The organism is Leisingera sp. CC-HEC093 (assembly GCF_059429195.1).
This window is the reverse complement of record NZ_JCAIJR010000001.1, coordinates 1,576,694-1,691,064: the sequence shown is the minus strand read 5'-3', so window position 1 is coordinate 1,691,064 and position 114,371 is coordinate 1,576,694. Positions and strand designations below refer to the sequence as shown.

Sequence of the window (114,371 nt, the reverse complement as noted above, 5' to 3'; positions counted from 1 at the left end):
TGGTCAGGATGTTGGCCGCTGCCTCCACATAGGCGAAAGGCACAAACACCATGTCCTCGGCAATCGCCCGGTCGGCACGCGCCATGATCTCGATCGAACCGCGGCGGGTCGACAGGCGGATCATCTCACCCGGCTCGATACCCATCAGCTTGAGCGTGCGCGGGTTGAGCGAGCAGTTCGCTTCCGGCTCAACCGCATCCAGAACCAGCGACCGGCGGGTCATTGACCCGGTGTGCCAATGCTCCAGCTGACGGCCGGTGGTCATGATCATCGGATAGTCCGCATCCGGAGCCTCATCCGGCGGGATCACCGAGGCCGGAGTAAAGCGGGCACGGCCCTCGGGGCGCGGGAAGCCGTCACCGAACACAATCGCCTGACCGGGGTCGGTCTCATGCAGCGACGGGTAGGTGATGGTCTCGGTTTCCAGACGCTCCCAGGTGATGTTGTTCAGCGACTTCATGTTCAGCTTCATCTCTGAAAAGACTTCGCTGACATCCTTATAGTCCCACGGCAGGCCGATGCGCTGCGCCAGCTCGACAGTCACCTGCCAGTCCTCGCGCGCGTCACCCGGAGGCGCCACGGCGGGGCGCACACGCTGCACCTGGCGGTTGGTATTCGATACGGTGCCATTCTTCTCATAGAGCGCTGAGGCCGGCAGGATAATGTCGGCATAGTTTGCCGTCTCAGTCAGGAAGATATCCTGAACGATCATCAGCTCCAGCTTGGCAAAGGCGTCACGCGCGTGATCGGCATCCGGGTCGGACATCGCCGGGTTTTCCCCCTGGATGTACATCCCCTTGATGTTGCCGGCATAGGCCTGGTCAACGATCTCGGTCACGGTGAGGCCCTTCTCATTCGAGAAGTCGCCGCCGCCCCAAACATCGGTGAAGCTTTTGCGCACATCATCCGAGGTCACGGTCTGATAATCCGGCAGGAACATCGGGATGAGGCCCGCGTCTGACGCGCCCTGCACATTGTTCTGACCGCGCAGCGGGTGCAGGCCGGCGCCCGGCTTGCCCACGTTGCCGGTCATCAGCGCCAGCGAGATCAGGCAACGCGAGTTGTCGGTGCCGTGGATGTGCTGGGACACACCCATACCCCAAAAGATCAGGCCCGCCTTGCCGCCCGCAAAGATGCGTGCAACGCTGCGCAGCTGCTCAGGGCTGACACCGCAGATTTCCGACATCTTTTCAGGCGTGAACTGCGCCAGATGCTGTTTTTCCGCTTCCCAGTTTTCGGTGTATTTATCGATGTATTCCTGGTCGTACAGGCCCTCCTCAACGATCACGCTCATGATCGCGTTCAGCATCGACACGTCCGCACCGGGGCGGAACTGCACCATTTCGGTGGCAAACCGGCGCAGGCCGACGCCGCGCGGATCCATCACGATCAGCTTTCCGCCGCGCTTGGTGAACTGCTTGAAGTAGGTCGCCGCCACCGGGTGGTTCTCGATCGGGTTGGAGCCGATCACGATCGCCACATCCGCGTTTTCGATCTCGTTGAAGGTCGCGGTCACCGCGCCGGAGCCAACGTTTTCGATCAGCGCTGCAACAGACGACGCATGGCACAGGCGGGTGCAGTGGTCGACGTTGTTGTGCTTGAAGCCCTGGCGGATGAACTTCTGGAAGAGATAGGCCTCTTCATTGGTGCATTTCGCCGAGCCGAAGCCCGCAACCGATTTCGGGTTTTCATCGCGCAAGCGCATCAAGCCCTTGGCGGCCAAATCCATAGCCTCTTCCCAGGTCGCTTCGCGGAAGTGGGTGGAGAGGTTGCCCGGATCGACGTTCAAGCCCTTGGCCGGCGCGTCGTCTCGGCGGATCAGCGGCTTGGTCAGGCGGTGCGGGTGGTGGATGTAGTCAAAGCCGAAGCGGCCTTTGACGCACAGGCGGCCTTCGTTGGCCGGGCCGTTGATGCCATCGACATATTTGACCTTACCGTCCTTGACCTTGAGGCTGACCTTGCAGCCGACGCCGCAGAACGGGCAGACGCTTTCGGTCTCGGAATCGTAGTCCTTGCTGTCGCCAACCTGTTTGTCGTCCATCACGGTGGCGGGCATCAGCGCGCCGGTCGGGCAGGCCTGGACGCACTCGCCGCAGGCCACACAGGTGGACTGGCCCATCGGGTCGGCGATGTCGAAGGTCGGATAGGCATCGTGGCCGCGGCCAGCCATGCCGATCACGTCATTGACCTGCACTTCGCGGCAGGCGCGCACGCACAGGCCGCAGGAGATACAGGCGTCCAGGTTCACCTTCATGGCGACGTGGCTGTCGTCCAGCAGCGGGATACGGCCCTCTTCCAGCTTCGGGAAACGACTCTCAGTGACGCCGCTCAGTTCTGCCATGTCCCACATGTGTGAAGACTTGTCGTGCGCCTCTTCTTTCTTGGGCTGGTCTGCGACCAGCAGTTCCATCACCATCTTGCGAGCGTTTTCGGCGCGCACGTTGTTGGTGGTGACGACCATGCCCTCGGCGGGTTCACGGATGCAGGAGGCCGCCAGCGTGCGCTCGCCTTCGATCTCGACCATGCAGGCCCGGCAGTTGCCGTCCGGGCGGTAGCCGGGTGCCGGCTTGTGGCACAGATGCGGAATTTTCAGCCCGCGGCCGTTGGCGACTTCCCAGATGGTCAGGCCCTTTTCTGCCGAGACCTGTTCGCCATCGAGTGTGAATGTGACTTTATCGCTCATGGCTTAAACCTCCTCGGGGAAGTGTTTCATGGTCAGGCGGATCGGGTTCGGAGCGGCCTGGCCCAAGCCGCAGATCGAGGTATCGACCATCGCAGCGCTCAGCTCTTCCAGCAGGCCCTGATCCCACTTCTTCTCGCTCATCAGCTTGACGGCTTTTTCACAGCCCACCCGGCAGGGTGTGCACTGGCCGCAGCTTTCGTCTTCGAAGAAGCGCAGCATGTTCAGCGCCGCGTCGCGGGCGGAGTCCTGATCGGACAGCACCACCACCGCAGCGGAACCGATAAAGGTGCCATGCGGCTGCAGCGTGTCGAAGTCGAGCGGAACGTCATTCATCGACGCAGGCAGCAGGCCAGAGGACGGGCCGCCCGGCTGATACGCCTTGAACGCGTGCCCGTCCAACATACCGCCGCAGGCTTCGATAATGTCGGTGATGGTGGACCCGGCAGGCAGCAGATGCACGCCCGGGTTCTTCACGCGGCCCGAGACCGAGTAGCTGCGCAGGCCCTTGCGGCCGTTCTTTTCAACCGAATTCAGGCATTCCGGGCCTTCGCGGTTGATCTTGCAGACCCAATACAGGGTCTCGACGTTGTGGACGAGGGTCGGGCGGCCGAAGACACCCACCTGCGCCACGAACGGCGGACGGTGGCGCGGCTCGCCGCGCTTGCCTTCGATGGACTCGATCATCGCGGATTCTTCACCGCAGATATAGGCCCCTGCCCCGCGGCGCAGATCAATATAGCCTTCCTCGACAATGCCGGCCGTTTCCAGTGCCCTGATCTCGGTTGCGAGGATTTCCAGCACTGCCGGGTATTCGTCGCGCATGTAGACAAAGGCTTTTTCGGCTTCGACCGCCCAGGCCGCGATCAGCATGCCCTCAAGGAAGACGTGCGGGGTGCGCTCCAGATAGTAGCGGTCCTTGAAGGTCCCGGGCTCGCCTTCGTCGCCGTTCACGGCCAGGTAGCGCGGGCCTTCGTTGGCGCGCACAAAGCCCCATTTGGTGCCGGACGGGAAGCCAGCGCCGCCAAGGCCACGCAGGCCGGCTTCTTTGACTTTCGCCTGAACCGCTTCCCAGTCGCCATTCGCGCGCAGGTCCTTCAGCGTGGCATAGCCGCCGTCCGCTTCATACGCAGCGAAGGTCTCATACTCGGGGATGCGCGCGTGGGTGTCGTCCGCCGCAATCGCCGCTTCCACCTTTTCGACGGTGGCGTGGTCAATGTGGTTGTGGCCGATTTCCAGTACCGGCGCGGTGTCGCAGCGGCCCATGCAGGGTGCGCGCAGCACGCGAACCTGGGAGGCGTCCAGACCCTCTTCCAGCGCCTTTTGCAGCTGCTGGGCACCCGCCAGTTCGCAGGACAGCGAATCGCAAACCCGGATGGTCAGCGCCGGCGGCGGGGTTTCCCCTTCCTTCACCACATCGAAATGGGCGTAGAAGGTGGCAACTTCGTAGATCTCGGCCTGACCGGTCCGCATCTCCTCGGCCAGTGCGCGGATATGCGCGGCGCTGAGGCAGCCGTATTTGTCCTGAATCAGGTGCAGGAACTCAATCACGAGGTCACGGTTGCGCGGGCGGTCCCCCAGCAGTTCCTGAACCTCGCTCAGCGCGATGTCGTCGACCTGGCGGCCTTTGGGCGTCTTGCGCCCTTTGCCTTTGCCGGACTTCCATACGCCCTTGCTATCATCCAATGGTGCCATGGGATCCTCCAGTCAGCACGTCTTTCATTCTGCCAATGCCATCAAGAATGAATATCGTCAAATCTGGAAATTGGATTGCATGATAAGGAATTCTTATGACGCCATTTGCGGCATCCTATCGTCTACAAACGTCGCAACTACCTCTTTCAAAGCGCGTACAGTTGTGAGTTCCGGTGTCCGGTCCAGAGTCGCAATGCAGATCGGGCGCGCCTGCTCCGGCTCCACCAGCGCCAGAACCCGGGTGCCGCCCAGATCGCCCAGCGCCTGCATCAGCGCCCGCGGCAGGATGGTCGCCGCCGAGCCTTCCCGCGCCAGCACCATCGACGCCATGAATCCGTTGGATTCGGATACGATCTCCGGCTTCAACCCCAGTTCGGCAAAAATCCGGTCCAGAATCCGGCGGTTCTGCATCTGTTCATCCAGCAGGCTCAGCGGCAGCTCCGCCGCTTCCGCCCAGCTGATCGTGTCGCCCCGGCCTTCAACCCAATCTTCCGGTGCCAGCAGCACATAGCGTTCCTCATACAGCTGCTGCACCGTCACCAGCTCCCGGCCCATACTGTCCGCGTAGGTGATGCCGGCATCAATCGTACCATCATAAAGCCGTTGCTGAATGGCCAGGGAAGACGTCACCTCCACCTGCGCCAGGATCCGCGGATAGGCCTGATGCACCTGGTCCACCAGCTGCGCGGCCCAGGCGGTGGCTGTCGGCACAACGCCCAGAATCAGCGTGCCCGTTACTTCCCCCCGGGCTGCGGCGATTTCCTGTTCCAGCGCCCTGGCATCGTCGAGGATGGACCGTGCGCGCCGCACGATCATCATGCCTTCTTCGGTCAGCCCCTGAAAGCGGTTGGCCCTGCGTACGATTGACAGTCCTAACCGCTCTTCCAGATTCCGGATCCGCATGGAGAACGCGGGCTGCGACATCCCGCAATCAGCAGCAGCCTTGGCAAAGTGCTGATGCCGCGCCAGCGCTGTCAGCAGCAGTAGGTCCTTGAGTTCGATCATAGCGGAACTTTAGGCTGCCGGCGCGGCCCATTACAATGAAACAGTTGCCGGATCAGGGTTTCCTGTCCGCGCCGGCCGTATGTCCCGCAGCTTCATAGAGTTCGGTCAGGTCTTCCAATGCCGCTAGCGCATTCTCTAGCTGGCTGGCCAATCCGGGCCGGCCTGCAAGCGGCTGAAGCAGCCGCTGCTCCCTGACAGACTGCATTTTTGCGGCCACTCGCGCCCCCTCCTCCGTCAGGCTGTAGGTTACACCAGAGCGGCCGGCGCCCTTCTTGCAGGTTAGCCCGGCAGAGGCCAGTTTACGCAAGGAATACTGGATATTCGGGATGTCGACGCGGTTGGTAATACGGGCCAGTTCTTTGATTGATTTGGACCGGCCATCGCTTCCGATCAGCAGAAGCAGAGTGATTTCAGCGCCCGACAGGGAAACGCCGCTGACCTGTTCAAAGCAGTATGCCTGCCACCGGATGAACCCTTCCTGGGCCCGCTGCACCGCCATTTCCAGCTGCTGCAGCCTCTCGCCGGACGCATCAGCTGCCGGGTCTGAATGCGCAGAAGTGCCAACTGTTTTTTCCAAGAAACGTCTCCAAATACCCTTGCCCTTGTCAGGCACAAATACGCCGGTCTGGAACAGGCGCCCCTAGCCGAGCTAGCTGAAACAAGCACAAACACTCCCGGTCAAAGAGGCGTCGGCTCCAATCTCTAAAATCCAATTCAAATACACCCGATATATCCAACCAATTCTGACAAGTTTCAATAGCCACCCGGGCAATCAGGCAAAACCAGAGCAGCCAGGAAACCTGCCTTGGAACAGGCACTGCAGCTTACTAAGCTGCGGCCAGGGATGACTGCAGAGCACAGGCATGCTCTGCGGGTCGTCCGCGGTCTTGCCTTTAACGCCTCACCTGCTGGTAACTCAGACAGCGGTAACCGACTGAAGATCGCGGCGTCTCAGGGACTGGCGCGCGAGGCCACCATAGGCCTTGCGCACTTGTGCCCGCCCGGTTTCGCCAGAAAAGCCCATAACAGCGGCAAGATCCGGAAACAATTCAAACAGCTCCTGCCTCCCCGCACAGCCCAAACCGCGGACTGCTTCTGGACCTGGCCAAAAGGTCTCTGTCGCGATGCCTTCAGCAAAAATCACTTCGTGCCTCTCAGTCATCAGGTGCACGTAGGTCACTGGCCCGGTTGCGGCCTGCACCTGGCGGCAGGCCGCGTCGGCCTCTGCCAGCAGCTTGGCCGGCAGGAAGCTCTCCCCCAGCCCGCTGCGGCCCCCGAAAGCCTTGCGCCCGATTAGCAGACGGTGCTGCGGCGACAGCAGCATAGGCCGCTCCGGCATCAGTAAGCCGCCTGGCTGAACGCAGTAAGGCCTAAGGTGAGGACTCAGGGCCAATTCCGCCGCGCTCAGCGTCCGCTTCCCGACCCAGATCACCGGCTGATAACCGTTGTCGGCAGTTTGCAAGAAGTCGCCAACCTGGATCTGACCAGCGGGTACGGCACCGCGGCGCGTGGCAAGTAAAACATTGGGCGTAAAGCAAGGAATACCCGCGGAATGCATTTGCTGCACGGTAGTGATCTGGCTCGGATCAACGCCCTCAAGCACCAGCTTCTCCCCCCCCGGGAAGGTCAGCAGAGCATTGCCAGCCCCATCATTACTGACGGAGACATCCCAGGCGCGAACGGCACCGTCCGGTCCGGTGCCCCCGGTTAGGTCTGAAACATCCAGCTGATCGTTAAAAGATCCGTCACTGTCGTCATCCAGAAGACTGAAATCGCTAACGGTGTCTATGCCGCCCCCGCCGGTCAGGACAAGCTCATCGTAGCCTGAACCGCTCGTGATGGAATCGTCCCCAGCACCAAAAGTGACGATGTCGTCGCCCGCGCCTGCGTCAATTGAGGTGCCGGCGCCATCGGCCGAAGCATCCACCACGTCAGCCTGATCCGTGAGTGTCAGCGCCTCGATCTCAGAGAAGGTGATCGTGTCCGTGCCGTCGGTAATGGTGCCCGCTTCGTCACCGGTAAAGGTGACGGCGACACCCGTGGTAACGCTGGAGACATCGACCGTATCGTAGTCATTACCTGCTTCGCCGCCGGTCAGGGTGTCATTTCCATAACCATCGGACATCCGGAATGTATCCGCGCCGGACTCGCCATGCATCTGGTCGTCGCCGCTGCCGCCAATCAGCAGGTCGTCGTCATTGCCGCCGTACATGGTGTCGGCACCGTCGCCGCCTTCCAGCGTGTCGTTGCCGTCAGTCGCGACAATACTGTCATCACCGGTCCCGCCGACGAGACTGTCGTCCCCGGCCGAGTTTCTGAGAGTGTCGTTGCCGGCACCGCCGATCAGGGTGTCGTTGCCCAGGCCAGTGGTCAGGCTGTCGTCACCGTCGCCGCCATCAATATAGTCGTCACCGTCGCCGCCCGAGATCGTGTCCGCGCCAAGGCCGCCGATCAGGGTATCCGCGCCTGCGCCCCCATCCATCACATCGCTGCCGTCGCCGCCGTCCAAACTGTCGTTGCCGGCCTCGCCGTACATCAGGTCCGCATCTGCGCCGCCCGCCAGCACGTCATTGTCATTGCCGCCATACAGGGTGTCGTTGCCGTCACCGCCTTCCAGCGTGTCGTTGCCGTCGGTCGCGACGATACTGTCGTTGCCGGTGCCGCCGACCAGACTGTCATCGCCCGCAGAGTTCTGCAGGGTATCATCGCCTTCACCGCCGATCAGGGTGTCATTGCCCAGACCGGTGGTCAGGAAGTCGTCGCCTTCGCCACCGTCGATGTAATCGTCTCCATCGCCGCCGGCCAAGGTGTCTCCGCCGGTGCCACCGATCAGGGTGTCCGCGCCGGCGCCCCCTTCCAGAACATCGTCGCCGGCACCGCCGTCCAGGCTGTCGTCGCCCTCTTCACCAAGCAGAGAGTCGTTGCCACCCTGGCCATAGACCACATCATCTCCGTCGCCAGCCAACACTGTGTCGGCCCCCTGTTCAATCGGAGTTGTGACAACATCATCGATGACGTCGCCGGACAGAGTGAATCCTGCCAGGCCATCCCGCGTCTGCAGTGTGAACTCAATCGACGACTGATCCTCGAACGCAGCTGAGAACCAGGCATCCTGGTCAGTGTAACTGTTCCGCTCTGTGCCGGTCGCCGTCACCATACTGCCGTCAATCGCGGTGCTGAGCGAGGATTCCTGCGAGACACCAAATGAGGTGAAGCTGTTGCCGTCAATGATGACCGCCTCGGCATCGCCAAAGCCGCTGTTGTCATCAACGTCATTAAAGGTAGCTGTAGAATTCAGATAGAGCGGCTCGCCAGTTGCCGGATCGAAGAACTCCAGACGGAAGGTTGCCTGATCTCCTGCCTGATCCCCCCGCAGCAGGATTTCCGCACCCTCGGTGTATCCGAACCGAACCAGCATGTCCGGGTTCGATTTCTCAACGAGCACCAGCCTGCCCCAGACACTGGTACCATCCGCCAAGGCCGCGATGTCGCTGAAGATGGCGTGGTTGCCTGCCGACCCTGTCCCGCCGTCATGCGAGATGCTTTGAATATTGCCGATTTTCAGCTGCAGCGGGCTGGCGTCCGCACCTTGGTCGAAACCGTCGCCCATATCGCCGTAAATGACATCATTGCCTTGGCCAGCGTTGATGAAGTCGCTGCCTTCTTCGCCTGCTACCGTGTCAGCACCAGCCCCTGCGTCAATGGTGTCGTCGCCAGTGGTCCCCGCAAGTTTGTCCTTGCCCCTGGTGCCGGTGAGGGATGCAATAAGGCTGGCGAGCCAATCAGGTTTGGCCATCGTATACTCTCTTTTTCTCCGCTCTGCCGGGTATTGAGTGCGCCCCCAACAGCAGACCTTGTCCGGCCGCACTGCAAACGGCAGCCGCCTCTTGAGCCAAGTTCAATACACCCCCGGCAGTAACGAAGGGTAAACCCGCTTATAATCCAGCACGTTATTTTCAAACATTTATTGGGATGAGGCTCACCTGCGGCCTGCTCTTCCAGAGCCTTGTCAGCCGGCCAGCCAGCAGAAAGTGCTGACTGCAGACGCCGGCGGATGTTCGCTGCGCTTCGTTTCTAACCGGGTGGGCAACTGCACTGCGAGAGCAGTTCACGGCCCTTTGTAAATTTCCGTTCAGAATGAAACGTTTTTGCGGTGCCATCACACCTGTCATGCCACTTTTCTTAAAGATCAGGGTTTTCTGGATGCCTGCCATCCGAAAGTGCAGAGTATTATGGTTTACTCGATTAACGAGATTGAAGACTTTGCATTGAATTACCTGGACGGCCCATACAAAGACAGCGGGCCGGGCCAAGCTTTCCACGCCGCCCTGGCACTGGAGCCGACTGAGAAAAGATGAGGAAAACCCAAAAAGCGCTGCCTGTTTCCGACGGCCTGGCCGCTCTGATGAAAAGACTGGATTGGTGATCCAGCCATCCGCCTGCCGCCCTTTGAAGCCCGCAGCCGCCGCCTGAGCCACACCGGACGGCGGCCGATTGCAAGTATGTTGTGAAAACCAGATTTTCAGACTTTAAGGGGATAATAGGACCGAACCGTATAGCTGGCACAATTCAAGGCCTCAGTTGCCAGTAGTGTTTTTTGAACTACCAAGGATGGCTGAATGGCCGTGGTTAGACTTCCCGCTCGCTGGATGCGCGCGCTCAGCAACAGGACGTACCTGCCTGCCCTGCTCGCCTTGGCAGTGGTCTGCGCTGCGGGACTGTATGCCGAAAGGCAGAACACCACGATTCACTACCAGTCTCAACGCGCCGAGACACAACAAGCAGCAGGAATGGTAAAATCCCGGCTCGAAGGGCAGCTGAACGGCGACTACCAGCGGCTGCGCGGCCTGGCAGCAATGCTGGCGACCGAACCGGACATGGGGCAGCAGCGGTTTGGCCGGATTGCCGCCCAGGTGCTGGAGGGTAAAACCGCCATCCGGCATATCGCCGCGGCTCCCGGGCTGGTCGTCTCTTTGGTTTACCCGGTTGCAGGCAATGAACCTGTCATCGGGCTGGACTACAATAAGAACGCGGCACAGCGAGAGGCCGCCAGCCGGGTGCGGGACAGCGGCGAAATGGTTCTGGCAGGCCCCGTCAGCCTTGTGCAGGGCGGAACCGGCTTTATTTACCGGCTGCCGATTTTCACCGCTACCGGCGGAGAACGCCGCTTTTGGGGCATTCTTTCAGCCGTTGTCGAGACAGACACCCTGTACACTGCCACACGCGTTGAAAGCAGCAACGGCCTGGACATTGCACTGACCGGCCAGGACGGAACCGGCGCGGCAGGCAGCCGGTTCTTTGGCACCCCGGACATCGTCACAGATGACCCCGTCCTGCTGAACATAAATCTGCCCGTCGGCTCCTGGCAGCTGGCGGCCCGCCCGAACGGCGGCTGGCAGCGCGACCCAGGCAATTTGTGGCAATTGCGGCTTGCCCTGGTGGCAGCCGGCGCGCTCATCATTTTCCCGACTTTTCTGGCAGGCAGGCTGTCTAACGCGCGCCAAAGCGTGATTCGCAAGCTGCGGCACCGCGAGGCGGAGCTGGAAGCGGTTTCACGGCGGTTGGAGATTGCCGTGAAGACCTCACGTGTCGGCATCTGGGAATGCGACGCCAAGAACCAGAGGGTGAGCTGGGACAGCCGCATGCACGAATTGTACGGCGTTCCCGCTGCAAACGGCCCGCTGACAGGCCCAGCCTGGATGAGCAAACTGCACCCGGACGACCGCAGCAGGGTCGCCAAGGCGTTGCAGGCAGCCGAAGACGGCAACACGCATTTCGCCTCGGATTTTCGGATCGTGCAGGAAGATGGAACGGTGAAACATATTCGTGCGTTGGCCAGCCCGTTCACAGACGCGCAGGGCCGCGAATGGATGATCGGTGTCAATTGGAACGTTTCCGAAGATGTACGCCTGCGCGAGGAGCTGATCCGCGCCAACCAGACCCTGTCGGAACGTAATAGCGAGCTTAAGCAGGGTAAGCAGGCACTCGAACAGGCGCACGCCGCACTGCAAAAGCAGCAAGCGGAACTGCACCGGCTTTCGCTGGTCGCCAAACACGCCTCTGACAGCATCATCCTGACAGATGCCAAGCGGCAGATTCTCTGGGTCAACGACGCCTTCACACGCGCCACCGGATACCCAGCCGAAGACGCCATAGGCCGCACCCCGTCTGAGTTGCTGGATGGGCCGCAAACAGACACCGGGGTCATCCGCGAGATGAACCGGCACAAAGACCTCGGCATCCGCTACCACAACGAGGTATTGAATTACACGAAATCAGGCAGCGAAGTCTGGTTCGACACCAACATTGTTCCGGTAACCGGTGCCGATGGCACGGTCGACCTGATCATCGGCATCGAGCGCGATATTACCCATAGCAAACAGCGCGAACGCGAGCTCGCCGAAGCCAAGATAGCAGCGGAACAAGCAGACCGGGCCAAGTCTGAGTTCCTGGCAAACATGAGCCATGAAATCCGCACGCCGATGAACGGGATTATCGGCATGGCAGACCTTCTTGCTGAAGCTGAGCTGCCGCCTGACGAACAGCAGAATGTCGAAACCATCCGCAGCTCAGCCCAGGCCCTGTTGAAAATCATCAATGACATTCTCGACGTATCGCGCCTGGAGGCAGGCAAATTCTCCATCGCAGAAGAGGACTTCAACCTTCGCGACTGCGTAAACAGCGCGGCCAACCTGTTCCGGCAAAAAGCCTTGGAAAAAGATATCATGCTCGAGATCAGCTATGCTGATCAGATGCCTGAGCAGTTCCACGGTGATGACGGGCGCCTGCGCCAAATCCTGGTCAACCTGATCGGCAATGCGGTGAAGTTCACACCCGAAGGCAGGATCGCCGTCCGCGTCTCTCATGCGCCTGGCGACCTGTACCGCCTGATCGTGGAGGTCGAAGACAGCGGCATCGGACTATCCGAGCAACAGGCCCTTCATATTTTTGACCGCTTTACCCAGGCAGATGCTGCCACGACCAAGGCCTTCGGCGGCACCGGTCTTGGCCTTACCATTTCCAGCATGCTGGCAAAACGGATGGGCGGTGGTATCTCTGTCCTGTCTGAGCCAGGCCAGGGATCCTGTTTCCGGTTAGAGCTGCAATTGGCGCCCGCCCGGCTGGCACCGCAAGGGACCGATAGCTTCTTGCAGGACAACGCGCCGCAGCTTTGCCCTTGCAAGGTGCTGCTGGCTGAGGACAACCAGACCAACAGGCTGCTGATCCGCAAGTTCTTGCGCGGCCAGCCCGTCGACCTGGTGGAGGCTGCGAACGGCCGTGCCGCGGTGGAAATGTGTGAGGAGCTGCAACCGGATGTCATCCTGATGGACATGTCTATGCCGGTTCTGGACGGGATAGGCGCCACACGGGAAATCCGCAGTCTTCCGATTTCGCAACCGATCATAGTTGCCTTGACAGCTAATGCCTTTGCCAGCGACCAGCAAGCCTGCCTGGAGGCCGGGATGGATCATTTCCTCGCCAAGCCGATTAAGAAAGCACTGCTTCTGAATACTCTGGCGGCGCTTCTGGCAGAGACGCCCGCACGGCAGGAGCCCCGTGCCAGCGCATAACCGCGGCCGCGGATTTACACAGCGGCCCCAATGAGCGCCACGCCGGCTGCCATTAGCACAGCTGAACCCAGCCGCCGCATCCAATAGCCTTCTTTGAGGAATACAAACCCGATCAGAGCCGCAAAGATCACGGAAGTCTCCCGCAGCGCAGAGACGGCCCCCAGCGGAGCAAAATTCTTGGCATAAAGCACCAGCCCGTAGGCCGTCATCGACACCAGGCCACCGGCAATACCCAAGGCCCAGACTCTTGCCGGCATGGCCGCCAAGGCCCGGCGCCTGCGCAGAGCAACAAACCCGGCGATAAATATATGCAGGAAGGCGCCCCAGGCCCAGTAGCTGAGCGTATTGCCGGACAAACGCACCCCCAGGCCGTCGACCACGGAATAGATCGAAATGCAAAATCCCGTTCCCACCGCATATCCCAAGGCCGCCCGCCCCACACCCGAGCGCAACGCCTTCCAGCTGCTGAGCTGGATACCTAAGGCAATTACCGCTATTCCTGCCCAGGCCTGCAGCGGCAGCACTTCGCCGGCCAGGACCATCGCCCAGATGCCAACCAGCGCCGGCACGATACCGCGGGCGATCGGGTAGACCACACTAAGATCACCATGCTGATAGGCACGGCCCAGCATGTAGTAGTAACCGAAATGCACGACAGTCGAGATCAGGATGTAAGGAGTGCTTTCCGCCGATGGCAGTGGCAGGACGGCTATCATCACAGCACTGGGGATGACCTGGCCAAAGGCGACCAAACCAAGCGTCGTAGTCCGGTCGGCAGCTGTTTTGACGATAGCGTTCCACACCGCATGCAGCAGGGCTGCTGACAGAATGATGGCAATTACAGTGGGTGTCATATCAGGATCGGTCTGCTGGCGAGTGACTGGCCGCGAGGGGAATTTCAGCGTTTTGCTGCGGCGGCAACTGAAATTCCTGGCCTGCCGCTATCGCGGAATACGGACCCGCCGCACTGAAATTACGGCGTAGCATTTGCTACTTCAGACATCTTCCGCCACCCGGGCAACCACCGTCTTGACCCCCCAGCCAGTCAAAGCGGCAGACAGCTTTTTGCCTGGATTCTGGTCTGTGAACAAAAGGCCGATCCTGCGCGGCTCCGGCCCGCAGTGCGGAGCGGTTTCTGCGAACTTGGGATGGGCCATGGCGATGGCAACCTGTTGTACGCATTCAGCGGCCACGCTCGCCAGCTGGGCTTCCTCTGCACTGTGGTAAAGCACCCCATGTTTGGCGGACAGCGCATCGGCGGAAAGGATTGCCAGATCCAGCGAGAACCGGCGCAGCTGCCGTTCGGCAACAAACCCGAATGTTCCACGCTCATTGCTCTGCATTTCACCGCCCAGAAAATGCACACGGTTCCCGTTGTGGTTCGCCAAAGTTTGCGCAGCCCCGATGGAGTTGGTCACCACTATCAGCCCCGATTTCTGGCGCAATTCTTCTGCAACGAACGCGGTGGTGGAACCGACATCCAAAAAAAGCGCCATACCATCGCGCACATGACCAGACGCCAGCGCCGCAATCTTTGCCTTTTCCTTCTGGTTCTCAGAAATGCGCCGGGCAAAACTGGTTGCACTTTGCGGGCCGGCCAGAAAGGCGCCCCCGTGCACACGCTGTACAGCACCGGCCTTGTTCAGCGCTTTGATAGTGCGGCGCACGGTTTCTTCGGAGACATCCAGCATCTTGGCCAGCTCCGCGCTGCGGGCAGAACCGCCCAGGCGGCGTAAGGCGTCCACCAGCTCCATTTCACGATGCGAAAGGGATAAAGAGTCTGACAAAAGAATAGTCCGTTTGTTTCTGCCGGTTCCGCACGATTAGGCACAGCCCGGCTGTGCAATTCAAGAGTTTACCGCGGCACCCAGTGTATTCCCGCTTTGCCCTGCAAAAGCGCGGTGCCGCATAGCGCAGATCCTCTTCGCCGCAAAACAAAACCGCCGCAACCATTCAAGCTGCGGCGGTTGGATTTCTTCAATTCGTCGGGCTCTTACAGGTTCGGATAGAGCGGGAACCTGGCGCAGAGATCCGCGACCTTGGCGCGGACGGAGGCTTCCACATCCGCGTTGCCCTCTTCACCGTTGGCGGCCAGCCCGTCGATCACCTCGATGATCAGGTCGGCGATCTGGCGGAACTCACCTTCGCCGAAGCCGCGGGTGGTGCCGGCGGGCGTGCCCAGGCGCAGGCCGGAGGTCACGGTGGGCTTTTCCGGGTCGAACGGGATGCCGTTCTTGTTGGTGGTGATATGGGCCCGGCCCAGTGCCTTGTCGGCGATGTTGCCGGTGACGCCCTTGGGGCGCAGGTCGACCAGCATGACATGGGTGTCGGTGCCGCCGGTGACGATGTCCAGGCCGCCCTGGATCAGCTGGTCCGCCAGCGCCGCTGCGTTGGCCTTGACCTGCTTCTGGTAGGCCTTGAACTCCGGCTTCAGCGCCTCGCCGAAGGCCGCGGCCTTGCCCGCGATCACATGCATCAGCGGGCCGCCCTGGATGCCCGGGAAGATCGCCGAGTTCACCTTCTTGGCGATGGCTTCGTCGTTGGTCACGATCATGCCGCCGCGGGGCCCGCGCAGGGTCTTGTGGGTGGTGGTGGTGGCCACATGCGCATGCGGGAACGGCGAGGGATGCTCGCCCGCGGCGATCAGGCCTGCGATATGGGCCATGTCGACCATGAAATAGGCGCCGACGCTGTCCGCGATTTCACGGAATTTGGCAAAGTCGATCTGGCGCGGGATGGCGGAGCCGCCGGCGATGATCAGCTTCGGCTGGTGCTCGTTTGCCAGCGCCTGGATCTGGTCGTAATCGATCAGGTTGTCGCTTTCGCGCACACCGTAATGCACCGCGTTGAACCATTTGCCGGACTGGTTGGGGCGCGCACCATGGGTCAGGTGGCCGCCGGAGGCCAGATCCATGCCGAGGATGGTGTCGCCGGGCTGGATCAGCGCCTGGAACACGCCCTGGTTGGCCTGGCTGCCGGAGTTCGGCTGCACGTTGGCGAACTCACAGCCGAACAGCGCCTTGGCGCGGTCGATGGCCAGGTTTTCGGCCACGTCGACATACTGGCAGCCGCCATAGTAGCGCCGTCCCGGGTAGCCTTCGGCATACTTGTTGGTCAGCACGGATCCTTGCGCTTCCATCACTGCGGCAGAGACGATGTTCTCAGACGCAATCAGCTCGATCTCGTCGCGCTGGCGGCCCAGCTCCGCCGTGATCGAGGCATAAAGTTCAGGATCGCGCTCAGAGAGGGATTGGGTGAAAAAGAGATCTTTGGACATTCGGGGCTCCTGTCTATCCTGTCCAGCCAAGCCCCGCAGCCACGCAGTTCATTGACTGCATCAGCGGGACTGGCACTGTTGAAGGCTTCTCGGCGCGATTTTCCCGCAAGAGACGCACCTGGGTCTTGTGAATTTCGCGCAGCATGTTTTCGACGCGGCCCAAGCGGGCACGCAGGCGCGGAAAGCGCTGCGCCAGGCCGCTGTCTCGGGTCAGAAACAGAATTGCCTCACAGGCAAGCTGATACTCCTTGCGGATGGAGCCAAAAATGCGCTCGCGGATTTCAACGTCCTGCACTAGCGTTGCGTAATCGGAAGCGATCTCCATATCGCTTTGCAGCAGGGTCTTTTCGACCTCGTCCACCACCAGGCGGAACAGCGGCGAACCCGTGAACATGTCCTGCAGCACCACGTCTCCGCGCGCGCCGCGGAACTTGCGGAAGCTGGCAACCGCCGCGCCGAAGCCGTACCAGCCGGTGATCATATGGCGGTTCTGCGACCAGGCAAAGACCCAAGGGATCGCCCGCAGATCATCCAGCGAGCCTGCCCCGAAACGGCGGGCGGGACGCGAGCCGATCTTGAGCATCGCCAGTTCTTCCACCGGGCTGGCTTGCTGGAAATAATCCAGGAAACCCTGCGCGTTCAGCAGGTTGGAATAGGCAGCCTGGGACATTCCTGCGAGGGCCTCAAAGGCATCATCGAACTCCGGGTTCACCGGCGGCGTGCCTTCCTGCAGCGAATGGCGCAAAACCGAAGATGCCATCAGTTCCAGTTGATGCAGCGCGGTGCCGCGGTTTGCGTATTTTGAGCTGACAACTTCGCCCTGCTCGGTGATCCGCATCTGCCCCGCGATGGTGCCTGCAGGCTGTGCTGCAATGGCGCGCTCCGCAGGTGCCCCGCCGCGGGAGACAGAGCCGCCGCGGCCGTGGAAGAACACCGGTTTCATCCGGTGCGCCGCCAGGGTGCGGGTGATCAGGCGCTGCGCCTTTTCCAGCTCCCAGGTAGAGCAGAGAAAACCACCGTCCTTGTTGCTGTCGGAGTAGCCCAGCATCACCTCGATACGGTTGTCGCTGGATTTCAGCGATCGGCGGGCAAAGGGCACGTCCAGAAGCCCGTCGAGAATACCGGGTGCCGCGCGAAGGTCACCGATGGTTTCAAACAGCGGAACCACCTTGAGCGCCGCCTTTTCGGCGCCGAACCCCGCGTATCGCGCCAGCAGATAGACCCCCAGCAAGTCGTCGGTGGAGCGGGTCATCGACAGGATGAACGGCCCCATCGCCTGCGGGTCTTCCCCCGCGCCGGCATCGCGCATCAGCCGCAGCAGTTTCAGCAGTTCGCCGCTCTGCGGGCTCAGCTCATCCGGCGTCATGTAAGGAAGCGATGCGCTGCCTAATTCCTTGCGCAGGCGCGCCGACCATTCCGGGCTGCCAAACTCCGGCACCTCACCCGAACGCCCCCAGATTTCGGTCAGCGTTTCGGTAGTCATGGTCGAATTCTGGCGGATATCCAGCGTCACCGTGCGGAAGCCGAAAACATCGGCCTGCCAGCGGATCGGACGCACATAGCGGGCGGCCAAACGGTGCGCGCCGATTTCCTCAAGCGCCTCTTCGACCTCGGACAGATCGGCTACAAAGTCACCCAAGTGCTTATACGCACCTGTCTCCTCTGCCGCGGTGGCCTTGACCCGCGTCAGGACCGCAGTCAGCGCCTGGCGGAAAACTTCGCCCGGATTGCGGGCAGAGACCCCAGCGGCACCGGGGGCCGCTGCAATAACCTTTGCCAGCCGGGCAGAAGCGCTGTCCGGCAAGGCAAACACAGCTGCCGAAATCGAAATCCGCTCCGCCGCGGTGGTCAGCGCCTTCTGGTACCGCTTCAGGATCGCTGCGCGGTTCGCAGTCAACGCTGCCGCAGTCGCCTCCACGGTCACATTCGGGTTACCGTCGCGGTCGCCGCCGATCCAGGAATGGAACTTAAGACAGGGCGCATCAGCACTCTCGCCCAGCCGCGGTCCAGCTGCTGCAATGTAGCGCCCAAACAGCTGCGGCACCGCTTGATACAAGCTGTCGCGGAAGAACTGCAGACCCCATTGGATTTCATCTTGCAGGCTGGGCCGGTCGCGGCGCAGCTCACCCGTCATCCACAGGAGGTCGACTTCCGACCGCAGATCCTCCAGCAAATCGGCACGTTCGCGCGGGGTCCAGCGTTTGGCCTCCAGCGATACCAGCCCGCGGTAGATACGGCGGTGAATTTCCAGGATGGTGACCCGCTTGGCCTCGGTCGGATGCGCCGTCAGGGTCGGACCGATGGAAAACTGGCTGGCGACTTCCTTCAACCGTTCAGGCGTGGCCAGCTCCCCGGCCAGATCCAGCGCGCGGGCAAAGCTGCCCTCGACCACTTCCGGCCCGTCCTGCGTTTCTGCCATGCGGCGGTCGCGCATAGCGGCGTTTTCCTCGACGATCTTCAGCAACTGAAACCAGATGTTGAAGGCCTGCATGTAGGCGGTCGCGGGCTGTCCATCAGACAAGTCCCAGGCGGTTTCGGATATCGCCTGGGCAGCAACTTCCGGCGCCCGCTGACGCAGGACATCCAGCCACAGCGCATGCAATTCGGCGCGAAGCCCGGCAGCATATCTGGTGCCTGCAGGATCCGCAGAGGTGGTTTCGGCAGGATCACCCATCACATCACCCGGTCGCGCGGTTCACGCCCTGCAAAGAAATCGGTCAGGTTATCAAGCACACGGAAGCCCATCGCCTCACGCGCCTCGCGGGTAGCGCTGCCCAGATGCGGCAGCATTACCAGGTTGTCGCAGTCCATCAGGTCGGGGTTGATGCGCGGCTCGCCGTCGAACACATCCAGCCCAGCGCCGCCGATGGTTTCGAACCACAGGGCGCGGGACAGGGCCAATTCGTCAATTACCTCGCCGCGGGCTGTATTGATAAGGATGGCGTCCGGCTTCATCAGGTTCAGCATCCGGGTATTGATCAGGTGCCGGTTGGCGGAACCACCCGGGCAATGCAGCGAGACAAAGTCGCACTGCGGCATCAGCTCTTCCAGGTTGTCGACCTGGGTGGCGTTGTAGCGGGCCAGGATATCGGGGGACACGCAGGAGCGGTTCTGCACCACGATCTTCATGTTAAAACCATGATGGGCACGCCGCGCCATTTCCTGGCCGATGCGGCCAAAACCGACAATGCCCAGCGTCTTGCCGGAAACCTTGGTGCCGACCAAGTGGGTCGGGCGCCAGCCTGTCCATTCGCCGGCGCGCAACTCACGCTCGCCTTCGCCGGCCCGGCGAGCCACCATCAACAGCAGCGTCATGGCAATGTCAGCGGTGCATTCACTCAGCACATCCGGCGTGTTGGTCACCGTCATGCCGTGGCCTGCGGCACCTTGCATATCAATATGGGAGTAGCCGACGCCGTAGTTGGCCAGGATCCGGGCCTGTGGTTTGGCAATGTCGAACGCCTTGGCTGAGATCTTGTCGGTCACGGTCGGCAGCACCGCGTCATAGGACGTCATAGCTGCGCGCAGCTCGTCCTCGGTCAGCGGCCTGTCGCCCGTGTTCAGCACAGCATCAAACGCCTCGGACAGTTGCGCCTCAACTGCGGCGGGCCAGCGGCGGGTCACCAGAACCTTGGGCTTTGCCATGATGTCATCTCCCTGACGTGCTTGTGCTTATTAATGCGCCCCACCCCCGCCATTGCCCCAGGCCAGGGGTGGAGCGTTGCGCCTGACCCAAAGCCGGATCAGGCAGCGTTCTTTTTCATCACGCTTGCGATGGTCTCCCCGATCACAGCGGGGTTCTCGGCAACGGTCACGCCGGCCGCCGACAGGATCTCCACCTTCTCGGAAGCGGATTCACCGAAGGCCGAGATGATCGCGCCCGCATGGCCCATGGTGCGGCCCTTGGGTGCAGTCAGACCTGCGACATAGGCCACCACCGGCTTGGTCACGTGGTTCTTGATGTAATCCGCCGCTTCCGCTTCCTGCGGGCCGCCGATTTCACCGATCATAGCGATGACCTCGGTTTCCGGATCTTTCTCGAACCATTCCAGGATGTCCTTAAAGGAGGAGCCGTTGATCGGGTCGCCGCCAATGCCGACAGAGGTGGAAACCCCCAGGCCCAGCTCTTTCAACTGCGCCGCGGCTTCATAGCCCAGGGTGCCGGACCGGCCGATAATGCCCACGGTGCCCGGCAGGTAGATATGGCCCGGCATGATGCCCAAGAGCGCCTTGCCCGGCGAGATGGTGCCGGCGCAGTTGGGGCCGGTCAGGATCATCCGCTTGTCCTTGGGATAGCGGTACATGTACCGCTTCACCCGGATCATGTCCTGGGCCGGAATGCCGTCGGTGATGCAGACGCAATAGTTGATGCCAGCATCCGCCGCTTCCATGATGGAGTCGGCTGCAAACGGCGGCGGCACGAACACCAAAGAGGCATTGGCGCCGGTGGCCTCAACCGCTTCTTTCACGGTGTTGAAGACCGGCACGCCCTCGACGGTTTCGCCGCCCTTGCCCGGTACCACGCCGCCCACGACGTTGGTGCCGTATTCAATCATGTCCTTGGTGTGGAACCGGGCGATTTTGCCGGTGATGCCCTGAACGATGACTTTGCTTTCGCGATCAAGAAGGATGCTCATTTGACGGCCCTCACACGAGTGTTTTGATCAAGATCGTTTTTCCACGCGCCAACGGCCCGCTCAGCAGCTTCCATCAGCGAGGTTGCGCGGATCAACGGCAGGCCGGATTGCGCCAGAATCTTCTGGCCTTCCTCCACATTGGTGCCTGCAAGACGGACCACCACGGGCACGTCGACCTGAACCTCTTTCAGCGCCTGGCACACGCCTTCGGCAACCCAGTCGCAGCGGTTGATGCCGGCAAAGATGTTGACCAGAACCGCTTGCACATTGCTGTCGGACATCACCAAGCGGAAGGCCTTAGCGACCCGTTCGGGCGTGGCACCGCCGCCGATGTCCAGGAAGTTGGCAGGCTCGCCACCAGCCAGCTTGATAGTGTCCATGGTCGCCATCGCCAGGCCTGCGCCGTTCACGATGCAGCCAATGTTGCCTTCCAGGCCGACATAAGACAGGCCGCGGTCAGCAGCACGGCTTTCGCGCGGATCTTCCTGGGATTTGTCGCGCAGTTCCGCGATCTGCGGGTGGCGGAACAGGGCGTTGTCGTCAAAGGTCATCTTGGCGTCCAGCGCGATGACCCGGTTGTCCGAGGTAACCACCAGCGGGTTGATCTCGACCATGGTGGCGTCCAGTTCGGAGAACGCCTGGTAGCAGCCCTTGAGGGTGCGCACCATCTGCTGCGTCATCGCCGGTTCGATGCCCAGGGCAAACGCGATTTCCCGCGCCTGAAAGTCCTGCAGGCCCACGGCCGGCTCAACTGTCGAGCGCACGATGGACTCGGGCCGCTCGGCAGAGATCTCCTCAATCTCCATGCCACCTTCGGACGACGCAACAATCATCACCCGCTGGCTTGACCTGTCCAGCACAAAGCCGAGGTAGATCTCGCGGGCGATCGGCACCGCACCTTCGACATAGACACGGTAGATGCCTTTGCCCTCGGGGCCGGTCTGGTGTGTCACCAGCTTCTTGCCGAACAGGTTCTCTGTCGCCTCATAGATCTCGGCTTCCGAGTTGCACAGCTTGACACCGCCCGCCTTGCCGCGGCCGCCTGCGTGAACCTGGGCTTTGACGATCCATTTGTCGCCGCCCAGTTCCCGCGCGCGGTAGGCCGCCTGCTCGGGGCTGTAGGCCAGCGCGCCCGGCGGAACTGTCACGCCGAAGTTGCTCAGAACTTCCTTGGCCTGATACTCGTGGATATCCATGGTCCTATCCTCCTCATGGATGCGGGAATCTATTACTCAGCCGGTTCCAGTTCCGGTGCGTAATGCTTGTCGAGCAGGGTGTTGATCGCCTCCATGTCGACGGTTGCGCCCATATCGTTCATCGCCGCGCCGAAGCGGTTGACGATCTCGGTGATGGCAGCGGGGGTGATCTGGTTCAGGATGCCGATGCGGACCTGCACCGGCTCCGACAGGGTCGGCCAGATGCCAAAGCCCACGGCGCGGCAGTTGCCGACGAGTTCCTTTTCGCGGCCAGCCAGATCGCCGGGCAGGTTCAGAACCACCAGGCTGGTCATGTTGCTGGTCACATCGCAACCCATCGCGGTCACCGCATCGCGCAGCGCTTTCTCGTGGAACGCATAATCGCGGGCCTTCTGGGCGCGGCCGTGCTGCAGAGTGATGCGCAACGCCTCGTGGAAGGCGGCAACGGCATAGCCGGAATGGGTGCGGTGGTAGGTGCCGGCGGCAACGTCCTCACCATCCACGATACCCCAGTGGCGGGCTTCCAGGATCGGATTGTGGACATAAGAATGGCAGCCGTTCTCGCGCACGGTCTGGATGTACTGTTCGGTGAAGGACACCGGCGCATAGGTCAGCGGCAGGCACAGCACGCCCTTCTGCGGGCAGGACGCCCAGCCGGCAACGCCTGGGTAATCGTCGATCGAAAAATCCTCGATGCCCAGCGAGGACACCGCGTCGATCAGACCCATCACGCCGTGCTTCACACAGGCATCCGAGAAGCCCTTGAGGTCGTTGATGCGGCCCGAGCCGGTTTCCCAATGCGCCATAAAGGCCCACTTGGGTTTCTTCTCAGCCAGCACCTGCTCCACCAGTTTGCCGGAAACCGACTCGCCATGCGGCACGTCCACCACGGTGACGGAGGCCGGTTGCGGGTTCATCGCATCGGCGGCCAGCTCCTCGCGGGTGGCGGCCTTCATGCGGATGGTCATCGCGTCGATGCCCGAGAAGGTGCCATTCTGGAAGGCAACTACGGTGTCACCCGGCAGGATCGCGTTCAGCATGCAGTCCAGACCCGAGAAGCCGGTGCCGCCAACGCCGTAGGTGTAGGTGTTGGCAGTGCCCCAAAGGTCGCGCAGCATCTGCTTGCACTCGATCATGCCGCGCAGCACGTCCGCCTGCATGTGGTCGGCCAGGCCGGTGTTGGCAAAGGCCTGCAGCACACGGGGGTCGGTATTGCCCGGGCCAGGGCCAGCGGCCAAGGTTTCCGGGATTTCCAGGCTGGGAAAGATCGTGGGTTCAGTCATCAGGGTCAGGCCTCGCTGTTGTCGTGTCGGCGATGTGCCGGAGGTCCCGGGCCTTCTTCGCGGCGATCTTCGCTGCGGGAAGGTTTGTTTCCTGTAGTGCAACATCTGTTAACCCAAGGAAACCCTAGGTCGACAAAACCCGCAACATTCCTATATCCTGCTTTTGGGTATCTAAATGGGTGGGGAAAAACCTACCTAAATCGGTAAAAATACCGTTGCATACCGAAATAGGACCCACCCATTTGGGTGGTTTTTTACAAAAGGGCACCAAATGGCTCCTATAAGCGACAAAGTTTCCCCGATATCGGTCATGCTTGCTGACGCAAATCCGCTGGTGCTGTCGGCGATGTCCGAGATCTTCGAGAAGGACCCGCGATTCTCGCTGGTCGCCACCTCCGCAACCGCCGAAGGCTTCCTCGGCACCGTGATGCGGGTGCCGGTCCAGGTCGGGATCATCGACTGGAACCTGCCCGCACTTGGCGGCGCCAAGCTGATCGAGGTGCTGCGCGACCAGGCCAACGCGCCGCGGCTGGTGGTCTATGCCGACGACAGCGGCGACGTCCCGCGCAAGGCGATGAGCGCAGGCGCAGCCGGCTTCGCCCCGCGTTCCAGCGCTGTTGACGGGCTGCTGGACACCTGCCTGGCCGTGGCCGCGGGCAAGATGGTTTTCCCTTTCCTCGACGTCCGCGGGCTGCAGACCGATCCGATCGAGCAGCTGTCGCGCCGCGAGCGCACCATGCTCGAGGCGCTGTCCAAGGGGCTGACCAACAAAGAGCTCAGCAAGGAACTGGGGATTTCCACCAACACGGTGAAGTTCCACCTGTCGAATCTCTACGAAAAACTCTCGGTCAAAAACCGCGCCCAGGCGATTGCGTTCTACTACGCCAACCGTGCCGCCAAGGGCGATTTCAGTCTGGAAGAATGATCCCGTTCAGTCTGGAAGAATGATCCCGGTTTCCCGCCCCGCGCCTCGCACGCGGGCACGCGCACGCGTGCGCACACGAGGGCGCGTCGCGCGGATGCGCTCCCGCGCGAATGTATTTAAATGAAATTTTTTTTCTTGACAGGAAACCTCCTCATGGGGAATGCCTAGAGAGGAGAGGACGAAACCCCATTGCGAATGAGGAGCGCACCCATGTCGTTTCATACCATCGAACAGGCCCCTGGCCGCCTGAACCGCAGCGAGCTGGCAATCCCCGGATCCCAGCCTCAAATGTTTGAAAAAGCTGCAAAATCTGACGTCGACGTGATCTTCCTGGATCTCGAAGACGCGGTTGCACCGGACGAAAAAGACCAGGCCCGCAAGAACATCATTGAAGCCCTGAATGACATCGACTGGGGCAACAAATCCATGTCGGTGCGAATCAACGGCCTGGACACCCACTACATGTACCGCGACGTGGTCGATGTGGTTGAACAGGCAGGCGAACGCCTGGACCTGATCATGGTGCCCAAGGTGGGCACCGCAGCCGATGTTTACGCCGTCGACATGCTGGTCACCCAGATTGAAGACGCTAAGGGCCTGAAGAAGCGGATCGGCTTTGAGCACATCATCGAGACCGCGCTCGGCATGCAGAACGTGAGTGAAATTGCCGCAGCCTCCAAGCGCAATGAATCGCTGCATTTCGGCGTTGCCGACTACGCCGCATCGACCCGCGCCCGCACCACCATCATCGGCGGTGTGAACCCCGACTACTCGGTGCTGACCGACCCGGCCGCAGACGGTTCGCGCGACGTGCACTGGGGCGATATGTGGCACTACGCCCTGGCCCGCATGGTGGTGGCCGCCCGCGCCAACGGCCTGCGGCCGATCGACGGCCCGTTCGGCGATTTCCAGGACAAGGAAGGCTACAAAGCCGCCGCCAAACGCGCCGCGGTTCTGGGCTGCGAAGGCAAATGGGCCATCCACCCCAGCCAGATCGAACTGGCCAACGAGGTGATGTCGCCGTCGGATGCGGAAATCACCAAGGCGCACCGCATTCTGGAAGCGATGGCCGAAGCTGAAGCGGCCGGCAAAGGCGCGGTGTCGCTGGACGGCCGCCTGATTGACTACGCCTCAATCCGTCAGGCAGAAGTGCTGGTGGAAAAGGCCAAGCAGATCGCCGGCAACTAAGCCGCCGTTCGATTTCAAGACCTTGCGCCGTCCCGGCCTCTGCCGGGGCGGCTGTGCGCCGCTATGCCAGGGAGATGCAGATGACCGGATTGCTGACCACCGCCAAAGCCCTGTTCCAGGCCGCTGTCGACCGCGCAGACCCGGCCAAAGCCTTACGCGCCCAGCTGGCGAATTCCCCGCTCTCGCCGCTGCCCGAAGGCGGCAGAAACGTTTTGCTGGCCGTGGGCAAGGCCGCCATCCCGATGATGCGCGAAGCACTGGTTCTTATCCCGGATGCGGACCAGGCCCTGGTGATTACAAACCCAGAAAACCACACGGAAATTCCTGGCACCACCGTGCTTTGCGGCGCTCATCCGGTGCCGGATGACACCAGCGCCGCCGCAGGCCTGGCAGCCATAGAACTGGCGCGCTCGCTCGGCCCCGATGACCGGCTGATTGCACTGATTTCCGGCGGCGGCTCCGCCCTGATGGTGGCTCCTGCCCTGGGCCTGACGCTGGCGGACAAGGCCGCGGTGAACCAGCTGCTGCTCGCCTCCGGGCTCGAAATCAACGAAATGAACCTGATCCGCCAGCAGCTGTCGGACACCAAGGGCGGCGGGTTGCTGCGCCATGCAGCTCCCGCACAGGTGCAGGCCTTCATCCTGTCCGACGTAATCGGCGATGACCTGCGCGCCATTGCCTCCGGCCCCACCGTGGCACCGATCGGCACCCGCGCTCAGGCTAAGGACATCATGCAGCGCACCGGAATCTGGAACAGCGCGCCTCAGGCAGTCAGGACCCACCTCAGCGCCGCGGAGGATGCCCAGGACACCCCCCCCGCCGCCGCCAACACCCTGATCGGCTCCAACCGCCACAGCCTCAAGGCGATGATGGCCGCCGCCGCAGAGGACTGGACCCCCAAGCTGGTCTCGCACCGCCTGGTTGGCGATGTGTCGGTGGCTGCAGAAACAGTCGTAGCCGCGGCAGAGGCCGCCCCCGGGGACAAACCCGTCGCGCTGATATTCGGCGGCGAAACCACCGTCCAGCTTCGCGGCAATGGCCTTGGCGGGCGCAACCAGGAATTGGCCCTGCGCGTCGCCAAACTAGGCGCGGAACGGCTCAGCGGCGACTGGCTGTTCCTCTCAGGCGGCACTGACGGGCGCGATGGACCCACGGACGCGGCAGGCGGCATCGCCACCCCTTCCACCTGGGAGACCATCAAAGCTGCCAGTCAGGACCCGGACGCGCTGCTTGCCAACAATGACAGCTATGCCGCCCTGAAATCCGCAGATGCGCTTCTGATGACCGGCGGCACTGGCACCAACGTGGCCGATGTGCAGGTCTTCCTCAGGAGGCCCGGCTAAGCCCGGCCTCCTCCCGCTTTTCATCTTTCATCAAATACTCCCGCCGGAGGCTCCCGCAGCTGCGTTAGAAGCAGAGATTAAGCTGAAGCGCGTTTCTCGCCCCACTCGGCCAGATCATTCACCAGCATCAGCGCGACCCGCCGGAACACCTGGCGCAACCGCTCCACATGCGGCGCCTCCAGTTTGAGATCCGCCAGCGCCTGATCCATGCATTTCAGCCAGTTCTCGGCGTCTTCCCCGGTGACCGGTACATGGGCGTGCATCAGCTTCACATCCATGTGCCCGTGCTTTTCTTCGTAGTACCGCCGCCCGCCCATGAAACCGGACAGGAAGTTGAACTGCTCGATCCGGGCATGATCCATGCCATGCCCGCGCTTGTGCAGCTTGACGATCTGCGCGCCGGTCTCGGTTTCTTCGACGATATCGTAGAACCGCTCGACAAGCGCACGTACAACTTCCTCGCCGCCAATCTGCTCTATCAGCTTTTGAACCATTTAACCTCCCAGCCCTGAAACGGGCGGCCTCAGGATTGAGGCCGCGTCTTTTTGGGGTCGTAATGTGCAAAGGGTACGATCTTGGCGGGCAGCCGTTTTTGATGCCCGTCAAGTTTGCCGATTTCCACCTCTGTCCCAACCTCGGAACAGGACACATCCAACCGAGCCAGCGCGATGTTCTTGCCCAGGAGCGGCGAGCGCATCGACGAGGTCACCTCGCCGATCTGCGCCCGGCCGATGTGGACGCAATCGCCATGGCCCACGTCGATCGCCGAATCGATATCCAGCCCCACCAGCTTGCGCGCAGGCGTCGTCTTGCGCCGGATCAATGCATCGCGGCCGATGAATTCATCCTCTTTCGATTTCAGCGGCACGGTGAACCCGATACCTGCCTCAAACGGGTCGGTCTGATCGCTGAAATCATAGCCGGCAAAGATCAGCCCCGCCTCGATCCGCACCATATCCAACGCCTCCAGCCCCATCGGGCGGATGCCATGGGCCTGACCGGCCTCCCAGACGGCGTCAAAAACCTCGCTTGCATGTTTGGGGTGGCAGAAAATCTCATACCCAAGCTCGCCAGTATACCCGGTCCGCGAAACCACCACCGGCACACCGTCCTCGCCGCCGATCCGCGCGGGCGTGAAACGGAACCAGCCCAGCTCGTCCAGCGCCGGATTATGAGGCATGGTCCAGATGATCTTCTTCAGCAAATCACGGCTCTCCGGGCCTTGCACCGCGATATTGTGCTGCATGTCGGTCGAGGACCGGATCAGCACGTTCAGCCCCAGCTTCTCGGCCTGCTCGCGGATCCATTCCCCGCTGTAATCCGAGCCGCCGATCCAGCGGAAATTGTCCTTGGCCAGGCGGAACACGGTGCCGTCGTCGATCATGCCGCCATGCGGGTAGCACATCGCGGTATAGACCACCTGCCCCACCGTCAGCTTCTTGATATTGCGGGTAAAGATATACTGGCACAGCGCCTCGGCATCCGGCCCGGTGATCTCGAACTTACGCAGGGCGGACAGATCCAGCACCACACATTTTTCGCGGCAGGCCCAGTATTCCTCCAGCGGCCCGGCACTGGCATAGCAGTTGGCCAGCCAGAACCCGTTATACTCGATGAAATTGCGGGTCATCTTGCTGAGGCGGTCGTGAAAACCGGTTTCCTTGGTCATCTTGGGCTCCGATTCAGGGGTCGCGCGGAACGCAATTGCCCGCTTGAAAGTCTCTTGGCCGCTGTAGGTGCGGACGTGAATGTCGGTGGGGTTCCAGCCATTGGCGGCGCTGGTGTCATCCGGGCAGGCAGAGCTGACACAGACCAGATCGGTCAACGCCCGCAGCAGCACATAATCGCCGGGCCGGGTCCAAGGCTCATCGGCGTACATCACGCCATGATCGTCCAGCCCGGTGTTGAAGAAGAAATTGATCGCCATCCAGCCCGCGCGCGGCGTCACCCCGTGCTGGGCCAGCGTCGCGTTGAAGTTGTCCGAGCAGTTCACATGGCCAGGATAGCCGATGTCGTCGTAGTATTTCGCGGCGCAGGCCAGGGCAAAGGCATCGTGCCGCCCCACGGTGTCCTGCACCACCTCGACCAGCGGCAGCATGTCCTGATCGTAATACTTCGCATGCAGCCCCGGCATCGGATAGGCATGGCCCATCAGCGTCCTTGTGGTGGTCACGTCCAGCGCATGCTCCACGCCCTTGTCCAGTTTGCGCGCGGCAAAACACTGGAAATCCGTGCATTGGCGGCCGTCCACATCAATGATCTGGATATAGTCGCCCGCCTTCACGAAATAGCTTTCGGCGGTGGCGCTATGCACCCGAACCTCGTTTACGGGTTCTGCCAGCGGATCGGGCAATTCAAACCGCGCCACCTGCTTGATCACCGCACGCTTGACCATGACGGTCAGGGATGTAGCGGTATCCTGCTTCTCAAAGTCCATGATCCCGCCGGGCGCTGCGACAATCACTACCCCGTCGCGCTGCACGGTATGGCTTTCTTCGGTCTTGGCAGGTGTCGTGCTGTCAAAGAACCGCACAGCGCCACCTTGCGCCAGATCAATGCCCCGCGCCTCCAGCCCCATGCGCAGACCGCGCAAGGACTGATCTGAAGATGTCAGCAGCGCTTTCAGACCGCTGGCATCGCTGTTAGCTGCGGCGCCAATGATCCCAGCATCAATACGGCCCTTATCCTCTGCAGCAACAATCTCGCAGGTCTGCCCGCCCTCGTCATTGATCACCGTGACGGTATCCCCGGTTTCCACCCGGATCAGGATCGCGCCGCAGCCTTCGACCACATAACGCTCTGTCCCCTTGGGCAGCGAGAACACCGAGGGCTGATACAGTCCAGAGGGCTTCGGCGGCCCTTTGACAACCTCAGGGAAGCTCATGTCATTCATCGCGCATCTCCTGCTGGATACCGGCCAAAAATTGCACAACCGGAATATTTATTTATTGTAAAGAATATTGCTTTCCGCCACTCTAATCAACAAACATGTTGTTTTTCTGCAGAAAACCGGCAGATGCCCGGGATGCGGCATTTTCCCAGGGGTGAATGCCGCAAACAAAAGGATAACCGTGATGCACTCGCTGGTGTTGGGCCTCGTTGCAGCTCTGGCCTGGGGAATCCATGATCTCTGCGTACGGGTTGTTTCCCGGAAAACCGGAGTTCTTCCGGCCATGCTGACGGTGTTTGCGACGGGTGCGATTCCGATTGCCGCAGCAGGCCTGGCTCTGGCGGACTGGCCGGCAATGACTCTTGCCGCAGCCAAACTCGCCGGGCTCTCCGGCGCCATCTATGCCCTCGGATCCTACGCGCTCTACCGCGCCTTTGCCCTTGGACCGGTCAAGCTGGCGGCACCGCTGATCGGCGCCTATCCGGTTCTGTCGCTTGGCATGGCGATGCTGCAGGGGCAGCCAGTCGGACCGGGACATTGGCTGGCAGTTGCTGCGGTGGTCGGGGGTGTAGGCTGCATTGCAGTTTTCTCAGCAGAAGACGACAGCAACCCGCTCAATTTGCGAACTGCAGGATGGGGCCTGATTGCGGCAATCGGCTTTGCACTGACGTTCGCCACAGGCCAGGCCGCCACTCAGGCCGGGGCGGAACTGCCGGTCCTGATCGTGGCCCGTGTGGCTGCAATCCTGCTGGCAGCAGCCCTCGCAATTGTGCTGCGAGCGGTCACACTCCCCCCGCGCCAGGTCCTGCCTCTCTTGTGTGTCATGGGAGCACTGGACGCCGCCGCGCTTGGCCTGGTGATCTATGCGGGCACCCTGCCCCGCCCGGAATTCGCCGCGGTCAGCGCCTCGCTGTTCGGCCTGGTTACTGTGGTTCTGGCTTGGCTGGCGCTGAACGAGGCCATGACCCGCGTCCAATGGGTCAGCGTTGCCGTCACCTTCGGCGGCATTGCCTACCTGGGCTTCTAGCCCGCCCCCTTCATCTTCCCAAAAAATACTCCCGCCGAAGGGGTTCCGGCGGGAGCGGTTGTTTCAGCTGTTGCTGTTCTGCGGTGCAGCCTCAGGCGGTCAGGCCTTCGGGCTCGGGGAGGTTGTTGGCGCGGCAGGCGGCGGTGACGGTGTTCGCGAGCAGGCAGGCGATGGTCATCGGGCCGACGCCGCCGGGGACCGGGGTGATGGCGCCGGCGCGTTCGGCGGCAGAGGCGAAGTCGACGTCGCCCACCAGCCGGGTCTTGACGCTGCCATCTTCATTGGTGCCTTTTTCGGGCGCATCGATGCGGTTGATGCCGACGTCGATGACCGTGGCGCCGTCCTTGATCCAGTCGCCCGGCACCATTTCCGGACGGCCCACGGCCGCCACCACGATGTCGGCGCGGCGCACCACATCCGGCAGATCCTTGGTGCGCGAATGCGCGATGGTCACGGTGCAGCTGTCGCCCAAGAGGAGCTGCGCCATCGGCTTGCCGACGATGTTGGAGCGGCCGATCACCACCGCGTCCATGCCCGAGAGCGACCCGTGGTGGTCGCGCAGCATCATCAGGCAGCCCAGCGGCGTGCAGGGCACCATCGATTTCTGGCCGGTGCCCAGAAGGCCGACGTTGGAGATGTGGAAGCCGTCCACGTCCTTCTCCGGCGCGATCGAGTTGATCACCAGCTCCTCGTTCATGTGCTTGGGCAGCGGCAGCTGCACCAGGATGCCATGCACCGCAGGATCGTTGTTCAGCTGCTCAACCACGGCCAGCAGGTCAGCTTCCGAGGTGTCCGCGTCCAGCTTGTGCTCATAGGAGTTCATGCCGGCCTCGACGGTGCTCTTGCCCTTGGAGCGCACATAGACCTGGGAGGCCGGGTCCTCGCCCACCAGAACCACCGCCAGGCCGGGGGTGATGTCGTGCTCTTCCTTCAGCCGCGCCACATGTTCGGCCACCTGGCCGCGCACCTTGGCCGCAAAGGCCTTGCCGTCAATCAGAGTTGCTGCCATTGCTCTCTTCCTTTTCTGCGCAGGCCAGCCGCCTGCCCTATTCCTCACGAATGACCCGCGCCTCGCGGGCAATCGACCAGTCCACCAGCTGCCGCCACAGGTGCTCGATCAGATCGGGGTCCAGCCCCTGAGCGTCCGCAGCGGCGCGGGCGTTCATGACCACTTCCTCAACCCGTTCCGGGATCCGCGCCGGCCAGCCGTTTGCCTGCTTCAGCGCAACCGCCCGGTCGATATAGCCCGCCCGGACGGCCAGAAGTTGCACCAGATCAATGTCCAGGTGGTCAATCTGGGCCCGCACCTCTGCCATCGACTGGCAGTCCTGCGGCGGTGTCAGCTTGGTCATGTCTTAAAACTCTTGCGGCCCGGGGATGCCCCCGGGCCGCAAAAAGCGCATTTTGCGTCTTAGAACAAGCCTTCGATCTGGCCGTCGTCATTCAGGCAGATGGTTTCCGCCGCCGGTTTGCGCGGCAGGCCCGGCATGGTCATGATCTCGCCGCAGACCGCAACGATGAAGCCCGCACCCGCAGACAGGCGCACTTCGCGCACCGGCACCGAGTGGCCCACCGGCGCACCGCGCAAGCTCGGATCGGTCGAGAAGGAGTACTGGGTCTTGGCCATGCAGACCGGCAGGTTGCCGTAGCCCGCGTCTTCCCATTCCTTCAGCTGATTGCGGATCTTGTTGTCCGCCAGCACCTCGTCAGCGCGGTAGATGCGCTTGGCGATGGTCTCGATCTTCTCGAACAGCGGCATCTCGTCCGGGTAGATCGGCGAGAAGTTGGCGGACCCGGCGTCGACGATCTCGACAACCTTCTCGGCCAGCGGCGCGGAGCCTTCGGAGCCCAGCTCCCAGTGGCGCGACAGCACCGCCTCGACGCCGTGGGTGGCGCAGTAGGCTTTGACGGCGTCCACTTCCGCATCGGTGTCGGTGACGAAGTGGTTGATCGCAACCACAACCGGCACGCCGAAGGATTTGACGTTCTCGATGTGGCGGCCGAGGTTGGCGCAGCCGGAGTTCACCGCGTCGACGTTCTCGGCACCCAGATCCGCCTTGGCAACGCCGCCGTTCATCTTCATCGCGCGCACGGTGGCGACCAGCACCACAGCCGACGGCGCGATGCCTGCCTTGCGGCACTTGATGTTCATGAACTTCTCGGCGCCCAGGTCAGCACCGAAGCCGGCCTCGGTCACCACATAGTCGGCGACTTTCAAGGCGGTCTTGGTGGCGATCACGGAGTTGCAGCCGTGCGCGATGTTGGCGAACGGGCCGCCGTGCACGAAGGCCGGGTTGTTTTCCAGGGTCTGCACCAGGTTCGGCTGCATCGCGTCTTTCAAGAGCACGGTCATCGCGCCTTCGGCCTTGATGTCGCGGCAGTAGACCGGGGTCTTGTCGCGGCGGTAGGCCACGATGATGTCGCCCAGGCGCTTTTCCAGGTCCTTGAGGTCGTTGGCGAGGCACAGGATCGCCATCACTTCGGAGGCCACGGTGATGTCAAAGCCGGCTTCGCGCGGGAAGCCGTTGGACACACCGCCCAGGGACGCGGTGATCTGGCGCAGGGCGCGGTCGTTCATGTCGACCACACGGCGCCATGCGACGCGGCGGATGTCGATGTCGCACTCGTTGCCCCAGTAGATGTGGTTGTCGATCATCGCCGACAGCAGCGAATGCGCCGAGGTGATGGCGTGGAAGTCGCCGGTGAAGTGGAGGTTCATCTCTTCCATCGGCACCACTTGCGCATAGCCGCCGCCTGCAGCGCCGCCCTTCATGCCGAAGTTCGGGCCGAGGCTCGCTTCGCGGATGCAGATCATCGCGTTTTTGCCGATCCGGTTCAGGCCGTCGCCCAGGCCCACGGTGGTGGTGGTCTTGCCTTCGCCCGCAGGCGTCGGGTTGATCGCGGTCACCAGGATCAGCTTGCCGTCTTCGCGCTCCTGCACAGAGTCGATGAACCCCTGGCTCACCTTCGCCTTGTCATGGCCGTAGGGCAGCAGGTCATCGCTGGAAATCCCGATCTTCGCGCCAATCTCCTGGATCGGCTTCTTCTGCGCCTCACGCGCAATCTCGATGTCACTCTTGTAGCTCATGGCCGTCTCCCTGCTGCCATCCGTTCCGGGTCGTGCCCCGCGGCGATGGTTCATTGCGAGGCAAAATATATTCCTATTACTCAATTAATTTTCCCAAGCGTCAACACCCTCTCGCCCAGTTTTCACAGCAAAACCGGGCATTTTCCGCATTTCCGCCGCCAATAGGAAACAGCCCGAATTTCACCCGGGGTAAAAACGGCGCATATGCGGCAAGCGTTGCCGCAAACAAAAAGGGCCCGGGCAGAACCCGGGCCGTGTGAGGTCCGGCCACAGGCCGGACAGGGGAATCAGGGACTAGATATCCAGCGTGTTGTCCTTCTCCCAGCGGGAGAAATGGTTAACGAAGGAGTTCCACTCCTGCTGCTTCATCTTCAGATAGGCGGCAGAGAACTCCTCGCCCATCATCGCCTTCAGCCCGTCGTCCTTGTCGTAGAACCGCAACGCATCCAGCATGTTGAGCGGCAGCTTCGGCGCGTCTGTGATGGTGTGGCCCTCGGCATACATATCGATGTCGTGGCGCGGGCCGGGGTCGGCCTTGGCGCGGATGCCGGAAAGACCCGCGGCGATAATCACCGCCTGCAGCAGGTAGGGGTTCACCGCCCCGTCCGGCAGACGCAGCTCGAACCGGCCGGGGCCGGGCACGCGCACCATGTGGGTGCGGTTGTTGCCGGTCCAGGTCACGGTGTTCGGTGCCCAGGTGGCGCCCGACATAGTGCGCGGCGCGTTGATCCGCTTGTAGGAGTTGACGGTCGGGTTGGTGATCGCCGCCAGGGCCGACGCATGTTTCATGATGCCGCCCAGGAACCAGCCGCCCTGCTCCGACAAACCCAGCTCTGCGATATCGCCTTCGCCTTTCTCGGCGGCAAAGACGTTGGTGCGCGAATCCGCACCCGGGGCATCCCAGACAGAAATATGCGCATGGCAGCCGTTACCGGTGAGGCCCTCAACCGGCTTCGGCATGAAGGTTGCGCGGAAGCCGTGCTTTTCAGCCACCGATTTCGCCATGAACTTGAAGAAGCTGTGTTTGTCAGCCGTCGCCAGCGCGTCGTCGAAGTCCCAGTTCATTTCCCACTGGCCGTTGGCGTCCTCGTGGTCATTCTGGTAGGCGCCCCAGCCCAATTCGAGCATGTAGTCGCAGATTTCCCGGATCACGTCATAACGGCGCATCATCGCCTGCTGATCATAGCAGGGCTTTTCCGCGGTATCGTGGGGATCCGAGATTTCCTCGCCGTTCGGGGTCAGCAGGAAAAACTCGGCCTCAATACCGGTTTTCACGTGCAAGCCTTCGTCCGCGGCCTCCTTGATCAGACGGCGCAGCACATTGCGCGGCGCCTGGGCCACGTCCTCGCCTTCCATCACGCAATCCGCCGCCACCCAGGCGACCTCCGGCTTCCAGGGCAGCTGGATCACCGAGTTGGGATCCGGCACTGCCAGCATGTCCGGGTGCGCCGGGGTGAGGTCAAGCCAGGTGGCAAAACCCGCAAAGCCGGCACCGTCTTCCTGCATGTCCGCGATCGCCTGCGCCGGCACAAGTTTGGCGCGCTGGCCACCGAACAAGTCGGTGAAGGAGATCATGAAGTATTTGACGCCTTTTTCTTTTGCGAAAGCAGCCAGATCTGTTGTCATGGTCCTACTTCCTTTCCCTGTTGAACGTATTTCGAAAATGGGGCGCGGACTGTTACCAGCCGCGCCCCGCCAATCATCAGAACCCGGCCTTGCCCGGGTACCAGTCGGTCCCGGCCAACGGCACCCGCGCCATGGCGGCGGCCTCCATGGTCAGGGCGCACAGATCCTCGGGTTCGAGGTTATGCAGGTGGTTGTGGCCGCAGGCGCGGGCGATGGTCTGGGCTTCCAGCGTCATCACCTTGAGGTAGTTGCGCAGGCGGCGGCCCGCATCGACCGGATCCAGCCGCTTCATCAATTCCGGATCCTGGGTGGTGATGCCAGCCGGGTCCATGCCTTCGTGCCAGTCGTCATAAGCGCCGGTGGTGGTGCCCAGCTTCTGGTACTCGCTTTCCCATTTCGGATCATTGTCGCCCAGCGCAACCAGCGCCGCGGTGCCGATGGCAACCGCGTCAGCGCCCAGCGCCATCGCCTTGGCAACATCGGCCCCGGTGCGGATGCCGCCGGAAACCACCAGCTGCACCTCACGGTGCACGCCCAGATCCTGCAGCGCCTGCACGGCCGGGCGGATGCAGGCCAGGGTCGGCAGGCCGACATGTTCGATGAACACGTCCTGGGTGGCGGCGGTGCCGCCCTGCATGCCGTCCAGCACCACAACGTCAGCGCCGGCCTTCACCGCCAGCGCGGTGTCGTAATAGGGGCGGGTGCCGCCGACCTTGATGTAAATCGGCACCTGCCAATCAGTGATCTCGCGCAGCTCCAGGATCTTGATTTCCAGGTCATCCGGGCCGGTCCAGTCCGGGTGGCGGCAGGCAGAGCGCTGATCGATGCCTTTCGGCAGGGTGCGCATTTCCGCAACCCGGTCAGAGATCTTCTGGCCCAGCAGCATACCGCCGCCGCCGGGCTTGGCACCCTGACCGACCACGACCTCAATCGCGTCCGCCTTGCGCAGGTCGTCCGGGTTCATGCCGTAACGGGACGGCAGATACTGGTAGACCAGCTTGCTGGAGTGGCCGCGCTCCTCCGGGGTCATGCCGCCGTCGCCGGTGGTGGTCGAGGTCCCCGCAGCCGATGCGCCGCGGCCCAGGGCCTCCTTGGCGGGGCCGGATAGCGCGCCAAAGCTCATGCCGGCGATGGTGACCGGGATATCCAGCTCAATCGGCTTCTTGGCAAAGCGGGTGCCCAGCGTCACCTTGGTGTCGCACTTTTCGCGGTAGCCCTCCAGCGGGTAGCGCGAGATCGAGGCACCAAGGAACAGGAGGTCATCGAAATGCGGCACCCGGCGTTTGGCGCCGCCGCCGCGGATGTCATAGATCCCGGTGGCCGCCGCGCGGCGGATTTCCGCGTTGATCGGATTGGAGAAGGTCGCCGACTGGATCGGAACCGTACGGGGGATGTTATTGCTATCCATGTCTAGGGATCCCTGTCCTTAGTACGCTTGCGCGTTGTCGACGTCGAAGTTGTAGAGCTGGCGGGCAGAACCGTAGCGCTTGAACTCCTCTGGCTTTGCATCCGCTCCGGCGCGGGCCAGCAGATCCTTGAGGATCTCGATATGCTCCGGGCGCATTTCCTTCTCGATGCAATCTGCGCCCAGGCTCTTAACCGAGCCGCGCACAAAGAACCGCGCCTCATAGCAGCTGTCGCCCAGCGCATCGCCGGCATCGCCCAGCACCACCAGATTACCCGCCTGTGCCATGAAGGCGCACATGTGCCCGATATTGCCGTGCACGACGATGTCGATGCCCTTCATCGAGATACCGCAGCGCGACGACGCATTGCCCTTGATCACCAAGAGGCCGCCATGGCCGGTGGCCCCGGCATACTGGCTGGCGTCTCCCTCGACGATCACGCTGCCGGACATCATGTTTTCCGCCACACCGGGCCCGACGGAGCCTTCGACCCGAACCGTCGCCTGCTGGTTCATGCCTGCGCAGTAATAGCCGGTGGAGCCCTTAACGGTCACCTCGACCGGCGAGTTCAAACCCACGGCAATCGCATGGCTGCCCTTGGGGTTGACGATTTCCCAGGCAGTCTTGTTGGAGCTGCCGTTCAGTTCCTGCAGGGCCGAGTTCAGACCGCGCAGGCCATTTGCTTCGAGATCATATGTCTGCATCTTAGTGGTTCCAGAAGTAAACGGTTGCGGGTTCGGGCTCCCAGACGCGGGCGTCTTCGATGCCCGGCAGGTTCACCAGCGCGCGGTATTCGGACCCGAACGCCACATACTGGTCGGTCTCTGCCATCACGGCCGGCTTGCAGGCGATCGGATCGCGGACCACGCCAAAGCCGTCCTTGGTACCGACCACAAAGGTAAAGAAACCGTCCAGGTCCTCCAGGCTGCTTTCCAGAGCTTCGCCCAGCGACGCGCCATTCTGCATCTTCCAGGTCAGATAGGCAGCACCAACTTCGGTGTCGTTCTGGCTTTCGATCCGCACGCCTTCGCGGCGCAGCTTGCGGCGCAGCGCATTGTGGTTGGACAAAGAGCCATTGTGCACCAGGCACTGGTCAGAACCGGTGGAAAACGGATGCGCACCCTCGGTGGTCACGGCGGATTCGGTGGCCATGCGGGTGTGGCCGATGCCATGGCTGCCGCCCATGCCGCGCACATTAAAGCGCTCCGCAACCTTCTCGGGCAGGCCGACTTCCTTGTAAATCTCGATGGTGTCGCCGGCGCTCATCACCCGAATCCCCGGGCGCAGCTCCGCCAGCGCGGCGCGGGCCTCCTCTTCCTTGCCCGCGGGCAGGTCGAGCACAGCATGGGTGTCGATCAGACGGATCGACACATCGCTGCTCAGCGCTTCGGCCAGCGCCCCGTCGAGCCCGTCAAACGCCTCCGGCGCATCGGACTGAACGGTGAGCTTGGCCCGCCCGCTGGTGTCCGCGCCATAGATGGCGATACCGGCGCTGTCCGGACCGCGGTCCGTCATGGTGATGAGCATATCGGTGAGCATGTCGCCCAGCTTCGGCTCTAGTGATTTGTCTTTCAGAAAAAGACCGACAATCCCGCACATGGGTGTGCCTCCTGGTTTCTATCTCGAATCAACGCTAGCAGTTTGCGCTCACCCATTCAACTCTTATGAAACTATTTTTCCCTACAGGGAAACAAAGGCGCGCCGTGATGGCGCGCCCCGTGTCCATCCAGGTCAGTACTTTTCAAGAAGTGAGCTTATTTTCTCCTTGTCACCCATTTGCTTAGCCTTATCCAAATGAGCCCCCTCCCGAACAAACTGGATTCTGTGCCAGCCAATCCAGAAGATCACGCCAAGGACCACCATCAGCCCTTCTGATCCTTGGAACGGGTAGACCGCCCCAACCTCCGCCAGGTCGACTGCCCAGCTGTCATAACCGATTGTAGACATTTCAATTCTCCTTATTCAGCTGGTACGCCGCCACCGTTCAGCGCAGCCTTGTCAGCAGCGATGATTTCGGCCTTGGCATCTTCGTAGGCATGGTGTTCGGCGTAATCGAGACCTTGCAGCTCAACCTCGACCGGGATGCGCAGCACGCCGGCTGCTGCCTGCATCTTAGCGATCACAAAGGCAGGCAAGAAGCCGAGCACAAAGAACATGATCACCGCACCGAGGGTCTGCCCGACCGGATTGACGGTGGCATAACCTTCATACGGCGAGCTTGGCGCGCCCCACAGCAGGAAGCCTGCAATGATCAGGCCAACGATGCCGGAGTAGCCATGCACGGCAACCGCACCAACCGCATCGTCGATCTTGAAGGTGCGCTCGACCCAGTAGTGCAGCTTGTAGACGATCACGACACCAACTGCGCCCACCAGCATCGCCTGGATCGGGTGGTACAGGTCGTTGCCCGCAGAGGCAGTGATGATGCCCGCCAGGCCGCCGGAGAAGGTCCAGAACGCATCGCCCTTGGACACCACATAGGCCGCCATCAGGCCGCCGGACAGCGACATCAAGAAGTTAAAGGTGATCGCGGACAGCGAGGTCGGCGCCAGATAGATGTTTGTGGCTGTCCAGGTTTCTCCGGTCAGCAAGCCGCCGATGCCCTCCGGCGAGATCGCCGGGATGTTGCAGGCCGCATAGAAGCCCCAGAAGCCGGAGTAGATCAGGAAGATCCCGATGGTCAGCATCCAGGGATTATGCGGCGGGATGTCCCGCGGGGTGCCATCGGCAGCAAACTTGCCCAGCCGCGGCCCCAGCACCATGATCACGCCCAGCGCGTAACCGCCTGCAATCGCGTGGATCACACCGGACGCATAGGCATCATGATAGCCCAGGTATTTCACCATCCAGCCCTCGGCGTGCCAGCCCCAGGCCGCATCGATGATCCAGAACACCGAACCGATCATCACCGCATGCACCCACAGAGCAGATGAACGGATCCGCTCAATGACGGCACCGGACACGATTGAGGCCGCAGTCCAGGAAAACAGCAAGAACGCCGCCCAGAACACACCGGTGATCCGGTCCGACAGGTTGGCGCCCATATTCTGCGACCATGGCAGGTTCGCAGCCCCTGCGTCGTGATTCAGCCCGCCGAAGAACGGGAAGCTGGGGAAGGCCCAGTAAATCCACCAGCCGAAAAAGAAGAAGGTCACCGTGACCAGCGGAATGATCATGATGTTCTTCATCAGTGTGTGCATGTGGTTGCGGTGGCGGCTGGCACCGACCTCATACATGCAGAACCCCACGTGAATGAGGAACATGAAGACAACGGTCACCCAGTAATAGAACTCGGTGAACACCGTTGTTAACGCGTTCAGATTTCCATCCAATGTTTTACCCTCCTGTTGGCAGTATCCCGGGCGCTTTTTGCCTCTTGGGAATATTATTTTACCGGAATACTGTGCCTCAGGGGGGCAAGCTGTCAATAATGATGTGAAAATTTGTTACCTTTGGGGAAATTTTTAGACCCCAAAAGCGGCACCTCCCCACCCGTATCCGACTCCTAAGCCATGGACTTTCAAAGGCTAAACACTTGCCCTGGCAAGACGCCTGCGGACAACCACCCGCGGAAGGAACGGCCGCCCAGCCCGGAGAAACACCGCCAGTTTGCGGCGGAATCACGCGAATCTCCGGCACGGCACCTCAGAGATTCTCCCTACGAAGGGGCCGATTTCAGCCTCTCACAACCCCAAGACGAAACCGCACGCGACCATTTCAGGTCATTTCATGCCGCAAACACGTTCAATTCCGGCCTTTTGAGCAAAATCTTTTTCCTGTTAGGAATAATCGTTGACATGAACCCCCCTCCCTTGGCTAACTGGACCGGACCAAAGGAACCAAATCAAGAGTTTTGGTCCGCACCAATAGGGAGACGCAAACAATGGCCATCATCTGGCGGACTTCAGCACTAGCCCAGCGCCACAAGGAAATCGGCGGTGAGCTGGAAGATTGGAACGGCATGGGAACTGCCTGGTTCTACGACCACAGCCCCGAACGCGCCAAGGCCGACTACGAGGCGGTCCGCACCAAGGCGGGCCTCATGGACGTGTCCGGCCTCAAAAAAGTCCACGTGGTGGGCGAGCACGCAGCCCAGGTCATCGACCGGGTCACCACCCGCAACGTCGAAAAGATCATGCCGGGCCGCTCCACCTACGCCTCAATCCTGAATGAGCAGGGCAAATTCGTGGACGACTGCATCATCTACCGCCTTTCGGTGAACAGCTGGATGGTGGTCCACGGCACCGGCACTGGCATGGAACAGCTAAGCAGCGTTGCCGCCGGCAAGAACTGCTCGGTGATCTTCGACGACAACCTGCACGACATGTCGCTGCAAGGCCCGGTGGCCGTGGACTTCCTGGCTGAATACGTACCGGGCATCCGCGATCTGGCCTATTTCGGCATCATCCAGGCCAAACTGTTCGGCTGTCCGGTGATGATCTCGCGCACCGGCTATACCGGCGAGCGCGGCTATGAGATCTTCTGCCAGGCCAAGGACGCCGTTCACCTCTGGGACAGCATCCTGGACAAGGGCGCGGGCATGGGCATCGTTCCCGTGCAGTTCTCCACCCTCGACCTCTTGCGTACCGAAAGCTACCTGCTGTTCTACCCGGGCGACAACTCCGAGACCTACCCGTTCGACAATGAGACCTGCGGCGACACGCTTTGGGAATTGGGCCTCGAATTTACCGTCTCCCCCGGCAAAACCGGCTTCATCGGCGCCGAGAACCACTACGCGGCCGAAGGCAAGGAACGCTTCAAGATCTACGGCGTCATGCTGGAAGGCAAGATCCCCGCAGACGAAGGCGCAGACCTCTTGCAGAACGGCGAAAAGGTCGGCGTGGTCACCTACGGCATGTACTCCGACGTGAACAACCACAACGTGGGCATCGCCCGGATGCCGGTCGATTGCGCCAAGCCTGGCACCAAGCTGACCGTGCGCAACAGCGACGGCAGCGAGATCGCGGCCACCGCCGAAGAGATGCCCTTCTACGACAAGGACAAATCAATCCGCACCGCAAAGGGCTGATCCGGATCCCGGGCGTTCCCGCACCGGGGGCGCCTGTTTTCGTTCACCCGGACTGCAGGAAAAGCGACCCACATGTCTAAGACCGAATTCCCCCCTTCCATCACCAGCCGCCCGGTATACGGCGAGCTTGAGGCCCGCTCCGGCAGCGGCCACCTGATGATTGCCGATGCTGAAGGCGCCGAGGCGCTCCTCGATCTGGCCAAATCCACCGACGCGGCATTTTGGGCCAAGGCCCATATCATCTTCATCCCCAAGACGACCGGCACCAAATTCAGCAGCCAGCTGGAGGAACTGGGTGCGGGCCAGTATTACGCCGGGCCGTCCTATGAAGCCGCGCAAACCCGCATCCGCCGCGCCCTGCAGGATTGCCACATGGGCACGCAGGTGTACCTCACCGGCACTGAAGGCCTGATGGGCCGGGCCATGGCCGAGGCCACCGCTGCCGGCGTCCCGCACACTGCGATCCAGACCGAGCACCGCGGCTCCACCGCGCGGCGCATGCAATGCGTGCACTGCAAGGGTATCACCGAAGATGTGACCACCGACCCCTTCGAATGCAGCCACTGCGGCCTCAGCCTGTTCGTGCGCGATCACTATTCGCGCCGCCTCGCCGCCTTCCAGGGCGTGCGGGTGGATGCCGAGGACCCGGGCAACGTCCCCGAGAAAGTGGAGCTGTTCAAATGAGTGCTGGCACCGCAAAACTGAATGTCACCGTGGCCGAGGTCAAACCGGTCAACGATCTGGTCACCCGTTTCAAATTCGTCCGCACCGGCGGCGGCGACCTGCCCACTTTCTCCGGCGGCGCGCACACGGTGGTCGAGATGCAGGACGGCGATATCACCCGGCTCAATGCATACTCTCTGATGTCCAACCCGGCCGACCGCGGCGCCTACACCATCTCGGTGCGGCGCGACGACCAAGGCCGCGGCGGATCCAAGTTCATGCACACCCAGGTGAAAGAAGGCATGGAGATGGTGATCTCCAACCCGGTGAACCTGTTCTCTCTGGACCTGCGCGCCGGCAAGCACCTGATGCTGGCAGGCGGCATCGGCATCACCCCCTTCATGGCGCAGATGCATCAGCTATCGATGATGGGCGGGAGCTTCGAGCTGCATTACGCGGTCCGCACCGCGTCGCTGGGCACTTATGCCAAAGACCTGGCTGAGCGCTATCCCGGCAAGGTGCACATCTACCATGACGACCAGAACGAGGCGATTGATCTCAGAACCCTGCTCGCCAACCAGCCGCTCGGCACCCATGTCTATGTCTGCGGCCCCAAGGGCATGATCGAATGGGTGCATGGCACCGCCGAGGACATGGGCTGGCCGCGCGAGGCGGTGCATTCCGAGGAATTCCTGGCGCCCGCCTCCGGCAAGCCTTTTGAAGTGAAATGCGCAGTTTCCAACAAGATCGTCCAGGTCGGCGAGCATCAGTCCCTGCTGGAAGCACTGGAAGCGGCCGGTATCGACGCCCCCTACCTCTGCCGCGGCGGCGCCTGCGGCCAGTGCGAGACCAGCGTCATCGGCTATGACGGCAAGTTCCTGCACCACGACCACTGGCTGACGGATGAGCAAAAGGCCGGCGGTAAGCACATCATGCCCTGCGTCTCACGCTTTGAAGGCAAGACACTGGTTCTGGACCGCTGAGGGAGAGAAAAATGACCATCCAATTCAACGACGAAACCTTCTACGGCGACTTCACCTTCAAGAACTCGGACTGGGCAATCAAACGCTTCCCCTTCCCGTTCCACGAAGACAGCTACATGTACTCAGTGAACATGGAGCCGCATAAATCCTACCGGCCCGGCTCGGTGTTTGAACGCACCTTCGACGTTGACGAGCACTATGTCTCGGAAATGAAGGACCGCGCCCGGGTGCTGGCCAATGACCCGCTGCGATGCCAGTCCCTGCCGCATATGACGCTGGCAGGCTGGGACCTGGTCGAGCTGATCATGGAGGCCAAGGCGGCCGAATACCCGGACTTGTTCGAACTGCACAAGGACGGCAACCGCTGGCGCTGGATCAACAAGCCGCTGGGCATCGACGACACTTTCACCTTCCTTGATGAAAGCACCCTGCCCTACGGGCCGATGGAATACATTACCCGCCAGACCCAGGGCGACTTCGCGGTGCTCGACCAGCGCGACGACAACCTGTGGATGGATGCCGGCATGGTCACCACCCAGGCCGACTGGTCGCTGGACTTCGACATCGGCATGAATTTCTTCGAATGGCACGCGCCGGTGCCCAAAGCACATGAGATGGGCATCTTCGTGCGCGCGCTGAAGTTTCTTCTGAACATCCAGCAGGGCCAGCCCGCCCGCCGGCTGAACTGGACAATGACGGTTAATCCGCTGCTCGACACCTCCCCTGAGAACTACCACAAATGGGGCGTGATGAAGCAGGATCTGACGATGGAGAACATCGGCGAGAAGCAGCACCTGCGGGTCGAACTGCAGACCTTCTTCCGCCTGCCCCGCTCCAACGCGCTGGTATTCCCGATCCGCTGCTACCTGATCCGGTTCGAGGATCTGGTGACGGTTCCGAAATGGGCCCGCCGCCTGCACCGGGTGATCCGCGACCTCCCGGAAGAGCTGGCGACCTACAAGGGTTTCATCGACAACCGCCCGCTGATGGTGGAATGGCTCTCGCAGTTTGACGACGGCACTCCGACCTCGGATGGCATCTGGCCTGACGACGACTGACACCCCGCGGACTTGCGGGCCGTCCCTACCCCTGTCACTTAGGCCCGCTTAACTGACTGCCGTTGCCTCTGGCTCCGGCAGTTTCTTTTTGGGCAAGAGGGCTCCCGCCCCGCATCAGGCCACAGGCTGCGCCTGCCCCCTGTGCAGCGTTGGGCAGGACAGCGCGCGGTGCGCACTGCGGGCGCTTGCCGGGCCCGCTGCCTCAGAACGCAACCGCGCCGCGCACTGCGCGGCGCCCGGCCCAACGGTGCAGGGGCATCATCAGATGCCGCGGAACTGGCGGGAGCCCCCGCAGCGTGTCAGCTGGATTGCGGATAGGAAATGATCGACAGGTAACGCGCGGGCAGCTTGACCAGCTCCTCCGGCCCATGCGGCGCATCGGCATCAAAGAACAGCGTATCCCCCGGCTTCAGCGGAAACACCTTGTCGCCATGGCGGTAGTCCACCTCGCCCTCCAGCATATAGAGCATCTCCACACCGTCATGCTGGAAGGTCGGGAACACATCCGACTCTTCGGTCAGGGTGATCATGTAAGGCTCCACCATTACACCCGAGGCATTGGCGCCAAGATGCCCCAGCAGCTGGTACTGGTGGCCCGCCCGCGTTCCAGCCCGTTCCATCTCTGCACCTTCCCCGGCCTTCGTGTGCACCGCCTCGCGGCTCTCCTCGAACCGGCGGAAGAACGACGTGATCGGCACGCTCAACGCATTGGCCAGAAGCTGCAGCGTAGTCAGCGACGGCGAGGTGTTGCCGTTCTCGATCTTCGACAGCATGCCGATCGACAGTCCGGTCAGATTGGCCAGGTCCGCCACCGTGATCCCCTGCTGCCGCCGGAACGACCGCACTTCGCGGCCAATCGCCACTTCCAGAACCTTTTCTGCGCCATCGCGAACCCGGTGCGGGTCTTGAGAGAGGTTTTGTGCCACTGCGTCACTATCATCTTTGAGTTTAGCCACTGTGTTATCTTCCTTATGGACAGCCTCTGACAAGCGCGCAGCAGCCGATATGCAAAAACTTTCCGGAACACAACAAACCACGCGAAAATTATTTTACTGAGGTTACAGGTTTTTCCCACCCCCGTACCGCCACAGGAAACAAAAAAGTTGCCGCACCGTTTGCCCCGGGCGGCCAGGCAGGGGCCGGTTGCGGCAATCCGCAGCTCTTTGCGGCACTGACGCGAACCAATTTCAGACCACGGCCGCGCACTCCGAAATGCAAGGATGCGAAAACAGCCTGATAATAACCCTTTAGGCCCTATTTCCACCCGGACGGCCACAACGCGCCATGGAACCAATTGCGTTCTGCTTCCTTGCTGCCCAGCCCGCGGCAGGTTAGGCTGATCAGCAGTTGTAACTGCGGCGAACAGTTTCCCTGCGGCCTTCACGGCGGCGGAAAATCCGCCGCAAAGAACAGGAGCAGGGGCCATCCCGCTCATCCGGCCCGCAAAGAAGGCAAACCATGAGCTCAGCAGAAGACGCCACGTCGCAAATCCTGACCACCCATTCCGTTGGCGCCACGGTGCAGGTGGTGATTGACACACTGTTTGCCCGGATCAAGTCTGGCACCTATCCGGTGGACACGCGGCTGCCTTCCGAACGCACCCTGGCCTCCGAACTGGGGGTGGCACGCAATACCGTGCGGGAAGCGCTGGATGTGCTGGCCAGCCAAAACGTGATCCACCGCAGGGCCGGTTCCGGCAGCTTTGTGAAATTCCGATCCGATCCGAAACCGGAAACGTCCTCCTACTCTGCACTGGCCAAGGAGGTGTCGCCGCTCGACCACCTGGTGGTGCGCGGCATTCTGGAGCCGGAGCTGGTGCGCTTGGCAGTGATCAACATGACCCCGCGCCAGATTGAGGAGCTGGACCAGATCCTGTCCCGGGTCGAGGCTGTGCGCACAGATCCCGGCGACTTCATCGAGGCGGAGGAGGATCTCTACCGCAAGATTGCCGAGGGCACCGGCAACCCGCTGCTGCACTCGTGTTACGAGCTGACAATCGAGGCCTGCCGCCTATCCTACCGCACCGCGCTGCGCCGCCGGCACCTGACGCCGCGGCGGATCCAGGAGTATCAAAAGCGCTACAACACGCTGTTCAACGCCATCACCTCACGCGATGTTGAATCGGCGGTCGAGTTCATCAAGCTGCACCTGATCGACGAGCAGAAGCTGTTGCTGCAGGAGGTCTGAACCCGCTCAGCCCTTCACCGCGCGCGAGCTGACTTCACTGCCCGGCGCGCCGCTTTCCAGCCGCTGGTGCCACAGCTGTCCCAGCGCCTCCATCTCCGATTTCAGCAGGCCGGAATGCTCCGCCAGCCAGGCAGGTATGGACCGAAACCCGGCAATCCGCGCCTTACCCTCCTGAATGGTCACGACCGGCCAGTCACCGACCAAGGCATTGGAAATGCCAAATATATCCTCCCCCCACCATTCCGCATGGCCGAATGCATGGGTGACATGGCCCAGCTGTTTCATCGCCGCCAGCACCGACGGCGGTTCAACCGATCCCGCCTTCTCCACCGCGCTGTGCCAGATATCCAGGATCGCCACATACTCCCAGCTCACCGCCGACCAGCTGCCCGGAAAGCGGCGGTTGTACTCCTCATAGAACTCATGCGGGCGGTTAAAGAAAAACGCCTTCTCCCGCAGCATCGGATCATCGAAATCCGGAAACTGGAACACCACCCCTTCCATGAATTCCGGCGACGTCCGCGCCACCAGCTGGCCGTAGCCATCCATGGTGCAGCTGATGATCTGCCCCTTGAACCCCTTGGCGTGGGCATATTCCGTCATCGCATGCACCATCGGCGCATAAGACGAGCACCAGCACAGGATATCGGCGCCGCTTTCCAGCATCGGGTCCACCACCGGCGCCGGGTCGCTGGCGCTGGGATCATATTGCACTTCGCGCAGGATCGCCCGGCCCGCCGCCTTGAACGCCGCCCGGTAGACCGCCTGCGCCGGCAGCCCCAAAAGATCCGACTGGCTGCACAGCGCAACCGTCTTCAGCTCCGGCCGGCTCTCAGCCAGCCAGGCGACGCCGGTCACGTTCTGGATCGGATGCGCTTCGCTCGGCGCAATCAGATAGGGCGTGTCCGGCGACAGGTCGGTCGGCAGCAGCGTCGAGGTCAGCACCTTGTTCTGCATCAGGAAGTCGCGCACCGGCGCAAAGGTATCGCCGCCCAGCATAAGCATCAGCTTGACGTTGTGTTGCTGTACCAATTGAACCGCCCCCTCCAGCGCGCGTTCGGGATCGTAGCCGCAGTCATAGAAATGGATGCGGATCGGGTAGCGGCGGCCGCCGATCAGCACCCCGCCAGCCTTGTTCAGCCCGTCCTCCCAGATCCGGCAACCGTTCAATCCTGGCAGCCCCCAGCTTTCCACCCGGCCCGAAAGCGGGGCGAGAAAGCCGATATTCACTGATTCTCTCATCCCCACGGACAACCGGGGCAGCGCCGCGCGGGCGGTGAGCTGATGTGCAAAACTGGTCGTACTCATGCTCGGAATCCTACCAAGAAAACAACGCGCTTCCAGTCCAATTGCGCACAAGATTATTCCAGATGTGAAAAAATGTTGACTTATGGGCGCAAGTTTGGACCTAATTGGATCAGACCAAATGATCCAAATTACAATATTGGTCCGAACCAATGGGAGAGCCACATGACCCGAAAACGCATTGCCATCATCGGCGCAGGTCCCTCCGGCCTGGCCCAGCTGCGCGCATTCCAATCCGCTGCCAACAAGGGCGAAGAGATCCCGGAAATCGTCTGTTTTGAAAAGCAGGACGACTGGGGCGGCCTGTGGAACTACACCTGGCGCACCGGCCTGGACGAAAACGGCGAACCGGTGCACTGCTCGATGTACCGCTACCTGTGGTCGAACGGCCCCAAGGAAGGCCTGGAGTTTGCCGACTATTCGTTCGAGGAGCATTTCGGCAAGCAGATCGCCTCCTACCCGCCGCGCGCCGTGCTGTTCGACTATATCGAGGGCCGGGTTAAAAAGGCTGACGTGCGCAAGTGGATCCGCTTCAGCTCTCCCATCCGCTGGGTCGAATACAACGAGGACACGGGCAACTTCACCGTCACTGTGCATGACCACGCCAAGGACAGCACTTACAAAGAAGACTTCGACCACGTGATCTGCGCTTCGGGCCACTTCTCGACCCCGAACGTACCCTTCTACCCCGGATTCGACACCTTCAACGGCCGCGTGCTGCACGCCCATGATTTCCGCGATGCTCGCGAATTCGCCGGCAAGGACATCCTGCTGCTTGGCTCATCCTACTCCGCCGAAGACATCGGCTCCCAGTGCTGGAAATACGGCGCCAAGTCGATCACCACCTCCTATCGCTCGGCACCGATGGGCTTCAAATGGCCGGACAACTGGGATGAGGTACCGGCACTGGAATCGGTCTCCGGCAACATTGCAACTTTTGTTGACGGTACCCAAAAGCAGGTCGATGCGATCATCCTCTGCACCGGATACAAGCATTTCTTCAACTTCCTGCCGGACGATTTGCGTCTGAAAACCGCCAACCGCCTGGCCACCGCCGACCTGTACAAGGGCGTGGTCTATGCCCATAACCCCAAGATGTTCTATCTGGGCATGCAGGACCAGTGGTTCACTTTCAACATGTTCGACGCCCAGGCCTGGTGGGTCCGCGACGCGATCATGGGCAAGATCAAGATCCCGGCGGACAAGGACACCCTGCTGGCCGACGTGAAAGAACGCGAAGACCGCGAGGACGCCTCGGACGACGTCAAATACGCGATCAAATACCAGGGCGACTACGTGCTGGAGCTGATCGAGGAAACCGATTACCCAACCTTCGACGTGGGCGGCGCCTGCCAGGCCTTCTATGAATGGAAGGGGCACAAGGCCCAGGACATCATGGCCTTCCGCAATAACTCTTACAAATCGGTCATCACCGGCACCATGGCGCCCGTGCACCACACCCCGTGGAAGGACGCCCTGGACGACTCGCTGGCAGCATATCTGCAGAACTAGGCAGATACGCCTGCGCCGTTTTCCCCTTCCTGTACGGCGCAGGCACCCTTTCGCTGCTGTGCGAATCCCTCTTCGCAAGCTAACATCCACCTCATGCAGCGCGACAAAACCATGACACTCGGCTTTTTGATTTTCCCCGGCTTTCCAATGGCCTGCCTGACCTCAGCCATTGAGCCGCTGCGCGCGGCAAACGAAATTGCCGGCACTGATACTTTCCGGTGGAAACTGATCTCTGAAACCGGCGACAGCGTGAACGCCTCCGCCAATGTGGCATTCCAGCCTGATTGCGCCCTGGACCGGGCTGAGGGCATCGACACCTTGTTCCTGCTGTCCAGCCCGCAGGGCAAATTCGAAGATCCCAAATCTTCCAACGGCAAGCTGCGCCACCTCGCCCGCCACGGCACCAGCATGGGCGCGGTTTCCGGCGGCGTGTTTCCTCTGGCCCGCTCCGGCCTGCTCGACGGGCACAGCTGCTCGGTCCACTGGTGCTACAAGGCGGCCTTCACGTCTGAATTCCCGTCGCTCGCCACCGTCGACGACGTCATTGTGCTGGACCGCCGCCGCTTTACCGCCAGCGGCGCCGCGGCGATGTTCGACCTGTCGCTCAAGCTGATCGAACAGACCCTGGGCGATGCGGTGATGACTGAGGTCGCCTGCTGGTTCCAGCACCCGATGGTCCGGGCCGAGGGCGTGCGCCAGAAGACACCGGCATTCAAGACCGACAGCACTGCCGACAGCCTGCCGCCACCGGTCGCCAAAGCGGTGGAGCTGTTTGCCGATAACCTGGAACACCCGGTGTCGATCCGGGACGCGGCCAGCGAAATCGGCGTCTCGCCGCGCCAGCTGGAGCGCAGCTTCAAGGCCGCCACCGGCCAAAGCCCGGCGATCTACTACCGCACTCTGCGGATGAACGCGGCCCGCCAGCTGGTGATGTACTCGCGCGACTCTATCACCTCGATCGCCAATGCCGTGGGCTACGCCACCTCCTCCACCCTGTCGCAGCATTACCGCGAAAGCTTCGGCGTCACCCCGCAGGAGGAACGCCGCAAGGTGAACCTGTTCCGGGTTCAGGACAACCGGCCAATCCCGTCTGCCTGACGCATTCCGGGCAATTGCGGTGCGTTTTCCCGGACCACAGCCACCGGCAGCTGCTAGTCTCTCCCTATAGATGTACACTATTTTGAGAGGACACGGCGATGCTGACCGCAGTTGCCACATATTTTATCCAACGCGCGGAAAGGCGGATTGGCGTAAGCCTGGATTACGTCCGCCACATCGCGCGGACCAATTTTTCCCTGCTGTCGCGCTACAACAGGATTTTCGGGTTTCTTGATCCCAACCGCAACGTTTCCGCGCCCGCCTACCACGCTGCCCGCCTGCGCGGCGCTTTTGCCGCGGACTGCGGCACCTGCGTTGAGGCGGAGATCAACCTGGCACGAGCCAGCGGCTTGGATGAGAAACTGATCAACGCCATTCTCCGGGCAGATTTCCAGACGCTGCCGCCGGAACTTGCCCCAGTTGTCCAACTGGCCGACGCGGTCACCGCCCGGCGCGAAGACGACCCAGAAGCCCGCAGCGCAGTGGTGGAATTCTACGGTGACGCTGGGTTGATTGAGCTGTCATTCGCCATGAACGGGGCGGCGATGCTGCCCGGCATCAAGCGCGCAATGGGCTATGCGACAGCCTGCGATCTGTCCGTGATGCAGCGCCTCGCGGCAAGCCAATAGAAAAACGCCGCGCTGAACAGGCGCGGCGTTTCCTCTTGTCCGCAATGGTCAGATAACCGACTTCGCCGCCGCAACCAGCGCGTGATGCAGTGACCCGGCAGAAGACCGCGGGCCGATGACCGAGTACCTCTGCCCCGGTTCATGGCAGAGCAGGAACACACCCAAATGCTCTATTGAGGTACGGATGGCATCGCCCGCTTTGCCCGCACGGACATTTGCATTGCACAGCCGTTCCAGCACGTCAAAACAGCGTGCGCCTTCCATGCCGAAACAGCACCAGCCATCGGTCTGCTCCACCACGGAGCCCGCCTCGCCCACCGCCTGCTTCAGCTCACCCGCCAGCAGTTCGTGGCTGTCATGCGGCGCGGAGACCATCCACAAATCCGGCCCCATCCACCAGGCGGCAAAGCCACCGTTTGCAGTCCAGCTTGCTGCCTCAGGCAACGCCCCGCCCAGATAAGACGCAGCCGCGGATTTCACTGCGTCTTCGCCGCCCCGGCGTACCGCCAGCGAGGCCAGCGCCCGGTCGGTCACTTCACGGATCTGGAGGCCCGTGAAGTCATCCGCCCGCGGCTCATGCCCGCCCAGCGGAGAGATGGCTTTCAGACCATGATTATCAAACTTACCCACGGAGACGCTCCCCTTCCGGATCCACAAAATGCGCGCTGACAACCTCGACCTGGGATTCCTTGCCCTCCAGCGGGTTGACCGCGCGGATCACCTCGCCCTTGCGATCGTCGCCGCGCTTCAGGAAGCCGATCCCGATCGAGCATCCCAGCACCGGCGAATAGGCGGCAGAAGTGATATAGCCCTGATCGGTAGCCGCGCTTACCTCGCCATCGGCGTTCATCAGATGCGCCCCGGCCTGCACCGGATCGGCGGCATTCACGGGCTTGAAACCAACCAGCTTCAGCGCATCGTCCTGGTTCATGCCCTCGCGTTCGCTCAGCACGTTGCCGATGCAGTCCTTCTTTTTGCTGACCATCCGGCCCATGCCAAGGTTCAGCGCTGAAGTCGTCCCGTTCAGCTCATTACCGGCTGCATGGCCTTTCTCGATCCGCATCACGCCCAGCGCCTCAGTGCCATAGGGAACCGCGCCGAACTCCTCACCAGCTTCCATCAGCTTGCGGATCATCGCATCGCCATAGCGGGTCGGCACCGCGATCTCATAGGCGAGCTCCCCTGAGAAGGAGATCCGGAACAGCCGCGCCCGGCAGCCGCCCGCGACGGTCACCTCACCGCACCCCATAAAGGGGAAGGCCTCGTTTGAGATGTCGAACTCAGGGTCCACAACTTTTTGCAACAGCTTGCGGGCGTTCGGACCCGCCACCGCGAACTGCGCCCAGGCCTCGGTGGTCGAGATCAGCTGCACATCCATGTCAGGAAACAGGCACTGGCGCGCAAATTCCATGTTGCGGTAGACCAGAACTGCGTTGGCGGTGGTGGTGGTCACCACGAAATGATCCTCGGCAAAGCGCGCCGCGGTGCCGTCGTCATAGGCAATGCCATCCTCGCGCAGCATCAGCCCGTATCGGACCTTACCGACCGGCAGCTTAGCAAAGGCGTTGGCGTACATCTTGTTCAGGAATTCGGCGGCATCCTTGCCCTGCACGTCGATCTTGCCCAGCGTGGTGACGTCGCAGATACCGACAGAGTTGCGGGTCTGCAGCACCTCGCGGTCCACCGACTGGCGCCAGTGGGTTTCGCCTGCCTTGGGGAACCACTGCGCGCGCAGCCACTGACCGACCTCGACAAACACCGCGCCCTGCTCCTCAGCCCATTTGTGGCTGGGGGTCTTGCGGGTGGGGCGGAATTCCTCACCCACCGAACGGCCTGCCATCACCCCGAAAGACACCGGCGTATAGGGCGGACGGAACATGGTGGTGCCGACTTCAGGGATCTGCTTGCCCGCCAGCTCGGCCATGATCGCCAGACCGCCCATGTTGGAGGTCTTGCCCTGATCGGTCGCCATGCCAAGGGTGGTGTAGCGTTTCAGATGCTCGACAGAGCGGAAGTTCTCCTGATGCGCCAGTTTCACGTCCTTGACCGTGACGTCGTTCTGCTGGTCCAGCCAGGCGCGGCCTTTGCCCTCCTTCACATACCAGAAGGGGGTCACGTTGACCGGCGCATCCTCGGCCTCGGGCAGATCTGCGGCTTTCGCCTCGATCCCCAGCTCCGACAGCGCAGCCACGGCCCCCTCGGCACCGGCCCGCAATGCGGCGGCAGTGGAGAAATCGCCATTGGCGGCACCCGCCACCGACATGTTCTGCGGCAGCTCGCCTGCCGGGACAAACGCGGCAATATCCTCGCGCCAGGCCGGGCGGCCGCGCTGGTGGCAGGTCAGGTGCACATTCGGGTTCCAGCCGCCGGAGACCGCCAGCGCGCCGCAGGGCACGTCGCGGGTGGTGCCGTCGGCTAGGCGCACCTGCGCCACTTCCAGCCCCAGCCGGCCCTTGGTGTCGATCACCTGCGCACCAGCAAACAGCTCCGCGCCTTCGACCTTGGGCGCATCGGCGCGGGTGTCGATCACCGCGGCGACCTTCACACCCTTGGCAATCAGGTCCGCCGCGGTGCGGTGGCCGTCGTCGTTGTTTGTAAAGACCGCAACGGTCTGATCCGGCGTCACCGCCCAACGGTTGGCATAGGCGCGCACCGCACCGGCCAGCATCACGCCCGGACGGTCGTTGTTTTCAAACGCGATGGGACGCTCGGTGGCGCCAGCCGCCAGCATCGCCCGCTTGGAATAGATCCGCCACAGGATCTGCCGCGGCTTACCTGCTTCGGGCGCCATCACGTGGTCGGCAGCACGCTCCACCGCACCATAGATACCGTGGTCGAAGGCCCCGATGATGGTCGTGCGCGGCATCACCCGCACGTTCGGCATCGCCGCCAGTTCAGCCTGCACCTGCTCGACCCAAGCAGACCCAGCCAAATCGCCGATACCGAATGTCTCGGAATTCAGGCGGCCGCCCAGCAAGAAGTCTTCATCGGCAATAATTACCTGCGCCCCGGCACGGCCCGCGGTCAGTGCCGCCATCAGGCCGGTGGGGCCAGCCCCGATCACCAAAAGGTCGCAATGCAGAAAGCCCTTGTCATAGGCGTCCGGGTCCGCCTCGAAACTGATGCTGCCCAGGCCCGCCGCCTTGCGGATGATCGGCTCATAAACCTTCTCCCAGAACGCCGCAGGCCACATGAAGGTCTTGTAGTAAAAACCGGCGGTCAGGAAGTTTGAGAACCGGTCGTTCACCGCCATGAAGTCATGCTTCAGCGACGGCCAGCGGTTCTGCGAGTTCGCCTCCAGCCCCTCAAACAGCTCCGCCGTGGTGGCGCGGGTGTTGGGCTCCTGCCGCCCGCCGCTGCGCAGCTCAACCAGCGCGTTCGGCTCTTCCGAGCCGGAGGTCAGCACGCCCCGCGGACGGTGGTATTTGAAAGAACGGCCCATCAGCCGCACGCCGTTCGCCAACAGGGCCGAGGCCAGCGTGTCGCCCTCAAACCCCTTGTAACGCTTGCCATCAAAGGTGAAGCTCAGCGCCTTGCTGCCTTTGATCAGCCCGCCATCCAGGCGGTTGACCTGCACACCCTTGCGGGCACCTGTACTGCCATCAGCCTGAAAGGCCACGCGGCCGGCATTCATCACTGCGTCAGTCATTTGCTGCGCCCCCTTGCCCGGGCCACATCACGGGCCAGTTCGACATTCAGGATTTCATGGGTCACGGTGTTGCGGGTCACCACCAGCCAGGACCGGTCGCCCTGCTCATGGAACCACAGCTCGCGGTGCTCGCCCGCCGGGTTGTCGCGCAGGTACAGGTAATCGTGGAACTGATCCGCCGCATCATCGGCCTGCCAGTCCGGCCGGTCGATCAGGCTGGCGTCCCCCAGATAGGTGAACTCCTGGCTGTCCCGGACCCCAAGGATCGGATGGTTGATAATCATCTGCTGTCCTTCCTCAGTGCAGGTTCGGCTGGGCGCCCTGGCCCTTTTCGTCGATCATGCAGCCGCGGCGGAACCGGTCGAGCCGGTAGGCCGTTGCCACCTTGTGCGGGGTATCAGTCGCCAGCAGATGCGCATAACACCAGCCCGACGCAGGGGTCGCCTTGAACCCGCCGTAGCACCAGCCGCCGTTGAAATAGAGGCCATCGATATGGGTCTTGTCGATGAAGGGAGAGCCGTCCATCGACATGTCCATGATGCCGCCCCAGCTGCGCAGCATCCGCACCCGGCCAAGCGCCGGGATCAGCGCCATGCCGCCTTCCATCACGTCCTCGACCACCGGCAAATTGCCGCGCTGCGCATAGGAGTTGTACATGTCCAAGTCGCCGCCAAAGACCAGCCCGCCCTTGTCCGACTGGCTGCAATAGAAGTGGCCCGCACCAAAGGTGATCACCCCGTCCAGCACCGGCTTCAGACCCTCGGACACAAAGGCCTGCAGCACATGGCTTTCGATTGGCAGGCGCATGCCTGCCTTCTCCATCACCCGGCTGGAAGAACCAGCAACGCAGCTCGCCACCTTGTTGGCGCCAATGAACCCCTTGCTGGTCTCCACACCCAGGCATTTGCCGTTCTCGATCTTGAAGCCGGTGACTTCGCAGTTCTGGATAATGTCCACCCCGCGCAGGTCTGCCCCGCGGGCATAGCCCCAGGCCACCGCGTCGTGGCGCACGGTGCCGCCGCGGCGGTGCAAGAGCCCGCCCTTGATCGGGAAGCGCGCGTTGTTAAAATTCAGGAACGGATACATCGCCCGCACACCCTCGGTGTCCAGCAGCTCCGCGTCCGACCCGTTCAGAATCATGGCATTGCCCCGCCGCCGCGCCGCGTCGCGCTGCGCATCGGTATGCACCAGGTTCAGAATGCCGCGCTGGCTGACCATGGCATTGTAGTTGAAGTCCTGCTCCAGCCCTTCCCACAGTTTCAGCGACAGCTCATAAAACGGCTCGTTGCCGTCCAGCAGATAGTTGGAGCGGATGATGGTGGTGTTGCGGCCCACATTGCCGCCGCCGATCCAGCCCTTCTCGATCACCGCGACATTGGTTAGCCCATGGTTCTTGGCCAGGTAATAGGCCGTCGCCAGCCCGTGCCCGCCGCCGCCGATGATCACCACATCGTAGCTTTTCTTGGGTTCCGGATCGCGCCAGGTGGGGCGCCATCCCTTGTGGCCCGTCAGGGCCTCCTTGATCACTTTCAGGCCGGAGTACCGCATGATGTCCTCATCAACTGTCCCCGGCAGATTGAGTGAGAAATGCGTCACATCACAGGGGGATTTCGGACATCAGCAGCGCCGTTTGCGTCACAGGCGGGAAATCACCAATGCAGGCACAGCATGGATCGATACAACTCCACGGACAAATCTTCAGTTCAAATAATTGATATCAATACGAAAGATTGAATCCACCTGAGCTTCCTGCCAAATTTCATCGTCAGTCCGGTTTGCGTCACACACCCCGCCATCCGCGCCATATGCGGCACCAGCGACTCACTCTGCAAGGTCGGTCTGATCCAGTTCGTTCAGCAGGTCCAACAGCGCCTCATAACGTCCCGCCCCCATCCTCCGGCGGGTGCGCTCCATCAGCTCAAGGCTGGCCTCCAGGTTGTCAGCGATGACCTTTTCCCCAGCCGGGGATATCCGCACCACCTGACGGCGGCGGTCTTCCTGGTCGCGCTCCCTGCTGATCAGCTGCTTCTCTTCCAGCTTCTGCAGGATGCGTGTCAGGCTGGGCAGCAGCAGGCAGGCCTTATCCGCAATCTGCGTCGGATCGATCGGCCCGCCCTCCTGCACCACCCGCAGAACGCGCCATTGCTGCTCTGTCAGCCCCGCGCCGCTCAGCAGCGCCCGGATCGGCCCCATCACGCGCTCCCGCGCCCTGAGAAGGGCAATCGGCAGCGAACGGTCGGTGGAGGGCATCATCCGGGTCATACCCGATTATCACCCCGCTTCCCGCTAAACGCAATTGCCGCTTGGGTTTCTTCTGCTTGACTCATCGCTGCATATTTTGCTACACATGTTAAGTAATTCGGGAAAGGCACCGCACATGCCGCACATCACGCTGGACTACTCGGCCAACATGGAGGCGCGCACCGATATCGCTGCCCTGTGCCGCCATCTGCGGCAGGCCGCAGCGGAGACCGGCGTGTTCCCCCTGGCAGGCATACGGGTGCGTGCCTTTGCAGCCGATCACGTCGCCATTGCCGACGGCGATCCGCAGCACGGCTATATCGACATCTCCATCCGGCTGCGGGCCGGCCGCGATCTGGACACCCGCAAACGCGCCGCCCAAACGGTGTTCGAAGCGGCAAAATCCTTCCTTGAGCCAGCCATGCAGCTGCACTCCACCGCCCTGTCGCTGGAAATGCGCGACATCGACCCGGAGCTTTCCCCGAAATGCGGCAACATCCGCGACCACATGCAAAAGGCGGACCCGTGATGAGCGACCTGACCACCAATATCGAAACGCTGAACAGCCACCTGACCCGTTTCCGCGACACCGGCATTTTGAACCTGATCGGCGGCGAAAGCCGCCCCGCCGCCTCCGGCGCCACGTTCGAAACCTCGTCGCCAGTGGATGAAAGCGTGATCTGCTCCGTCGCCAAGGGTGGTGCTGACGACATCGACGCCGCCGCCCAGGCGGCCAAGTCCGCCTTCCCCGCCTGGCGCGACATGCCGGCGCTGGAGCGCAAGAAAATCCTGCACCGCATCGCCGATTTAATTGTAGAGCGCGCCGAGGAAATTGCGCTTTGCGAATGCTGGGACACCGGCCAGGCCCTGCGTTTCATGTCCAAGGCAGCACTGCGGGGCGCCGAAAACTTCCGCTTCTTCGCGGACAAGGCCGCCGCCGCCCGCGACGGCCAGCAGCTGCAGTCGCCGACCCTGATGAACGTGACCACCCGGGTGCCGATCGGCCCGGTTGGCGTCATCACCCCGTGGAACACGCCCTTCATGCTGTCCACCTGGAAAATCGCACCTGCACTGGCGGCCGGCTGCACCGTGGTCCACAAACCCGCCGAATTCTCCCCCCTCACCGCCCGCATACTTGCCGAAATCGCACATGAGGCCGGCCTCCCGGCCGGTGTCTGGAACCTGGTCAACGGCATGGGCGAGGACGCAGGGCGCGCGCTCACTAAACATCCCGACATCAAGGCCATCGCCTTTGTCGGCGAGTCGAAGACCGGCTCGATGATCATGAAACAGGGCGCCGATACCCTGAAGCGCGTGCATTTCGAGCTGGGCGGCAAAAACCCGGTGGTGGTTTTCGACGACGCCAACCTCGACCGCGCGCTCGATGCCGCGATCTTCATGATCTATTCCCTCAATGGCGAGCGCTGCACCTCCTCCTCGCGCCTGCTGGTGCAGGAGAGCATCGCGGAGGAGTTCGAGGCCAAGCTGACCGCGCGCGTGAACAACATCCGCGTCGGCCACCCGCTGGACCTCGCCACCGAGGTCGGCCCGCTGATCCACAAGGTGCATTTCGATAAGGTGACCTCCTATTTCGAGACCGCCAGACAGGACGGCGCCACTATCGCCGCCGGCGGCACCCGCGCAGGCGACAAGGGCTGGTTTGTCCGCCCGACGCTGTTCACCAACGCGGCCAACCACATGACCATCGCGCAGGAGGAAATCTTCGGCCCGGTCCTCACCGCGATCCGTTTCAAGGACGAGGATGAGGCTCTAACATTGGCCAATGACACCCAATACGGCCTCACCGGTTATGTCTGGACCAATGACCTCACCCGCGCCCTGCGCTTCACAGACGCGCTGGAGGCCGGGATGATCTGGGTGAACTCGGAAAACGTCCGCCACCTCCCCACCCCCTTTGGCGGGGTCAAATCCAGCGGCATCGGCCGCGACGGCGGCGACTGGTCCTTCGACTTCTACATGGAACAGAAACACATCGGCTTTGCCCTGGGCCACCACAAAATCCCGCGCCTCGGCGCCTGATCCCGACCCATTCTGGAAACGCGCGCCTTTCGGAGGAATGACCATGCCCGTACCGGCTCCCAACCTGTATCCGCCCTTCAACATCGTGCGGCTCTCCCATGTGGAATACGCTGTCACAGATCTCGCCGCCTCCCGCGCCTTCTACGTGGACACGCTCGGCCTGCAGGTCACGCATGAGGACGCCGAACGCATTTACTTGCGCGCGATGGAGGAACGCGGCCATCACTGCATCGTGCTGGTTCAGGCGGATACCGCCTCCGTGGGCGTTCTGGGCTTCAAGCTTTATGACGAGCCGGATCTGGACAAGGCGGCGGAGTTTTTCGCCTCCAAGGATCTGCCGGTGGAATGGGTAGACCGTCCCCACATGGGCCGCACCTTGCGCACCCGCGACCCCTGGGGCATCCCGTTGGAGTTCTATGTCAAGATGGACCGGCTGGAGCCGATCCATCAGAAATACAGGCTCTATAACGGGGTAAAGCCGCTCCGCATCGACCATTTCAACATGTTCAGTGCGGATGTGGATGCCTCGGTCGCCTTCTACAATGAGATGGGTTTCCGCGTCACCGAATTCACCGAAGATGACGAGAGCGGCAAGGTCTGGGCCGCCTGGATGCACCGCAAGGGCGGCGTGCATGACGTGGCCTTCACCAACGGGCTTGGCCCGCGCCTGCACCACACCGCCTTCTGGGTACCGAACCCCTTGAATATCATCGACCTCTTGGACCTGATGTCGACCACCGGCTATGTCGATAACATCGAACGCGGCCCCGGCCGCCACGGCATCTCCAATGCCTTCTTTCTCTATGTGCGCGACCCCGACGGCCACCGGATCGAGATCTATTGCTCCGATTACCAGACCGTCGACCCGGATCTGGAGCCGATCAAATGGTCGCTCACCGATCCCCAGCGCCAGACCCTCTGGGGCGCCCCGGCGCCGCGCAGCTGGTTTGAGGAAGGCTCCGAGTTTGAAGGCACCACTCCGAAGCCCAGCGCCTTGAATGCCCAGCCGATTATTGCACCCTGATAAAAAGGATCGCGCCCTGCCCTTAGCCAGGCGCGATCTTAAAAGAACAAGGTAAGAAGAATGAAATGGGATGAATTCTCCGAATGGGGCCGCCGGGTCGCGGATTGGACGCAGGATTACCACCTCACTGTCGGCGACCGCCCGGTGCGGGCCCGAACCGAGCCCGGCCAAGTGCTGAACGCCCTGCCCCAAACCCCGCCTGAGGGTGGCGAGGGTATGGAGGCAATCTTCCGCGACTTCGAGGACATCGTGATGCCCGGCATCACCCATTGGCAGCACCCCCGCTTCTTTGCCTATTTCACCTCCAACGCCGCCGCGCCTTCGGTACTGGCCGAATTCCTCGCCTCCGCCATCGCGCCGCAATGCATGCTGTGGCAGACCTCTCCGGCAGCGACCGAAATGGAAACCCGGATGATGGGCTGGCTGCGCCAAGCGCTGGACCTGCCGGAACAGTTCAGGGGCGTCATTCAGGACTCCGCCTCTTCCGCCACTCTTGCCGCCGTCCTGACCATGCGGGAAAAAGCGCTGAACTGGCAGGGAAACCAGCAGGGTCTGTTCGGGCAAAAAGCGCTGCGCATCTACTGCTCGTCGGAGGTCCACACCTCCATCGACCGCGCCATCTGGGTCGCCGGCATAGGCCAGCAGAACCTGATCCGCATCCCCATCAAGGGCGGCTGGCGCGGCATGGACCCGGACGCGCTGGAGGCCGCCATCCAGGCCGACCTCGCCGCAGGGCACCAGCCCGCCGGCGTCATCCTTTGCGTCGGCGGCACCGGCGTGGGCGCCACCGACCCGGTGGATCAGGTGCTCGACGTGGCCGAGAAGTACGGCCTCTACACCCATGTCGACGCCGCCTGGGCCGGCTCCGCCATGATCTGCCCGGAATACCGCCACTATTGGCCCGGCGTCGAACGCGCCGACAGCATTGTCTTCAACCCGCATAAATGGCTGGGGGTGCAATTCGACTGCTCCGCCCATTTCCTGAAGAACCCGGATGACCTGGTGCAGACCCTCGCGATCAGCCCGGAATACCTCAAGACCCACGGCCACGACGGCATCATCAACTATTCCGAATGGTCGGTGCCGCTGGGCCGCCGCTTCCGCGCTCTCAAGATCTGGTTCCTCATCCGCACCTACGGGCTTGAGGGCCTGCGCCAGCGCCTGCGCAACCACATCAACTGGTCCAACCAGTTGCACGAAAAACTCAAGTTAGAGCCGGATTTTCAGATCACCACCCCGCCAATGTGGTCGCTCTGGTCCTTCCGCTATTCGCCTGAAGGCGCAGCAGACCTCGACGAACTGAACCTCGCATTGGTCAATGCCATCAACGACGACGGCCGCATCTACCTGACCCAGACCCGCCTCGACGGTCAGCTGGTGATCCGCTTCCAGGCGGGCCAGTTTGAGACCACCGAAGCAGACGTGATGATGGCCTTCGATGTTATCACCGAAATCGCAAGGAGCCTGCAGTGACGCGCTTTGCCACCTACTCCGCCAATGGAGAGACTTTCTATGGCGCGGTGACAGATACCGGCATGATCGCCCTGTCGCCGCAGTTCCCCGAGTGGCCCACCCTGCGTGAGGTGATCGCCGCCCAAGGCCTGCCCGAACTGGCAAAGGCCGCCGAAGGCAAACCCGCCACCCACACGGATTTCACCTATGACATCCCCATCCCCAACCCGGAAAAGATCATCTGCGTTGGCGTCAACTTCCCGGACCGCAACGCGGAATACAAGGACGGCTCATCCCAGCCCAAGCACATGTCCCTGTTCCCCCGCTTCCCGCGCTCCTTCACCGGGGCGGAACGCCCGCTAATCCGCCCGCCGGAAAACCACACCCTGGATTATGAGGGCGAGGTCGCCGTGGTGATCGGCAGACCCGGCCGCCGCATCAACCCGGAAGACGCCTATGATCACATCGCAGCGCTGACGCTGGCAAACGAGGGCACCATCCGCGACTGGGTCCGCCATGCCAAGTTCAACGTCACGCAAGGCAAAAACTGGGACAATTCCGGCGCCATCGGCCCCTGGCTGGTGCCCTTCACCGATGCCGCCCAGCTGGATGAGGCCCGCATTATCACCCGCGTGAACGGAGAGGTCCGCCAGGATGACATCCTCAGCCGGATGATGTTCCCGATCCGCGAGGAGATCGCCTATATCTCCACTTTCACCACGCTGCAGCCCGGCGACGTGATCATCACCGGCACCCCCACCGGCGCAGGCGCCCGCTTCGACCCGCCGAAATACCTAGTGCCCGGCGACGTGGTCGAGGTTGAGGTCGAGGGCATCGGAACCTTGCGCAACACTGTCGCGGATGAGTTCGGCGAGGCCGAAACATGACCCCCGAGCAGCATCAGGAAGCCGCCAAAGCCCTGCTAAAGGCCGAGCAAACCGGCCAGCAATGCGGCCTGCTTTCGCTCGCCTATCCCGGCATGACGCTGGACGATGCTTATGCTGTGCAACAGGCTCTAATACGGCAAAAACTGGCCTTCGGCCGCAAAAAAATCGGCTGGAAAATCGGCCTCACCAGCCGTGCCATGCAGCAGGCGCTGAACATCACAACGCCCGACAGCGGCGTGCTCCTGGACGATATGGCGTTCCAGAACGGCGCCACCGTCCCCGCTGGCCGCTTCATCCAGCCGCGGGTGGAGGCGGAGATCGCCTTCGTCATGAAATCCCCCCTCGCAGGCGCCAATTGCACCCGCGAAGACGTGCTGGCCGCAACAGACTATGTGGCGCCCTCGCTGGAGATCCTCGACACCCGCATCCTGCGCGCGGACCCGGCAACCGGCCAGGCCCGCATCATCACCGACACCATCAGCGACAACGCCGCCAATGCAGGCGTGGTGCTGGGGGCGGAGCGCCACGCAGTGGACGGCCACGACCTGCGCTGGGTTGGTGCCATCGCCGCCCGCAACGGCACGGTCGAGGAAACCGGCCTTGGCGCCGGCGTTCTGAATGATCCCGTCACCTCGGTCTTATGGCTGGCGCGGCGGATGGCGGAATATGGACAACAGATCGAGGCCGGGGATATCGTGCTGTCAGGCTCTTTCATCCGCCCCATAGAATGCCCGCCGGGTACGGAATTCACCGCTGATTTCGGCCCCTTCGGCTCCGTATCCATCAACTTCGCCTGACAGGAGGCCCCGCCCATGCCCGCGCCCAAGAACACCTTCAAACAGGCTCTATCACAGGGCAAACGCCAGATCGGCTGCTGGATGAGCTTTGCCGACGGCCAGATCGCCGAGATCATGGGCACCTGCGGCTTTGACTGGCTGGTGATCGACGGCGAGCATGCGCCCAACGACATCCGCTCGATACGCGACCAGCTGATGGCGCTGGCAGCCTCCCCCAGCCACCCGGTGGTGCGGGTGCCGGTGGGGGAGACCTGGATGATCAAGCAGGTTCTGGATACCGGTGCGCAGACGGTGCTGGTGCCGATTGTCGAAAGCGCCGATCAGGCCCGCGAACTGGTCCGCGCCTGCCACTACCCGCCCAAGGGCGTGCGGGGCGTCGGCGCCACGGCAGCCCGTGCCACCATGTTCGGCACTGTCAGCGAGTACATCCAGACCGCCGACCAGGAGGTCTGCCTGCTGGTCCAGGTGGAAAACCGCGCCGGGATGGAAGCGCTCGATGAGATCCTGAAGGTCGAAGGCATCGACGGCGTCTTCATCGGCCCGGCGGATCTGTCCACCGACATGGGCCACCAGGGCAACTCCGCCCATCCGGAGGTGCGCGCGGCAATTGCCGATGCCATCACCCGCATCAAGGCCGTGGGCCTCGCCCCCGGCATCCTCGGCACCACCGATGAGGCTACTCAGGCCTATGCGGACATGGGCGCGCAGTTCCTGGCGGTTGGCATCGACGTCATGGTGCTGGCCCGCAACGCCCGTGATTTAGCGGCCAAGTGGAAGGCAGACTAACCACCTGCCGTAAATCGCAAAGGAAGCTCTCCCGCGCCTGCCCGCTGCGCAGGCAAAGCCAGAGCAACGGCGGCAGCCTTGGGCGTGGCACCGCGCGATGCGCGGTGCCACGCCCAACGGGAGGAAGGTATTTTCAATGCCTGACGACGGGCGGGAGCCTCCCGCCTGCTGCCTGACACCAAGCCCGCGTCAACGCAGAACCATGCCCTCGGGCCAGCTGAGCGTTGTCTCCAGTTGAATGGTCTCGCTCTCTCCTGCCGCCAGCTCCAGATCCCAGGCCAGAATGCCGCGCTGCTTCTCCACGTTTTCCTCCGCGGGGCGCGGCTTCGCACTCCAGCTGATCTCCAGATCGTCCTGCTGCGAATAGGGCACTTGATCCAGCACCCTCACCGCCCAGTCCTGCGCTGTCAGGTTCTCCACCGTGATCTCCACCTTCTGCACCTGCGCGTTGCTGCGCGAAATCAGCCCCTGCTCGCCTTCGCTCTGCCCCAGCACATCGCGGCGCAGCTGCAGCCCTTCGATGGGGCCGAACCCGGCCTCCATCTCCGCCCCCGGCGCCAGCCCGGCGAAAGGCTCCACCGTCACCAGCTTGCCATCGACGAACCGCGGCACCTCTGCCGAGGCCAGCAGCTGTTCGCCAAAGCTGTTGGTAAAGCTGGCCACGCGAAAAGCCGTCTCGTCCCGCGACGGCACCGCCACCGCCTGCACCTTCGCATCGGCAGTCAAACTGTCCATCTCCAGCCGTAGCAGATCCGCGCCGGAGGCAATCGACACCGGCACGCCGAACCTATAGGTCGCCGCCGCGCCGCCCAGATCAGCGCCCCAGCCGCCGCGCGCCTCGTCCTCAAAAACCGGCGCTGCCGCGGGCTCTGCCATAGCGGACATCTCCGCCACTTCCAGCCCCGTGGACTTTAACGCCCTCGGCGGCTGCGGCTTCTCGATCCGGCGCAGCCAGGGGGGCAGCACCGACGGGCTGCCCTGCTCACCCGGCACCGCAGTTGACAGGGTCAGCGCGACATCCTGCCAATTCTCGCCAGTGTCCTGTGCCAGCATGACTGCGCGTTTCAGAATCACCTGTTCCTCAGTCACGGTGCTGAGGTGCATCTCATAGGACGGCTGCCAGCCGATGCTGCCCTCACCCGCAGTGTAGTAGCTCACCTTGATGGCGCCCTCGCCCGCCTGCTCCGCTTCAATATCGACCGCGATATACAGCCGGTCGTTATCTTCCAGCGTGACTGCCGCCAGCGCAGCCTGCGCCTGTGCCAGCTCTTCTTGCAGATCCTCCAGCTGCAGCTCGATCCGGCGCGCCTCAGCCTCTGCCGCTACCGCCGCCTGGCTGGCACCCGCGGCCTCTGCGGAGATCATCCGGGCAATTTCGCTCAGCGCGGCCGCATCCGCCTCTGCCAGCCCCTCGTTTGCTCCGAGCTGCTGCAGGAAACCAATCGAGGCCTCGGCCGCCCGCACCCCGGCCCGCGCGCGTGCGGCGTCGTCCCTCACCGCGGCGATCCGCGCCTCAACCTCGCGCACACGCGCCTTCGCGGCCTCCGCATCCGGGTCATCCGCATCGCGCGGCGGCACGTAATCCGCGCGCAGCAGGGTGGCAACACGGCGGGCGCCGGCAAGCTCCACCTGCAGGGTGTCCAGCAGGGCGGATTTCGGCACGTTTTGCAGGATCAGCCGGTGCCGGCCTTCCGGAAGCGGCAGCGCGGCGCTGCGGGTGACTTCCGCCAGTCCCGGATACAGCGTCACCTCCGACACCACGCTCCTGACGGGGATCGTGTCCGCCCCGGCGGCAGACACGGCAAAAGAGGATAAGGCAAAGGCCATCAAGGGAAATCGCATTGGCATCTCTCGAACAAAAATCCGCGGGGCAAAACCGCCCGCCCAGCACCAAGCCTAGCCGCCGCCCCGCCCGGAAGCCACGCAAAAGAAAAGGGCCGCCTCTTGCGAAGCGGCCCCCTGATCGGATGGACGAAAGGCTTAGCCCTTCTTCAGCACTTCACGGCCCAAAAGCTCGGCAATCTGCACCGCATTCAGCGCCGCGCCCTTGCGCAGGTTGTCGCTGACGCACCACAGGTTCAGACCGTTCTCGATGGTCGAATCCTGGCGGATACGGCTGATGAAAGTGGCGAAATCGCCAACGCATTCCACCGGGGTCACGTAGCCGCCGGCCTCGCGCTTGTCGATCACCATGATGCCGGGTGCCTCGCGCAGGATGTCGCGGGCCTCGTCCTCGTCCAGAAAGTCCTCGAATTCGATGTTGATGGATTCGGAGTGGCCGACAAACACCGGCACCCGGACGCAGGTCGCAGTGACCTTGATCGACGGATCGACGATCTTCTTGGTCTCGGCGACCATCTTCCACTCTTCCTTGGTCGAACCATCGTCCAGGAACACGTCGATGTGCGGAATAACGTTAAAGGCGATCTGCTTGGGGTAGACCTTGGGCTGCACTTCCTGACCGGGGACGTAAACGCCCTTGGTCTGGTTCCACAGCTCGTCGATCGCGTCCTTGCCGGAGCCGGACACCGACTGATAGGTCGAGACCACAACGCGCTTGATCTTGGCGCGGTCATGCAGCGGCTTCAGCGCCACAACCATCTGCGCAGTGGAGCAGTTCGGGTTGGCGATGATGTTCTTCTTGGCATAGCCGTGCACCGCCTGCGGGTTCACTTCCGGCACGATCAGCGGGATATCCGGGTCGTAACGGTAGAGCGACGAGTTGTCGATCACGGTGCAGCCCGCCGCGGCGGCCTTGGGCGCGTAATCCTTGGTCGCAGCAGACCCCACGGCAAACAGCGCCATGTCCCAGCCGGTGAAATCGAAGGTGTCCAGATCCTGGGTAGTGAGTGTCTTATCGCCAAAGCTGACTTCGGTGCCGAGAGATTTGCGGCTAGCCAGCGCAGCGATCTCATCCACAGGGAACTGGCGCTCGGCCAGGATGTTCAGCATTTCGCGGCCCACGTTGCCAGTGGCGCCAACGACGACGATGCGGTAACCCATTTATCTGTTTCTCCAGTCTTGCCCGGCCCCATGGCCGGCGCCGGTGTGATAAAGGTTCTGGGGAAAAGTTTAAAGGGGCCGATCAGTCCATGCTGTCGCGGCTGAGCAGATAAATTGCGCACCCGAGCCCAAGAAACACCAAAAAGAAGCAGAAAATGCCCGTATAGGGCAAGGATGGGTCCGTTCCGGCCAGATTTGCATGGAGGCGGCCGGTTGCGAATTGCATGATTCCCACCCCGCCGATGCCAAAGAAATTCAGCAGCGTGACCCCGCGCCCGGCCAGATGCGGCGGCACAAAGGCGCGCCCATGCGCCATGATCACCGGAAAAGACGCGCCGAAGAACCCCACTGCGGCCATCAGCGCCACCGGCACCCAGACCGGCGACCCGCCCGCCAGGATCAGCCCGCCCAGGGCGCCGCAGGCCAGCAGGTTGCCGCCCAGGATCACCCATTTGCGGGTGCCCAGCACCCGGTCCAGCGGCCCATAGGCAAAGGTCCCCGCAATCATCGCCGCGCCCATGACCAGCGTTGCCAGCCCCACAGCTTGGGTGCTGAGCCCGTAGAGGTCGCTCAGATACGGCCCGATCCACAGCCCCCTGAGCGCGCCCGACGGCGCATAGGCCACCAGCATCAGCGGAAAGATTGCCCACAGCGCCGGCATCTTCAGCAGGTCAAAGACCGATCCCTTGTGCTCGCCTGCGGGTTTGTCCGGATCCCTCACAGTCAGGAGTATTCCCGCCGCCACGATAGCCGAAACCGCCGCCAGCCCTGCCAGCGTGGCGCGCCAGCCGAACAGATCCACCGCCAGCGCGGTCGGGTAGGAGGCCACAAGATTGCCGGCTGACCCCACCCCCAGCATCAGCGCCGCCAGGGTGGCGAACCGCGCGGGCGGGTACTGGCGCGCAAAGATGTAGTATGACGCCATCAGCACCGGCGAACAGCCGATGCCGATCAGGAACATGGCGGCACCCACATGCCAGGGCACGGTGGCGGCAGCAAACACCGCCGCACCGCCGCCGCCGCCGATCAGCAGCAGAAGCGACGCGCTGCGACGCGGCCCGATGTGGTCCAGCGCCCAGCCCACCGGCAGCTGCATTGCCGCAAAGGACAGAAACCAAAGCCCGGAGGCAAAGGCCAGATCATCCGGCGCCGCGCCGATATCCTGCCCCAGCACCCCCGACAGCACCGCCAGGAAGGCGCGGAAAAACTGGCTCAGCACGTAGGCCAGACACAATAAGATCAACCCTGCCTGCATTTGCCCTCCCCCAAGGTTCCCGCGCTTTTTCGTTGCTGCCGCACAGCTTGCATGTTTGGCGCGGGCGCACAAATTGTTTAGACAGAAACGGCAGGCCGCAGGACCGTGCCAGAGGGAAGATGCATATGACGACGGATACATTCTATGCCAGCCTCCCCAAGGTCCGCGATTTCGGCGATCTCTCCGACCCGTCGGTCTTTGCGCCGCTGCCTGCGGACTGGCATCTCTGCTGCACCGATATCGTGAATTCCACCGGGCTGGTGAAGGCGGGCCGCTACAAGACCGTAAACATGGTCGGCGCCGCGGTGATCGCCGCCATGCGCAACGCGCTCGGGGGCGAGGCGTTTCCCTATATCTTCGGCGGTGACGGCGCCTCCTTTGCGGTGCCGCCCCGCCACCATGAAACTGCAAGACGGGTTCTGGGCAGCCTGCGCAGCTGGACCGAGGCCGAATACGGCATCTCCCTGCGCGCCGCAGTGCTGCCGCTCAGCCGGATCCGGGCCGAGGGGCTGGATGTGCTGGTCGCCCGCTATGCGGTGTCGGACCACGCCGATTTCGCCATGTTCAGCGGCGGCGGCCTGGCCTGGGCGGAGGCGCAGATGAAGGCCGGAACCTTCGCGGTCGCGCCCGCGCCGGGGGCGGAACCGCCCGACCTCGAAGGCCTCTCCTGCCGCTGGAGCAACACGCCCGCCCGCCACGGCATCATCCTGTCGGTGGTGGCCCTGCCCGCGCCCGGCGCCAGCCTGCAGGGATTTGCCCGGCTCGCCGCCGAGGTGCTGGAGCTCGCGGCAGAGCTGGAGGACAGCGGCCACCCTGTCCCCGAATCCGGCCCGCGGCTTCGCTTCCCGCCTGCCGGGCTGACGCTAGAGGCCAAAGCTTCCCGCGGCAGGTCGCCGCTGTTTTTGAGAAAGATTACCCTGTTCTTCCACAGCGTCCTGGCCGCCCTGCTCCTTTCCGCCCGGCGGCCAGTGGGCGGCTTCGATCCGGTGCATTACCTGTCGATGCTGCGGGCGCACTCCGATTTCCGCAAATTCGACGACGGGCTGAAGATGACGCTGGACTGCACCCCGGCCGTCCGCGACCGCATCCGCCAGCATCTGCAGCGGGCGGCTGAGGCCGGGCTGGTGCAATTCGGACTGCACGAACAGGACGCCGCGATGGTCACCTGCATCGTGCCCTCGCCGGTGGAGGACGATCACATCCACTTCGTCGACGGCGCTGCAGGGGGATATACGCAAGCAGCCGCCAATCTGGCGGCTGCGTTTGGTTCCGGCAAGGCACCGGCCTGATACCCAGGCCTTGGGTCAGACCGGGGCGAAGGTGCCCGCCTTCGGGTCATAGCATTCCAGCCCGCCCTCGCCGATATCGGTCCACAGCCCGTGCAGGCTCAGCCCGCCCGCCTTCACAGCCGATTCGATGAACGGGAATGTCATCAGGTTCTCCAGCGAGGCGACCACCGCCTGGCGCTCGAACTGGCGGGCCTGTTCGACTGGATCGTCGATATCCGAAACGCCCTCGAACTTGGGCTTCAGGATGTCCATCCAGCGGCCGACAAAGCTGGTCTTCTCCTCCAGCTGCGGCGCGTTGCCCTTGCACATATCGATGCAGCCCTGCACGCCGCCGCACTGCGAATGACCCAGCACGATCAGATGCGAGACCTTCAGCGCCGTGACCGCATATTCCACCGCCGCAGAGGTGCCGTGGTGGTCGCCATCGGGCGCAAACGGCGGCACCAGGTTGGCAATATTGCGGTGGATGAAGAACTCGCCCTGGTCGGCGCCGAAGATCGAGGTCACATGCACCCGGCTGTCACAGCAGGATATCACCATCGCCCGCGGCCGCTGGCCCTCTGTCGCCAGGCGCCGGTACCAGCCCTGGTTCTCCTCATAGGACGTTGCCTTCCAGCCGTGGTAGCGAGTCACCAGATAACTGGGGAGAGGTTTGGCAAATTCCATTGTCGTATCCTCAGATCGTTGCGCGTTGCCGGCCGTAATAGCCTGCATTGTCCCTAAATTCGAGAGATTTGATCCCTCCGCGGAAACCTTTTGAAAACTAATGGATCCCAAATTGGCAGACGTGCCGTGGGGGCATAAAGAATTGGGTGAATGTGGTGGCCAATATACTAACAGTGATGCACTCCGAGACAGTGCGCTTGGATCCTGACAAACTTTCCGCGCTGTACGACCAGCTCGGCGAAACCGGTGCCGAGGACGTCGTGTGCCGGGCGATTGAGGAAATGGCAGTCCGCCTGACGCACTGCGAGCGTCTGTGGCGGCAGAACGATATGGCGAACCTGCGCAAAAGCGCCCGCTCGCTGATCGCGATTGCCGAACAGATCGGCATGACCGCGCTGGCAGCCATTGCCAAAGATGCGACCAAGGCGATCGATGCAGACGACGCGCCGGCCGTTGCCGCCATCCTGTTCCGCCTGATGCGGGTGGGCGAACGCTCGCTGACTGCGGTGTGGGACCAGCAGGACATGACGATCTGACCTTTCCGCAGCCCGCAGGGCTTGCAGGCCGCGCTGCGGCGGCTACTCTGGCGCATCAGACCGATTGCAACCGGAGTTATTCGATGCCGCCAGTTTTTGCCGCCCCCGGCGCGGACGCCTGTCCTGTGCATGTCATCGCAAGCGATGCTTTCGACAGCTGGCTCCAGGGCCAGCCGCAGCGCGTTCAGGCCTGGACAAAGGCGCAGGGCTTCACCGGCGCCTGCGGACAGGCCCTGGCGGTGCCGGACGATGATGGCGGGATCGGGATGGCCCTGGCAGGCTACGGCAGCACCGCCCAGCGCGCGCGCCGCCGCTTTGTGCTGGCCGAAGCGGCGCAGAAACTGCCCGCAGGCACCTACCGCATCGCCTCCGGCCTGCCGGCAGAGGACGCCGCCAGCGAGTCGCTTGGCTGGCTGCTCACCGCCTACCGCTTCGACCGCTACAAGGAGGCCAAGGGCGCGGCGGCTGCGCTGCAGGCACCCGAGGGCGTGGATGCCGCCGCCGTGCAATCGCTGGCCGCCGCCGAATGCCTCACCCGCGACCTGATCAACACGCCCGCCTCTGACATGGGCCCGGCAGAACTGCAGGCCGCCGCCGAATCCCTGGCACAGGAGTTCGGCGCCGAAACCTCCGTCATTCAGGGCGAGGATCTGCTGGAGCAGAATTTCCCGCTGATCCACACCGTCGGCCGCGCCTCCGACCGCGCGCCGCGGCTGATCGATTTGCGCTGGGGCAGCGCCGGACCCAAGCTGACCCTGGTGGGCAAGGGCGTCTGTTTCGACACCGGCGGGCTGAACCTCAAGCCCGGCAACAGCATGGCGCTGATGAAAAAGGACATGGGCGGCGCGGCCAACGTGCTGGGTCTTGCCCGCATGATCATGGCTGCCGGACTGAACCTGCAGCTGCGGGTGCTGATCCCGGCAGTGGAAAATGCCGTCTCCGGCTCCGCCTTCCGCCCCGGCGATGTGCTGATGTCGCGCAAGGGCCTGACGGTGGAGAACAACAACACCGACGCAGAGGGGCGGCTGGTGCTGGCCGACGCGCTGGCGCTGGCGGCAGAGGACACGCCGGACCTGCTGGTCTCCATGGCCACTCTCACCGGCGCGGCGCGCGTCGCTGTCGGCCCGGATCTGTCCCCCTTTTATACCGGTCACGATGATGACGCCGCAGCCCTGTCCGCCAGCGCGGCCCGCACTGCCGATCCGGTCTGGCAGATGCCCTTTCACGATCCTTACGAGGCGATGATCGAACCCGGCATTGCCGATCTGGACAACGCGCCGTCCGGCGGCTTTGCCGGCTCGATCACCGCTGCCCTGTTCCTGCGCCGCTTTGCCGGCGATGCCCGCTACATGCATTTCGACATCTACGGCTGGACCCCCAGCGCAGCACCCGGCCGGCCCAAGGGCGGCGCCCTGCAGGGCGCGCGCGCGCTGTTTGCCGCCCTGCCGGACTTGCTGGAGCTCTGAGCGCCATGACCGACCGCCGCCGCACTGCAATAAATGACCGGATCGCCGCCGCGCAGCTGAAGGATGCGCCCGACGGGCTGGAACGGGCCGAAGGCACCGCCGCCCGCATCGGGGTGCCGGTTGCGGACCTGTTGCGCGCGCCGGACGGCGCCCGTGACCGCCAGCTGGTCTATGGCGAGCCGGTCACTGTTTTCGAGGACCGCAGCGGCTGGTCCTTCCTGCAAGCGGCCAAGGATTCCTACGTGGGCTATGTGCCCAGCTCCGCCCTGACGACCCCGTTTGAGGCCACCCACCGGGTCAGCGCCCCGGCCACCCACGCCTATTCGGCGGATGATTTCAAATCACCCGAGACCCATGCCCTCAGCCACGGCAGCCGGGTGCACGTCCTGGGCGGCACCGGACGTTTTCTGGAAACCTCCCTCGGCTTCATCCCCGCCCGCCACCTGTCGCCGCTGGGTGCCCATGCCGGTGACCCGGTGACGGTGGCCGAACTGTTCCTCGGCACGCCGTACTTGTGGGGCGGCAACAGCCGCTTCGGCATCGATTGCTCCGGCCTGGTGCAGGCCGCACTCCTGGCCTGCGGCACCGCCTGCCCCGGCGACAGCGATATGCAAGAAGCGGAACTGGGCGACCCTGCCCCCGCCGCAGACTACCAGCGCGGCGACCTGCTGTTCTGGAAGGGCCATGTCGCCATGGTGCGGGACGCAGAGACACTGATCCACGCCAACGCCCATGACATGGCAGTGGCCATAGAACCCATCGGCGCGGCAATCGAACGGATCGAAACCCAGGGCGACGGCCCGGTCACCGCGCACAAACGGCTGGCGTAACCCGCATCCGCCGCCACCGGCGGTAAAAATCTTACGAAGATTTTTGGCCGGAAAATTCGAATTTTCCGGTCCCCGCTCCGCCGCAACCTTGCGGTTACTCGACGGAACGGATCAGCTTGCGCTCCAGCACCCTCAGCACGGTCTTCAGATCCGCACCGCGCTTCAGGATATGCCCGTCCATGCCAACCACCGAATACTGCCCCTGCCGCTGCCGCAGCTTGGGGCGCTTTTCGATCCGGTAGAGCGGATGCTCTGCCGTGCGCCGGAAGACGGAGAAAATTGCCAGATCGCGCAAGGAAGTAATCCCGTAATCGCGCCACTCCCCCGCCGCGACCATGCGGCCGTACAGCGTCATAATGACCGACAGTTCCCGGCGGTCAAAGGCGACTTGCTGAGGTATGGGAGATCCGGGAAAAGGCTGCACCTGATCAAAGCTCATAGATTAAAGGTTGCGTCATTCCCCCGGCAAATCAAGGTTTTTAACGGTCGAATTTTCGTGTGGTGCAGGATACGCACAGATGCAAATGCCCTGTTTTGCCCGGCTTTTGCGCCGCTCAAGCCGCCGCCAGCTCGCTGCATCGCACCCCCAGAATCTGCTCCAGCGCCACCCGCCCGGGGGCCGTCAGCATCAGCCCGCGCTTGTGCCGGTGCCGCTTGACCCAGCCGCTGTCCAGCGCATGTTCCAAGATCTGCCGCCCCATAGGGCCTGCCACATGCAGCTTGCGCTCGGTCCAGTCCAGACAGGGCCGGGCAAAGGGCTGGCGGCCCGTCTTTTCCGGCAGCAGCACCCCCAGTTTCAGCCACTCCCCGGCAGGTTCCGCGCGAAAGGCGCCCTGTTCCTCCACCAGCATGCCGCGGTCCAGAAACGCGCGGGTCATCGCCACCGCCAGCGGCCCGGCCAGATGGTCGTAACAGCTGCGCAGCTGCGCCAGCCCGCCCGCCTTGCGCTGCTGGGCGCGGTGCAGGCTGTCCGCGGGCGCAATTGCCGCCAGCTGCTCCAGCGCATGGGCCACCTCTGCGCCGGCCAGCCGGTGATAGACACAGCGCCCGCGCTTTTCCGCAACCACCAGCCCGGCGTCCTGCAGCAACCGCAGATGGGCAGAGGCGGTCTGCGGCGTCACCCCCGCAGCTGCCGCCAGTTCCTTGTTGGTATAGGCACGCCCCTCCATCAGCTCGCACAGCATCTGCGTGCGGCTGGCATCGCTGATGGCTTGGCCCAGAATGTCGAAACGCGGTGTGATCATGCCCCTACCCTACGCGGTTCCTGCGGCCCGGCCCAAGCAAAACCCTTCGCCGCGCGCCGAACTGTCCTGTCAAGGCGCTCACGCAAACGACCCATGGCAGAACCAGCCGCGCGACAGCGCGCCGCCGTGGGCAAAGAACAGCCGCAGCCGCGTGCCACACTGGGTCACCACCACCCAGTAATCACGCACGCCGCTGCGCCACGCCGGGTCTTCCAGCCACCATTCCGGGGCAATCCGCTCCGGCCCCTCCGCCGCTGCCACCCAGGGACTGAACTTGCCCGCCCAGCGCCTGAGTGCGGCCAGAAACGCCGCCTCTGCAGCGCGGTTGCGCGGCCGCACCACCAGGCCTGCGCACATCGCATGGGCATCGCGCAAGGGCTGGCCCGCCTGCAGCCCTTCGGCCGAGGCCGCCATGTTTAACGCAGAAATAACCTGGGTGTTGGACACTTCCTCCACGACGGACAGCAGACGGGCAATACCGCCGCGCTTTGCCCTCAAAATGCGTTCGGCGCCAAGGCGTGGAAACCACAGCGGCAGGATGCAGCGATGGGGCATGAGCCATTCGGGCAGCAGCGGCCGGCAGACAGCAGACGGCAGGTTACAGGAGTTTCAGAGCGGATGATTTTATTTTGTTCCGACCATTCGATTCGGTCTATTCGGACCGGAGCCGCGCCATGACCCTGCGCCCGCTCAAACCCCTTTTCTGTCTCGCCCTCCTCGCCGTCATTGCCGTTCTTGCCACCGGTCCCTCTGCCCCGGTTAACGCCGATGACGGTCTCAGCAAGCACGTGACCCGCCGGATGGCCCTGATGGCCTCGCAAAAATCCGCCATGGATGTGCTGACCGCCATGATGGCCGGGCGCAGCATGTTCGACAAAGACAAGGCGCGCAGCGCCCGGCGCCAGCTGATCAAATCCACCGGCAGCATCCGCAAGCATTTCCGCAAACACAGGATGGACCCGCGCAGCCACGCCCGGCCCCAGGTCTGGACGGCGTGGAATGACTTCAAGGCCCGCGCAGACACCGCAGAGACCGCGGCCCGCAACCTCAGCACCCGCTCGCTGCCCGCCCTGCGCCGCACCCTGCCGGGGCTGATGCAAAGCTGCCTAAGTTGCCACGAGACCTACCGCGGAACTCCCAACGTCTTCATCACGCACTAACCCGGAAACTCGGGCTCAGGCGCCGAACCGCGCCATAAAGGTCTCGATGGCACCGCTGATCACGCGCTCGCGCTCAGCCTCAGAAAACTCTGCGTCTATCTTGAACAGGAACCGCAGAAAGATATCAGCCTTGCACAGCTCGATGAACTGCGCCGCAGCCAGATCGGCGTCCCCGATCTTCAGCTCACCCCGTGCCGCTGCGGCCTGCATATAATCGCGGATCCCGCTGTGCAGCACCATCGGCCCGCTCTCGTAAAACATCGGCCCCAGCTCCGGGAACCGGTCGGCCTCGGCCACGAAGATACGGAACAGCTGCAGACTGAAGCCGTTCAGCAGCACCCCGTGCACCCGTTCTGCCGCCAGCCGCAGCACGTCCCGCGGGCCATGGCAGCCTTCCGCCAGATCCAGCGACTCATCCGCCTGCTGCACACAGACCGAGCGCACCACTTCCATGAACAGCACCCGTTTGTCGGGGAAATAGCTGTACAGCGTCGCCTTGGAGACCCCCGCCGCCTTGGCGATCTTGTCGACGCTCGCGCCCTCGAACCCGTCCGCCAGGAACACCTCGCGCGCGCCCTCCAGGACCTGATCGAATTTCCGGCCGGTGCGCAGGACGCTGGCTTGCTGATTCATGCGGGCTCCGTTGGCTGCGTAAGGTTCTGGGACAAGTGTAGCCTGTGCCGCCGCTTTGCAACAGCACAAGGCGCACCGCCTTGCGCTCCCTCGCGGAACCTCTATATTTAGAATCATTCTAAGTTAAGGGGCGGCAGATGCGTTTTTTCACCCAGCGCAAACGGTTTACGGATTTGACCGGGCAGGAAATTCTCGCCCTGGCAATCGCCTCCGAGGAGGACGACGCGCGCATCTACCGCGGCTACGCCGAGCGGCTGCGCGGTGAATACCCTGCCTCTGCGGCGATGTTCGACGGCATGGCGGCGGAAGAGGACGAACACCGCACCCAGCTGATTGCCCTGCACGAGGCGCGGTTCGGCCCGGCGATCCCGCTGATCCGGCGCGAGCATGTGGCAGGCTATTACGCCCGCCGCCCGGTCTGGCTGATGGAGAATCTGAGCCTTGACCGCATCCGGGGTGAAGCCCGCGCGATGGAGCGCGAGGCCGAGCGTTTCTACACGGCCGCTGCCGCCCGCACCCAGGACGCCGCCACCCGCAAACTGCTGGGCGATCTGGCCGCCGCTGAGGCCGGGCATCAGGCCCGCGCCGGCGCGCTGCAGGAGGCGCATCTGGACGACGATACCCTTGCGGATGAGGACCGCGCCGCCCACCGCCAGTTCGTGCTGACCTGGGTGCAGCCGGGGCTGGCCGGGCTGATGGACGGCTCCGTCTCCACCCTGGCGCCGATCTTTGCCACCGCCTTTGCCACCCAGGACACCTGGACCACCTTCCTGGTCGGCATGGCGGCCTCGGTCGGCGCGGGCATCTCGATGGGCTTTACAGAAGCCGCTTCGGATGATGGCGAACTTTCAGGCCGTGGCTCCCCCGTCAAACGCGGGCTGGCCTCCGGCATCATGACCACCGTCGGCGGCCTGGGCCACGCCCTGCCCTATCTGATCCCGGAATTCTGGACTGCCACAACGCTGGCGCTGCTGATTGTGTTTGTGGAGCTTTGGGCCATCGCCTGGATCCAGAACCGCTTTATGGAAACCCCCTTCTGGCGCGCCACAATGCAGGTGGTGCTGGGCGGCGCCCTGGTGCTGGGCGCCGGCGCGCTGATCGGCAGCGGTTAGGAGCAAGGGAAGCCCTCCCGCCCGCTCCTGAGCAGCCAAAGGCTGCCCCTCCCTGGTTGGGCCCGGCAGCGCTGACGCGCTGCGATGCGTACCCGCTGCACAGGGCTTTCCTGGGTCAAGGGCGGCAGCGCCGCCGCGCCTTGGCGCGGTTCACCCTTGACCCAGGAAAGCCCGGACACACAATTTACCAGGCGCTCTCAGGGCACACCCGCCCTTAGAGCGCGTCTCAGCAAAATCCCCTGCCCCGTGCACCGCACGGGGCCACGCCCAACTGTGGAGGGCAGTCCCCAGACTGCCCATGAGCAGACGGGAGCACGCCCCTTGCCTGCCCAAAAAACAACCTTTGCCAATTGGTCAGCTCTTGTTACCAATCCACCCATGGCTGAGATCTTCTTCCGCACCCTGCCGTTCTTTGCAATTATCGGCCTTGGCTACTGGGCCGGGCGCAGCCGGTTTTTCACTGAGGAAGCCACCGCCTATCTCACCCGCTTCGTCTTCTACTTCCCGCTGTCGGCGATGATCTTCGGCTTTGCCGCCAACCTATCCTTTGCCGAGGTCTTCGACCCAACCCTGATCCTTGGCTATCTGGCAGGCACCCTGGCAGTCTACCTGCTGGTGACAGCCGTCGCCATGGCCCGCGGCCTGGACGTGCCCACCGCGGCGGTTGAGGCGCAATGCGCGGCGATTGGCAATGTGGGTTTCCTGGGCCTGCCGATGATGGCAATCCTGTTCGGGCCTGCCTCAGTGGCCCCGATGATGGTGGTGCTCAGCGTCGATCTGGTGGTGTTTTCTTCGCTGATCGTCATCCTGATCAACGCTGGCCGCGGCCGGGGCCAAGGATCAGGGCTTGGTCCCGCGACCTTCAGGCTGGTGGGGCTGGGCCTGCTGAAAAACCCGATGATCCTGTCTATTGTCGCGGGCCTTGCTTGGTCGGCCTCCGCCCTGCCGATCCCGCCCCCCGCAAACGACTTCCTCACGATCCTCGGCGGCGCCGCCACCCCCGGCGCGCTCTTTGCCATCGGCGCCTCGCTGGCCTCTAAATCCGCAGAACGGGTACATATCTCCGGCTGGCTCAGCTTTGCCAAGCTGGTGCTGCACCCGGCCTGCGTCGCCGTCGCGGTGCTGTGGCTGATCCCGGCGGCACCATTCTCCGCCGCCGTTGCCATTGCCGCCGCATCGCTGCCGGTGGCGGGCAATGTCTACATGCTGGCGCAGCATTATGGCGTGGCCCCGCACCGGGCCTCCGCCGCCATCTTCATCTCCACCGTGGTGTCAATCGTCACCGTGCCGGCGGTGATCGCCTGGGTCTCCTGATCTCCCGCGTCAGAGCCGGATCACATAGTCCTTGCGAGTGGTCTCGATCACCTCCCAGGTGCCGCTGAATCCGGGCCGCAGGATGAAGCTGTCGCCTGCCGCCAGCGGATACTCGGTGCCGTCATCGCTGGTGATCACCGACCGCCCCTCCGAAATCCGGCAGTATTCCCACTCGTCGTAAGCGATCCGCCACTTGCCCGGTGTCGACTGCCAGATGCCGCAGTACAAACCGTCAAGCTCCTCTGCGTTCCAGGTGGTAAACACCGGATCGCCCGCGATCACCTTCTCCGGCAACGGGCGTTCCACCTCCGCCTCCGCGGCCTCCGGTGTCAGTCTCAGAAAATCGCTCATGGCCCTGTGCCTCCCTCTTGCCTTGGCGGCGGACTGTCCCGGTTTTCGCCGCCGCTGTCCAGCACACTCCTGCGCAAATGCAGCATCCGCCATGCCGCCAAAGCCCCCGATGTTTGCGAATTCGCAATCCTTGTGCCGCAAAAACCGGCATTGCTGCCGCCCATCCGCTGGACCCTGAGGCCATCAGCAGGTAGCGGTAGGGCTAACAGATTTTGAGGAGCCTCACCCATGGAAACCGTTTCCGAGAACCGCGCCTTTGGCGGCACCCAGGGCGTCTACAAACACGCCAGCACCGCCACAGGCGGCGACATGACCTTTGGCCTGTTCCTGCCGGAAGAGGCCAAGGACGGCCCGGTTCCGGTTCTGTGGTACCTGTCGGGGCTGACCTGCACCCATGAAAACGCGATGACCAAGGCCGGCGCCCAGGCCTGGTGTGCCGAACAGGGCATCGCCATCGTCTTCCCTGACACCTCCCCCCGCGGCGAAGGCGTGGCGGATGACGACGCCTACGACCTTGGCCAGGGCGCGGGCTTCTACGTCAACGCCACCCAGGACCCCTGGGCACCGCATTTCCGCATGTGGGACTACGTGGCCGAGGAACTGCCCGCACTCTTGGGCGAAAACTTCGCCATCGACCTGGACCGCCAGGCGATCACCGGCCATTCGATGGGCGGTCACGGCGCGCTGACACTGGCGATGAACCTGCCGGGCCGCTACAAGTCGGTCTCAGCCTTTGCGCCGATCTCCAACCCGACCGCGTCGGACTGGGGCCGCAAACAGCTGAGCGCCTATCTGGGAGAGGACGAAGCAGCATGGGCCAAGCATGACGCCACCCTGCTGATGCGCGAGAAAGGGTTCGACGGCCCGGTCCTGATCGACACCGGCACCTCCGACCAGTTCATCGACCTCCTGAAGCCCGAGGCGCTGGCCCACGCGGTGGCCGAGCGCCGCCAGCAGGCCACCCTGCGGATGCAGCCGGGCTATGACCACAGCTATTTCTTCGTGTCGACCTTCATGGAGGAGCACGTCTCCTTCCACGCCGACGCGCTGTACCAGAACTAAGACCAACAAAGGACGCGGCCATGAGTGAAGACTTTGATTATGACCTGATCATCATCGGCTCCGGCCCCTCGGGCCGCTCCGCCGCCATCCAGGCGGGCAAGCTGCACCGCCGGGTGCTGGTGATCGACCGCAAGGACCGGCTGGGGGGCGTGTCGGTGCACACCGGCACCATCCCCTCCAAGACCCTGCGCGAAACCGTGCTGAACCTCTCCGGCTGGCGTGAACGCTCGTTCTACGGCCGCTCCTACCGGGTGAAGGATCAGATTGAGGCGAACGACCTGAAGGCGCGTCTGCACATGACCCTGGATTACGAGGTCGACGTGCTGGAGCACCAGTTCAACCGCAACCATGTGGACACCCTCTTGGGCCTGGCGAAATTCATTGGCCCGAATGAGGTCGAGGTCGCCACCGAGGCGGGTGAGACCACCCGGCTCACGGCAGAGAAGTTCCTGATCTCCACCGGCACCCGCACCTACCGCCCGGACTATGTCCCGTTCAACGGCAGGACCGTTGTTGATGGCGACGAGTTCCTGGAGATGGCCGAAATCCCGCGCTCGCTGGTGGTGATCGGCGCCGGCGTGATCGGGGTGGAATATGCCACCATGTTCTCCGCGCTGGACGTCCGCGTCACCCTGATCGAGCCGCGCGAGACCTTCCTTGATTTCATCGACAAGACCCTGATTCAGGAATTCACCCACCAGATCCGCGAAAACGGCGTTGACCTGCGGCTTGGTTCTGCTGTCGAAAGCATCGAAGACCGCGGCGAGCATGTCGAGGTGATCCTCGACAACGGCCGCCATGTGCGCGCCGAAATGCTGCTGTTCGCGGCCGGCCGCATGGGGGCCACCTCTGCCCTGAACCTTGAGGCCACCGGCCTCCAGACCGACCACCGCGGCCGCCTCAGCGTGGACCGCAAGACCTATCAGACCGCGGTGCCGCATATCTATGCCGCGGGCGATGTGATCGGCCACCCGTCGCTGGCGTCCACCTCGCTGCAGCAGGGCCGCGTCGCCGCCTGCCACGCGCTGGAAACCCCGACCCTGCCGGAAAGCCCCTGGTACCCCTATGGCATCTACTCAGTGCCGGAAATGTCCACCTGCGGCATGTCCGAGGAAGAGTTGAAAGAGCGCGGCATTCCTTATGAGGTCGGCGTTGCCCGCTTCCGCGAAACCTCCCGCGGCCACATCATGGGGCTGGAGCACGGCATGCTCAAGATGCTGTTCTCACTGAAAACCCGCCGGGTGCTGGGTGTGCAGATCGTCGGTGAAGGCGCGACTGAGCTCATTCACATCGCCCAGGCGGTTCTGAACCTCAAGGGCACGGTGGACTATTTCGTGCAGAACACCTTCAACTACCCGACCCTGGCTGAGGCCTATAAGATCGCCGGTCTCGACGCTTTCAACCGGATGCCAATCCCGGAGGAGTTCAAGGTGAAGAAACCCGCCCGCAAGGCCAAGGCCGCACCCAAACCCGAAGCCAAGCCGGAGGAAGCCGCCCCGGCAGCGGACAAGAAGGCGGCAGAGTGACCGCGCTCTACATCGACGCCGACGCCTGCCCGGTGAAGCAGGAGGCCGAGCGGGTCGCCACCCGCCATGGCCTGCGCATGTTCGTGGTCTCCAACGGCGGGCTGCGTCCCTCGCAAAACCCGCTGGTGGAGAACGTGATCGTGGCCGAAGGCGCCGATGTGGCCGACATGTGGATCGCGGACCGCTGCGGCCCCGGCGATGTGGTGGTGACGGGCGACATCCCGCTGGCCGCCAAATGCATTGAGGCCGGCGCCCGCGTCCTGCGCCACAACGGCGAGCGGTTCACTGAGGCCAACATTGGTCAGCAGCTTGCGATGCGCGACCTGATGGCCGACCTGCGCGCCGCCAACCCGCTGGGCGCAGGCGGCAGCGGCAAGGGCTTCACCAAGGCCGACCGCTCCCGCTTCCTGGACGCGCTGGAGCGCGAGCTGCGCGCCGCCAAGGCCGGCCGCTAACCCCTCGCCCCTTTCAGCGGCGCCAGATCCCCCAAAAAGCAGGGCGCCGGGTAATGCCGTTCTCCTTGGCGAACCGGACCAAACAGGCCTGCGCCCCGGTCAAGGCTCCGCGCCAGCGGACCGTGCGCAGCACGGCGTGGCCTTGACGCGGGAGCAGGCCGTCAAACACTGGGACAGGCGCGTACAGGGCAGGGCTCCGCCCGTTCGGGCCTGAAACATTCGCCCGGAGTGTTTCCTGGACGGCCCTCACCCCCTGAACCGCTTCTCAGCAAGAAATCCGCCCCTTCCCCAGCCCCGAACCCCCATGTTCTGCGACCTAAAATTCCGCCCCGGAATTTTGCCCGGAAAAATTGCATTTTTCCGCCCGGACCCATTGCCCGCTTGGCTCAGATCCGCCACTGATCAAGGGCAGGGAGCAGGAGGGCAACGGCATGACCGCAGAGGTAAAGATCAGCGTCCCCGGCCTGTTCGCAGCCGCCGGCGCCGGCATCGCCTTCTCCGTCATCGACATGATCTTCAAGTTTCTGTCGGGCGACTATCCGCTTTATGAAATGGTGCTGTTCCGTTCTGTGATCGCGGTGGCAGTGATGCTTGCGATCATCGTGCCGCTGGAGGGCGGCTACCACCTCTTGCGCACCCACCAACCGAAACTGCACCTCATGCGCTGCCTGGTGGTGTTCTTTGCCAACATCTGCTTTTTCACCGGCCTCACCCTGCTGCCGCTGGCCGAAGCGGTGGCGATTGCCTTTGCCACGCCGCTGATCGTCACCACCCTGTCGGCGCTGTTCCTGGGCGAACGCCCCGGCCCCTGGCGCTGGGGCGCGGTGGTGGCCGGGTTCCTCGGTGTGCTGATCATCATGCGCCCCGGTGCCGGCACCTTCCAGCCTGCCGCCATCCTGCCCTTTCTTGGTGCCTGCGGCTATGCCACCCTGCATGTGCTGACCCGCCGCGCAGGCGGGACAGAGGCCGGTGCCACACTCGCCTTCTACCCGATGATGGGTTTCCTGATCCTCAGCGCGCTGGCCGGGCTGATTTTCGGCGACGGGCGTTTTGCCACCGGCAACAGCCCGGCCTTCGACTTCATTCTGCGCGCCTGGATATGGCCCGCGCCAGAGGACTGGCCCTATCTGATCGGTGTCGGCATCGCAGGCTCCGCGGGCGGCTATCTGGTCAGCCAGGCCTACTGCATGAACGAGGCTGCCCTGGCAGCACCGTTCGAATACATCGCGATGCCGATGTCGGTGCTGTGGGGTGTCCTGATCTTCAACGAATGGCCCGACCTGCCGGTCTGGCTCGGAAGCGGGCTGATCATTGCCTCCGGCCTGGTCTCCGTCTGGCGCGAGACCCGCCGCAACCGCCCCGTCCCGCGGCCCCGCCCGCGCGCAGAAGGATGACAGCGATGCCCGTTGATGCCGTCGTTTTCGACATTGGCCGCGTGCTGATCGAGTGGGAGCCGGAACGCTTCTATGACAGCCGCATCGGCGCGGCCCGCCGCCGCCAGCTGTTCGAACAGGTGGCGCTGCTCGGGATGAACCTGAACGTCGACCGCGGCCACCCCTTCCGCGAGAGCGTCTATGCCCTGGCAGATCAGCATCCAGAGTGGTCTGAGGAAATCCGCTGGTGGCACGATTGCTGGCTGCAGATGGTTCCGCAGGCCATCCCCCATTCCGTCCGCCTGATGCAGGCGCTGCAGGCCAAACACATCCCGGTCTTCGCCCTCAGCAACTTCGGCGCGGAAACCTTCGGCCTGGCCTGCGGCACCTACCCGTTCCTGCGCAGCTTCGACCGCACATTTGTCTCCGCGCATCTGAAAACCATCAAGCCGGAACCGGAGATCTATGCCATTCTCGAACGCGAGACCGGGGTGGTGCCGGACCGGTTGCTGTTCACCGACGACCGCCCCGAAAACACCGAAGCCGCCGATGCGCGCGGCTGGCAGACCCACCTTTTCACCGCCCCCGCGCCCTTTGCGGCGCGGCTGGTGCAGGCCGGGCTGCTGACAGAACAAGAGGCCGCCTAAGGCAGCCCGCACGAGGAGGAAAACAAGCCATGACCATCCCGTTCATCAGTTTCGAAGAGGGCGAGGCGCTGCTTGACTGGGTCAGCTTCACGGATGCGCTGGCCGCCAGCCACGAGCTGCCCAAGGCAGAGATCGGCGACACCTTCCTCTACCGTGATCCCGATACCGTGCTCAGCCGCTCCGCCTGGATCGACGGGCTGGGCATCGCCGTCAAAACCGCCAATATCTTCCCGCGCAACCCCGGCGCGGACAAGCCGATGATCAACGGCTCCGTCTGCCTCTACGCTGACACGGACGGCACCCTCGAGGCTCTCGTGGATTTCCACCTGGTCACCAAGTGGAAGACCGCGGGCGACAGCCTGCTCGGCGCGCTGCGGCTGGCCGACCCGGATGCGCAAGAGGTGCTGATCGTCGGCGCCGGCACCGTCGGCGGCTCTTTGATTGAGGCTTTCGGCGCCGGCTTCCCGCAGGCGCAGATCCGGGTCTGGAACCGCACCACGTCCAAGGCAGAAGACCTCTGCGCCCAGTACCCCGGCACGCTGCACGCGCCGGAACTGGAACCGGCGGTGCGTGCTGCTGACATCATCGTCACCTGCACCATGTCCTCAGATCCGGTGATCAAGGGCGAATGGCTGCGCCCCGGCCAGCACCTCAACATGATCGGTGCCTACCGCCCCGACATGCGCGAGGCCGATGACGAGGCCCTGAAGAAGACGCAAATCTACTGCGACAGCTTCGACACCACCCTGGACCACATCGGCGAATTCAAGATCCCGCTCGCCGCAGGCACCATCCAGCGCAGTGATGTGCTGGCCGATTATTACAGCCTTGGTGAGTTCCCGGCCTATGACCCCGCGCAGATCACCCTGTTCAAAAACGGCGGCGGCGCCCATCTGGACCTGATGACCAGCCACCACATCCTGCAGAAGTGGAAAGCGCAAGCATGATCTGGCTGCTGGCCCTTGCTGTTCTGCTGCTCGCCGCCGCGCCTTTCCTGCGCGAGCGTCTGCGCAAGCCGATGGACACCCAGGCCCGGCAAACCGCCCCCGGCGCGCTGGCGCAGCTGCCCGGCGGCTGCACGCACTACCGCTGGTCCGGTCCCCTGCGCGGCCCCGTCGCGGTCTGCGTCCACGGCCTCACCACGCCCTCCTTCGTCTGGAACGGCATCGCCAAGGGGCTGGGTGCCATGGGCTATAGGGTGCTGACCTACGACCTCTACGGGCGCGGCTACTCGGACCGCCCCTCCGGTCCGCAGGACCGTGCCTTCTTCCTCACCCAGCTGGAGGAGCTTCTGGAGGATCAGCAGATCGGAGGTGATTTCACCCTGATCGGCTATTCCATGGGCGGCGCCATCGCCACCGCCTTTGCCGCCGCGCACCCGCAGCGCCTGCGGGAGCTGATCCTGCTGGCCCCCGCAGGTTTCGGCCGCAGCAGCGGCCGCATCACGCAGATCATCCGCCATGTACCGGTCTTCGGGGACTGGCTGATGCACGCAATCTATCCCGCCCTGCACATCCGCAGCACCGAGACTGAGCGCAATCTGCCCACCTCCGTTCCCGGCATCGTGGACCTGCAACAGCAGGAGCTTCGCTTTCAGGGCTTCATCCCCGCCGTGCTCGCCTCTCTGCGCGGCATCCTGAACGAGGATTTCACCGGGGAACTGCGCGGCCTCCACAAAAAGGGCGTGCCGGCCCTGGCCATCTGGGGCCAGGACGACGCGGTGATTCCGCCCACATCACCAGGGCGCCTGGCCGAACGCGCCCGCTCCGTCCGGCAGGAGGAGATCGCAGGCGCCGGCCACGGTCTGCCCTATACCCACACTGATGAGGTGCTGGAGATCATCGCCCAAAACCACCGCCGCGGCCTGATCTGAGTTGCGCAGCCAAGCGCCGGAATTACGCCGCCGCCGGTGCCGCCGCGGCCGGTCCCAGCGGGCGCTCCTTCACCGGCAGATGCACAATCGCGCTGAACGCCCCGACACCAACGCCGATCCACCAGACCAGGGTGTAATCGCCATAGGCGTCATACATCCGCCCGCCCAGCCACACGCCCAGGAAGCTGCCCAGCTGGTGGCTGAAGAACACGATGCCATAGAGCGTCCCCATGTAGCGCAGCCCGTAGATATGCGCGACCAGGCCAGAGGTCAGCGGCACCGTCGCCAGCCACAGGGAGCCCATGGCAACCGAAAATATGATGACGCTCAAGGGCGTGATCGGGAACAGGATAAACGCCGCCGCCGCAATCGTGCGCCCGGTATAGATCGCCGCCAGCAGGTATTTCTTGGAATAACGCTTGCCCAGGTAACCGGCCAGCAGCGTGCCGCCCACATTGGCCGCCCCGATCAATGAGATCGCCGCCGCGCCCAGCGCCGAGGTGGTGGTGATACCGATCGAATGCAGCGCCCCGCCCGGCAGGATCGGTCCGCACATCTCGGTGACAAAGGCCGGGAAATGCGCGGTGACAAAGGCCAGCTGATAACCGCAGCTGAAAAAGCCCAGGAAGATCAGCGTGTAGGACGGATCCTTGAAGGCCTTCACCAGGATCGCGCCCATGCTCTCTTCCAGCTCCATCTTGCTGGCCGCCTCCGGTGCGCGCATCAGGGGCAGCAGCGCAATCAGCGCCAGCACCACGCCCGCAAACAGCAGGAAAATCGTCTGCCAGGGCAGGAAGCCCAGCATCCACTCCGCCGTGGGCGCGCCAAAGATCTGCCCAGCGGACCCGGCAGCAGTGACAATCGCCAGCGACATTGACCGGTTCTCGTCGGAACTGGCGCGTCCAACCACGGCCAGCACCACGCCGAACCCGGTGCCCGCAATGCCAAAGCCCACCAGCCATTCATAGGACTGCATTTCAAACGGCGTCGTCGACCAGGCACTCAGCACCAGCCCGGCGGCATAGACAATCGCCCCCATGATGATCGCCTTGCGGTCGCCGATCTTCTCGGCAATGGCGCCGAAAATCGGCTGCCCGATGCCCCAGGCCAGGTTCTGGATGGCAATCGCCAGCGAGAACTCCGAGCGCAACCAGCCGAACTCCTCCGCAATCGGAATCTGAAAGACGCCAAAGGACGCGCGCACCGCAAAGCTCACCATGATGATGATGCAGCCGACGATCAGAACGGGGGTAAACAGCGGCGCGGAACGGTCCATCGGCTCTCTCCTGACAAGCTGCGGAACTGTCAGGGAAATTTGACAAGCGGTCAAATCAGGAATTTTGCGCACATCATTAAGAAATTTTGATGTGAGGAGGCGTCAGGAGTTTACGGCTCATTGTCGCAATCCGCAGCGCTGCATTCCTAATTGCCCCGCTTCCCATCCCCCGCGCCCCGCGCTATCCCTGTTCTATGACCCATTTGAGCACGCTGTACCGGCAGAAGATTGACGCAGGCGAATTGAAGCCCGATCCGGCCCAGGAGGCCGTGCTTCCCCATTTCGACCGCATCGCCCAAGGTTTGATGGCGCCGCCGGTGAAACGCGGTTTTTTCCGCAAGGCGGAATATGAACCGGTCCAGGGGCTCTACCTCTGGGGCGGGGTCGGGCGCGGCAAGTCGATGCTGATGGATCTGTTTGTCGACAGCCTCGGCGATATCCCCTCGCGGCGGGTGCATTTCCACGCCTTCATGCAGGAAATCCACGCCAAGATGCACCAGGCCCGCCAGAGCGGCATCGAGGACGCGCTGGCGCCAGTGGCGGCAGAGGTGGCGGAGTCGGTGCGGCTCTTGGCCTTTGACGAGATGCAGATCACCGATATCACCGACGCGATGATCGTCGGCCGCCTGTTCGAGGCGCTGTTTGCCGCCGGCGTCACCGTGATCACCACCTCCAACCGGGTGCCGGACGATCTGTACAAGAACGGGCTGAACCGCCAGCTGTTCCTGCCCTTCATCGATCTGATCAAGGATCATATGGCGGTGCATGAGATGGTCAGCGCCACCGATTACCGGCAGGACCGGCTGACCGGCGCGCAGGTCTATTTCGCCCCCATCGATGCCGAGGCCCGCGCGCAGATCCGGGCGATCTGGCAGGATCTCTCGGGCGGCGGCAACGCCCAGCCGCTGACGCTGGAGGTGAAGGGCCGCGAAGTTACCCTGCCCGCCTTCCGCAACGGGGTGGCGCGGGCCACTTTCTATGACCTGTGCGGCAAGATGCTGGGACCGGGCGACTACCTCGCCATCGCCGCAGAGGTGAAGGTGCTGATCCTGGAAGACATCCCGCGCCTATCGCGCAACAACTTCAACGAGGCCAAGCGGTTTGTGACCCTGATCGACGCTTTGTATGAGGCCAAGGTGCGGCTGATCTGTTCGGCGGCTGCACAGCCCGAAATGCTCTATGTCGAGGGCGAGGGGACTTTTGAATTCGAGCGCACTGCCTCCCGCCTGCGCGAGATGCAGGCCAAGGACTGGGGCACGGCGGCGCCATGATCGTCCGCGATACGCCCCGGCGGCGGGATATCTTCCTGATCCTGAGCGGATCGGTGGTGCCGCGCATCCTGCCCAACATCATCGGCGCTGCGCTCTGGGCGCTCCTGGTGCTGGTTCTGGACCGATATATCGTCGCAATGCCGCAGATTTCCATCGCCGCGATGGGGGTCTTCGGCCTGTCGCTGTCGCTGTTCCTCAGCTTCCGCAACAACGCCGCCTATGACCGCTGGTGGGAGGCGCGGCGGATCTGGGGGCGCATGGTCTCCGACGTGCGCAGCCTGGCGCAGGAACTGCGGATTTTTGCAGGCAAGGGCCCGGACGAGGAGTACATCCTGACCCGCATCCTGGCCTTCCACCACCTTCACCGCGCCCAGCTGCGCGGCGATGAGGTCGCGGAGACGGTCCGCCACTGGGTCGGGCCCGAGGCGGCAGAGCAGCTGATGCAGACGGAAAACAGCCCCAACGCCGCCCTGCGCGATATCGCCGCCCGCCTGCGCGAAATGGCAGAGGACGGCCGCATCGACGGCTTCGGCCAGCGCGCCCTGGCCGAACGTCTCGCCGCCTTCCCCGCCGCCCAGGCCGGGAACGAGCGGCTGCTGACCACGCCGCTGCCCTTCGTCTACTCACTGCTGGTCTGGCGCACCACGTATCTCTATTGCCTGCTCTTGCCCTTTGCCCTGTTGGACAGTGCGGGCTGGTTCGAACCGCTGGTGGCGGCGGTGGTGGCTTATGTGTTCTTCGGTCTGGCTGAGGTCACGCACGAGTTGGAGCACCCGTTCCGCAAGCAAGCCAATTCGGTGCCGCTCAGCGCCATGTGCCGGGTGATGGAAATCTCGGTCTGTAATGCCTTGGGCCGCGAGGTGCCGCCCAAGCTGGAGCCGGTGGATTACGTACTGGACTAGGGGCGGAGGGAAGAAGGGGGCGCTGCCCCCTCGGCCTCACGGCCTCACCCCCGGAGTACTTCCGGAAAGATGAAGAACAGCCGAGCCGCGCCAGCGGCGCCGTGCCCAACGGGATGAGACCGGCAGGTCGAAGCCGGGCGGGAGAGCCTCCCCCGCCGCAGCCGTAAGCCTCAGCCGTTTTCGCGCAGGATATGGCCCGCCAGGTAGAGCGAGCCGCAGATCAGCACCCGTGCCTGCGGATCTTTGGCGGTTATTGCCTGCAGCGCTGCCAAGGTGCTGTCTGCCGTGCCAGCCTCGATGCCCACGGACCTGGCCGCAGCCTCGGTGTCTTCCGCGCTCAGCGTGTTGATCTCATCGGGGATCGAGATGGCCGTCAGGCTCGTCACCTGCGGCGCCAGCGGGCGCATATAGCCGCTCACGTCCTTGGTGTTCAGCATGCCGCAGATCAGATGCGTCGGGCGCGCCGGAAGTTTCGCCAGCACATCCGCCAGCGCCACGCCGGCCGCAGCGTTGTGGCCGCCGTCCAGCCACAGCTCTGCCTCAGGTGCCGCCTCGGTCAGCGGGCCGGTCTTCAGTTTCTGCATCCGCGCGGGCCATTCGGCGTTCGCCATCGCGGCCTCGCAGGCGGCCTCATCAGCGCCCAGGTGGCGCAGCGCTGCCAGCGCCGCACCGGCGTTCTGGATCTGATGCGCGCCCAGCAATGCGGGCAGCGGCAGGTCCAAAAGGCCGAACTCATCCTGGAACACCAGCCGGCCGCGTTCCTCGTAGACATGCCAGTGCTGGCCATAGGCGATCAGCGGCGCGCAAAGACGGGCGGCGGTGGCCTCGATCACCTCCATCGCCTCCTCCGGCTGCGGACCAACCACAACCGGCACGCCGCGTTTGATGATACCGGCCTTCTCGGTGGCGATTTTGGTCAGCGTGTCGCCCAGGAACTGCTCATGGTCGATCGAGATCGGGGTGATCACGCTAATTGCGGGTTTATCAATCACGTTTGTGGCGTCCAGGCGTCCGCCCAAACCAACCTCCAGCAGCGTGTAATCCGCGGGCGTCCGGGAAAACGCCAAGAGGCCGGCCACCGTGGTGATCTCGAAATAGGTGATGTTCCCGCCGCCGTTCTTGGCATAGCACTCGTCCAGCACCTCACTCAGATGCGCCTCGGAGATCAGCTCACCCGCCAGCCGGATCCGCTCATGAAAGCGCGCCAGATGCGGCGAGGTGTAGGCGTGAACGCTCTTGCCCATCCCCTCAAGGCCCGCCCGGATCATCGCCTGGGTCGAGCCCTTGCCGTTGGTGCCGGCCAGGTGGATCACCGGCGGCAGCTTTTCCTGCGGATTGTCCAGCGCCGCCAGCAGCCGCCAGACCCGGTCCAGCGTCAGGTCGATGATCTTGGGGTGCAGCGCCATCATGCGGGCGAGGATCGCGTCGGAGGTCTGGGTCATCAGCCTGGTCCTGTCAGGTCGGAAAGTCGTGTGTGGCAAAGAACAGCGCCCGCCCTGGGAGGGACGGGCGCTGACCGGCCTTCTCGGCCAGGCGTATCTGTGTATACCGGTTTACTCGGCAGCTTCTTCGCTGACTGCGCCATCCGCCGGCGCGTTTGCGGCTTTGGCAACCTCTTCCTCCGCCGGCGCGGGCAGATCGCCCGCCACCTGCGGCGGCAGACCCATCAGCATGCGGATGATGGTGATCAGCTCTTCGCGCATCTCGGTGCGCGGGGTCACCCGGTCCAGCATGCCGTGGTCCAAGAGGTACTCGGCGCGCTGGAAGCCCTCGGGCAGCTTCTCGCGGATGGTCTGCTCAATTACCCGCGGGCCGGCAAAGCAAATGAGCGCGTTCGGCTCGGCGATATGCACATCGCCCAGCATCGCATATGACGCAGTCACCCCGCCGGTGGTCGGATGGGTCAGCACCACGATATAGGGCAGCCCCGCCTCTTTCAGCATCTCCACCGCAACGGTGGTGCGCGGCATTTGCATCAGCGACAGGATGCCTTCCTGCATCCGCGCGCCGCCGGCGGCAGAGAACAGCACCAGCGGGCGGCCCAGCTTCACGGCTTCCTCGGCGGCGGCAATGATGGCGTTGCCAACATACATGCCCATCGAGCCGCCCATATAGGAGAAGTCCTGCGCGGCAGCGATAATCGGGGTGCGGCCGATCTCGCCCGCGGCCACCAGCATCGCGTCTTTCTCGCCGGTCTTCTTCTGCGCTGCCTTGATCCGCTCGGGATATTTCTTCTGATCCTTGAACTTCAAGGGGTCGGTCAGCGGCTCCGGCACCGCAACCTCGGTGAAGACACCGCCGTCAAACAGCGCGGTAAACCGGTCGCGCGGGGTGATGTTCATGTGATGGCCGCAGCTGGTGCAGACGTTCTGATTGTCGCTCAGCTCGCGGTGAAACAGCATGGTGCCGCATTCATCGCATTTCTGCCAAAGGTTCTCAGGCACTTCACGGCGCGAAAAGATCGAGTTGATCTTGGGCCGGACGTAGTTGGTGATCCAGTTCATATTGCTTGCCTCTCCGGGGGCGCGGTTTGTCCCCCAGATAAGGCGCATTTGCCGCAATTGCAATCAGCGGCGTATGGCAAGCCGCGCGCAAAGCCAGCTAACCAGCATCAGGGCAAAGTCGACAGCCACCCAGGGCCGCAGCGCCTGCACGTCGGCCAGGTCAAAGGGGATCAGGTACAGCGCCAGCCCGTTCAGGCTGGTGGGAGAACCGAACAGCAGCAGCGCTGTGACATTGTTGAAGAAATGCACCGCCATCGCGGGCCCCAGCGTGCCGGCCCGCGCGGTCAGATCTGCCATCAGCACCCCGAACACCCCGGCCCAGGCAGTGATCAGCAGCGCGTTGCCGCCCGCCTCAGACGGCAGGTAGTGGCCCAGTGCAAACAGCGCCGAAGGCCCCAGCAGCCAGACCGCCGGATGCCGGAACCGCGCCGCCAGCGCCTGCTGGATGTAGCCGCGGAACAGGATTTCCTCCGATCCGGTCTGCACCAGCACCGCGGCTATCGACAGCGGCAGGATGCCCAGCCACATCCCCAGCGGCAGGTTCTGGGTCATCGGCGGCCCCATATCATAGGGCGGCAAGGCCATCAGCAGCAGGCTCAGGCCCAGCAAGAACAGGCTGACACGCCCGAACTGCCAGGCCAGCGGGCGCAGGTGCCCGGTCACGGTGGCAAAGCCGCGCTGGTGCAACAGCCGCGCCGCCATTGCCACACCCAGCGACAGAAAGGCAAAACTGCCCAGCAGCACCAGCATCGCGCCGGGGGTGCTGCCATCCGCCAGCCCCTGCAGCCAGTCGCCCGGAAACAGCCCGGCCAGCATCACCTGCAGCGCCGCGGTCAGGGCAAAGCTGACAAACGCCACCAGCACCAGCCCCAGCAGCAGCCGCCACAGCGCCGGCTGGATCCGGGCAAACCGCACCAGTGCCTCATGCGCCCTGTAGCTGTGCCTGTCGTGCATAAGTTCTCTCCGGCCCTCCGCGGGCGGCAATCCGGCCCACGTTAGGCATTGCTGCAACGCCAAGGCAAGGGATGCCCCGCAGCCGGCGGTTCAGGCTTGCCGCACCTTGGGCCTCTGCCTAATAAATTTACCAAAAAAGCAAAACCGGCAGGACCAGCAGTGATCAGAAAAACAAGCGGCAGACCCGCATCTTGCCCGCCCGCCGGCGGAAATGCGCTCAGCCGCGGCCGGGCGGCGGCGGTGGCTTTGCTGGCAGGCCTGGCGGTTGCGGGATGCAGCCCGGCTCCGCGGGAAATGGCCTTTGCCGCAGGCGGCGGCAAAACCCCGCGCTCAGGCACGCAGGTAATGTCCTTTGCCGCCGGAGATGTGCTGCTGGCGGCGCCCTCAGGGTACTGTTTCGACCGCCGCAGCAGCCAAAGGGACAAGGACGGCGGCTTTGGCCTTTTGGCCCATTGCAGCCGCATGGGCCGGCAGAACTGGTTCGGCGCTCGCAAATCGGCGGTGCTGACCGCCTCCATCGGTCCCGCCAATGAAGCTGCGGCCGCGCCGCAGGCCGGCGATATCGCCGCCATGTTCCCTGACGCCAAAGTGCTGGAAACCCGCGACGACCAGCTCTTGCCTCTGGTCAAGCTGGAGTTCCCCGGCGCCGTCGCCGAAAGCGCCAGCCCGGTGCACTGGCGCGGTGCCTTTGTGCTCGACCGCCACCTTGTGGCGCTGGCGCTTTACGCCCCTGCAGGCAGCCGCGCCCTGGACAGCCACGGCGCGGCGCTGCTGAACGAGATGACCCACCGCACGCTGGAGGCCTCCACCCTGCCGCCGCTAGAGACCGCTGTGCCTCCTCCGCGGCCCGCCCCCGCGGCGCTGACGGCAGATCTGCGCCCGCAGCCCCGACCGGTACATCTGCCGGCACAAGCAGCGGACGCGGCACCGGAACCGCGCAAAAAACGCAGGCTCCGCCAGCGGATTGCCGGTTTATTTCAATAGCCCCGCGCGGTTACACTGCCGCCAGCCCCCGAAACGGGGCAGGACGGGCAAGCAAGACCTGAAACCAGGCGAGAGAGAGCACGATGGGCAGGATCATGGACCGGTTGCTACACCTGCGCAGCCTGCGCCGCTGGCGCGCCGCGGCTGAGGAATCCTCACGCGCGCCGCTGTCCGAATTGCGCCGCCAGCGCAACCAGGCCCGCCAGCTGCGCACCCACCTGGACCGGCTGATCCACACTGCCGACGGCCGCCTGGCGCTGCCGCAGATCGGCTCCTCCTTCTTTCCGCGCCCGCACGGCACCGACTGGTCCTGGCGGCCGCAACTGTGGCGCGGCCCGCTGCCGGAACGCGGGCTGTCCTCGGTTCCCACCAAATCGCGGCTGGGCGATGAGGTGCAGCTGTTTCACGACTGTTCCTTCTCTGAGCTGACCCTGCGCCAGCTCAGAAACACGCGGGAAGAGGACCTGGCCCCCTTTGGCCTGCGCATGGACGTTTTCAGATTCGACGGCTCCTTCCTGTCGCTGGCGATCGACCTGCCGCCAGAGGCCGCCATCGGCATGAACCGCCAGCACCTGCTGCGGATCGACAGCATCATCGAATCCGAAAAGCCGATTGAGATTTTCGCCCGGCTCAACATCCAGCAAGGCCCCAACACCGAACAACTGGTGCGCGAGCTGCCGCAGGAGGACAAGAACATCGTGGTGGAATTCGACATGGCCTATTCCCGCCTCAACGAAAAGCGGATCGAAAAGATCTGGCTCGACCTGATTTTCGAGGCGCCCGATATGAACCAGGTGATCCTGCGCGACCTGACCTTCTCGCGCCACCGCCGCGCGGCGATCTGAGGAGCCAAGCCCGATGAATAACCTGACCATGAGCAACCTGACCCTGACCAAAATCCGCTTCCGCAACGGCATCTGGGAAGGCAAGATCAGCGGCGCCCCGGCCAGCGGTGCGCGGCCCGAAATCACCGTGATGTTTCAGGATCAGCCGGTCGGATCGGTGATCCTGACCGAGGGCCAGACAGAGGGCGACTGGCTGGTTGCCATCCCGGTCCCGGCAGAGGCGCTGGCCGACGGGGTGCAGACCTTCGTGATCTTCGACGCCGCCGGCAGTACCCGGCTGGGCGATTTCACCCTGATCGCCGGCGAGGCTGTGGCGGACGACCTGCGCGCCGAGGTGGAACTGCTGCGCGCCGAACTCGACATGCTGAAACGCGCCTTCCGCCGCCACTGCCTGGAAACCACCTGACACCCGCCGGACAGACCCGCCACCGGCCGGCCTGTTCCTATTGCCCCCAGACTATTCCAGCGCCTGGAAATGCTCTGCCAGCACCTGCATCAGCTTCGCATGCGGGATCGGGCCGTAACTGCAGCGCGCAACGCCCGCCTGCCGCGCGGTTTCCAGCGTGATGCCGCGCATCATCGTGTTGACCGGCAGGGAACAGCCCTCGCAGACCTGCGCGATCAGATCCGGGTCCGACAGCCCCGGCACAAAGAACCCGTTGCCGCCGGCCTCCGCGTAAGCCGCCGCGCGCTCCAGCGCCTCCGGCAGCAGGCTGCCATGTTTGGCGGCATCCTTTTCCTTCAAAAACAGATCGGTGCGCGCGTTCACGAACAGGTCCGCATGGGCCGCCCGCACCGCAGCCACCCGCCGCGTCTGCTCTTCGATGCTGTAAAAGCCGTCGCCGCCGACCACCTGATCCTCGAAATTCAGCCCCACAGCACCTGTCTCTGCCAGCCGCTGCACATTGGCCGTTAGCAGCTCCGGTGCGCGCGCATAGCCGCCCTCGAAATCAATCGTCACCGGCAGCTCTGTGGCCGCCGCGATGCGTTCGGCATTGCCCAGCACAAACTCCAGCGGCACCTGCTCGCCGTCCGGGAACCCCTGCGCCGCCGCCACCGGAAAACTGCCGGTCGCCAGGGCCTTCGCCCCAGCCCCGGCAACCGCCTTGGCGCTGCCCGCATCCCAGATGTTGTACAAAACCAACGGGTTGCCCGGCTGGTGCAGCGCCGCAAAAGCCGCTGCGCGGTCGGAATATGTCATGCTGAAATCCTCTGTCTGTAGGTTGTCTCAATCTCAATCAGCCGCTGCTTGCGCCATAAGCCCCCGCCATAGCCGGTCAGCGATCCATCCGCTGACAGCACCCGGTGGCAGGGCACCACCAAGGCCAGCTGATTGGAGCCGTTGGCGCGCGCCACCGCCCGGGTGGCAGAGGCGCGGCCCAGCTCCCGCGCGATCTGCGAATAGCTGCGCGTCTCCCCCGCCGGGATGGTCAGCAGATAGCGCCAGACCTCGCGCTCAAACGCTGTGCCGTGCAGCGCCAACGGGGTTAGAAAATGCGCGCCCTCGCCTGCAAAGAACCGGCGCAGCTCCTCTGCGATCTGCTCTGTCGGCGCCGGGCGTCCAAAACCCAAACCGCCGGGTTGCGCTTTCTGCAGCTTGGCCACCTCCCGCGGCAGCGCCTTGCGGTCGGCAAATTCCAGCAGATGCAGCTGGTGCTGGCAGCTGATTGCAATCATCGCCCCCAGCGGCGTGTCGATCCAGTCGGCCAGCAACAGCGCATCCTTGCGGAACGCCCCCGGCGCAATCCCGACCAGTTTAGCAAAGGCCGCGCGGAAGGCGCTGGCGCTTTCAAACCCAGCATCAATCTGCGCCGCAATCACCGGCTCGCCTGCTTTCAGCGCGGTGAACCCCTCGCGCAGGCGGCGCTGCCGTGCCATCTCCAGGAAGGTCATGCCGAAATGCCGCTTAAAGGCGCGCCGCACGGTGGAGGCATCCAAGCCCATCCGCACCAGATCCCCCTCGCCCCAGCGATAGGCAGGCCGGTCCTCCAGCCGCGCCAGAAGGTCCTGCACCATCGGGTCATCCCCGGCCGCCGCCGCCAAGGGCTTGCAGCGCTTGCAGGCCCGGAACCCCGCCTCGATGCAATCGCCGGGGGTGGCATGGAAGCGGCAGTTCTCATACTTGGGTTTGCGCGCCGGGCAGGTCAGCCGGCAGAAGATGCCGGTGGAAGTCACCCCGACATAGGCGCGCCCCTCATATGCGGCGTCGCGGTCTAGCAGGGCTTGGTACAGCGTGCGGGAATCAGGCAGGTCAAACATCATGGGCGAAGCATAGACCAGCCTGCCCCGCCAGTACGCCGAAGATCGGGCGTTTATTGTCACGAAGGCGCGAGAGTCCATCTCAAGTTGAATCCCTTCAGGCACTGGATTACATTTCCGCGATGAAATTTCTCGCCATTTCCGGCAGTTGCCGCGCCGGCTCAACAATACTGCCTTGCTGCATGCGGTTTCCCGGATTGCAGCACCTGCACATCAGGTTACGGTGTTTTCCGGTCTGTGCAGCCTTCCTGTTTTTTCGCCCGATTTTGACTGCGCCCCCCTTCCGGACGCAGTCAGGGATTTTGCTGCCAAGATACAGGACTGTGATGGCGTGATCATCTCAAGCCCCGAATATGTCAGATCTGTTCCTGGCGGTTTGAAAAACGCCATTGACTGGCTGGTGCCGCGCGATGAGCTTATCCAAAAGCCAATCGCGCTGCTTCACTCTTCTCACCGGGGCGACGACATGCTGGCGCAGCTCAGGCTTGTGCTTGAAACCGTCAGCGACCGGTTCACACAGGGTATCTTTGCCAGGTTTCCGCTCATGAAGCTCACTCCGGCTGAAGTGCATGACTACTTGTCTGAGGCCGGAAACACCGATGCCGTGATCGAATTCCTCCGCTTGTTCGCCCAGCATTGCGGGCGTCAGGACGCCGGCAGTCAGGATTGAGGTCCCCCGGCAATACCGGCCTTGCCCCCCCCCGTTGCGCACCCACCGTACGCCCCCTTCACGCAATTCTCACCCGGCTCTGCCATACTGCCAAGTGATCGCGATCCCCCGCCATGGCTCCGCGCATGGGCCATGATACGAGGCGCAGGCATCTATGGGCTGCCTGCGCAACACCCGGAGACCGGCCCTGATAAAAAGGGGGTCGTCCAAGCGAGCTTGTCCGAGCAGGCCCCCTGCGGGGTCTGTCCACCTCCATCCGGCGGCGCCGCCCCCTTAATTGGGCTTCAGCGCAGAACGGCACAGCACTCAAACCCCGCCAGCCCGGCGGCACCGCGAAAATGAAAAAGGCCGCCCAACCGGACGGCCCCTTTGTGCTGCGTGTCTGCTTCGGGCTTACTTCGGCCCCAGCGCCACCATCCCCTTGAGGATGTCGATGGCATAGGCCAGCTGGTAATCCTGCTCGCGCAGCTCCGCGGCTTTCTCCGCCTTTTCGCGTTCTTCCTCGATCTGGCGGATTTCATCCTCGGACAGGCTGTCGTTGTTCAGGCTGCCGCGCAGGTCGGCTTCCGAACGCGAGCGGCGGGAGGGCGAGTCATCCTCTTCCTCAGCCGCGGCAGTCCGGCGGGGCTGCGCCACCACGATGTCGGGCGACACGCCCAGCGCCTGGATCGACCGGCCCGACGGCGTGTAATAGCGCGCAGTGGTCAGGCGCATCGCACCCTCGCCCTTCAGCGGCATCACGGTCTGGACCGAACCCTTGCCGAACGACTTGGTGCCCACCACGATGGCGCGGCGGTGGTCCTGCAGCGCGCCCGCGACGATTTCCGAGGCTGAGGCCGAACCGCCGTTGATCAGCACCACAATCGGCTTGCCGTCCGCCAGATCGCCCGGGGTGGCATTGAACCGCTCGCCGTCTTCCGGGTCGCGGCCGCGGGTCGAGACGATCTCACCCGACTCCAGGAAGCTATCGGCGACCTTGATCGCCTGGGTCAGCAGCCCGCCGGGGTTGTTGCGCAGGTCCAGCACGATGCCGTTGACGTTTTCCATCCCGCCGGCTTCCTCGATCTGCTCCTTCAGGTTTTCCTCAAGGTTCGGCGTGGTCTGGTCGTTAAAGGTGGTGATCCGCATCACCACGGTATCGCCCTCGGTGCGGGCCCGCACCGCAGTCAGCTTGATGGTGTCGCGGATGATCGAGACGTCAAACGGCTCCGCCTCGCCCTCGCGCACCACTGTAATCACGATCTCAGAGCCGACCGGCCCGCGCATCAGCTCCACCGCGTCGTCCAGCGACAGGCCCAGCACGCTTTCGCCATCCACATGGGTGATGAAATCGCCGGCTTCCATCCCGGCCTCATCCGCCGGGGTGCCGTCGATCGGGGAGACAACCTTGACGAAACCCTCTTCCTGGGTGACCTCGATCCCCAGCCCGCCGAATTCGCCGCGGGTCTGCACCCGCATGTTGGCCGCATCATCCGGCGACAGATAGCTGGAATGCGGATCCAGGGACGCCAGCATGCCGCCGATGGCCGCCTCGATCAGTTCCTTCTCGTCTACTTCCTCGACATACTGCGCGCGGATGCGCTCGAAGATATCGCCGAACAGGTCCAGCTGCTCATAGACGTTTGCCTCGCGCGCGCCTTCCTGCGCCAGCAAGGGGCCTGCGACATAGGTTGTTGCAACGATCCCTGCCAGCGTGCCGCCAATGGCGGCCATCGCAAATTTTTTCATCAAGCCTTCATCCACCTTTTCCAGTGCGGAACCATGTTTCCGGGTCCACCGGGCTGTTGTCCATTCTCACTTCTATATAGAGCGTTTCTGTCCGGTCAGTTCCACCCCCTTCACCGCTTGTTGACAGAATTGCGTCCGGTTTCGGATTTTCCCCGCTCATCAATCCGACAGGGGTGCCTTCGGGGATCACCTGACCCGCCTCGCCGAACACCTCGGCCAGCCCCGACAGCACAAACAGCGTGTCCGGCTGCGGTTCCAGAATCACCACATTGCCCAGATCCAAGAGCGGCCCGCGGTAGCGGATGGTGGCGGCAGCAGGCGCCGTGACCAGCGCCCGCGGACGGGCGGCGATCAGCAGGCCGGGACGGGCAATGCCCGCGGCATCGCGCTCGCCGTAGCCGCGCAGCACCAGCCCGTCAACGGGCAGCGGCAGGCTGCCGCGCAGGGCGCTGATGTCCGCCTCGCTGGCGGCAATCCCGCCGTCGGCAATCTCGGCCAATCCATCAGCAAAGCCCGACAGCGTCTCGGTCGAGGAGATCAGGATGGCGGTGCGCACCGGATCCTCGGTGAAACGTTTCGGCAGGGTGGTGCGGTCGGCAATGGCGGTGGACAGCTGAACCCGCGCACTCTGGACGCCAGCCAGCCCCTCCTCCAGCGTCTTCGCGGCGTTCTGCTGCAGCAGGCGCAGGCCCTGCACCTCGTCCAGATCCGCCTTCAGGGACTGCGCCTTGGCCTGCAGCGCCGGTGTCACCTCCGCCAGCATCATCGCCGAGCGCGCCGCGCCCAAAGGCCCGGAAGGGTGCACCATCAAAACCGGCGGCGGCGAGGTCTCAATCGTCTGAATGATGCCCAGAAGGCCCGACACTTCCTCTTGCCGCGCCGCCAGCTGCGCGCTCAGCCGCCCCTCGCGCCGCGCTACCCGGCGCAAGCCGTCGCGCATGGCAGCAAGGCCTGCCTCATAGGCCTGCACGGTGGAGGTCAGCGCCTTCACCCGGTCGCGGGAACTGGCGGCCTCCTGCAGCTGCACCGAGGCCGCTTCCAGCTGTCCAGCCGCCTCGCGCGCGGCCCCGGCCGGGTCCGCCGCCTGCAGCGGCGCAGCCAGCACGGCCAGCAGCATCAGGACCGCGCACCGGATCATGACAGCAGGCTCTCCCCGGTCATCTCAGCCGGTTTCTCCAGCCCCATCAGCTCCAGAATGGTCGGTGCCAGATCGGCCAGGCGGCCATCGCGCAACTGCGCGCCGTCCGGCCCGCCGACCAGCGCCACCGGCACCAGGTTCAGCGTATGGGCGGTATGGGCGCCGCCGGTTTCCGGGTCCACCATCACCTCGCAGTTGCCGTGGTCGGCGGTGACAATCATCGCGCCGCCCGCCTTCTCCAGCGCCGCGACCACCTCGGCCAGCCCCTGGTCCACCGCTTCGCAGGCGCGGATTGCGGCCTTAAGATCGCCGGTATGGCCGACCATGTCCGGGTTGGCGTAATTGGTCACAATCAGGTCATAGCCCGCTCCGATCGCTTCAACGAATTTCGCGGTTACCTCCGGCGCCGACATCTCCGGCTGCAAATCATACGTCGCCACGTTGGGCGACTTCGGCATGAACCGGTCCTCGCCCTCCTCCGGCTCTTCCTTACCGCCGTTGAGGAAAAAGGTCACATGCGGGTACTTCTCAGTCTCGGCCAGGCGGAACTGGGTCTTGCCCTGCTTAGCAACCCAGGCCCCCAGCGTGTTGACGATCGCCGCCTTGGGATAGGCGGTGGTCATGTAACCGTTGTGGGCATCGGAATATTCCACCATGCCCAAGAGGCCCGCCAGTTCCGGGCGCTCGCCCGCGTCGAACTCCGCAAAGCCCGGCTCGCCGATGGCGCGCAGGATCTCGCGCGCCCGGTCGGCACGGAAGTTGAGGCAGAAGAACCCGTCGCCGTCCTTCACCCCCTCATAGCCTTCCAGCACGGTGGCGGCGATGAATTCATCCGTCTCCGACTGGTTATAGGCATGGTCCACCGCGGCATGGGCGTTCAGCCCGGGCCGCCCCTTGGCATGGATCATCGCGTCATAGGCTTCGCTGACCCGGCCCCAGCGGTTGTCCCGGTCCATAGCGAAATAGCGCCCGGTGACGGTAGCGATGCGCACGCCTTCGGGCAGCCGCTCCTCCAGACGGCGGAAGTGGCGGAAGGCCGATTTCGGCGCCACGTCGCGGCCGTCGGTAATTGCATGCAGCCAGACCGGCACGCCGGCCTCGTGGATCGCTTTCACCGCCGCCAGGATGTGATTGATATGCCCGTGCACGCCGCCGTCAGAGACCAGCCCCATCAGATGCGCCGCGCCGCCGCTTTCCTTCAGCTGCGCGATAAACGCCTGCAGCGCTTCGTTTTCAAAGAAACTGCCATCCTCAATCGCCAGGTCGATCTGGCCCAGATCCATCGCCACCACCCGGCCCGCGCCGATGTTGGTGTGCCCGACCTCAGAGTTGCCCATCTGCCCGGTCGGCAGCCCCACATCCGGGCCGTGGGTGATCAGCCGGGCGGCCGGCCCCTTGGCCATGATCGCGTCAAAAGTTGGGGTGTCCGCCAGATAGGGGGCGTTTGCCTTGCCAGGCTCGCCGCTGCCCCAACCGTCAAGAATGCACAGGACAACGGGTTTGGGTGCGGTCATGGATCAGCTCCGGGGCAAGGAAAGGTTCGCAAGCCTTCTAGCGCCTTGCCGCGCCGGGGTGAACCGGCATTCCTGCCGCAGTTGGCGTTATCGCGGCGCTTCGCCCGGCCACCCCGCTTTCATCTTTCCTCAAATACTCAAATCCCCGGCCCGCCCTCCGCGCCGCCGCCGGGGTTCAGCGGCGTCAAGAGATGCCGGCCTTGCGCCAGCCGCTCCCGCACCCGGCGGGAGATGTCGCGGCATTCCGCATGGGCCCGCCACCGGGTTCTCATCCGCAATCGCAAAGGCGCCCTACCGCCGAAAGGGCATTTCAATGCCTGCGCGGCGGGCGGGAGGGCTTCGCTTCAGGCTCAGCATGGCCCCGCTGCGGGATGCGCAAGATCCGGGTCGATTGCTGCCGGCCGGTTCAGGCAGTGTGCTGTCAGCAAAGGAGAAACCCGATGACCAAGATCACCGCCCTGCCCACAGATATTGTCCGCGCCCTGCAAAATGGCGGCCCGGACGCCTATGGCCAAGTGCCGGAGCGCACGGTATCTGACGGCGGCGGCAACCCCTGCCGCCACTGCCTGAAATACATCCCCGAAGGTGCGGATATGCTGGTCCTGGCCCATCGTCCGTTTCCCGGGGCGCAGCCCTATGCCGAGACCGGGCCGGTTTTCCTGTGCGCCGATCATTGCGGACGGCACGAGGGGGAAGACGTGCCGGAGATGCTGACGGGCTCCCCCGATTACCTGATCAAGGGCTACAGCGCCGGTCACCGGATCGTCTATGGCACTGGCATCGTGATCCCGCAGGCAGAGATGATGGCGCAGGCCGAAGCGATTTTTGCGGATGAGCGGGTCGCGTACATCCACATCCGGTCATCGCGCAACAACTGCTATCAGGCGCGGATCGACCGGGGTGAAATCAGAGACCCCGGTCTTGCTTTGAAAACAAAAACCACAAGGGCGCCGGTGGAACAGATCGTGCTGACACCGGCGGCGGAGGGCCATGGCCTGGACCTGACGCCATGAAGTGTTCAGCATGCGGATGCTCCCCGGAGATCCAATCAATCTCCAAGCCCTGACGCTGAACCAGCCGCAGTCCCTCCTCCATGCTGATTTCCGGGCCGGCGAAAATAGGTTGGATCGACCCCGCATCAGGCCCGCATTTTCCCCAAACTGCCAGCCTGCTGGTGCCGCTGGAGGGAGAGCGGCAAAGGTTCCCCCGTCTGGTCTGCAAAACGTTAACCGAGTGCAGCCTGCAAAACTTCATGGCAAAAAAGCGGAACTCTCTATCTCGCGGACAGTTGTTTAGTCAGACATCTCAGAGAGGCCCGCCATGACTAGTCAAAAAACCGTACCGCCCACCACAACGGACTCTGGCATCCGCGTTGAAAGCGATGAGCATTCGCTGACCGTGGGTCCGGATGGCCCGATTGTCCTGCACGACCACTACCTGCTTGAGCAGATGGCAAATTTCAACCGTGAACGCATCCCTGAACGCCAACCCCACGCCAAGGGCGGCGGCGCATTCGGGCGGTTCGAAACCACGGCGGATGTCTCGCGCTATACCAAGGCCGCAATCTTTCAGCCTGGCGGATCCTGCGAGGCAGTTGTCCGCTTCTCCACCGTGGCCGGAGAGCGCGGCAGCCCCGACACCTGGCGTGACCCGCGCGGGTTTTCAGTGAAGATGTACACCGAAGACGGCAATTTCGACATGGTCGGGAACAACACCCCCGTCTTCTTCATCCGGGACCCGCTGAAGTTCCAGCATTTCATCCGAAGCCAGAAGCGGCGCGCCGATAACGACCTGCGCGATCACGATATGCAGTGGGACTTCTGGACACTCTCACCCGAAAGCGCGCATCAGGTCGCCTATCTGATGGGCGACCGGGGCATCCCGAAGAGCTGGCGCGAGATGAACGGCTATTCGAGCCACACCTATTCTCTTGTGAACACCGAGGGCGAACGCTTCTGGGTCAAGTTCCACTGGCACACCGATCAGGGCGACGGCAACGCCCATCTTACCCAGAGCGAGGCCGACAAGCTGGCCGGCACCGATGGGGATTACCACCGGCGCGACCTGTTCAACGCTATTGCAGATGGCGACTGCCCAAGCTGGACACTGAAATGGCAGGTGATGCCTTTTGAGGAAGCCAAGACCTACCGCATCAATCCGTTCGACCTGACGAAGGTCTGGCCGCATGCCGACTACCCTCTGATGGAGGTGGGCAAGCTGGTGCTGGACCAAAACCCCACCGATTTCCACACCCAGATCGAACAGGCCGCTTTTGAACCCAACAACATGGTGCCGGGGATCGGCCTGTCGCCTGACAAGATGCTGCTGGCGCGCGGCTTTGCCTATGCCGATGCCCATCGCGCCCGGCTGGGGGTGAATTACAAGCAGATCCCGGTGAACAGCGCCAAATGCCCGGTCTACAGCTACTCCAAGGACGGTGCGGCACGGGCCGAGGCTGTAACGGACCCGGTCTATGCGCCCAACTCCTACGGCGGGCCGGCGGCGCAGCCTGACACCCGCGGCGAGGCGGGCGTGTGGCACACGGATGGCGACATGGTGCGCCAGGCCTATACGCTGCGCGAAGACGACGACGATTGGAGCCAGGCCCGCGCGCTGGTGCGCGGCGTGATGGACGATGCCGCCCGTGAGAGGCTGGTGTCGAACGTGGTCGGCCACCTGTGCGACGGGGTCAGCGAGGCGGTTCTGCTGCGCGCTTTCGACTACTGGCGCAATATCGACAAGGAAACCGGCAAGCGGATTGAGGAGGGCGTGCGCAAAAAGCTGGGCGGTGCCTCGAAGGCGCAGGGCCTTGCGTCCGCACGCAGCATCTCCGGCCAAGAGGACGGCGGCTGACGGGTACTGTTCGGGCAATGTGACATCTGTCAGTCCGTCACCACGCTCCACTCAGCCAGTTCTTCGGCGGTCAGGATATAGATCTCATCGGCCGGCGTCGCCATCGCCGGCCCCATGATCCGCAGGTCAATGCCCATGGCGGCCAGATGCTCCAGCACACGGGCCTGGCCGCGCTGGATATCCTCGACCGCCAGGAACGCGGGCAGGATGGTGGATTCCCCGAACCGGTGCTGATGCACGCCGAGGCGCGCAGTCGCCGCAACCTGCCGGCCGGTTCCGCCCGCAAAGATGTAAGGACAGGCAGACAGGCAGACCGCATCGTCTGCCAGGCGCGTCTCTGCGCCGCCCCCGCGGACCGCCCGGCCAATCTCAAGTGCATCCTCAACACTGCCGCCGGAACTATCGAGAAGGACAATTTCAGGGTTTACCCGCTGCAGTTCCGCGACGATCCGCCCGCCATCTCCGGGCGAAACCGCCCCCCGCAGCAGCAGGGCCGGCCGGCCGTCCAGCGTAGTCTCTTCTGCCAGCAGGCGGCGCGGCATGTCACGGTCGATGCCGGGGCCGGGATTGGCGGGCCGGCCCGGCCGGTAATGCCGGGTCTGGTCGCCCGGCCGGGTAGGCTGATCCAGCTCCGGCGCCGATACCGGCGACAGCAGCCGCGGCAGCGCCGGGCCGAGGTCAAGCGCCACCAGCATCGCCGCCAGGCCGATCTGGCAGCCCAGCAGCCAGCGGAACGGCGCCCCCGGCCCGGGCCGGAAAATGCCCCTGCCCCGGCTCAATCGACCGCTCTGGGCCCGGGACGCGGCCCGGCGGCGCCAGGCGTGCCGCTCCCATCCTCAGCCTTGCCGGCAGCCTCCTTATCCTCTGGTTCCAAGGCCGTTCCGAGGGCCGCGGGCTCAACCTCGCGCAGCGCCAGCACTGCGGCGCGCAGCTCCGCCACAGTCATCGAATCTTCTGCCTGTGCCGGTTCCCGCCCGGCGCGGATGGCGCCCTGCGCCACCGCAACAATCAGGACCAGCACCGCCGGCAGCAAGTCGATGGCGATGGCACCGGCCCAGGAGGGGGCGAAATTCCCCGCATAACGGATCACCGCGTCAGCCTTGGAAACCGGGGTATAGACGACCTCGGCAGCGGGCTCCATCGCCAGAACCTCGGCCGCTGCGGCGCGCAGCGTCTCGGCCCGCTGCGCCAGCACCTGCAGCAGCGAGGTGATGGTTGCCTGCTGGGCAGCCTGGCCGCCCGCATCGCCTGCGTCCAGCCGTGGCAGAACCACCGATTCCGCCAGATCCCTCGCCGCACGGTCCACCAGCGGCGCCACCGACAGCTGCCGCAGCTCTGCGATGATGCCGGCCAAGCGCACCGATTCTTCTGAAAACTCAACACCGCGGGCGGCCACCGGGCCCGGCGCAACTGTCAGCGCCCGCATCCGGCTGAGGATCGCATTGCCTTCGGCAAAGGCTGCGGCCACCGGCGCCTCCTGCTCAGCTATCAGCTTCTCAAGTGCCGCCAGCTCATCGGATTTCTGCATCAGCACCCGGAAGACGGCGCCGCGCCCGGCCAGGCCGGACAGGCCGCCGCCTGCCTCCTGCTGCGACAGGTCCTCAAACCCCTGCCGTGCCCTGCCGACGTCCAGCCGCAGGGCCTGGCCTTGCAGCGCGAAGGCATTGGCGCGTTCCAAAGAGGTCTGGTATTCCTGCACCGTACGCGCCAGATGCTGCTCCACCGCCGCCGACCCCGCCAGCGCGGCCGCGTTGAGCCAGGACGACATCGCAACAATCGCCGCCGATCCCAGCACCATCGACAGGCACAGCCACATCCGCGCCGCAGCTGTCTGCATCGCCGGAAGCAGCCGCAACAGATAGGACCAGAACACATAGATCCCGGTCGACACCGCGGCACTGTAAGACACGGCGGCAAACAGCGACAGCACGCCATCGTCATCCAGCAGGCCGCGCACGCCGAGATAGGTGTATATGCCAGAGGCCACCGCAAGCACGCCCAGCGCTGCCGGGGTGAAGCTGTCCAGCCATTGCAGATGCCCTTCGACTTCGCGTGCGTAGCGAAGGCCCTTGATTTCACGTTTCATATCGGCTCCTCCCCTCAGAACATGACCCCTGCGGCTGGTAAAACAAGGCAGCAGCAGGCAAATCTCCGCCAGCCGTTGCAGAGGCTGCCTATGGAACTGCAGCCATTCCGGCCGGAATGCTGCCGGCGCGCTGACCCTGATCCTGGGTTTCGCTGCCCGCCGGCTGCCGGGTGATGTCATCGCTTCCCTGCAGATCGCGGGGAACCAGTCCGCCAGGATCGGCGGCCGGATCGTCTGCAACGCCTAGCTTTTCACGTGGAACAGATCAATTTCGCTTATGTCCAGCGCCGCGGCTGGGACGGCGCCCGCCTCATCGTGCCGGTAGAGGCGTTCATCGCTACCCCGTTTGAGACCTGGATGATGAAAGAGCCAATGATGCCAAGGTCCGGGGGGCCGGATGGCCGGGCAGGATGTTTTCCGAAAGGATGTCTGGTTCGCCCTGCCCTGTTCCGCCCCGAACACCTCCTGACATACCGCCCGTAAGGCCCGGAACAAGCTCATCCCGGCCGGCAACCGGATCGCCACGGAACGGAACGAGGGCGTTTTCCCCGTGGTCCCGGCCGGCGAGGCGGCCCGATCCCCTCCCCGTTCAACCTGCCGGGCGCGCGAGCCCGGCATGCTCCCGCGCGGCAGCCAGGTCGCTGCGCAACAGCCCGCGCAGACGGGTCTGGGCGGCAGCGTCCGGCGTGCGCAGGATATGCGCCGGATGCAAAGTCAGCAGAACCGGCATCCCCTGGCGGCCGGTCTCCACCGTGCCGCGCCGTGCCATCAGCGTGTCGCCGCTGCCGGTCAGGGCCAGCGCCGCCGTCGTCCCCATCGCCACAATCAGCCGTGGCTGCACCAGCTTAACTTCGGCATCGAGCCACCACTGGCACCGCTGCACCTCGCCCGCGTTCGGGCGCTGATGCAGGCGGCGGCGCCCCTGCGGGCGGAACTTGAAGTGCTTCACCGCGTTGGTCAGATAAACCGCACCGCGCTCCACCCCGGCTTCGGCCGCAATCTCTTTCAGCAGCTGCCCGGCGGGGCCGGCAAAGGGCCGTCCGGTCAGATCCTCGCGGTCGCCCGGCTGCTCCCCCACCAGCATCAGCGCCGCATCCTGCGGACCTTCTCCCGGCACCGCCTGGGTGGCCGCGCCATGCAGCGGGCAGCGGGTGCAGCCCGCCAGCGCCGCCGCCAGCCCGTCCTGCGGTCCCTGCCAATGCGCATTGGCCGCCTGCTCTGCCGCGGCCTGCACCCGCGCCGTGCGGGCGGGCGGCAGCGTCGGCGCCGCCTCCGCCATTGCCCTCGCCCGGGCCGGCGCGGTGGCGATCAGCTCCGGGATCGCTGCCGCCTCGGGCATGTTGCGCCAGTATTTCTTCGGCATCTCCGACTGCATCGCCTTCACCTTCAGCCGCGCCGGGTTGAAGATGTTGCGGAAATACGTCAGCCACAGCCCCTCGCTGGCATCCTCCGGCATGCCGGGCTTGGGCGCGCCCGGCTCAAACCGCAGCACGCCGTCCTCGAACACAGCGCAGACCTCCGGCGTCAGGATGCGCCAGTCCATGTCCCCGAACCGGCGGGCAAAGAACGGCGCCGTGGGTTCGACCGTGCGGTGCTCCGGCTCGAACCAGGCAGCAAAGCTGCGCCGTGCCGCCTCCGGGCTGCCGGTTTCGCGGAACCGGACAAAGGCCTTCATCTTATGCTGGCAGCGATGCACCGCCTTCTCCATCCGCCGCAGATGCGCCAGCTGCGCATCGCCCCGGTCGCTCATCAGCTGCGGCGTGTCCTTCAGCCGCCACAGGAACGCATAAAGCCGGTCAAACCGCGCCGGGTCCGAATGCCAGGAGACACTTTCCGCCAGGCTGACAAAGCTGCGCGGCACCGCCACTTGCCGCGCCGGTGCGGGCGGCGCTGCGGCAATGTCGAACAGCCCCGCCTCAGCTTGCGCGCCGCAGTGCCAGCGCAGCTCCTCCGGCGGCACCCCGGCGCTCAGATAGCCGCGCGCGGCCTCCCGCCAGGCGGCCGCGGTGCCGATGGGCGGCAGGCTCACCACCTGCATCAGAACAGGCTCAGCTGCTGGGGCGGCGGCGCAAAGCGCGCCCGCAGATCCGCGGTGTCTGCCAGCGCCCCCGGCGTCCAGCCAACCGCGGTGATAAACGGCCGCGCCTTCTTCAACAGCGCCCCCATCCGCTGCAGGTCTTCATACCGCAGGCTGCGGTGCCGCCGGGTGCTGAGGATCCGCTTCACGGTCCTGACCCCGAACCCCGGCACCCGCAGCAGCTCTTCGCGGCTGGCGCGGTTCACATCCAGCGGAAACAGCCCCCGGTGCGCCAGCGCCCAGGCCAGCTTGGGGTCGATCTCCAGATCCAGATTGCCGTCCGGCGCGGCGCTGGTGATCTCCTCCAGGCCGAACCCGTAAAACCGCAGCAGCCAGTCCGCCTGATAGAGCCGGTGCTCCCGCACCAAGGGCGGGCTGACCAGCGGCAGCCGGGCCGAGGCATCGGGAATCGGCGAAAAGGCCGAGTAATAGACCCGCCGCAGCCCGTAACTGCCATAAAGCCGGGTGGACTGCCCAAGGATCACCGCATCGCTGGAGCCATCGGCCCCTACAATCACCTGCGTCGACTGCCCGGCAGGCGCAAACCGGGGCGGCCGCTTGCCGGTATGGCTGCGCTCCTTAGCGGCCTCGCCGCGCAGCCGCACATCGGCCATCGCCTTGCGGATCTGTTCCGGCTTTTTCTCCGGCGCGTGCTGGCGCACCGAGGCATCGGTCGGCAGCTCCACATTGATCGACAGCCGGTCGGCCAGCCGCCCGGCCTCCGCAATCAGCTCCGGCGCCGCGTCGGGGATCGTCTTCAGGTGGATATAGCCGCGGAAATTCTCCTCCTCCCGCAGCTTGCGGGCGATCTGCACCATGTCCGACATCGTTGCATCGGGCGACCGGATGATGCCGGAGGACAGGAACAGACCCTCGATAAAATTGCGCCGGTAGAACTCCACCGTCAGCTTCACCACCTCATCCGGAGTGAACCGCGCCCGCGGCACGTTCGACGACACCCGGTTGATGCAATAGGCGCAATCGTAGATGCAGAAATTCGTCATCAGGATCTTCAGCAGGCTGATGCAGCGCCCGTCCGGCGCATACGCATGGCAGATCCCCGCGCCGGTGTTCGACCCCAGCCCCTTGCCATCGCGCGAGTCACGCCGGGTGGAGCCTGACGACGCGCAGGAGGCGTCGTATTTAGCGGCATCGCTTAGAATCGCTAACTTATCTTGAATACTCATTCCAGCCATTTGTTCACTTTATGTTCCCACCCCGCAACAGGCAAGCCTGCCCCCATCGGCTTGGGCGAAAAACCACCGGGAACCCGGAGCGGGGTGCCAACGTTGAGATGTTATGGGGTTTGCTCTTCTTGGCATATGCGGGCTGATATCAGTTTGCGGCGACTTCCTCCTGACAACAGTGGGGATTACCGGCCGCCGCCTGCCGTCGCGGCGGGTTGCCCGGGCTGCCTGGCAGATACTGAAACGGGTTTTGCGGCATGTTCCGGGCGGTCGCATCCTGATCGGCCCGCTGGTGATGTCGTCGATTGCAGGTTTCTGGATAGCCGGCACCGCGCTGTCGTGGCTGCTGATATTTCAAGCCTCCGACACTTCAGTTCTGGTCACGGACACCCGCAGTTCTGGTCACGGACACCCGCAGTTCTGGTCACGGACACCCGCCAGCCAGCCGGATGGGTGATGGATCTTGGTTTTATCGGTGAAGCACTGTCCACATTGGGCGCAGGCAACAGCAGCCCGGGGTCGACAGGCTGGGAGCTGGCGACTGTGCTTGTCGCCGTGAATGGAATGATCGTGATGACGCTGTCGGTGAGCTTTGTTCTGAACACAACACAAACCGTCAAGACCGGACGCGCGTTCCTCGCCCATGCCGCAGCCTGCCAGGATTTTGAAAGCAGCCGCGCCTGGGATTTGCACGCGCTTGCCGATCTCGTGGCAGGTTTGATCAGCGTTCCCCACGCGCTCTACTACTCTACCCCCGATCCTGACTACCGCCTGCCTGAAGGCTTGGCACAGTTCTCGGCAAACTGGCTGGATCGCGAAGGGAACCTGCGCGGCCTGAGGACCATTCTCCGCGGGCTGCCGAATTTCGAGCCGCCCGATGACGCCGGCGACCGGGCCTTCCTGGCCCGGCTTGAGGAGTGGTCGCGGCAGTTCTCTTTCTGAGCAGCCGCAAGGCAGTCAGGCGGCCGCCACGGGAAGAAACGGCGGAACAGCATTTTACCGCACCGCAAATTAGAGCCGAAAAATGGGAGCCGAGAAAGCCATGCTGAAAAAAGCCCTGCACCGGACCGCCCTTGGTGCCGAACGTTTGCTGGACCGGCTGCAGCCGCGCCGCAATCATGAAAGCGGCACCTTGGTTATCGATCCGTATATCGGATACGCCACCCCGGAGCACCTGATCCTACGGGGCCGCGTCCTGGCCGGGGCGCGCAGCAGAGCTGCGGTCAGCGGGCAAAGCGTGCTGCGGAACTTTATGCAAATGACCTCACTCTTTTTGACGGATGAGGTTGCCGGGGTCACGGTAAGCCACGGCGGCACCACAGCCATCACCGACGAGGAAGGCTATTTCCAGCTACCGCTCCCGGCTGGCCGGGCACCGGGCTGGCATGAAATTGAGGTGTCGGTTGCAGACGGCGGCACCCCAGCAGCCTGTCCGGTGTTCGTGCCCCGGCCGGATGCCAGGTTTATGGTGACTCTCCGATATCGATGACACCGTGCTGCATACCTCCGCCTATTCTCTGCTCCGTAACCTATGGACAACTTTCAGCGGCAACGCGCTGACGCGGCGCATCTACCCGGACTCCGCCGCCTTGCTGCAGCGGCTGTCTGAGCAGGGGCGGAATCCGGTCTATTACGTCAGTTCATCCCCCTGGAATATGCACGCCTTTCTGGCCCAGGTCTTCAATCAGGCGGAGCTTGTGCGCGGCCCGATGTTTCTGCGGGACCTCGGCCTGAGCGAGACCCAGTTTATCTCTGCAGGCCACGGCAGCCACAAAGGTCAAAGCATCGACATTCTGCTGAAGGCGCATCCTGAATTGACCGCAATTCTTATCGGCGACACCGGGCAGGAGGACGCCTCGGTTTACTGCGCTGCGGTGCGCCGTCACCCAAGGCGTATAGCCGCAGTGCTGCTTCGGATTTCCGAAGACGGTCTAAGTACGAGCGACGAGCGCGGGCTCGCCGAGTTGAAGGACACTGGGGTGATGGTGTTTGCCGGGCCGAGCTTTCAAAGCGCCATTTTGAAAATGGAGCGGGAAGTATTCTAAGGCGCTTCGGCCGCTCTCCCTGGGCTTTCCCCTGTTAACCGCAGCATTGATTTTGGCTTAAGCCGAAAATAATCGGGTGCGTCCCGCACTGCAGGCGGGTTTGCGGAAGCGGCTGCCGGCATACGAAAACCCGCTGTAGAGCTGATCACCAAACGGGACATCTTTGCTGGCAGAAGGCATCACAAATCAGCTATCGGGATTTGTGTCTTCTACCGCTTCGTCCTGCCCCAGAAACAGTCCGATCGTCTTCAAGCCGTCGATCTCGTCGCACGCAATCTTGATGACCGTAAGAATCGGCAATGCGACAATCATCCCCATGACCGACCAGATCCAGGCAAAGAAGGCGATGCTGAGGAAAACAACGGTCGTGTTCAATTTCATATGGCGCGAGATCAGCGCCGGGGTCACCAGCTGAGCTTCAACAGACGTCAAGGCCATGTATGTCAGTCCGACACCCAGCGCCGACCAGAGACCTTCGAGAGATACGAATGCCAGCACGGCTACGATCGCGGTCCCCAGGATTGCGCCCACGAACGGGACGAAATTGAATGCGAAAGCCATCACACCGACCATCAGTACATTAGGCAGCCCCCAGAGAGCCATCGCCGCAGCGACGCTGAGGCCGAGACCGGCGTTTATCGCCGTGATCCCCCCTAAGTACCGGCCCAGACGGTCCTCAATATCATGCACAACACTGACGGCGCGGCGCTTGTCTTTGAACCCGCCGAGGCTTTGGAGCGTCTTGCGGATGAACATATCCCCGGAAGAGATCAGGAAAAAGAGCAGCAGGATGGCAAAAGCAATCTGGCCGAGCAACGACGGCGCCAGACCTGCGATCACGGTTGCGAAGCCGGTCTTTGACACGACCTCCACCTCTACCGTCTCGCCTTCTCTGGGGTTCAGGATTTCGCCGGCGGCATCTGCCGCATCGTTGACGGCCTGAAAGGCGCCTCCTTTTGTAGAGAGTTTTTCGTCTATTTGTTTCACTATGGCCGGCAGATCCGCGATGAATTCCGAGACAGGCTGGCTCAGTGTCACAATCGCAAAGCCAACTGCGGAAATCAGGAAAAGTGTGAACATAGCTGCGCTCACAACAGGTGGAATGCCGATCCGGCTTAGCCAGCGCCGCGGGCGGTTCAGCACAAAGTATCCAAGCACAGCGCCTGTCACCGGGATCAGAAAATCACTGGCCCAAACAAGTGTTTGTATGAGAAGCAGAAAGAATATCCCGAAGCCAGCCAGCTTGATACCGCGGAGAATTCCCGCGCGGTGATCCTGATCAGAGTCTGTTTGGGTTTTGAATTCAGACATTTACTTCTCGCTCCCGCCGCTGATTGCCACAACTGCACCCATCGGAAAGTGATCGGATCCCACTGCGCGTTTGCGCTCGAAGGAAATGAGATCCACCCCTTCGGTCAGATACAGTTGGTCAATCGGAAATCTGAGGATCGGATGTTCCGCGTCAAAGCTCGGCAGCATGCCACGGCCGACGCGCGGATCACGGTAGTTGCCGTGGTGTTTGAAGCGCTTCGCCGTCCAAGACCAAGCGACATCATTGAAGTCGCCCATGCTGATAACCGGGAGAGCAGAGTTTTTTGTCAATGTCGCCGCACGCCTGATCTGCGCATCCCGTTCTTCGGTGTCGTTGCCCGGAACCGGGGGACGAGGGTGCATGCCGATGAAATTAAACCCCCGGCCATCCGGTGCTTTGAGTTCAGCCAGAAGTGTTGGCGTGTTGTCGTCTGTGAGAAAAACGGTTTCGGCAGATTTCGCTTCGAGATTTGTCGCGAAAATCAATCCGTAGTGATTGTCCAATGGATGGGTGAGCACAGTGTCAAAACCTGACAGTGTGTGCTCCAGCCCTTCGACCCATTTTGAATCCGTCTCCATAAGGAACAGCACGTCGGGATCTTCTTCTTCTATCAGCGCGGCTAGCTGGTCATGCTCTTTGTTTTCCATCAGCACGTTGGCCGACAAGATTGAAATTTCCGCCCCGCCAGAGAAGTTCCCCAGTTCGATTTCGACCTGAGCCAAGGGCGTGAACGGAAAGATCATCCGCGCCTGGTAGAGCGCGCTGGCCGCAAGGATGAGAAGAAGGATCAGCGA

The 114,371-nt window shown here is 63.5% G+C and carries 101 protein-coding genes and 1 pseudogene (2 of these 102 running past the window's edge); 45 read left to right on the top strand and 57 right to left on the bottom strand.

Annotation, left to right across the window (positions count from 1 at the left end; all coding sequences use genetic code 11):
• The 6 genes from fdhF to AC5STB_RS08110 form a co-directional block, all read right to left on the bottom strand.
• On the bottom strand, positions 1-2,683 hold the 5' portion of the coding sequence (gene fdhF / locus AC5STB_RS08135) for a formate dehydrogenase subunit alpha (RefSeq protein WP_495442442.1). 92 nt of this gene lie to the left of the window's left edge; only the first 2,683 of its 2,775 coding nucleotides appear in the window; it begins with the start codon at positions 2,681-2,683; its stop codon lies off the left edge, out of view.
• 3 nt (positions 2,684-2,686) lie between these two features.
• The gene (locus AC5STB_RS08130; protein WP_495442441.1) at positions 2,687-4,375 is read right to left on the bottom strand and encodes an NAD(P)H-dependent oxidoreductase subunit E; all 1,689 of its coding nucleotides are present in this window, start codon (positions 4,373-4,375) and stop codon (positions 2,687-2,689) included.
• 93 nt (positions 4,376-4,468) lie between these two features.
• Positions 4,469-5,380: a LysR family transcriptional regulator gene (locus AC5STB_RS08125; RefSeq protein WP_495442440.1), complete on the bottom strand. Its 912-nt coding sequence runs from the start codon at positions 5,378-5,380 to the stop codon at positions 4,469-4,471.
• Between the two features lie 52 nt (positions 5,381-5,432).
• Positions 5,433-5,957 (bottom strand): winged helix DNA-binding protein, encoded by a 525-nt coding sequence (locus AC5STB_RS08120; RefSeq protein WP_495442439.1) that lies wholly within the window; start codon positions 5,955-5,957, stop codon positions 5,433-5,435.
• A 339-nt stretch (positions 5,958-6,296) separates the two neighbouring features.
• Positions 6,297-9,176, bottom strand: a complete 2,880-nt coding sequence (locus AC5STB_RS08115) for a Hint domain-containing protein (RefSeq protein ID WP_495442438.1) — start codon at positions 9,174-9,176, stop codon at positions 6,297-6,299.
• Positions 9,177-9,336: 160 nt separating this feature from the next.
• On the bottom strand, positions 9,337-9,858 hold the full coding sequence (locus AC5STB_RS08110; protein ID WP_495442437.1) for a hypothetical protein: 522 nt from the start codon (positions 9,856-9,858) through the stop codon (positions 9,337-9,339).
• 141 nt (positions 9,859-9,999) lie between these two features.
• Between AC5STB_RS08110 and AC5STB_RS08105 the strand changes: the two genes are divergently transcribed.
• Entirely contained in the window at positions 10,000-12,951 is a 2,952-nt protein-coding gene (locus tag AC5STB_RS08105; RefSeq protein ID WP_495442436.1) for a PAS domain S-box protein, read from the top strand.
• Between the two features lie 14 nt (positions 12,952-12,965).
• Here AC5STB_RS08105 and AC5STB_RS08100 read toward each other — a convergent pair whose 3' ends face one another.
• The 8 genes from AC5STB_RS08100 to AC5STB_RS08065 form a co-directional block, all read right to left on the bottom strand.
• Positions 12,966-13,805: an EamA family transporter gene (locus tag AC5STB_RS08100; RefSeq protein ID WP_495442435.1), complete on the bottom strand. Its 840-nt coding sequence runs from the start codon at positions 13,803-13,805 to the stop codon at positions 12,966-12,968.
• A gap of 141 nt (positions 13,806-13,946) precedes the next feature.
• Positions 13,947-14,738 (bottom strand): DeoR/GlpR family DNA-binding transcription regulator, encoded by a 792-nt coding sequence (locus tag AC5STB_RS08095; protein WP_495442434.1) that lies wholly within the window; start codon positions 14,736-14,738, stop codon positions 13,947-13,949.
• 206 nt (positions 14,739-14,944) lie between these two features.
• Entirely contained in the window at positions 14,945-16,228 is a 1,284-nt protein-coding gene (glyA, locus tag AC5STB_RS08090; RefSeq protein ID WP_495442433.1) for a serine hydroxymethyltransferase, read from the bottom strand.
• Between the two features lie 13 nt (positions 16,229-16,241).
• Complete coding sequence (locus AC5STB_RS08085) at positions 16,242-18,902, bottom strand: phosphoenolpyruvate carboxylase (protein ID WP_495442432.1); 2,661 nt, start codon at positions 18,900-18,902, stop codon at positions 16,242-16,244.
• Complete coding sequence (locus AC5STB_RS08080) at positions 18,902-19,873, bottom strand: 2-hydroxyacid dehydrogenase (protein WP_495442431.1); 972 nt, start codon at positions 19,871-19,873, stop codon at positions 18,902-18,904. The genes AC5STB_RS08085 and AC5STB_RS08080 overlap by 1 nt, the downstream gene beginning before the upstream one ends.
• 98 nt (positions 19,874-19,971) lie before the next feature.
• A complete protein-coding gene (gene sucD / locus AC5STB_RS08075; protein WP_027236207.1) occupies positions 19,972-20,865 on the bottom strand; it encodes a succinate--CoA ligase subunit alpha in 894 nt (297 codons plus the stop codon).
• Entirely contained in the window at positions 20,862-22,061 is a 1,200-nt protein-coding gene (locus AC5STB_RS08070; protein WP_260002053.1) for a malate--CoA ligase subunit beta, read from the bottom strand. The genes sucD and AC5STB_RS08070 overlap by 4 nt, the downstream gene beginning before the upstream one ends.
• A gap of 32 nt (positions 22,062-22,093) precedes the next feature.
• The gene (locus AC5STB_RS08065; RefSeq protein ID WP_495442430.1) at positions 22,094-23,344 is read right to left on the bottom strand and encodes a pyridoxal-phosphate-dependent aminotransferase family protein; all 1,251 of its coding nucleotides are present in this window, start codon (positions 23,342-23,344) and stop codon (positions 22,094-22,096) included.
• Positions 23,345-23,654: 310 nt separating this feature from the next.
• Here AC5STB_RS08065 and AC5STB_RS08060 point away from each other — a divergent pair, with 310 nt between their 5' ends.
• From AC5STB_RS08060 to AC5STB_RS08050, 3 genes are all read left to right on the top strand, one after another.
• A complete protein-coding gene (locus AC5STB_RS08060; protein WP_222482612.1) occupies positions 23,655-24,269 on the top strand; it encodes a response regulator transcription factor in 615 nt (204 codons plus the stop codon).
• A 210-nt stretch (positions 24,270-24,479) separates the two neighbouring features.
• Positions 24,480-25,457, top strand: a complete 978-nt coding sequence (locus tag AC5STB_RS08055) for an HpcH/HpaI aldolase/citrate lyase family protein (RefSeq protein ID WP_259957545.1) — start codon at positions 24,480-24,482, stop codon at positions 25,455-25,457.
• 80 nt (positions 25,458-25,537) lie between these two features.
• Positions 25,538-26,800 (top strand): glycerate kinase type-2 family protein, encoded by a 1,263-nt coding sequence (locus AC5STB_RS08050; RefSeq protein WP_495442429.1) that lies wholly within the window; start codon positions 25,538-25,540, stop codon positions 26,798-26,800.
• 77 nt (positions 26,801-26,877) lie between these two features.
• On the opposite strand, the gene AC5STB_RS08045 is transcribed toward AC5STB_RS08050, so the two are convergent.
• Positions 26,878-27,294, bottom strand: coding sequence for a group II truncated hemoglobin (locus AC5STB_RS08045; RefSeq protein WP_495442428.1), 417 nt, complete (start codon positions 27,292-27,294; stop codon positions 26,878-26,880).
• A 29-nt stretch (positions 27,295-27,323) separates the two neighbouring features.
• Complete coding sequence (locus tag AC5STB_RS08040) at positions 27,324-29,693, bottom strand: trimethylamine N-oxide demethylase (RefSeq protein WP_495442427.1); 2,370 nt, start codon at positions 29,691-29,693, stop codon at positions 27,324-27,326.
• 181 nt (positions 29,694-29,874) lie between these two features.
• On the opposite strand from AC5STB_RS08040, the gene AC5STB_RS08035 reads away from it, so the two are divergent.
• Positions 29,875-30,717: an EamA family transporter gene (locus AC5STB_RS08035; RefSeq protein ID WP_495442426.1), complete on the top strand. Its 843-nt coding sequence runs from the start codon at positions 29,875-29,877 to the stop codon at positions 30,715-30,717.
• A gap of 91 nt (positions 30,718-30,808) precedes the next feature.
• Here AC5STB_RS08035 and folD read toward each other — a convergent pair whose 3' ends face one another.
• The 9 genes from folD to AC5STB_RS07990 form a co-directional block, all read right to left on the bottom strand.
• Positions 30,809-31,726 (bottom strand): bifunctional methylenetetrahydrofolate dehydrogenase/methenyltetrahydrofolate cyclohydrolase FolD, encoded by a 918-nt coding sequence (gene folD / locus AC5STB_RS08030; RefSeq protein ID WP_495442425.1) that lies wholly within the window; start codon positions 31,724-31,726, stop codon positions 30,809-30,811.
• A gap of 37 nt (positions 31,727-31,763) precedes the next feature.
• Positions 31,764-32,069 (bottom strand): chorismate mutase, encoded by a 306-nt coding sequence (locus AC5STB_RS08025; protein WP_495441265.1) that lies wholly within the window; start codon positions 32,067-32,069, stop codon positions 31,764-31,766.
• A 59-nt stretch (positions 32,070-32,128) separates the two neighbouring features.
• Entirely contained in the window at positions 32,129-33,805 is a 1,677-nt protein-coding gene (locus AC5STB_RS08020) for a formate--tetrahydrofolate ligase (protein WP_495441266.1), read from the bottom strand.
• A 294-nt stretch (positions 33,806-34,099) separates the two neighbouring features.
• The gene (glnT, locus tag AC5STB_RS08015) at positions 34,100-35,431 is read right to left on the bottom strand and encodes a type III glutamate--ammonia ligase (RefSeq protein ID WP_495442424.1); all 1,332 of its coding nucleotides are present in this window, start codon (positions 35,429-35,431) and stop codon (positions 34,100-34,102) included.
• 76 nt (positions 35,432-35,507) lie between these two features.
• The gene (locus AC5STB_RS08010; RefSeq protein ID WP_495442423.1) at positions 35,508-36,839 is read right to left on the bottom strand and encodes an FMN-binding glutamate synthase family protein; all 1,332 of its coding nucleotides are present in this window, start codon (positions 36,837-36,839) and stop codon (positions 35,508-35,510) included.
• Between the two features lie 18 nt (positions 36,840-36,857).
• The gene (locus tag AC5STB_RS08005; RefSeq protein WP_495442422.1) at positions 36,858-37,541 is read right to left on the bottom strand and encodes a protein GlxC; all 684 of its coding nucleotides are present in this window, start codon (positions 37,539-37,541) and stop codon (positions 36,858-36,860) included.
• Between the two features lies 1 nt (position 37,542).
• Entirely contained in the window at positions 37,543-38,436 is an 894-nt protein-coding gene (locus AC5STB_RS08000) for a class II glutamine amidotransferase (RefSeq protein ID WP_495442421.1), read from the bottom strand.
• Positions 38,437-38,568: 132 nt separating this feature from the next.
• Positions 38,569-38,784: a hypothetical protein gene (locus AC5STB_RS07995; protein ID WP_495442420.1), complete on the bottom strand. Its 216-nt coding sequence runs from the start codon at positions 38,782-38,784 to the stop codon at positions 38,569-38,571.
• A gap of 11 nt (positions 38,785-38,795) precedes the next feature.
• Complete coding sequence (locus AC5STB_RS07990) at positions 38,796-40,169, bottom strand: ammonium transporter (protein WP_495442419.1); 1,374 nt, start codon at positions 40,167-40,169, stop codon at positions 38,796-38,798.
• 551 nt (positions 40,170-40,720) lie between these two features.
• On the opposite strand from AC5STB_RS07990, the gene AC5STB_RS07985 reads away from it, so the two are divergent.
• The 4 genes from AC5STB_RS07985 (at position 40,721) to AC5STB_RS07970 (ending at position 44,570) form a co-directional block, all read left to right on the top strand.
• On the top strand, positions 40,721-41,866 hold the full coding sequence (locus AC5STB_RS07985; protein ID WP_495442418.1) for an aminomethyl transferase family protein: 1,146 nt from the start codon (positions 40,721-40,723) through the stop codon (positions 41,864-41,866).
• A 72-nt stretch (positions 41,867-41,938) separates the two neighbouring features.
• Complete coding sequence (locus AC5STB_RS07980; protein WP_495442417.1) at positions 41,939-42,550, top strand: dimethylamine monooxygenase subunit DmmA family protein; 612 nt, start codon at positions 41,939-41,941, stop codon at positions 42,548-42,550.
• Complete coding sequence (locus tag AC5STB_RS07975) at positions 42,547-43,512, top strand: PDR/VanB family oxidoreductase (RefSeq protein ID WP_495442416.1); 966 nt, start codon at positions 42,547-42,549, stop codon at positions 43,510-43,512. The genes AC5STB_RS07980 and AC5STB_RS07975 overlap by 4 nt, the downstream gene beginning before the upstream one ends.
• A gap of 11 nt (positions 43,513-43,523) precedes the next feature.
• Entirely contained in the window at positions 43,524-44,570 is a 1,047-nt protein-coding gene (locus tag AC5STB_RS07970; protein ID WP_495442415.1) for a heme-dependent oxidative N-demethylase family protein, read from the top strand.
• A 299-nt stretch (positions 44,571-44,869) separates the two neighbouring features.
• Here AC5STB_RS07970 and AC5STB_RS07965 read toward each other — a convergent pair whose 3' ends face one another.
• Positions 44,870-45,526: a helix-turn-helix domain-containing protein gene (locus tag AC5STB_RS07965; protein ID WP_495442414.1), complete on the bottom strand. Its 657-nt coding sequence runs from the start codon at positions 45,524-45,526 to the stop codon at positions 44,870-44,872.
• Positions 45,527-46,028: 502 nt separating this feature from the next.
• On the opposite strand from AC5STB_RS07965, the gene AC5STB_RS07960 reads away from it, so the two are divergent.
• Entirely contained in the window at positions 46,029-46,757 is a 729-nt protein-coding gene (locus AC5STB_RS07960; RefSeq protein ID WP_495442413.1) for a FadR/GntR family transcriptional regulator, read from the top strand.
• A gap of 6 nt (positions 46,758-46,763) precedes the next feature.
• On the opposite strand, the gene AC5STB_RS07955 is transcribed toward AC5STB_RS07960, so the two are convergent.
• A complete protein-coding gene (locus AC5STB_RS07955; RefSeq protein ID WP_495442412.1) occupies positions 46,764-48,065 on the bottom strand; it encodes an ABC transporter substrate-binding protein in 1,302 nt (433 codons plus the stop codon).
• A gap of 162 nt (positions 48,066-48,227) precedes the next feature.
• On the opposite strand from AC5STB_RS07955, the gene AC5STB_RS07950 reads away from it, so the two are divergent.
• The 3 genes from AC5STB_RS07950 (at position 48,228) to AC5STB_RS07940 (ending at position 51,301) form a co-directional block, all read left to right on the top strand.
• Positions 48,228-49,574: a trimethylamine monooxygenase gene (locus AC5STB_RS07950; protein ID WP_495442411.1), complete on the top strand. Its 1,347-nt coding sequence runs from the start codon at positions 48,228-48,230 to the stop codon at positions 49,572-49,574.
• 93 nt (positions 49,575-49,667) lie between these two features.
• The gene (locus AC5STB_RS07945; RefSeq protein ID WP_495442410.1) at positions 49,668-50,672 is read left to right on the top strand and encodes a GlxA family transcriptional regulator; all 1,005 of its coding nucleotides are present in this window, start codon (positions 49,668-49,670) and stop codon (positions 50,670-50,672) included.
• A 98-nt stretch (positions 50,673-50,770) separates the two neighbouring features.
• Complete coding sequence (locus AC5STB_RS07940; protein WP_495442409.1) at positions 50,771-51,301, top strand: carboxymuconolactone decarboxylase family protein; 531 nt, start codon at positions 50,771-50,773, stop codon at positions 51,299-51,301.
• Between the two features lie 48 nt (positions 51,302-51,349).
• Here AC5STB_RS07940 and AC5STB_RS07935 read toward each other — a convergent pair whose 3' ends face one another.
• From AC5STB_RS07935 to hpaR, 5 genes are all read right to left on the bottom strand, one after another.
• Complete coding sequence (locus AC5STB_RS07935; RefSeq protein WP_495442408.1) at positions 51,350-51,931, bottom strand: sarcosine oxidase subunit gamma; 582 nt, start codon at positions 51,929-51,931, stop codon at positions 51,350-51,352.
• The gene (locus AC5STB_RS07930; protein WP_495444581.1) at positions 51,924-54,935 is read right to left on the bottom strand and encodes a sarcosine oxidase subunit alpha family protein; all 3,012 of its coding nucleotides are present in this window, start codon (positions 54,933-54,935) and stop codon (positions 51,924-51,926) included. The genes AC5STB_RS07935 and AC5STB_RS07930 overlap by 8 nt, the downstream gene beginning before the upstream one ends.
• A gap of 11 nt (positions 54,936-54,946) precedes the next feature.
• Positions 54,947-55,234 carry a sarcosine oxidase subunit delta gene (locus AC5STB_RS07925; RefSeq protein WP_495442407.1) on the bottom strand — a complete coding sequence of 96 codons (288 nt, stop codon included), beginning with the start codon at positions 55,232-55,234 and terminating at the stop codon, positions 54,947-54,949.
• 13 nt (positions 55,235-55,247) lie between these two features.
• Positions 55,248-56,498, bottom strand: coding sequence for a sarcosine oxidase subunit beta family protein (locus tag AC5STB_RS07920; protein WP_495442406.1), 1,251 nt, complete (start codon positions 56,496-56,498; stop codon positions 55,248-55,250).
• A gap of 273 nt (positions 56,499-56,771) precedes the next feature.
• Positions 56,772-57,212 carry a homoprotocatechuate degradation operon regulator HpaR gene (hpaR, locus tag AC5STB_RS07915; RefSeq protein WP_495442405.1) on the bottom strand — a complete coding sequence of 147 codons (441 nt, stop codon included), beginning with the start codon at positions 57,210-57,212 and terminating at the stop codon, positions 56,772-56,774.
• Between the two features lie 115 nt (positions 57,213-57,327).
• Here hpaR and AC5STB_RS07910 point away from each other — a divergent pair, with 115 nt between their 5' ends.
• From AC5STB_RS07910 to AC5STB_RS07880, 7 genes are read left to right on the top strand one after another with little or no spacing between them, the layout of a single operon-like run.
• On the top strand, positions 57,328-57,720 hold the full coding sequence (locus AC5STB_RS07910; protein ID WP_495442404.1) for a 5-carboxymethyl-2-hydroxymuconate Delta-isomerase: 393 nt from the start codon (positions 57,328-57,330) through the stop codon (positions 57,718-57,720).
• A complete protein-coding gene (hpaE, locus tag AC5STB_RS07905) occupies positions 57,720-59,231 on the top strand; it encodes a 5-carboxymethyl-2-hydroxymuconate semialdehyde dehydrogenase (RefSeq protein WP_495442403.1) in 1,512 nt (503 codons plus the stop codon). Before AC5STB_RS07910 ends, hpaE begins: the two co-directional genes overlap by 1 nt.
• 43 nt (positions 59,232-59,274) lie before the next feature.
• Positions 59,275-60,255: a 3,4-dihydroxyphenylacetate 2,3-dioxygenase gene (hpaD, locus tag AC5STB_RS07900; RefSeq protein WP_495444580.1), complete on the top strand. Its 981-nt coding sequence runs from the start codon at positions 59,275-59,277 to the stop codon at positions 60,253-60,255.
• 60 nt (positions 60,256-60,315) lie between these two features.
• Positions 60,316-61,728, top strand: a complete 1,413-nt coding sequence (locus AC5STB_RS07895) for a pyridoxal phosphate-dependent decarboxylase family protein (protein ID WP_495442402.1) — start codon at positions 60,316-60,318, stop codon at positions 61,726-61,728.
• Complete coding sequence (locus AC5STB_RS07890) at positions 61,725-62,594, top strand: fumarylacetoacetate hydrolase family protein (RefSeq protein ID WP_495442401.1); 870 nt, start codon at positions 61,725-61,727, stop codon at positions 62,592-62,594. Before AC5STB_RS07895 ends, AC5STB_RS07890 begins: the two co-directional genes overlap by 4 nt.
• Entirely contained in the window at positions 62,591-63,391 is an 801-nt protein-coding gene (hpaH, locus tag AC5STB_RS07885) for a 2-oxo-hept-4-ene-1,7-dioate hydratase (protein ID WP_495442400.1), read from the top strand. The genes AC5STB_RS07890 and hpaH overlap by 4 nt, the downstream gene beginning before the upstream one ends.
• A 15-nt stretch (positions 63,392-63,406) precedes the next feature.
• On the top strand, positions 63,407-64,177 hold the full coding sequence (locus tag AC5STB_RS07880) for an aldolase/citrate lyase family protein (protein ID WP_495442399.1): 771 nt from the start codon (positions 63,407-63,409) through the stop codon (positions 64,175-64,177).
• 189 nt (positions 64,178-64,366) lie between these two features.
• Here the strand turns inward: AC5STB_RS07880 and AC5STB_RS07875 are convergent, their stop codons facing one another.
• From AC5STB_RS07875 to AC5STB_RS07865, 3 genes are all read right to left on the bottom strand, one after another.
• Positions 64,367-66,019 (bottom strand): DUF4139 domain-containing protein, encoded by a 1,653-nt coding sequence (locus AC5STB_RS07875; RefSeq protein ID WP_495442398.1) that lies wholly within the window; start codon positions 66,017-66,019, stop codon positions 64,367-64,369.
• A 138-nt stretch (positions 66,020-66,157) separates the two neighbouring features.
• A complete protein-coding gene (locus AC5STB_RS07870; RefSeq protein ID WP_495442397.1) occupies positions 66,158-67,180 on the bottom strand; it encodes an aspartate-semialdehyde dehydrogenase in 1,023 nt (340 codons plus the stop codon).
• Between the two features lie 82 nt (positions 67,181-67,262).
• Positions 67,263-68,435, bottom strand: a complete 1,173-nt coding sequence (locus AC5STB_RS07865; RefSeq protein WP_495442396.1) for an MFS transporter — start codon at positions 68,433-68,435, stop codon at positions 67,263-67,265.
• Positions 68,436-68,560: 125 nt separating this feature from the next.
• Between AC5STB_RS07865 and AC5STB_RS07860 the strand changes: the two genes are divergently transcribed.
• Positions 68,561-69,724, top strand: coding sequence for a DUF3095 domain-containing protein (locus AC5STB_RS07860; protein ID WP_495442395.1), 1,164 nt, complete (start codon positions 68,561-68,563; stop codon positions 69,722-69,724).
• Between the two features lie 15 nt (positions 69,725-69,739).
• On the opposite strand, the gene AC5STB_RS07855 is transcribed toward AC5STB_RS07860, so the two are convergent.
• Positions 69,740-70,390: a carbonic anhydrase gene (locus AC5STB_RS07855; RefSeq protein WP_495442394.1), complete on the bottom strand. Its 651-nt coding sequence runs from the start codon at positions 70,388-70,390 to the stop codon at positions 69,740-69,742.
• Positions 70,391-70,566: 176 nt separating this feature from the next.
• On the opposite strand from AC5STB_RS07855, the gene AC5STB_RS07850 reads away from it, so the two are divergent.
• From AC5STB_RS07850 to AC5STB_RS07840, 3 genes are all read left to right on the top strand, one after another.
• Positions 70,567-70,926, top strand: a complete 360-nt coding sequence (locus AC5STB_RS07850; RefSeq protein WP_495444579.1) for a hypothetical protein — start codon at positions 70,567-70,569, stop codon at positions 70,924-70,926.
• A gap of 83 nt (positions 70,927-71,009) precedes the next feature.
• Complete coding sequence (locus AC5STB_RS07845; RefSeq protein WP_495444578.1) at positions 71,010-72,392, top strand: leucyl aminopeptidase family protein; 1,383 nt, start codon at positions 71,010-71,012, stop codon at positions 72,390-72,392.
• A 5-nt stretch (positions 72,393-72,397) separates the two neighbouring features.
• A complete protein-coding gene (locus AC5STB_RS07840; RefSeq protein WP_495442393.1) occupies positions 72,398-73,222 on the top strand; it encodes a C40 family peptidase in 825 nt (274 codons plus the stop codon).
• 94 nt (positions 73,223-73,316) lie between these two features.
• Here AC5STB_RS07840 and AC5STB_RS07835 read toward each other — a convergent pair whose 3' ends face one another.
• The 3 genes from AC5STB_RS07835 to AC5STB_RS07825 form a co-directional block, all read right to left on the bottom strand.
• The gene (locus AC5STB_RS07835; RefSeq protein ID WP_495442392.1) at positions 73,317-73,661 is read right to left on the bottom strand and encodes a DUF2794 domain-containing protein; all 345 of its coding nucleotides are present in this window, start codon (positions 73,659-73,661) and stop codon (positions 73,317-73,319) included.
• Positions 73,662-73,776: 115 nt separating this feature from the next.
• Complete coding sequence (locus tag AC5STB_RS07830; RefSeq protein ID WP_495442391.1) at positions 73,777-74,466, bottom strand: ArsR/SmtB family transcription factor; 690 nt, start codon at positions 74,464-74,466, stop codon at positions 73,777-73,779.
• 78 nt (positions 74,467-74,544) lie between these two features.
• Entirely contained in the window at positions 74,545-75,021 is a 477-nt protein-coding gene (locus AC5STB_RS07825) for a Y-family DNA polymerase (protein ID WP_495442390.1), read from the bottom strand.
• A gap of 119 nt (positions 75,022-75,140) precedes the next feature.
• Here AC5STB_RS07825 and AC5STB_RS07820 point away from each other — a divergent pair, with 119 nt between their 5' ends.
• Positions 75,141-75,626: a c-type cytochrome gene (locus AC5STB_RS07820; protein WP_495442389.1), complete on the top strand. Its 486-nt coding sequence runs from the start codon at positions 75,141-75,143 to the stop codon at positions 75,624-75,626.
• Positions 75,627-75,641: 15 nt separating this feature from the next.
• Here the strand turns inward: AC5STB_RS07820 and AC5STB_RS07815 are convergent, their stop codons facing one another.
• On the bottom strand, positions 75,642-76,259 hold the full coding sequence (locus AC5STB_RS07815) for a TetR/AcrR family transcriptional regulator (RefSeq protein ID WP_495442388.1): 618 nt from the start codon (positions 76,257-76,259) through the stop codon (positions 75,642-75,644).
• Between the two features lie 137 nt (positions 76,260-76,396).
• Between AC5STB_RS07815 and mbfA the strand changes: the two genes are divergently transcribed.
• Entirely contained in the window at positions 76,397-77,371 is a 975-nt protein-coding gene (gene mbfA, locus AC5STB_RS07810) for an iron exporter MbfA (RefSeq protein ID WP_495442387.1), read from the top strand.
• Between the two features lie 378 nt (positions 77,372-77,749).
• On the top strand, positions 77,750-78,685 hold the full coding sequence (locus AC5STB_RS07805; protein WP_495442386.1) for an AEC family transporter: 936 nt from the start codon (positions 77,750-77,752) through the stop codon (positions 78,683-78,685).
• Between the two features lie 9 nt (positions 78,686-78,694).
• On the opposite strand, the gene AC5STB_RS07800 is transcribed toward AC5STB_RS07805, so the two are convergent.
• Positions 78,695-79,036 (bottom strand): cupin domain-containing protein, encoded by a 342-nt coding sequence (locus tag AC5STB_RS07800; protein WP_495442385.1) that lies wholly within the window; start codon positions 79,034-79,036, stop codon positions 78,695-78,697.
• Between the two features lie 228 nt (positions 79,037-79,264).
• Here AC5STB_RS07800 and fghA point away from each other — a divergent pair, with 228 nt between their 5' ends.
• The 7 genes from fghA (at position 79,265) to AC5STB_RS07765 (ending at position 85,972) form a co-directional block, all read left to right on the top strand.
• On the top strand, positions 79,265-80,098 hold the full coding sequence (gene fghA / locus AC5STB_RS07795) for an S-formylglutathione hydrolase (protein ID WP_495442384.1): 834 nt from the start codon (positions 79,265-79,267) through the stop codon (positions 80,096-80,098).
• A gap of 20 nt (positions 80,099-80,118) precedes the next feature.
• Complete coding sequence (sthA, locus tag AC5STB_RS07790; protein WP_495442383.1) at positions 80,119-81,624, top strand: Si-specific NAD(P)(+) transhydrogenase; 1,506 nt, start codon at positions 80,119-80,121, stop codon at positions 81,622-81,624.
• Positions 81,621-82,079: a YaiI/YqxD family protein gene (locus tag AC5STB_RS07785; RefSeq protein ID WP_495442382.1), complete on the top strand. Its 459-nt coding sequence runs from the start codon at positions 81,621-81,623 to the stop codon at positions 82,077-82,079. Before sthA ends, AC5STB_RS07785 begins: the two co-directional genes overlap by 4 nt.
• 431 nt (positions 82,080-82,510) lie before the next feature.
• Positions 82,511-83,473, top strand: coding sequence for a DMT family transporter (locus tag AC5STB_RS07780; RefSeq protein ID WP_495442381.1), 963 nt, complete (start codon positions 82,511-82,513; stop codon positions 83,471-83,473).
• A 5-nt stretch (positions 83,474-83,478) separates the two neighbouring features.
• Positions 83,479-84,099 (top strand): HAD-IA family hydrolase, encoded by a 621-nt coding sequence (locus tag AC5STB_RS07775; RefSeq protein WP_495442380.1) that lies wholly within the window; start codon positions 83,479-83,481, stop codon positions 84,097-84,099.
• A gap of 29 nt (positions 84,100-84,128) precedes the next feature.
• A complete protein-coding gene (locus tag AC5STB_RS07770) occupies positions 84,129-85,046 on the top strand; it encodes an ornithine cyclodeaminase family protein (protein ID WP_495442379.1) in 918 nt (305 codons plus the stop codon).
• Positions 85,043-85,972, top strand: a complete 930-nt coding sequence (locus AC5STB_RS07765; RefSeq protein WP_495442378.1) for an alpha/beta fold hydrolase — start codon at positions 85,043-85,045, stop codon at positions 85,970-85,972. Before AC5STB_RS07770 ends, AC5STB_RS07765 begins: the two co-directional genes overlap by 4 nt.
• Positions 85,973-85,994: 22 nt before the next feature.
• Here AC5STB_RS07765 and AC5STB_RS07760 read toward each other — a convergent pair whose 3' ends face one another.
• Entirely contained in the window at positions 85,995-87,248 is a 1,254-nt protein-coding gene (locus tag AC5STB_RS07760; protein ID WP_495442377.1) for an MFS transporter, read from the bottom strand.
• Between the two features lie 194 nt (positions 87,249-87,442).
• On the opposite strand from AC5STB_RS07760, the gene zapE reads away from it, so the two are divergent.
• Positions 87,443-88,519 carry a cell division protein ZapE gene (zapE, locus tag AC5STB_RS07755; protein WP_495442376.1) on the top strand — a complete coding sequence of 359 codons (1,077 nt, stop codon included), beginning with the start codon at positions 87,443-87,445 and terminating at the stop codon, positions 88,517-88,519.
• Positions 88,516-89,421 carry a bestrophin family protein gene (locus tag AC5STB_RS07750; protein WP_495442375.1) on the top strand — a complete coding sequence of 302 codons (906 nt, stop codon included), beginning with the start codon at positions 88,516-88,518 and terminating at the stop codon, positions 89,419-89,421. The genes zapE and AC5STB_RS07750 overlap by 4 nt, the downstream gene beginning before the upstream one ends.
• Before the next feature lie 170 nt (positions 89,422-89,591).
• Here the strand turns inward: AC5STB_RS07750 and AC5STB_RS07745 are convergent, their stop codons facing one another.
• From AC5STB_RS07745 to AC5STB_RS07735, 3 genes are all read right to left on the bottom strand, one after another.
• Positions 89,592-90,863, bottom strand: a complete 1,272-nt coding sequence (locus tag AC5STB_RS07745) for a bifunctional folylpolyglutamate synthase/dihydrofolate synthase (RefSeq protein WP_495442374.1) — start codon at positions 90,861-90,863, stop codon at positions 89,592-89,594.
• Between the two features lie 111 nt (positions 90,864-90,974).
• Positions 90,975-91,925 carry an acetyl-CoA carboxylase, carboxyltransferase subunit beta gene (gene accD, locus AC5STB_RS07740; RefSeq protein ID WP_495442373.1) on the bottom strand — a complete coding sequence of 317 codons (951 nt, stop codon included), beginning with the start codon at positions 91,923-91,925 and terminating at the stop codon, positions 90,975-90,977.
• A gap of 63 nt (positions 91,926-91,988) precedes the next feature.
• Complete coding sequence (locus AC5STB_RS07735; protein WP_495442372.1) at positions 91,989-92,879, bottom strand: CPBP family intramembrane glutamic endopeptidase; 891 nt, start codon at positions 92,877-92,879, stop codon at positions 91,989-91,991.
• Positions 92,880-93,173: 294 nt separating this feature from the next.
• Between AC5STB_RS07735 and AC5STB_RS07730 the strand changes: the two genes are divergently transcribed.
• From AC5STB_RS07730 to AC5STB_RS07720, 3 genes are all read left to right on the top strand, one after another.
• Entirely contained in the window at positions 93,174-93,863 is a 690-nt protein-coding gene (locus tag AC5STB_RS07730) for a hypothetical protein (protein ID WP_495442371.1), read from the top strand.
• 83 nt (positions 93,864-93,946) lie between these two features.
• Positions 93,947-94,708: a DUF6478 family protein gene (locus AC5STB_RS07725; RefSeq protein ID WP_495442370.1), complete on the top strand. Its 762-nt coding sequence runs from the start codon at positions 93,947-93,949 to the stop codon at positions 94,706-94,708.
• Positions 94,709-94,736: 28 nt separating this feature from the next.
• On the top strand, positions 94,737-95,114 hold the full coding sequence (locus tag AC5STB_RS07720) for a hypothetical protein (RefSeq protein ID WP_495444577.1): 378 nt from the start codon (positions 94,737-94,739) through the stop codon (positions 95,112-95,114).
• Between the two features lie 51 nt (positions 95,115-95,165).
• Here AC5STB_RS07720 and AC5STB_RS07715 read toward each other — a convergent pair whose 3' ends face one another.
• Entirely contained in the window at positions 95,166-95,909 is a 744-nt protein-coding gene (locus AC5STB_RS07715) for an isocitrate lyase/PEP mutase family protein (RefSeq protein WP_495442369.1), read from the bottom strand.
• A complete protein-coding gene (locus AC5STB_RS07710) occupies positions 95,906-96,970 on the bottom strand; it encodes a bifunctional transcriptional activator/DNA repair enzyme AdaA (RefSeq protein WP_495442368.1) in 1,065 nt (354 codons plus the stop codon). Before AC5STB_RS07710 ends, AC5STB_RS07715 begins: the two co-directional genes overlap by 4 nt.
• Before the next feature lie 145 nt (positions 96,971-97,115).
• Between AC5STB_RS07710 and AC5STB_RS07705 the strand changes: the two genes are divergently transcribed.
• Positions 97,116-97,637 (top strand): NADPH-dependent FMN reductase, encoded by a 522-nt coding sequence (locus AC5STB_RS07705; RefSeq protein ID WP_495442367.1) that lies wholly within the window; start codon positions 97,116-97,118, stop codon positions 97,635-97,637.
• A 393-nt stretch (positions 97,638-98,030) separates the two neighbouring features.
• Here AC5STB_RS07705 and AC5STB_RS07700 read toward each other — a convergent pair whose 3' ends face one another.
• The 4 genes from AC5STB_RS07700 to AC5STB_RS07685 form a co-directional block, all read right to left on the bottom strand.
• A complete protein-coding gene (locus AC5STB_RS07700; RefSeq protein WP_495442366.1) occupies positions 98,031-99,365 on the bottom strand; it encodes a S41 family peptidase in 1,335 nt (444 codons plus the stop codon).
• A gap of 7 nt (positions 99,366-99,372) precedes the next feature.
• A complete protein-coding gene (locus AC5STB_RS07695) occupies positions 99,373-100,503 on the bottom strand; it encodes a murein hydrolase activator EnvC family protein (RefSeq protein WP_495442365.1) in 1,131 nt (376 codons plus the stop codon).
• Positions 100,500-102,017 carry a 2,3-bisphosphoglycerate-independent phosphoglycerate mutase gene (gene gpmI / locus AC5STB_RS07690; RefSeq protein WP_495442364.1) on the bottom strand — a complete coding sequence of 506 codons (1,518 nt, stop codon included), beginning with the start codon at positions 102,015-102,017 and terminating at the stop codon, positions 100,500-100,502. The genes AC5STB_RS07695 and gpmI overlap by 4 nt, the downstream gene beginning before the upstream one ends.
• Before the next feature lie 137 nt (positions 102,018-102,154).
• Positions 102,155-102,289 carry a hypothetical protein gene (locus AC5STB_RS07685; RefSeq protein WP_495442363.1) on the bottom strand — a complete coding sequence of 45 codons (135 nt, stop codon included), beginning with the start codon at positions 102,287-102,289 and terminating at the stop codon, positions 102,155-102,157.
• Positions 102,290-102,457: 168 nt separating this feature from the next.
• On the opposite strand from AC5STB_RS07685, the pseudogene AC5STB_RS07680 reads away from it, so the two are divergent.
• Positions 102,458-102,916, top strand: a pseudogene (locus AC5STB_RS07680) (DUF1203 domain-containing protein); the annotation flags it as partial.
• A 421-nt stretch (positions 102,917-103,337) separates the two neighbouring features.
• Entirely contained in the window at positions 103,338-104,870 is a 1,533-nt protein-coding gene (locus AC5STB_RS07675; RefSeq protein WP_495442362.1) for a catalase, read from the top strand.
• A 29-nt stretch (positions 104,871-104,899) separates the two neighbouring features.
• On the opposite strand, the gene AC5STB_RS07670 is transcribed toward AC5STB_RS07675, so the two are convergent.
• The 4 genes from AC5STB_RS07670 to AC5STB_RS07655 form a co-directional block, all read right to left on the bottom strand.
• A complete protein-coding gene (locus AC5STB_RS07670) occupies positions 104,900-105,649 on the bottom strand; it encodes a COG3904 family protein (RefSeq protein ID WP_495442361.1) in 750 nt (249 codons plus the stop codon).
• On the bottom strand, positions 105,646-106,956 hold the full coding sequence (locus tag AC5STB_RS07665) for a hypothetical protein (RefSeq protein WP_495442360.1): 1,311 nt from the start codon (positions 106,954-106,956) through the stop codon (positions 105,646-105,648). The genes AC5STB_RS07670 and AC5STB_RS07665 overlap by 4 nt, the downstream gene beginning before the upstream one ends.
• 589 nt (positions 106,957-107,545) lie before the next feature.
• The gene (locus AC5STB_RS07660; protein ID WP_495442359.1) at positions 107,546-108,994 is read right to left on the bottom strand and encodes a UdgX family uracil-DNA binding protein; all 1,449 of its coding nucleotides are present in this window, start codon (positions 108,992-108,994) and stop codon (positions 107,546-107,548) included.
• Positions 108,994-110,220: a putative DNA modification/repair radical SAM protein gene (locus tag AC5STB_RS07655; protein ID WP_495442358.1), complete on the bottom strand. Its 1,227-nt coding sequence runs from the start codon at positions 110,218-110,220 to the stop codon at positions 108,994-108,996. Before AC5STB_RS07655 ends, AC5STB_RS07660 begins: the two co-directional genes overlap by 1 nt.
• A gap of 339 nt (positions 110,221-110,559) precedes the next feature.
• On the opposite strand from AC5STB_RS07655, the gene AC5STB_RS07650 reads away from it, so the two are divergent.
• The 3 genes from AC5STB_RS07650 to AC5STB_RS07640 all read left to right on the top strand — a co-directional run bounded on the left by AC5STB_RS07650 (position 110,560) and on the right by AC5STB_RS07640 (position 112,265).
• Entirely contained in the window at positions 110,560-111,162 is a 603-nt protein-coding gene (locus tag AC5STB_RS07650; protein ID WP_495442357.1) for a hypothetical protein, read from the top strand.
• 100 nt (positions 111,163-111,262) lie between these two features.
• The gene (locus AC5STB_RS07645; RefSeq protein ID WP_495442356.1) at positions 111,263-111,709 is read left to right on the top strand and encodes a peptidase associated/transthyretin-like domain-containing protein; all 447 of its coding nucleotides are present in this window, start codon (positions 111,263-111,265) and stop codon (positions 111,707-111,709) included.
• Between the two features lie 4 nt (positions 111,710-111,713).
• Positions 111,714-112,265: a phosphatase domain-containing protein gene (locus AC5STB_RS07640; RefSeq protein ID WP_495442355.1), complete on the top strand. Its 552-nt coding sequence runs from the start codon at positions 111,714-111,716 to the stop codon at positions 112,263-112,265.
• 186 nt (positions 112,266-112,451) lie between these two features.
• Here AC5STB_RS07640 and AC5STB_RS07635 read toward each other — a convergent pair whose 3' ends face one another.
• Both AC5STB_RS07635 and AC5STB_RS07630 read right to left on the bottom strand, forming a co-directional pair.
• On the bottom strand, positions 112,452-113,576 hold the full coding sequence (locus tag AC5STB_RS07635; protein WP_495442354.1) for an AI-2E family transporter: 1,125 nt from the start codon (positions 113,574-113,576) through the stop codon (positions 112,452-112,454).
• Positions 113,577-114,371, bottom strand: partial view of an endonuclease/exonuclease/phosphatase family protein gene (locus AC5STB_RS07630; protein ID WP_495442353.1) — the 3' portion only. The gene runs 201 nt beyond the window's last position; only the last 795 of its 996 coding nucleotides appear in the window; its start codon lies off the right edge, out of view — the gene reads right to left on this strand; the stop codon is at positions 113,577-113,579.

Excerpts from the sequence above, each read along its gene's own strand:
- accD (WP_495442373.1), bottom strand. The coding sequence starts at position 91,925 with ATGAACTGGATCACCAACTACGTCCGGCCCAAGATCAACTCGATCTTT.
- AC5STB_RS07750 (WP_495442375.1), top strand. The coding sequence starts at position 88,516 with ATGATCGTCCGCGATACGCCCCGGCGGCGGGATATCTTCCTGATCCTG.
- AC5STB_RS07775 (WP_495442380.1), top strand. The coding sequence starts at position 83,479 with ATGCCCGTTGATGCCGTCGTTTTCGACATTGGCCGCGTGCTGATCGAG.
- AC5STB_RS08005 (WP_495442422.1), bottom strand. The coding sequence starts at position 37,541 with ATGCAGACATATGATCTCGAAGCAAATGGCCTGCGCGGTCTGAACTCG.
- AC5STB_RS07735 (WP_495442372.1), bottom strand. The coding sequence starts at position 92,879 with ATGCACGACAGGCACAGCTACAGGGCGCATGAGGCACTGGTGCGGTTT.
- AC5STB_RS07830 (WP_495442391.1), bottom strand. The coding sequence starts at position 74,466 with ATGATCACACCGCGTTTCGACATTCTGGGCCAAGCCATCAGCGATGCC.
- AC5STB_RS08125 (WP_495442440.1), bottom strand. The coding sequence starts at position 5,380 with ATGATCGAACTCAAGGACCTACTGCTGCTGACAGCGCTGGCGCGGCAT.
- AC5STB_RS08050 (WP_495442429.1), top strand. The coding sequence starts at position 25,538 with ATGACCGGATTGCTGACCACCGCCAAAGCCCTGTTCCAGGCCGCTGTC.
- AC5STB_RS07970 (WP_495442415.1), top strand. The coding sequence starts at position 43,524 with ATGACCATCCAATTCAACGACGAAACCTTCTACGGCGACTTCACCTTC.
- AC5STB_RS08020 (WP_495441266.1), bottom strand. The coding sequence starts at position 33,805 with ATGAGCTACAAGAGTGACATCGAGATTGCGCGTGAGGCGCAGAAGAAG.
- hpaD (WP_495444580.1), top strand. The coding sequence starts at position 59,275 with ATGCCCGTACCGGCTCCCAACCTGTATCCGCCCTTCAACATCGTGCGG.
- AC5STB_RS07730 (WP_495442371.1), top strand. The coding sequence starts at position 93,174 with ATGGCCTTTGCCGCAGGCGGCGGCAAAACCCCGCGCTCAGGCACGCAG.
- AC5STB_RS07910 (WP_495442404.1), top strand. The coding sequence starts at position 57,328 with ATGCCGCACATCACGCTGGACTACTCGGCCAACATGGAGGCGCGCACC.
- AC5STB_RS07695 (WP_495442365.1), bottom strand. The coding sequence starts at position 100,503 with ATGATCCGGTGCGCGGTCCTGATGCTGCTGGCCGTGCTGGCTGCGCCG.
- AC5STB_RS07920 (WP_495442406.1), bottom strand. The coding sequence starts at position 56,498 with ATGCGGTACTCCGGCCTGAAAGTGATCAAGGAGGCCCTGACGGGCCAC.
- AC5STB_RS07685 (WP_495442363.1), bottom strand. The coding sequence starts at position 102,289 with ATGAGAACCCGGTGGCGGGCCCATGCGGAATGCCGCGACATCTCCCGC.
- AC5STB_RS07760 (WP_495442377.1), bottom strand. The coding sequence starts at position 87,248 with ATGGACCGTTCCGCGCCGCTGTTTACCCCCGTTCTGATCGTCGGCTGC.
- AC5STB_RS07825 (WP_495442390.1), bottom strand. The coding sequence starts at position 75,021 with ATGCCCCATCGCTGCATCCTGCCGCTGTGGTTTCCACGCCTTGGCGCC.
- AC5STB_RS07765 (WP_495442378.1), top strand. The coding sequence starts at position 85,043 with ATGATCTGGCTGCTGGCCCTTGCTGTTCTGCTGCTCGCCGCCGCGCCT.
- AC5STB_RS07845 (WP_495444578.1), top strand. The coding sequence starts at position 71,010 with ATGCCGCCAGTTTTTGCCGCCCCCGGCGCGGACGCCTGTCCTGTGCAT.
- AC5STB_RS07805 (WP_495442386.1), top strand. The coding sequence starts at position 77,750 with ATGGCTGAGATCTTCTTCCGCACCCTGCCGTTCTTTGCAATTATCGGC.
- AC5STB_RS08130 (WP_495442441.1), bottom strand. The coding sequence starts at position 4,375 with ATGGCACCATTGGATGATAGCAAGGGCGTATGGAAGTCCGGCAAAGGC.
- glyA (WP_495442433.1), bottom strand. The coding sequence starts at position 16,228 with ATGTCCAAAGATCTCTTTTTCACCCAATCCCTCTCTGAGCGCGATCCT.
- AC5STB_RS07800 (WP_495442385.1), bottom strand. The coding sequence starts at position 79,036 with ATGAGCGATTTTCTGAGACTGACACCGGAGGCCGCGGAGGCGGAGGTG.
- AC5STB_RS08035 (WP_495442426.1), top strand. The coding sequence starts at position 29,875 with ATGCACTCGCTGGTGTTGGGCCTCGTTGCAGCTCTGGCCTGGGGAATC.
- AC5STB_RS07710 (WP_495442368.1), bottom strand. The coding sequence starts at position 96,970 with ATGATGTTTGACCTGCCTGATTCCCGCACGCTGTACCAAGCCCTGCTA.
- AC5STB_RS07930 (WP_495444581.1), bottom strand. The coding sequence starts at position 54,935 with ATGAATGCCGGCCGCGTGGCCTTTCAGGCTGATGGCAGTACAGGTGCC.
- AC5STB_RS07975 (WP_495442416.1), top strand. The coding sequence starts at position 42,547 with ATGAGTGCTGGCACCGCAAAACTGAATGTCACCGTGGCCGAGGTCAAA.
- AC5STB_RS07960 (WP_495442413.1), top strand. The coding sequence starts at position 46,029 with ATGAGCTCAGCAGAAGACGCCACGTCGCAAATCCTGACCACCCATTCC.
- AC5STB_RS07895 (WP_495442402.1), top strand. The coding sequence starts at position 60,316 with ATGAAATGGGATGAATTCTCCGAATGGGGCCGCCGGGTCGCGGATTGG.
- AC5STB_RS07850 (WP_495444579.1), top strand. The coding sequence starts at position 70,567 with ATGCACTCCGAGACAGTGCGCTTGGATCCTGACAAACTTTCCGCGCTG.
- AC5STB_RS07860 (WP_495442395.1), top strand. The coding sequence starts at position 68,561 with ATGACGACGGATACATTCTATGCCAGCCTCCCCAAGGTCCGCGATTTC.
- AC5STB_RS08040 (WP_495442427.1), bottom strand. The coding sequence starts at position 29,693 with ATGAATGACATGAGCTTCCCTGAGGTTGTCAAAGGGCCGCCGAAGCCC.
- AC5STB_RS07995 (WP_495442420.1), bottom strand. The coding sequence starts at position 38,784 with ATGTCTACAATCGGTTATGACAGCTGGGCAGTCGACCTGGCGGAGGTT.
- AC5STB_RS07780 (WP_495442381.1), top strand. The coding sequence starts at position 82,511 with ATGACCGCAGAGGTAAAGATCAGCGTCCCCGGCCTGTTCGCAGCCGCC.
- AC5STB_RS08070 (WP_260002053.1), bottom strand. The coding sequence starts at position 22,061 with ATGGATATCCACGAGTATCAGGCCAAGGAAGTTCTGAGCAACTTCGGC.
- AC5STB_RS08065 (WP_495442430.1), bottom strand. The coding sequence starts at position 23,344 with ATGACTGAACCCACGATCTTTCCCAGCCTGGAAATCCCGGAAACCTTG.
- AC5STB_RS07855 (WP_495442394.1), bottom strand. The coding sequence starts at position 70,390 with ATGGAATTTGCCAAACCTCTCCCCAGTTATCTGGTGACTCGCTACCAC.
- zapE (WP_495442376.1), top strand. The coding sequence starts at position 87,443 with ATGACCCATTTGAGCACGCTGTACCGGCAGAAGATTGACGCAGGCGAA.
- AC5STB_RS07820 (WP_495442389.1), top strand. The coding sequence starts at position 75,141 with ATGACCCTGCGCCCGCTCAAACCCCTTTTCTGTCTCGCCCTCCTCGCC.
- AC5STB_RS07865 (WP_495442396.1), bottom strand. The coding sequence starts at position 68,435 with ATGCAGGCAGGGTTGATCTTATTGTGTCTGGCCTACGTGCTGAGCCAG.
- AC5STB_RS08045 (WP_495442428.1), bottom strand. The coding sequence starts at position 27,294 with ATGGTTCAAAAGCTGATAGAGCAGATTGGCGGCGAGGAAGTTGTACGT.
- AC5STB_RS08060 (WP_222482612.1), top strand. The coding sequence starts at position 23,655 with ATGCTTGCTGACGCAAATCCGCTGGTGCTGTCGGCGATGTCCGAGATC.
- AC5STB_RS07870 (WP_495442397.1), bottom strand. The coding sequence starts at position 67,180 with ATGGGTTACCGCATCGTCGTCGTTGGCGCCACTGGCAACGTGGGCCGC.
- AC5STB_RS08025 (WP_495441265.1), bottom strand. The coding sequence starts at position 32,069 with ATGACCAAGCTGACACCGCCGCAGGACTGCCAGTCGATGGCAGAGGTG.
- hpaH (WP_495442400.1), top strand. The coding sequence starts at position 62,591 with ATGACCCCCGAGCAGCATCAGGAAGCCGCCAAAGCCCTGCTAAAGGCC.
- AC5STB_RS07880 (WP_495442399.1), top strand. The coding sequence starts at position 63,407 with ATGCCCGCGCCCAAGAACACCTTCAAACAGGCTCTATCACAGGGCAAA.
- AC5STB_RS08115 (WP_495442438.1), bottom strand. The coding sequence starts at position 9,176 with ATGGCCAAACCTGATTGGCTCGCCAGCCTTATTGCATCCCTCACCGGC.
- glnT (WP_495442424.1), bottom strand. The coding sequence starts at position 35,431 with ATGACAACAGATCTGGCTGCTTTCGCAAAAGAAAAAGGCGTCAAATAC.
- mbfA (WP_495442387.1), top strand. The coding sequence starts at position 76,397 with ATGCGTTTTTTCACCCAGCGCAAACGGTTTACGGATTTGACCGGGCAG.
- fghA (WP_495442384.1), top strand. The coding sequence starts at position 79,265 with ATGGAAACCGTTTCCGAGAACCGCGCCTTTGGCGGCACCCAGGGCGTC.
- AC5STB_RS08000 (WP_495442421.1), bottom strand. The coding sequence starts at position 38,436 with ATGTGCGGGATTGTCGGTCTTTTTCTGAAAGACAAATCACTAGAGCCG.
- AC5STB_RS07950 (WP_495442411.1), top strand. The coding sequence starts at position 48,228 with ATGACCCGAAAACGCATTGCCATCATCGGCGCAGGTCCCTCCGGCCTG.
- folD (WP_495442425.1), bottom strand. The coding sequence starts at position 31,726 with ATGGCAGCAACTCTGATTGACGGCAAGGCCTTTGCGGCCAAGGTGCGC.
- AC5STB_RS07840 (WP_495442393.1), top strand. The coding sequence starts at position 72,398 with ATGACCGACCGCCGCCGCACTGCAATAAATGACCGGATCGCCGCCGCG.
- AC5STB_RS07660 (WP_495442359.1), bottom strand. The coding sequence starts at position 108,994 with ATGCAGGTGGTGAGCCTGCCGCCCATCGGCACCGCGGCCGCCTGGCGG.
- AC5STB_RS07955 (WP_495442412.1), bottom strand. The coding sequence starts at position 48,065 with ATGAGTACGACCAGTTTTGCACATCAGCTCACCGCCCGCGCGGCGCTG.
- hpaR (WP_495442405.1), bottom strand. The coding sequence starts at position 57,212 with ATGACCCGGATGATGCCCTCCACCGACCGTTCGCTGCCGATTGCCCTT.
- AC5STB_RS07645 (WP_495442356.1), top strand. The coding sequence starts at position 111,263 with ATGCTGAAAAAAGCCCTGCACCGGACCGCCCTTGGTGCCGAACGTTTG.
- AC5STB_RS07745 (WP_495442374.1), bottom strand. The coding sequence starts at position 90,863 with ATGACCCAGACCTCCGACGCGATCCTCGCCCGCATGATGGCGCTGCAC.
- AC5STB_RS08055 (WP_259957545.1), top strand. The coding sequence starts at position 24,480 with ATGTCGTTTCATACCATCGAACAGGCCCCTGGCCGCCTGAACCGCAGC.
- AC5STB_RS08010 (WP_495442423.1), bottom strand. The coding sequence starts at position 36,839 with ATGGATAGCAATAACATCCCCCGTACGGTTCCGATCCAGTCGGCGACC.
- AC5STB_RS08080 (WP_495442431.1), bottom strand. The coding sequence starts at position 19,873 with ATGGCAAAGCCCAAGGTTCTGGTGACCCGCCGCTGGCCCGCCGCAGTT.
- AC5STB_RS08100 (WP_495442435.1), bottom strand. The coding sequence starts at position 13,805 with ATGACACCCACTGTAATTGCCATCATTCTGTCAGCAGCCCTGCTGCAT.
- AC5STB_RS07655 (WP_495442358.1), bottom strand. The coding sequence starts at position 110,220 with ATGAGTATTCAAGATAAGTTAGCGATTCTAAGCGATGCCGCTAAATAC.
- AC5STB_RS07770 (WP_495442379.1), top strand. The coding sequence starts at position 84,129 with ATGACCATCCCGTTCATCAGTTTCGAAGAGGGCGAGGCGCTGCTTGAC.
- AC5STB_RS07835 (WP_495442392.1), bottom strand. The coding sequence starts at position 73,661 with ATGAGCTTTGATCAGGTGCAGCCTTTTCCCGGATCTCCCATACCTCAG.
- sthA (WP_495442383.1), top strand. The coding sequence starts at position 80,119 with ATGAGTGAAGACTTTGATTATGACCTGATCATCATCGGCTCCGGCCCC.
- AC5STB_RS07665 (WP_495442360.1), bottom strand. The coding sequence starts at position 106,956 with ATGAAACGTGAAATCAAGGGCCTTCGCTACGCACGCGAAGTCGAAGGG.
- AC5STB_RS08105 (WP_495442436.1), top strand. The coding sequence starts at position 10,000 with ATGGCCGTGGTTAGACTTCCCGCTCGCTGGATGCGCGCGCTCAGCAAC.
- AC5STB_RS07720 (WP_495444577.1), top strand. The coding sequence starts at position 94,737 with ATGAGCAACCTGACCCTGACCAAAATCCGCTTCCGCAACGGCATCTGG.
- AC5STB_RS07725 (WP_495442370.1), top strand. The coding sequence starts at position 93,947 with ATGGGCAGGATCATGGACCGGTTGCTACACCTGCGCAGCCTGCGCCGC.
- gpmI (WP_495442364.1), bottom strand. The coding sequence starts at position 102,017 with ATGACCGCACCCAAACCCGTTGTCCTGTGCATTCTTGACGGTTGGGGC.
- AC5STB_RS07945 (WP_495442410.1), top strand. The coding sequence starts at position 49,668 with ATGCAGCGCGACAAAACCATGACACTCGGCTTTTTGATTTTCCCCGGC.
- AC5STB_RS08085 (WP_495442432.1), bottom strand. The coding sequence starts at position 18,902 with ATGGGTGATCCTGCCGAAACCACCTCTGCGGATCCTGCAGGCACCAGA.
- AC5STB_RS07700 (WP_495442366.1), bottom strand. The coding sequence starts at position 99,365 with ATGAAAAAATTTGCGATGGCCGCCATTGGCGGCACGCTGGCAGGGATC.
- sucD (WP_027236207.1), bottom strand. The coding sequence starts at position 20,865 with ATGAGCATCCTTCTTGATCGCGAAAGCAAAGTCATCGTTCAGGGCATC.
- AC5STB_RS07985 (WP_495442418.1), top strand. The coding sequence starts at position 40,721 with ATGGCCATCATCTGGCGGACTTCAGCACTAGCCCAGCGCCACAAGGAA.
- AC5STB_RS07875 (WP_495442398.1), bottom strand. The coding sequence starts at position 66,019 with ATGCGATTTCCCTTGATGGCCTTTGCCTTATCCTCTTTTGCCGTGTCT.
- AC5STB_RS07815 (WP_495442388.1), bottom strand. The coding sequence starts at position 76,259 with ATGAATCAGCAAGCCAGCGTCCTGCGCACCGGCCGGAAATTCGATCAG.
- AC5STB_RS07675 (WP_495442362.1), top strand. The coding sequence starts at position 103,338 with ATGACTAGTCAAAAAACCGTACCGCCCACCACAACGGACTCTGGCATC.
- hpaE (WP_495442403.1), top strand. The coding sequence starts at position 57,720 with ATGAGCGACCTGACCACCAATATCGAAACGCTGAACAGCCACCTGACC.
- AC5STB_RS07925 (WP_495442407.1), bottom strand. The coding sequence starts at position 55,234 with ATGATTATCAACCATCCGATCCTTGGGGTCCGGGACAGCCAGGAGTTC.
- AC5STB_RS07635 (WP_495442354.1), bottom strand. The coding sequence starts at position 113,576 with ATGTCTGAATTCAAAACCCAAACAGACTCTGATCAGGATCACCGCGCG.
- AC5STB_RS07715 (WP_495442369.1), bottom strand. The coding sequence starts at position 95,909 with ATGACATATTCCGACCGCGCAGCGGCTTTTGCGGCGCTGCACCAGCCG.
- AC5STB_RS07940 (WP_495442409.1), top strand. The coding sequence starts at position 50,771 with ATGCTGACCGCAGTTGCCACATATTTTATCCAACGCGCGGAAAGGCGG.
- AC5STB_RS07980 (WP_495442417.1), top strand. The coding sequence starts at position 41,939 with ATGTCTAAGACCGAATTCCCCCCTTCCATCACCAGCCGCCCGGTATAC.